Annotated in this window: 92 protein-coding genes and 4 pseudogenes (1 of these 96 only partly in view); 36 read left to right on the top strand and 60 right to left on the bottom strand. The window is 62.7% G+C overall.

Translation table 11 applies throughout. The features are described 5' to 3' along the window. The 5 genes and pseudogenes from GJ700_RS34895 to GJ700_RS00520 all read right to left on the bottom strand — a co-directional run. Nucleotides 1-1,210, bottom strand: a pseudogene (locus GJ700_RS34895) (heme utilization protein); the annotation flags it as partial. Nucleotides 1,211-1,228: 18 nt separating this feature from the next. Further along, nucleotides 1,229-1,345 (bottom strand): annotated as a pseudogene (locus tag GJ700_RS36205) (hypothetical protein); the annotation flags it as partial. Between the two features lie 441 nt (nucleotides 1,346-1,786). Next, entirely contained in the window at nucleotides 1,787-2,527 is a 741-nt protein-coding gene (locus GJ700_RS00510; protein WP_154370702.1) for an SDR family oxidoreductase, read from the bottom strand. Between the two features lie 112 nt (nucleotides 2,528-2,639). After that, on the bottom strand, nucleotides 2,640-3,647 hold the full coding sequence (locus tag GJ700_RS00515; RefSeq protein ID WP_154370703.1) for a GGDEF domain-containing protein: 1,008 nt from the start codon (nucleotides 3,645-3,647) through the stop codon (nucleotides 2,640-2,642). 126 nt (nucleotides 3,648-3,773) lie between these two features. Further along, nucleotides 3,774-4,571 carry a PEP-CTERM sorting domain-containing protein gene (locus tag GJ700_RS00520; RefSeq protein ID WP_154370704.1) on the bottom strand — a complete coding sequence of 266 codons (798 nt, stop codon included), beginning with the start codon at nucleotides 4,569-4,571 and terminating at the stop codon, nucleotides 3,774-3,776. A 271-nt stretch (nucleotides 4,572-4,842) separates the two neighbouring features. Between GJ700_RS00520 and prsT the strand changes: the two genes are divergently transcribed. After that, a complete protein-coding gene (gene prsT, locus GJ700_RS00525) occupies nucleotides 4,843-7,599 on the top strand; it encodes an XrtA/PEP-CTERM system TPR-repeat protein PrsT (RefSeq protein WP_154370705.1) in 2,757 nt (918 codons plus the stop codon). Here prsT and GJ700_RS00530 read toward each other — a convergent pair whose 3' ends face one another. Beyond that, nucleotides 7,600-8,895 (bottom strand): ABC transporter substrate-binding protein, encoded by a 1,296-nt coding sequence (locus GJ700_RS00530; protein ID WP_154370706.1) that lies wholly within the window; start codon nucleotides 8,893-8,895, stop codon nucleotides 7,600-7,602. Next, a complete protein-coding gene (locus GJ700_RS00535) occupies nucleotides 8,892-10,964 on the bottom strand; it encodes a TonB-dependent receptor plug domain-containing protein (RefSeq protein WP_195763728.1) in 2,073 nt (690 codons plus the stop codon). Before GJ700_RS00535 ends, GJ700_RS00530 begins: the two co-directional genes overlap by 4 nt. A 213-nt stretch (nucleotides 10,965-11,177) precedes the next feature. On the opposite strand from GJ700_RS00535, the gene GJ700_RS00540 reads away from it, so the two are divergent. The 3 genes from GJ700_RS00540 to GJ700_RS00550 are packed head-to-tail and all read left to right on the top strand — an operon-like array spanning nucleotide 11,178 to nucleotide 16,509. Then, complete coding sequence (locus GJ700_RS00540) at nucleotides 11,178-11,729, top strand: YfiR family protein (RefSeq protein WP_154370708.1); 552 nt, start codon at nucleotides 11,178-11,180, stop codon at nucleotides 11,727-11,729. 14 nt (nucleotides 11,730-11,743) lie between these two features. Beyond that, entirely contained in the window at nucleotides 11,744-14,428 is a 2,685-nt protein-coding gene (locus GJ700_RS00545; protein WP_154370709.1) for a response regulator, read from the top strand. Further along, complete coding sequence (locus GJ700_RS00550; RefSeq protein ID WP_154370710.1) at nucleotides 14,425-16,509, top strand: putative bifunctional diguanylate cyclase/phosphodiesterase; 2,085 nt, start codon at nucleotides 14,425-14,427, stop codon at nucleotides 16,507-16,509. Before GJ700_RS00545 ends, GJ700_RS00550 begins: the two co-directional genes overlap by 4 nt. Before the next feature lie 12 nt (nucleotides 16,510-16,521). Here GJ700_RS00550 and GJ700_RS00555 read toward each other — a convergent pair whose 3' ends face one another. From GJ700_RS00555 to GJ700_RS00625, 16 genes are all read right to left on the bottom strand, one after another. Then, nucleotides 16,522-17,103, bottom strand: coding sequence for a hypothetical protein (locus GJ700_RS00555; RefSeq protein WP_154370711.1), 582 nt, complete (start codon nucleotides 17,101-17,103; stop codon nucleotides 16,522-16,524). A gap of 52 nt (nucleotides 17,104-17,155) precedes the next feature. Then, a complete protein-coding gene (locus GJ700_RS00560) occupies nucleotides 17,156-17,581 on the bottom strand; it encodes a DUF4177 domain-containing protein (protein ID WP_154370712.1) in 426 nt (141 codons plus the stop codon). 95 nt (nucleotides 17,582-17,676) lie between these two features. Further along, the gene (locus tag GJ700_RS00565) at nucleotides 17,677-18,573 is read right to left on the bottom strand and encodes a ribosomal maturation YjgA family protein (RefSeq protein WP_229506713.1); all 897 of its coding nucleotides are present in this window, start codon (nucleotides 18,571-18,573) and stop codon (nucleotides 17,677-17,679) included. A gap of 350 nt (nucleotides 18,574-18,923) precedes the next feature. Continuing rightward, nucleotides 18,924-19,592 (bottom strand): CPBP family intramembrane glutamic endopeptidase, encoded by a 669-nt coding sequence (locus GJ700_RS36210; RefSeq protein WP_154370713.1) that lies wholly within the window; start codon nucleotides 19,590-19,592, stop codon nucleotides 18,924-18,926. 104 nt (nucleotides 19,593-19,696) lie between these two features. Then, entirely contained in the window at nucleotides 19,697-20,143 is a 447-nt protein-coding gene (locus tag GJ700_RS00575; RefSeq protein WP_154370714.1) for a carboxypeptidase regulatory-like domain-containing protein, read from the bottom strand. 43 nt (nucleotides 20,144-20,186) lie between these two features. Then, nucleotides 20,187-20,492 (bottom strand): hypothetical protein, encoded by a 306-nt coding sequence (locus tag GJ700_RS00580; protein ID WP_154370715.1) that lies wholly within the window; start codon nucleotides 20,490-20,492, stop codon nucleotides 20,187-20,189. A 141-nt stretch (nucleotides 20,493-20,633) separates the two neighbouring features. Further along, entirely contained in the window at nucleotides 20,634-20,966 is a 333-nt protein-coding gene (locus GJ700_RS00585) for a hypothetical protein (protein ID WP_154370716.1), read from the bottom strand. A 225-nt stretch (nucleotides 20,967-21,191) separates the two neighbouring features. After that, complete coding sequence (locus GJ700_RS00590) at nucleotides 21,192-21,566, bottom strand: bleomycin resistance protein (protein ID WP_154370717.1); 375 nt, start codon at nucleotides 21,564-21,566, stop codon at nucleotides 21,192-21,194. Nucleotides 21,567-21,671: 105 nt separating this feature from the next. Next, entirely contained in the window at nucleotides 21,672-21,899 is a 228-nt protein-coding gene (locus GJ700_RS00595; RefSeq protein WP_154370718.1) for a hypothetical protein, read from the bottom strand. A 100-nt stretch (nucleotides 21,900-21,999) separates the two neighbouring features. Further along, nucleotides 22,000-22,305 carry a hypothetical protein gene (locus GJ700_RS00600; protein WP_154370719.1) on the bottom strand — a complete coding sequence of 102 codons (306 nt, stop codon included), beginning with the start codon at nucleotides 22,303-22,305 and terminating at the stop codon, nucleotides 22,000-22,002. 101 nt (nucleotides 22,306-22,406) lie between these two features. Then, nucleotides 22,407-22,928: an SMI1/KNR4 family protein gene (locus GJ700_RS00605; RefSeq protein ID WP_154370720.1), complete on the bottom strand. Its 522-nt coding sequence runs from the start codon at nucleotides 22,926-22,928 to the stop codon at nucleotides 22,407-22,409. Between the two features lie 107 nt (nucleotides 22,929-23,035). Continuing rightward, entirely contained in the window at nucleotides 23,036-23,506 is a 471-nt protein-coding gene (locus GJ700_RS35160) for a transposase (RefSeq protein WP_229506748.1), read from the bottom strand. Continuing rightward, the gene (locus tag GJ700_RS00610; protein ID WP_229506714.1) at nucleotides 23,394-24,578 is read right to left on the bottom strand and encodes a transposase; all 1,185 of its coding nucleotides are present in this window, start codon (nucleotides 24,576-24,578) and stop codon (nucleotides 23,394-23,396) included. Before GJ700_RS00610 ends, GJ700_RS35160 begins: the two co-directional genes overlap by 113 nt. A gap of 132 nt (nucleotides 24,579-24,710) precedes the next feature. Continuing rightward, the gene (locus GJ700_RS00615; protein ID WP_154370721.1) at nucleotides 24,711-25,121 is read right to left on the bottom strand and encodes a DUF7674 family protein; all 411 of its coding nucleotides are present in this window, start codon (nucleotides 25,119-25,121) and stop codon (nucleotides 24,711-24,713) included. 95 nt (nucleotides 25,122-25,216) lie between these two features. Next, on the bottom strand, nucleotides 25,217-25,630 hold the full coding sequence (locus GJ700_RS00620; protein ID WP_154370722.1) for a hypothetical protein: 414 nt from the start codon (nucleotides 25,628-25,630) through the stop codon (nucleotides 25,217-25,219). Nucleotides 25,631-25,726: 96 nt separating this feature from the next. Continuing rightward, entirely contained in the window at nucleotides 25,727-26,218 is a 492-nt protein-coding gene (locus tag GJ700_RS00625; RefSeq protein ID WP_154370723.1) for a type II toxin-antitoxin system VapC family toxin, read from the bottom strand. A 158-nt stretch (nucleotides 26,219-26,376) separates the two neighbouring features. Here GJ700_RS00625 and GJ700_RS00630 point away from each other — a divergent pair, with 158 nt between their 5' ends. Further along, nucleotides 26,377-27,363 (top strand): integron integrase, encoded by a 987-nt coding sequence (locus GJ700_RS00630; RefSeq protein WP_154370724.1) that lies wholly within the window; start codon nucleotides 26,377-26,379, stop codon nucleotides 27,361-27,363. Nucleotides 27,364-27,384: 21 nt separating this feature from the next. On the opposite strand, the gene GJ700_RS00635 is transcribed toward GJ700_RS00630, so the two are convergent. The 6 genes from GJ700_RS00635 to GJ700_RS00655 form a co-directional block, all read right to left on the bottom strand. Next, complete coding sequence (locus GJ700_RS00635) at nucleotides 27,385-27,732, bottom strand: STAS domain-containing protein (RefSeq protein ID WP_308700634.1); 348 nt, start codon at nucleotides 27,730-27,732, stop codon at nucleotides 27,385-27,387. Further along, complete coding sequence (locus GJ700_RS00640) at nucleotides 27,729-28,097, bottom strand: response regulator (protein WP_154370725.1); 369 nt, start codon at nucleotides 28,095-28,097, stop codon at nucleotides 27,729-27,731. Before GJ700_RS00640 ends, GJ700_RS00635 begins: the two co-directional genes overlap by 4 nt. A 71-nt stretch (nucleotides 28,098-28,168) precedes the next feature. Further along, the gene (locus GJ700_RS00645; protein WP_154370726.1) at nucleotides 28,169-30,355 is read right to left on the bottom strand and encodes a HAMP domain-containing methyl-accepting chemotaxis protein; all 2,187 of its coding nucleotides are present in this window, start codon (nucleotides 30,353-30,355) and stop codon (nucleotides 28,169-28,171) included. A 14-nt stretch (nucleotides 30,356-30,369) separates the two neighbouring features. Continuing rightward, nucleotides 30,370-32,742 carry a methyl-accepting chemotaxis protein gene (locus GJ700_RS00650; RefSeq protein WP_154370727.1) on the bottom strand — a complete coding sequence of 791 codons (2,373 nt, stop codon included), beginning with the start codon at nucleotides 32,740-32,742 and terminating at the stop codon, nucleotides 30,370-30,372. A gap of 149 nt (nucleotides 32,743-32,891) precedes the next feature. Next, complete coding sequence (locus GJ700_RS34900; RefSeq protein WP_195763730.1) at nucleotides 32,892-33,047, bottom strand: hypothetical protein; 156 nt, start codon at nucleotides 33,045-33,047, stop codon at nucleotides 32,892-32,894. Between the two features lie 205 nt (nucleotides 33,048-33,252). Next, on the bottom strand, nucleotides 33,253-34,677 hold the full coding sequence (locus tag GJ700_RS00655) for an amidase (RefSeq protein WP_154370728.1): 1,425 nt from the start codon (nucleotides 34,675-34,677) through the stop codon (nucleotides 33,253-33,255). Between the two features lie 103 nt (nucleotides 34,678-34,780). Between GJ700_RS00655 and GJ700_RS00660 the strand changes: the two genes are divergently transcribed. From GJ700_RS00660 to GJ700_RS36220, 5 genes and pseudogenes are all read left to right on the top strand, one after another. After that, nucleotides 34,781-35,713: an L-lactate dehydrogenase gene (locus GJ700_RS00660; RefSeq protein WP_154370729.1), complete on the top strand. Its 933-nt coding sequence runs from the start codon at nucleotides 34,781-34,783 to the stop codon at nucleotides 35,711-35,713. Nucleotides 35,714-35,820: 107 nt separating this feature from the next. Beyond that, a complete protein-coding gene (locus tag GJ700_RS00665) occupies nucleotides 35,821-36,135 on the top strand; it encodes a hypothetical protein (RefSeq protein ID WP_154370730.1) in 315 nt (104 codons plus the stop codon). 342 nt (nucleotides 36,136-36,477) lie between these two features. Continuing rightward, nucleotides 36,478-39,438 (top strand): glycoside hydrolase family 2 protein, encoded by a 2,961-nt coding sequence (locus GJ700_RS00670; RefSeq protein WP_154370731.1) that lies wholly within the window; start codon nucleotides 36,478-36,480, stop codon nucleotides 39,436-39,438. Between the two features lie 158 nt (nucleotides 39,439-39,596). Then, nucleotides 39,597-40,193: pseudogene (locus GJ700_RS36215) on the top strand (AraC family transcriptional regulator); the annotation flags it as partial. 132 nt (nucleotides 40,194-40,325) lie between these two features. Beyond that, nucleotides 40,326-40,610 carry a helix-turn-helix transcriptional regulator gene (locus GJ700_RS36220; RefSeq protein ID WP_371867792.1) on the top strand — a complete coding sequence of 95 codons (285 nt, stop codon included), beginning with the start codon at nucleotides 40,326-40,328 and terminating at the stop codon, nucleotides 40,608-40,610. 12 nt (nucleotides 40,611-40,622) lie between these two features. On the opposite strand, the gene GJ700_RS00680 is transcribed toward GJ700_RS36220, so the two are convergent. The 15 genes from GJ700_RS00680 to GJ700_RS00750 form a co-directional block, all read right to left on the bottom strand. Further along, on the bottom strand, nucleotides 40,623-41,654 hold the full coding sequence (locus GJ700_RS00680) for a YeiH family protein (RefSeq protein WP_229506715.1): 1,032 nt from the start codon (nucleotides 41,652-41,654) through the stop codon (nucleotides 40,623-40,625). A gap of 2 nt (nucleotides 41,655-41,656) precedes the next feature. Beyond that, complete coding sequence (locus GJ700_RS00685) at nucleotides 41,657-41,998, bottom strand: Rieske (2Fe-2S) protein (RefSeq protein ID WP_154370733.1); 342 nt, start codon at nucleotides 41,996-41,998, stop codon at nucleotides 41,657-41,659. After that, nucleotides 41,995-42,651 carry a DsbA family protein gene (locus tag GJ700_RS00690; protein WP_154370734.1) on the bottom strand — a complete coding sequence of 219 codons (657 nt, stop codon included), beginning with the start codon at nucleotides 42,649-42,651 and terminating at the stop codon, nucleotides 41,995-41,997. The genes GJ700_RS00685 and GJ700_RS00690 overlap by 4 nt, the downstream gene beginning before the upstream one ends. Further along, the gene (locus tag GJ700_RS00695; protein ID WP_371867793.1) at nucleotides 42,648-43,937 is read right to left on the bottom strand and encodes an MFS transporter; all 1,290 of its coding nucleotides are present in this window, start codon (nucleotides 43,935-43,937) and stop codon (nucleotides 42,648-42,650) included. The genes GJ700_RS00690 and GJ700_RS00695 overlap by 4 nt, the downstream gene beginning before the upstream one ends. An 8-nt stretch (nucleotides 43,938-43,945) precedes the next feature. Further along, nucleotides 43,946-45,001 (bottom strand): beta-keto acid cleavage family enzyme, encoded by a 1,056-nt coding sequence (locus GJ700_RS00700; protein WP_154370736.1) that lies wholly within the window; start codon nucleotides 44,999-45,001, stop codon nucleotides 43,946-43,948. 24 nt (nucleotides 45,002-45,025) lie between these two features. Continuing rightward, nucleotides 45,026-45,874, bottom strand: coding sequence for a TauD/TfdA dioxygenase family protein (locus GJ700_RS00705; RefSeq protein WP_154370737.1), 849 nt, complete (start codon nucleotides 45,872-45,874; stop codon nucleotides 45,026-45,028). A gap of 11 nt (nucleotides 45,875-45,885) precedes the next feature. Next, nucleotides 45,886-46,866, bottom strand: coding sequence for a quinone oxidoreductase family protein (locus tag GJ700_RS00710; RefSeq protein WP_154370738.1), 981 nt, complete (start codon nucleotides 46,864-46,866; stop codon nucleotides 45,886-45,888). 80 nt (nucleotides 46,867-46,946) lie between these two features. Beyond that, complete coding sequence (locus GJ700_RS00715; RefSeq protein ID WP_154370739.1) at nucleotides 46,947-47,570, bottom strand: RBBP9/YdeN family alpha/beta hydrolase; 624 nt, start codon at nucleotides 47,568-47,570, stop codon at nucleotides 46,947-46,949. Between the two features lie 9 nt (nucleotides 47,571-47,579). Then, nucleotides 47,580-49,214, bottom strand: a complete 1,635-nt coding sequence (locus GJ700_RS00720; RefSeq protein WP_154370740.1) for a 3-(methylthio)propionyl-CoA ligase — start codon at nucleotides 49,212-49,214, stop codon at nucleotides 47,580-47,582. A 34-nt stretch (nucleotides 49,215-49,248) separates the two neighbouring features. After that, on the bottom strand, nucleotides 49,249-51,633 hold the full coding sequence (locus GJ700_RS00725; protein ID WP_371867794.1) for an efflux RND transporter permease subunit: 2,385 nt from the start codon (nucleotides 51,631-51,633) through the stop codon (nucleotides 49,249-49,251). A gap of 16 nt (nucleotides 51,634-51,649) precedes the next feature. Beyond that, nucleotides 51,650-52,657, bottom strand: coding sequence for a WD40/YVTN/BNR-like repeat-containing protein (locus tag GJ700_RS00730; protein ID WP_195763731.1), 1,008 nt, complete (start codon nucleotides 52,655-52,657; stop codon nucleotides 51,650-51,652). A 108-nt stretch (nucleotides 52,658-52,765) separates the two neighbouring features. Next, entirely contained in the window at nucleotides 52,766-54,121 is a 1,356-nt protein-coding gene (locus tag GJ700_RS00735; RefSeq protein WP_154370741.1) for a DUF1329 domain-containing protein, read from the bottom strand. Nucleotides 54,122-54,149: 28 nt separating this feature from the next. Next, complete coding sequence (locus GJ700_RS00740) at nucleotides 54,150-55,973, bottom strand: DUF1302 domain-containing protein (RefSeq protein ID WP_154370742.1); 1,824 nt, start codon at nucleotides 55,971-55,973, stop codon at nucleotides 54,150-54,152. Nucleotides 55,974-56,168: 195 nt separating this feature from the next. After that, the gene (locus GJ700_RS00745; protein ID WP_154370743.1) at nucleotides 56,169-57,224 is read right to left on the bottom strand and encodes a LacI family DNA-binding transcriptional regulator; all 1,056 of its coding nucleotides are present in this window, start codon (nucleotides 57,222-57,224) and stop codon (nucleotides 56,169-56,171) included. 66 nt (nucleotides 57,225-57,290) lie between these two features. Beyond that, nucleotides 57,291-59,534 carry a glycoside hydrolase family 88 protein gene (locus GJ700_RS00750; RefSeq protein WP_195763732.1) on the bottom strand — a complete coding sequence of 748 codons (2,244 nt, stop codon included), beginning with the start codon at nucleotides 59,532-59,534 and terminating at the stop codon, nucleotides 57,291-57,293. A 291-nt stretch (nucleotides 59,535-59,825) separates the two neighbouring features. Between GJ700_RS00750 and GJ700_RS00755 the strand changes: the two genes are divergently transcribed. Together GJ700_RS00755 and GJ700_RS00760 are read left to right on the top strand one after the other, a co-directional pair. Next, nucleotides 59,826-62,273: a TonB-dependent receptor gene (locus tag GJ700_RS00755; RefSeq protein WP_154370745.1), complete on the top strand. Its 2,448-nt coding sequence runs from the start codon at nucleotides 59,826-59,828 to the stop codon at nucleotides 62,271-62,273. 381 nt (nucleotides 62,274-62,654) lie between these two features. Further along, on the top strand, nucleotides 62,655-63,134 hold the full coding sequence (locus tag GJ700_RS00760; RefSeq protein ID WP_154370746.1) for a hypothetical protein: 480 nt from the start codon (nucleotides 62,655-62,657) through the stop codon (nucleotides 63,132-63,134). Nucleotides 63,135-63,391: 257 nt separating this feature from the next. Here GJ700_RS00760 and GJ700_RS00765 read toward each other — a convergent pair whose 3' ends face one another. From GJ700_RS00765 to GJ700_RS00795, 7 genes are all read right to left on the bottom strand, one after another. Continuing rightward, a complete protein-coding gene (locus GJ700_RS00765; protein ID WP_154370747.1) occupies nucleotides 63,392-64,402 on the bottom strand; it encodes a hypothetical protein in 1,011 nt (336 codons plus the stop codon). A 100-nt stretch (nucleotides 64,403-64,502) separates the two neighbouring features. Beyond that, nucleotides 64,503-64,913 carry a DUF4279 domain-containing protein gene (locus GJ700_RS00770; RefSeq protein WP_154370748.1) on the bottom strand — a complete coding sequence of 137 codons (411 nt, stop codon included), beginning with the start codon at nucleotides 64,911-64,913 and terminating at the stop codon, nucleotides 64,503-64,505. A gap of 55 nt (nucleotides 64,914-64,968) precedes the next feature. After that, a complete protein-coding gene (locus GJ700_RS00775) occupies nucleotides 64,969-65,355 on the bottom strand; it encodes a hypothetical protein (RefSeq protein WP_154370749.1) in 387 nt (128 codons plus the stop codon). Nucleotides 65,356-66,119: 764 nt separating this feature from the next. Beyond that, a complete protein-coding gene (locus GJ700_RS00780; RefSeq protein ID WP_154370750.1) occupies nucleotides 66,120-66,392 on the bottom strand; it encodes a hypothetical protein in 273 nt (90 codons plus the stop codon). A gap of 811 nt (nucleotides 66,393-67,203) precedes the next feature. Next, entirely contained in the window at nucleotides 67,204-67,524 is a 321-nt protein-coding gene (locus GJ700_RS00785; protein WP_154370751.1) for a hypothetical protein, read from the bottom strand. A 138-nt stretch (nucleotides 67,525-67,662) separates the two neighbouring features. After that, nucleotides 67,663-67,980 carry a hypothetical protein gene (locus GJ700_RS00790; RefSeq protein ID WP_154370752.1) on the bottom strand — a complete coding sequence of 106 codons (318 nt, stop codon included), beginning with the start codon at nucleotides 67,978-67,980 and terminating at the stop codon, nucleotides 67,663-67,665. 428 nt (nucleotides 67,981-68,408) lie between these two features. Then, nucleotides 68,409-69,095, bottom strand: a complete 687-nt coding sequence (locus GJ700_RS00795; protein WP_154370753.1) for a DUF1963 domain-containing protein — start codon at nucleotides 69,093-69,095, stop codon at nucleotides 68,409-68,411. A gap of 185 nt (nucleotides 69,096-69,280) precedes the next feature. Here GJ700_RS00795 and GJ700_RS00800 point away from each other — a divergent pair. Continuing rightward, nucleotides 69,281-69,908, top strand: a pseudogene (locus GJ700_RS00800) (tyrosine-type recombinase/integrase). Between the two features lie 44 nt (nucleotides 69,909-69,952). Here GJ700_RS00800 and GJ700_RS00805 read toward each other — a convergent pair. The 3 genes from GJ700_RS00805 to GJ700_RS00815 are packed head-to-tail and all read right to left on the bottom strand — an operon-like array spanning nucleotide 69,953 to nucleotide 74,027. Beyond that, nucleotides 69,953-71,341, bottom strand: coding sequence for an MFS transporter (locus tag GJ700_RS00805; protein ID WP_154370754.1), 1,389 nt, complete (start codon nucleotides 71,339-71,341; stop codon nucleotides 69,953-69,955). A gap of 59 nt (nucleotides 71,342-71,400) precedes the next feature. Continuing rightward, nucleotides 71,401-72,606 carry a glycoside hydrolase family 88 protein gene (locus GJ700_RS00810; protein WP_154370755.1) on the bottom strand — a complete coding sequence of 402 codons (1,206 nt, stop codon included), beginning with the start codon at nucleotides 72,604-72,606 and terminating at the stop codon, nucleotides 71,401-71,403. Further along, nucleotides 72,603-74,027: a glycoside hydrolase family 88/105 protein gene (locus GJ700_RS00815; protein WP_154370756.1), complete on the bottom strand. Its 1,425-nt coding sequence runs from the start codon at nucleotides 74,025-74,027 to the stop codon at nucleotides 72,603-72,605. The genes GJ700_RS00810 and GJ700_RS00815 overlap by 4 nt, the downstream gene beginning before the upstream one ends. Nucleotides 74,028-74,232: 205 nt before the next feature. Between GJ700_RS00815 and GJ700_RS00820 the strand changes: the two genes are divergently transcribed. The 10 genes from GJ700_RS00820 to GJ700_RS00865 all read left to right on the top strand — a co-directional run bounded on the left by GJ700_RS00820 (nucleotide 74,233) and on the right by GJ700_RS00865 (nucleotide 89,697). Further along, complete coding sequence (locus GJ700_RS00820; RefSeq protein WP_154370757.1) at nucleotides 74,233-75,369, top strand: SIS domain-containing protein; 1,137 nt, start codon at nucleotides 74,233-74,235, stop codon at nucleotides 75,367-75,369. Further along, the gene (locus GJ700_RS00825) at nucleotides 75,353-76,321 is read left to right on the top strand and encodes an ROK family protein (protein ID WP_229506717.1); all 969 of its coding nucleotides are present in this window, start codon (nucleotides 75,353-75,355) and stop codon (nucleotides 76,319-76,321) included. The genes GJ700_RS00820 and GJ700_RS00825 overlap by 17 nt, the downstream gene beginning before the upstream one ends. After that, nucleotides 76,300-77,589: a D-tagatose-bisphosphate aldolase, class II, non-catalytic subunit gene (locus tag GJ700_RS00830; RefSeq protein ID WP_154370758.1), complete on the top strand. Its 1,290-nt coding sequence runs from the start codon at nucleotides 76,300-76,302 to the stop codon at nucleotides 77,587-77,589. Before GJ700_RS00825 ends, GJ700_RS00830 begins: the two co-directional genes overlap by 22 nt. Then, nucleotides 77,583-78,368 (top strand): DeoR/GlpR family DNA-binding transcription regulator, encoded by a 786-nt coding sequence (locus GJ700_RS00835; RefSeq protein ID WP_154370759.1) that lies wholly within the window; start codon nucleotides 77,583-77,585, stop codon nucleotides 78,366-78,368. The genes GJ700_RS00830 and GJ700_RS00835 overlap by 7 nt, the downstream gene beginning before the upstream one ends. Further along, nucleotides 78,358-79,503 (top strand): N-acetylglucosamine-6-phosphate deacetylase, encoded by a 1,146-nt coding sequence (nagA, locus tag GJ700_RS00840; protein ID WP_154370760.1) that lies wholly within the window; start codon nucleotides 78,358-78,360, stop codon nucleotides 79,501-79,503. Before GJ700_RS00835 ends, nagA begins: the two co-directional genes overlap by 11 nt. Then, the gene (locus tag GJ700_RS00845) at nucleotides 79,487-81,259 is read left to right on the top strand and encodes an MFS transporter (RefSeq protein ID WP_154370761.1); all 1,773 of its coding nucleotides are present in this window, start codon (nucleotides 79,487-79,489) and stop codon (nucleotides 81,257-81,259) included. Before nagA ends, GJ700_RS00845 begins: the two co-directional genes overlap by 17 nt. A 115-nt stretch (nucleotides 81,260-81,374) precedes the next feature. After that, nucleotides 81,375-82,922: a GAF domain-containing protein gene (locus GJ700_RS00850; protein WP_371867768.1), complete on the top strand. Its 1,548-nt coding sequence runs from the start codon at nucleotides 81,375-81,377 to the stop codon at nucleotides 82,920-82,922. Nucleotides 82,923-82,931: 9 nt separating this feature from the next. Then, nucleotides 82,932-86,930, top strand: a complete 3,999-nt coding sequence (locus GJ700_RS00855) for a response regulator (protein WP_154370762.1) — start codon at nucleotides 82,932-82,934, stop codon at nucleotides 86,928-86,930. Beyond that, nucleotides 86,927-88,078 (top strand): response regulator, encoded by a 1,152-nt coding sequence (locus tag GJ700_RS00860; protein ID WP_154370763.1) that lies wholly within the window; start codon nucleotides 86,927-86,929, stop codon nucleotides 88,076-88,078. The genes GJ700_RS00855 and GJ700_RS00860 overlap by 4 nt, the downstream gene beginning before the upstream one ends. After that, nucleotides 88,075-89,697: an ATP-binding response regulator gene (locus GJ700_RS00865; RefSeq protein ID WP_371867770.1), complete on the top strand. Its 1,623-nt coding sequence runs from the start codon at nucleotides 88,075-88,077 to the stop codon at nucleotides 89,695-89,697. Before GJ700_RS00860 ends, GJ700_RS00865 begins: the two co-directional genes overlap by 4 nt. A 50-nt stretch (nucleotides 89,698-89,747) precedes the next feature. On the opposite strand, the gene bla is transcribed toward GJ700_RS00865, so the two are convergent. Then, entirely contained in the window at nucleotides 89,748-90,623 is an 876-nt protein-coding gene (bla, locus tag GJ700_RS00870) for a class A beta-lactamase (RefSeq protein ID WP_154370764.1), read from the bottom strand. Between the two features lie 244 nt (nucleotides 90,624-90,867). On the opposite strand from bla, the gene GJ700_RS00875 reads away from it, so the two are divergent. Both GJ700_RS00875 and GJ700_RS00880 read left to right on the top strand, forming a co-directional pair. Continuing rightward, nucleotides 90,868-94,215 carry a polysaccharide lyase family 8 super-sandwich domain-containing protein gene (locus GJ700_RS00875; RefSeq protein WP_154370765.1) on the top strand — a complete coding sequence of 1,116 codons (3,348 nt, stop codon included), beginning with the start codon at nucleotides 90,868-90,870 and terminating at the stop codon, nucleotides 94,213-94,215. 15 nt (nucleotides 94,216-94,230) lie between these two features. Further along, entirely contained in the window at nucleotides 94,231-94,785 is a 555-nt protein-coding gene (locus tag GJ700_RS00880; RefSeq protein ID WP_154370766.1) for a PEP-CTERM sorting domain-containing protein, read from the top strand. 61 nt (nucleotides 94,786-94,846) lie between these two features. On the opposite strand, the gene GJ700_RS00885 is transcribed toward GJ700_RS00880, so the two are convergent. The 5 genes from GJ700_RS00885 to GJ700_RS00905 all read right to left on the bottom strand — a co-directional run bounded on the left by GJ700_RS00885 (nucleotide 94,847) and on the right by GJ700_RS00905 (nucleotide 102,596). Continuing rightward, the gene (locus tag GJ700_RS00885) at nucleotides 94,847-97,555 is read right to left on the bottom strand and encodes a bifunctional diguanylate cyclase/phosphodiesterase (RefSeq protein WP_154370767.1); all 2,709 of its coding nucleotides are present in this window, start codon (nucleotides 97,553-97,555) and stop codon (nucleotides 94,847-94,849) included. Continuing rightward, complete coding sequence (locus GJ700_RS00890) at nucleotides 97,555-97,989, bottom strand: type 2 periplasmic-binding domain-containing protein (protein WP_154370768.1); 435 nt, start codon at nucleotides 97,987-97,989, stop codon at nucleotides 97,555-97,557. Before GJ700_RS00890 ends, GJ700_RS00885 begins: the two co-directional genes overlap by 1 nt. Nucleotides 97,990-98,000: 11 nt before the next feature. Continuing rightward, nucleotides 98,001-99,248, bottom strand: a complete 1,248-nt coding sequence (locus tag GJ700_RS00895; protein WP_154370769.1) for a hypothetical protein — start codon at nucleotides 99,246-99,248, stop codon at nucleotides 98,001-98,003. A gap of 216 nt (nucleotides 99,249-99,464) precedes the next feature. Then, complete coding sequence (locus tag GJ700_RS00900) at nucleotides 99,465-100,922, bottom strand: glycoside hydrolase family protein (protein ID WP_154370770.1); 1,458 nt, start codon at nucleotides 100,920-100,922, stop codon at nucleotides 99,465-99,467. A 36-nt stretch (nucleotides 100,923-100,958) separates the two neighbouring features. Continuing rightward, nucleotides 100,959-102,596: a glycoside hydrolase family 43 protein gene (locus GJ700_RS00905; RefSeq protein ID WP_154370771.1), complete on the bottom strand. Its 1,638-nt coding sequence runs from the start codon at nucleotides 102,594-102,596 to the stop codon at nucleotides 100,959-100,961. Nucleotides 102,597-102,734: 138 nt separating this feature from the next. Between GJ700_RS00905 and kduI the strand changes: the two genes are divergently transcribed. From kduI to GJ700_RS36000, 11 genes are all read left to right on the top strand, one after another. Then, nucleotides 102,735-103,583: a 5-dehydro-4-deoxy-D-glucuronate isomerase gene (gene kduI, locus GJ700_RS00910; protein ID WP_154370772.1), complete on the top strand. Its 849-nt coding sequence runs from the start codon at nucleotides 102,735-102,737 to the stop codon at nucleotides 103,581-103,583. A gap of 9 nt (nucleotides 103,584-103,592) precedes the next feature. After that, complete coding sequence (gene kduD / locus GJ700_RS00915) at nucleotides 103,593-104,348, top strand: 2-dehydro-3-deoxy-D-gluconate 5-dehydrogenase KduD (RefSeq protein ID WP_154370773.1); 756 nt, start codon at nucleotides 103,593-103,595, stop codon at nucleotides 104,346-104,348. Then, on the top strand, nucleotides 104,345-105,355 hold the full coding sequence (locus GJ700_RS00920; RefSeq protein ID WP_154370774.1) for a sugar kinase: 1,011 nt from the start codon (nucleotides 104,345-104,347) through the stop codon (nucleotides 105,353-105,355). The genes kduD and GJ700_RS00920 overlap by 4 nt, the downstream gene beginning before the upstream one ends. Then, complete coding sequence (locus GJ700_RS00925) at nucleotides 105,342-106,373, top strand: aldose epimerase family protein (RefSeq protein ID WP_154370775.1); 1,032 nt, start codon at nucleotides 105,342-105,344, stop codon at nucleotides 106,371-106,373. Before GJ700_RS00920 ends, GJ700_RS00925 begins: the two co-directional genes overlap by 14 nt. A gap of 6 nt (nucleotides 106,374-106,379) precedes the next feature. Next, on the top strand, nucleotides 106,380-107,603 hold the full coding sequence (locus GJ700_RS00930; RefSeq protein ID WP_229506718.1) for an AGE family epimerase/isomerase: 1,224 nt from the start codon (nucleotides 106,380-106,382) through the stop codon (nucleotides 107,601-107,603). Then, nucleotides 107,600-108,523: a carbohydrate kinase family protein gene (locus GJ700_RS00935; protein WP_154370776.1), complete on the top strand. Its 924-nt coding sequence runs from the start codon at nucleotides 107,600-107,602 to the stop codon at nucleotides 108,521-108,523. The genes GJ700_RS00930 and GJ700_RS00935 overlap by 4 nt, the downstream gene beginning before the upstream one ends. Next, nucleotides 108,520-110,418 carry a glycoside hydrolase family 97 protein gene (locus GJ700_RS00940; RefSeq protein WP_154370777.1) on the top strand — a complete coding sequence of 633 codons (1,899 nt, stop codon included), beginning with the start codon at nucleotides 108,520-108,522 and terminating at the stop codon, nucleotides 110,416-110,418. The genes GJ700_RS00935 and GJ700_RS00940 overlap by 4 nt, the downstream gene beginning before the upstream one ends. Before the next feature lie 9 nt (nucleotides 110,419-110,427). After that, on the top strand, nucleotides 110,428-111,702 hold the full coding sequence (locus GJ700_RS00945) for an oligosaccharide MFS transporter (RefSeq protein WP_154370778.1): 1,275 nt from the start codon (nucleotides 110,428-110,430) through the stop codon (nucleotides 111,700-111,702). Between the two features lie 23 nt (nucleotides 111,703-111,725). Then, the gene (locus GJ700_RS00950; protein ID WP_154370779.1) at nucleotides 111,726-112,916 is read left to right on the top strand and encodes a glycoside hydrolase family 88 protein; all 1,191 of its coding nucleotides are present in this window, start codon (nucleotides 111,726-111,728) and stop codon (nucleotides 112,914-112,916) included. Nucleotides 112,917-112,936: 20 nt separating this feature from the next. Continuing rightward, nucleotides 112,937-113,746: an NHL repeat-containing protein gene (locus GJ700_RS00955; RefSeq protein ID WP_154370780.1), complete on the top strand. Its 810-nt coding sequence runs from the start codon at nucleotides 112,937-112,939 to the stop codon at nucleotides 113,744-113,746. Between the two features lie 139 nt (nucleotides 113,747-113,885). After that, a protein-coding gene (locus tag GJ700_RS36000; protein WP_154370781.1) for a methyl-accepting chemotaxis protein crosses the window boundary here: on the top strand, nucleotides 113,886-115,343 show its 5' portion. The gene runs 186 nt beyond the window's last position; 1,458 of the gene's 1,644 nt are visible here — the first part of the coding sequence; the start codon lies at nucleotides 113,886-113,888; its stop codon lies off the right edge, out of view.

Genomic DNA, 115,343 nt, shown 5'->3' on the forward strand with positions numbered 1-115,343 from the left:
TGGCGATCTGGTTGGTCGTCAAACCAGCCGCTTGCGCCGAGGTCAGGGTCGACACTTGCGTGGTCGACAGCGCCACCACCTGGTCGGACGTCAGGCCGGCCACTTGCGACGATTTCAGGCCGGCCAGCGCCGACGTCTTGATCGCGCCGATGTCGTCGGTCGAGAACGTTGCCAGCACGTTGGTCGCCAGTGCGGCCAGTTGTGCGGAATCGAGCGCGCCCACTTGCGTGTTGCTCAGCGCGGCGCCTTGCGACGTGGACAGGTTCGACAGGATCGTGGCCGGCAGCGCGGCGATCTGCGTGGTCGACAGCTGCCCGATCTGGTCGGTGGTCAGGCCCGCCACTTGCGACGATTTCAGGGCGGAAATGACGGAAGTTTTCAGCGTATCGATGTCGGCCGTGGCGATCGCGGCAATCGCGTTGGTGCTCAGCACGCCGAACTGCGCCGTGGTCAGCGCGCCCAGCTGGACGCTGTTGAAGGCGGCGATTTGCGCGGAATTCAAACCGGCCGACACTTGCAGCGTGCTCAGGGCGGCAACTTGCGCCGACGTCAGCGCGTCGACCTGGTCCGTGGAAATCGCGTTGACCTGCGCCGACGACAGCCCGGAAATCACATTGGTCTTGATGGCGGCCAGGTCCGCATCTTGCATCGCCGCCACGTTGGCAGTGGACAAGCCCGCCAATTGCGCCGACGTCAGCGACGCCATTTGCAACGTCGTCAGTCCCACGACCTGGTCGGACGTCAGGCCCGCGACTTGCGAGGATTTCAAGCCCGCCAGGCTGGTGGTGCTCAGCGCGGCCACTTCATCGGTGGCCAGCACGGCGACGGTGGAGGAACTCAGTGCGCCCAGTTGCGCGGAACTGAAGGCGGCAACCTGGGTGGAATTCAGTGCGGCGATGTCGACGGTATCGAGACCGGCTGTCAGTTGCAGCGTCGTCAGTGCGCCGACTTGCGCCGACGTCAGCGCGGCGACCTGCATCGAATTAAGCGCCGCGATCTGCGTGGTTTTCAGGGAAGCGAGCGTGGCCGTCTTGATGCCCACGATATCGTTGGTTTCGATGGCGGAGATGCCCTCCGTCGTCATCGCATTGGCCTGGGCCGTCGTGAATCCGCTCAATTGCAGCGAATTGAGCGCCACGATTTGATTGGACGTAATACCCTGCGATATCTGAGCTGTCGTCAACCCCTGCAATTGCAGTGTATTAAACACAACCAATTGAGTACTGGTCAGGGCAGCAACCTGGTGGGTGCCAAGGGACGCCAAGTCTGCAGAACCGAACGCTGCAATCTGGTCGGTATCCAGACTGGCGATCTGGGAGGTACTCAAGAGGGTTAAGAGGCTCACTTCCGTTCTCCTTGGGGGACGACGCTACTGATTTAGACTCGCAACATGGCGATAGCCGGTCCAAACCGGCTACCAACCCATGCGCGCTACTTGTTTTTTGATGCTACCCTGCAACTATTTTTTGACGTCGCTCGATGACATTTACGGCCGGAAAGTTGATTTACTTTAATAACTATTTTCAATAACAGGTTTTAAAAATCAACTAACAGAAATAATTGTCCAGAAGGAAACACGCGTTTCCACGCGGGTTTGTCCTGAACGGTAGAGCGACCACAACTGCTTGGGACTTAAGCCGATTTCCACATGGATACGAAATAATTCCACATTGCCCGTCAGTATATCGCAGAACTTTCCTTGCGGAATGTTTTTCGTATGCAAATTTGCAACGTGAATTAATCTCTCACCAATCCTTTAACAATCCAGTTTCATTCAGTGTCATTGTCATTTTCCGCCGCCAACCGTGACCGTCGTCGCAGTCATGTACGACGCAGCCGGCGACAGCAGCCACACCACCGGTTCGGCAATTTCCTCCGGCCTGGCGACGCGGCGCAATGGAATCGACGGCGCGGCACGCTGCAAGCGCCCGCCATCACCGCCCCGCTCATGGATTTCCGTCTCCGTCATGCCGGGCGCCACGCCCAGCACACGAATGCCTTCGGGCGCCAGTTCCCGGCCCAAACCCAGCGTGAACCCTTCGACAGCCGCCTTGCTGGCGGCATAATGGACGTAATCGCCGGCGCTACCACTGGCGGCGGCCGTCGATGAAATATTGATGATGACACCCGCCGTACCGTGGCGCTGGAACGACGCCACCGCCGCGCGGCAGCACTCCATCAGGCCCAGCACATTGATGCGGAAGACGTCGGCAATCATGGCCGGGTCCGCATCCATAAAACGGGTAATGCGGCCGGTGATGCCCGCGTTGTTGACCAGCGCGGTGACTGGCCCCAGTTGACGTTCGGTGTCGGCAAACAGGCGCGCCACATCGGACGGGTCGCCGACATCGGCCTGGATGGCCACTGCCCTGCCCCCGGCGGCCTCGATGGCCGCCACCACCCCACCTGCCGCCTGTGCATCGCGCGCATAGTTGACGGCCACGGCAAAACCGTCGCGGGCGGCCGCCAGGGCAATGGCGGCGCCTATGCCCCGGCCGGCGCCGGTGACAAGTACTACTTTTTCCATGGAATGTTTCTCGCTAGCATGACGGCGAATTTTACGTGCTTTTGCCCGTAACACCCTCACCAATTGTCACACCGCAAGAATGTCGTGGCGGTTGCGCCACGACAAAATGACATCAGTCGACCGGGAGTAGATCGCCGTCGACAACCACGCGGTCACGGCCGCTACGCTTGGCCGCATACAATGCCTGGTCCGCCGCGCGCAGCAGCGACTCGCCGTCGCTCAGGCGCTCCTTGTCGTAGCTGGCGACACCGATGCTCATCGTCACGTGTGGACGGGTGGCATTGGGCGCGTGGGTGATATTGAGCGCCGCGATGCAGGCGCGGATGGCTTCGGCGTGCTGGCGCGCCTGCTCGGCATTAGTATCAGGCAACACGGCGGCAAATTCCTCACCGCCGTAGCGCGCCGCCAGGTCGGCTGCGCGCTGCAATTTACCGGCAAACGCTTCGGCTACCATGGCCAGGCACGCATCGCCTTGCTGGTGCCCGAAGTGGTCGTTGTAAGCCTTGAAGGAATCGATGTCCATCAACAGCAGCGACAATTCGCTGCCATGGCGCTGGGCCCGCCCGAGCTCCCGCTGCAAGGCCACGTCGAAATGGCGGCGGTTGGCAATACCGGTCAAGCCATCGACATACGATTGCGCGCGCAGCGATTCCGCCTGGTCGCGCAGCAGGCGTTCGCGTCCCACCGTGGTGCTGACGTCGCTGATCTCAATCAGGCAAAAGCGCTCGCGCCCTTCGGTAAACGGCGTGACGGCAATCGCCTGCTCCACCCGTTCGCCGCCCCACGTGCCGGACGGGTACAACGGAAATGGCGTGCGGTTCAGCGATTGCGGCAAGTGCGCGGCAATATTGTTGGTCAGCGCGCTGTGCACGGCCAGTTCCAGCCGCTGCCCCAGCAATTCCGGGAACAGGTCGAACAATTCCTGCCCCTCCACCCGGTTGGCAGCCATACCGGAATGGCTGGCCAGCCACTGGTTCCACAACACGATGCGCTTGCGCGCGTCCAGCACGATCAAGCCCAGGTTGGCCAGGCCGAGGACACGCTTGAACAGATGGGGATGCTGGGGAATGGCGGGCGCGGTGCGCTGGGCCAGGGGCGAATTCGGGAAGTGGTCGAGCATGCGGTCTATCCGGGCCGGCGGGCAAAGCAGGGATTATAAGCGCGCGATGGTCGATAAATACACGGGTGTGGCTGGAAAGACACTATCAGCAATAAAAAAACCGCACATGCGTGCGGCTTTCTTGTTTCACGCCTGGCGTCGGCGGCGCACCAGGTATAAACCGGCAAGGCCCAGCGCCATCAGCGGCACGGTGCCTGGCGCCGGCGTCAGCCGGACAATGCCTTCGATCACGTCGTTCTGGCACGTCTCGCCCCAGTGCATGGCGATCGTGGAGAACGTGGCCAGGTCGGTACCCGACACATTGATGGTGAATTGCAGCGACTGGTTCGCCAACACGGTCCAGGTACCGGTCTTGCCGGTATTGGTGACATTGGCCGCGTTATTGGTGGTCTTCACGGCCACTTCCTGGCCATTGCGGTACGTGCAACCGTTGGTGCAATTGATATAGCTTTCGGAATTCACCGTATTCAGCGCATTGGTGGCGCCATTGAGCTTGTACAGCGTGAAACTGCCGCCGTTATTGTTCCAGCGGTCGGCCAGGCTGAAACCATAGTCCCACACCGTGCTGTTGCCGGCATTGTCCGCGGCATAATGATCGGCCGCGGTACCAGCCGGATTCCACGTATCGCCCAGGAACACGTCGCCATAGCCAATGCCTTTGGCCACGTTGTTTGCCGTGTACGCCCACGAGTCGGAGCCGGCATGGCCTGCAAACGCCGTATTGATGGTCACCGTCAGCACGTCGCCGACGCGGGCAATCTTTGCGCTGTTGATGTCATACATGCTGCTGCCAATGACATCGCCCAGGCCATGAGCATCGGAGCCCCAGTAGGCATCGGTGATGGTATCGGTCAAGGTGCCGGCCTTGGCGGCCCCGCCCATCAACGCCAGGGCGGCAAATGCTGCACTAAGCAGTCGTTTCATGATGTTTCCTGAAGAAATTTATAGTTCCGGTAAGCAGGAATCATGCCTGGAATTAACTATTCTTTATAATCAAACATTTAGCGCAACAACAACTCGATTGCTGTAGCGCAATGTAAAAAATCCCGACAACATAGTGACAAGATATCAAATAGTCGTGTCGAAAAGCAAGAATTAAATCAAGAATGGCCGTGCAGTCCATGTTGCCCCACCGCGGCAACCATGCCACCATGCGGAACTGTCAGCCGTTTCACTGAGGAATCCAAGGAATTTTATGATGCACCGCTTGTCCGCCCCGCTCACTGCCCTGCTGCTGGCTGCCGCCTTGTCCGGTTGCCGGGAGCAAGACAAGGACGCCCTGGTAGCCAAAGCCATGCAGCACCGCGCCCAAGGGGAATTGCGCGCGGCGACCATCGAATTCAAGAATGTGCTGCAAGCGCACCCGGATGATGGCGAAACCCGTTTCCTGCTGGCGCAAACATATAACGAGACCGGCGAGGCGCTGACGGCGGAAAAAGAAATCCGCCGCGCCATCAACCTCGGCTACACGGCCGACGCGGCGCTGGCCGAACTGGCCAAGGCATTGCTGTTGCAGGGCGAATACCAGAAAGCACTGGACCAGACCGCCAAGGCCGTGAAGCCCGGCCCCACCCTGCAATGTATCCGCGCCGATGCGTTGCGCGCGCTGGGCAAGGCTGACGAAGCAAAGCCCATCTATGAAGCCGTGCTGCAGCAGCAGCCGAATTTCCCTGCCGCGCTGCTGGGCCTGGGCCGGCTGGCGCAAACGGCGGGCGACCCGGCCACCGCCGGCAAATATGTCAGCCAGGCGCGGCAAGCCGATCCCCGCAACACGGACGCCCTGTTGTTCATGGCGGACTTGCAGCGCTCGCAAAAACAGTATGACGAGGCGATGGCGACGCTGGACCAGATCCTGAAAATCGCGCCGGAACACCGTTCCGCCCACATTGAAAAGGCGTACATCCTGATTCCGCAGGCGAAATTCGCCGCGGCGCAAGCGGAACTGGATGCGGCCACCGCGTCCGGCCCCAGCGGCATGCTGGTGTTATATACGCAGGCGCTGCTGGATTTCACGCAAGGCAAGGATGCGGCGGCCCTCGATTCGCTGCAAAAAGTCTTGCGCGCGGCCCCCGAGCATGCGCCCAGCATGCTGATGGCGGGCATCGTCAACATGAACATGGGCGCCCTGTCGCAAGCGGAATATTATTTACGCAGTTACCTGCGCACCAATCCGGGCAACCTGTATGCCCGCAAGCTGCTGGCGTCGGCCTTGCTGAAGGCGGGCCAGTCGCCGGATGCGATGGCGGTGCTGGAACCGGTGCTCAACACGGCAGGCCAGGATCCGGAAATCCTCGCGCTGGCCGGCGAAACTTTCATGCAAACGCGCGACTTCAACAAGGCGGGCGAACTGTTCAGCAAAGCCGCATCGATCGCGCCGGACAAGAGCGGCTTGCGCACTGCGCTGGGCTTGAGCAAGCTGGGCAAAGGACAAAACGAAGCGGCGCTGGCGGACTTGCTGGAAGCGGCCCGCCGCGAACCCGGCAATGCCCAGGTCGGCATTGCACTGACCACCACCCTGCTGTCGCTGCAGCGTCATGACCAGGCGCTGGCGGCAGTGCAGGAACTGGAAAAGGCGCAGCCGAAAAATCCCGTCATCCACAACCTCAAGGGCATGGTGCTGGCGGCCCGCAAAGACTTGCCCGGCGCGCGCGCGGCGTTCGACCACACGCTGGCGCTGCAGCCATCGTATTACCCGGCGGCCGCCAACCTGTCGCGCCTGGAAATGGAACTGAAAGATCCGGCCGCCGCGAAAAAGCATTTACTGGATTTCCTGGCAAAAAATAAAGGCCATATCGACGCGATGACCGCGATGGCGGCCATCGCGGCCCGCGAGCGCAACTTGCCGGAAGCCACGCGCTGGCTGGAAAAAGCCCATGCGGACAATCCGGACGCCATGGCGCCGGGCGTGCGCCTGGTCAACCATTACCTGCTGCTACGCGAGCCGCAAAAAGCCGCCGCGCTGGCGGGCGCCCTGCAGGCAAAAAACCCCGACAATCCGGACTTGCTGGACATGCTGGGCAAGAGCCAGGTAGCGGCCGGCAACTTGCCGCTGGCCGTCGATGCCTATAAAAAACTGGCCATCGTCATGCCCCGCTCGCCGCAAGTGCACATGCAGGTGGCGGCGCTGTTCCTGCAAATGAATAACATCGGCCCCGCCGAAGACCACCTGAAAACAGCGCTGGCGATGCAGCCGGATTTCCCCGCCGCGCAACTGGCGCAGGCCGAACTCTACGTGAAACGGGGTTCGTATGACCTGGCGCTGATGATTTCAGACCAACTGCAAAAGGCCTATCCCAAGGCGTCCGGCGGCTACCAGCTGGAAGGCGACATCCTGATGGCCAAGAAAAAACCGCTGCTGGCGTTGACGGAATTCGAGCGGGCGCTGGCGATTTCCCAGACCGGCGACTTGCTGATCAAGACCGCCAATGCACTGCGCGCGGCCGGCAAGCCTGCGGAAGGGGCCGCCCGCATCGACCAGTGGCTGAAACAGCATCCGGACGATGTGCGGGTACAGCTGTACAAGGGTGAAATCCTGCTGGCCGACAAACAATACAAACCCGCCGCCGACCACCTGCAAGGGGTAGTACAGCGCTACCCGGGCAATGTCACCGCGTATAACAACCTGGCCTGGGCTTACCAGCAAACCGGCGACAGCCGCGCCATGGCGGCTGCCGAACAAGCTTATAAACTGGCGCCGCAACACCCGGTGGTCATCGATACGCTGGGCTGGGTGCTGGTGGAACAGGGCCAGGCGGCACGCGGCCTGAGCCTGCTGCAAAAAGCCAGCGCCGCCGCGCCCGAAGCGCGCGACATCCGCTTCCACCTGGCGCAGGCGCTGGCGAAAACCGGCGACAAGGCGGCCGCGCGCAAGGAACTGGAAACCGTGTTGTCCGGCAGTGTCCCGTTCGCACAGGCCGAACAGGCGCGGGCATTGCTGGCGCAAGTGCAATGACTATTGTCCGGCGCCCTGCGCAAACGTAAACACCTTGCGCTCGACAAACGCCATGTTCCCGTCCGCGCCGCGCGCCACTTCGGAAATCAGGTAGGTGCCGCTGGTCGGGTCGCCATTGGCGTCAAAGTCGATCGCCCCCGCCACGCCCTGGTAATCGATATCGCGCCCGGCTTTGGCGGCCGCCAGCGCCTGCGCAAACTGGCCGGGACCAATGGCGACGGGCGCGGCGCCATCCGGGCGCGACACCCGCTGCAAATTCGCCAGGATGGCGGCCCGCGTGTTGGCGCCGCCCTGCGCCATGGCCAGCGCCAGCAGGTACACCGCGTCATAGCCGGTAAACGACGTGCCTTCCGGCTCCAGGCCCACATTGCGGACGAACGCGTCGCGGTACGCCGCATAGCTGGGCGTGCTGCGGGGCGCGGTGGGCGACACCCATTGCATGCCCATCGCCGCATCGCCCGCGTTGCTGATGAAGGTGGCGCCGAAATTGCCGCTGCCGAACAGGCGCGGCATCTGGCTGCCCAGCTTTTCCTTCAAGCCCCGCGCGATCGACGCGCCATCCAGCGCAAACCCCACGATCACCACCGCTTGCGGTACGCCATTGGCCGTCAGCGCCGCCAGCTCGGCGTCAAACCCGACCGTCTTGGTGGCTGGATACGTGATATTGGCCAGTGGCGGATAGCCCCGTTGCACCAGCCGCTGCCGCACCGCTTCGCTGGCGCCCAGCCCGAACGCGTCATCCACGTGGATCAGCGCGACCCGGGTTAACCCCTGCTCGATGATATGGTCGGCCAGCGCCGCGCCTTGCAGCGCATCCGACGCCACCGTGCGGAACACCGTGCCCTTGTCGTCCAGCGACGTGATCAGCGGCGACGAACCGCTGGCGACAAACGGGATCCCGGCCGCGATCGTCACCTGCTGTGCGACCGGGATCGCCACGCGGCTGGAAAACGGGCCGAAGATGGCGACCGGGTCCAGCGCCGCCAGTTCGCGCGCGCTGAGCACGCCCGCATCGGCATCGAGCTTGTCGTCCCGCAGGATCAATTCCAGCTGCTGGCCGTTGACGCCGCCCGCGTCATTGATTTCCTTGACGGCCAGGCGCGCCGCATATTCGACAAATTGCCCCAGGCTGGCGGACGCCCCCGTGCGGGACACCAGCAAGCCCAGTTTCAGCGTGCCCGGCGTGGTCTGCGCGGCCGGGTTGGCGTCGACATTGGTGCCGCCCCCGCCGCCACAGGCCGCCAGCGCCAGCGCCAGCGCCAGCGCCCCGATCGTTGCCACCGCAAGTCTGTTCATAGCGTACCCCAACGGTAGGTATAGCTGAGCGCCGCGCTGCGGCCCGGCGCCGGTAAATCCACGCCGCCGTAACCCGGTTCCGCATAGCGGCGGTCGAACAGGTTGGCGATGCGCAGCGCCAGCAAATGCGGGCCGACCGCATGGTTCCAGCTAGCGTCCACTGTGGCGTACGACGGCAGTTGATACGGGCGCAGGAAGTTTTCCTGGCTGTTGACCTTGCTGGCGCGGCGCGGCGACACTTCCCGCGCCGCCAGCGCGAACTGGCCCCACGCGGGATGAAGGTATTGCCAGCTGATGCGCGCCACCAGGCGCGGATAGCTGGCGGTCGGCGTGACTTGCAGCGGTTGCAGGCGCGGCTGGAACTGGTCGTCCGTATCGGCCCATGACCATTGCGCCCGCCAGCGCTGCGCACCCACTTGCCACGTGGCTTCCGCTTCGGCGCCCTTGCCCTGCTGGCGGCCGCTGTTTTGCGGTTGCAAATTGGCGCCCACCGGCAGCAATTCGGTTTTCCCCCTGACGGTCAGGCGGTACGCGTTCAGCGACAGCGCCAGGTCCGGGCTGGCTTGCCATTGCAGCGCCGCTTCCGTGCTGCGCGACGTTTCCGGCCGCAGCGCCAGGTTGCCCAGCACTTCGCCCGCATACAGCGGTTGCGCATACAACTGCGCCGCCGAGGGCGCCTTGTATGACGTGCCATGCAACAGCTTCCATGCCAGCGACGGCGTGGCGTTGCCGACCAGCGCCAGCCGCCAGTGATTGCTGTCGCCAAAAATACTGTGGCTGTCGCGCCGCGCATTGACGGTCACGCCGGCCCAGGTCCATGGGCGCAGGCTGTACTGCAGGTAATAGCCCTGGTTCGTGATGCGCTCATGCGCGCCGGTGCCAGACACCAGCGTACGCTTGCCGCTGGCCGCGTCCACCGTGAAAATCTGCATGCGCTGTTCATCGTCGCGCACCCGGTCCGCGCCCGCCACCAGGCTGTGCTGGTCGCCGAAGCGGTATTGCGCTTCCGCGCCCAGTTCCCGCGTATCGAAACCCAGGCCGCGCACGGGGTAGGTTGCCGCCGAGCCCAGGCTCAGGCGCTCGCGCCGGTCCGGCCCGCCCTGCGCGTGCGCGACGCTGGCCCGTAACGTCCAGTTATCAAAGCCGCGGTACTCATGGTGCAGGCGGACCGTCGTCTGGTGCAACGCCAGGCGGTTGTTGTGGCTGAGGATACCGAAATCCAGGAATTCGCCATCCGCGTCGAGCCGGTAGCCATGCAGCATCAGGCCGGTCTCGCTGTTGTCCGTCACATACGCGGCGCGCAACAGCGCATTGCGCGGGTGCTCGTCGTCGTCCTGCGACAGATTGCCCCGCGCCGCCGTCACGACCCGCGCATACAGTGGCGAAGACCGGGGCAAGGCCATGCCGCCGCGGTCCGCCTGGTCGCCCGCCGCCGACACCAGCCACTGCCAGGCGCCGGACTGGCCGGATGCATGCAGCGCCGCCCCGCCCCCGTCCTGCGCGCCGCGCAGCATGGTGGCCGTGGCGGCAAAGGCGCGCTGGTCGCCGGGACGCGTGATGATGTTCACCACGCCAAGAAAAGCATCGGCGCCATACAGCGCCGAGGCCGGCCCGCGCACCACTTCGATACGCTCGATGGCGGCCATGTTGATCAGGCTGGCGCCGAGAAAATTGCTGGCATCCGCGCGGTAAGCGACAGTCTGCCCATCGATCATGACTTTCAGTATCCGCGACCACGACCGCACGCCGGCATTGATGCCCCGCACGCCGACGTTCGGCGCCACGCCATCGGAAATTCCGTACATGCCGGGCACCTGCACCAGCGCGTCGGCCACGGACCGGTAGCCGAACTGGCGGATATCTTCCGCCGTGATGACCGAGACCACGGCGGGCGCGTCGCGCGCGGCCAGCGCCTGGCGGCTGGCCGTGCTGAACGGCATGTCGAGCAGCGCTTCCACGCTGACGTTGAACAAGTCCCTGCCCGCTTCCTGCGCCTGCGCCGGAACCGCCAGTACAGCCCCCGCTGCCAGGGTCCACCATGGTGCAAGCCGTCGTTGACTCCGTTGCATGGGCAGTTCTCCGTATCCGGGCGACGGCTTATGGTAGTCCCAAAGGGGAGGCGCCGCGCATTCCCCGGGCCAATTTTGGCGTTTCCACCACAACATTTTGGATGACAAGCCACACCTGCCCGGCCTTGGCGTTTCCAGTGACGATATGCGCTTATACTTGCCTGTAGCCACAATTCGTACTATCCGTCACCACTCTTCCATCAAAGGACACGCTTGGCCATCCGTGCTTTGCCCACCGGACGCTGGCTGGCCATGCGCACTGCGCTGCTGGCATGGGCAGTGACGGCGGCATGGTGGCCTTTGATGGGCGCTGCGCAGGGAGCGGTGCCGAAAGAACAAATCAAGGCGGCGCTGGTGTTCAATTTTCTCAAGTTCACCGAGTGGCCCACGGAGAGCGCCAACGCACCGCTGGTGTTGTGCGTGGCGGGGCCGGACCGGAAAACCGAAGCGGCGTTTGCACAGGTGCAAGGACGTATGATTGAAAACCGGCCGATCCAGGTGCGCACCGTGCGCGGCAGCGATGTCGCCGCCTGCCACCTGCTGTACATCCATGACAATGGCCGCGACCTGGTCACGCAACTGGCGGCCAGCCACCCGAACTTGCTGACGGTGGGAGACCAGGATGATTTCACGGATGCCGGCGGCGTGATCGGGCTGGTCGAATACCAGGGACGGATGCAATTCAAGGTCAACCTGGACATGCTCCGGCGCGGCAACTACAAGGTCAGCTCGCAGTTGCTGAAGCTGGCCGTGAATACGCGGTAACGGGGACAGCACGTATGTGGCGCAAGCTTTTGCTCAGGCAGAAAATCACGTGGATGGTGGTGGCGGTGTGCGCACTGATGTTGCTGCTGTTCGAAGGCGTGTTTTTAAAGACCCAGCAAGCCACGCTGCAAGGCCAGGCGCAGCGCTCACTGGACGGCCTGGCGGAAATGATTGCCTATGGCAGCGCCGCCCCCCTCACCTTCGACGATGTCGATGGCGGCAACCAGACGCTGAAGGCGCTGGCGTCCGTGCCGGAAGTGGTGCACGCGACGGTGCGCTATGCGGATGGCCGCGCGTTCGCCACCTACCAGGGCAAGGACGGCGCGGCGGCGGGCATGACCGCCAGCGCCGTGGTGCGCCAGAAAGGCGCCGAACTGGGCAAGGTGGAATTGCGCGCCACGCTGCGCTACGTCGACCAGGCGTTGTATGAAGCCATGCTGGTGGCGGGGGTTGCCGGGCTGGTGCTGTTGCTGCTGGTGGCGTACGTGGCCAGGCTGTCGGCGCAAAAGCTGTCGGCGCCGCTGCTGAAACTGGCGGCGCTGGCCAATGCGGTCGGCCAGGATGGCGATTACAGCCTGCGCGCGCCAAGCAGCGGCGCCGCCGACGAAGCGGGCCAGCTGGCCCGCCGCTTCAACCAGATGCTGGAACAGGTGCAGGCGCGCGACCTGGAACTGGCCAGCCACCGCGACCACCTGGAACAGGAAGTGGCGCGCCGCACCGGCGACCTGGTGCGGGCCCGCGATGCGGCCGAAGCCGCCAGCCGCGCGAAAAGCGAATTCCTCGCGATGATGAGCCATGAAATCCGCACCCCGCTCAATGGCGTGCTGGGCATGACGGATTTGCTGGCCAACACGGACCTGGACGAGCGGCAGCGGCGCTTTGTCCGCATCGTGCGCCGTTCCGGCGAGGATTTACTGGCCATCCTCAACGATATCCTGGACTTTTCCAAGATCGAAGCGGGCCGCTTCGAGCTGGACGAATGCGCCTTCAACCTGACACTGTTGCTGGAAAACGTGGCCGAACGCTATGCCCCTGTGGCGCATGGCAAGGGATTGGAACTGAGCTGCGCCGCGCCAACCCGCACGTTGATGTTGCGCGGCGACGCCAAGCGCCTCGGCCAGGTGCTGACGAACCTGGTCAGCAACGCCATCAAGTTCACGGAACGGGGCCAGGTGGTGCTGCGCGCCGAAGTCTCCGAGACTGGCGGCGACATGGCCACCATCCATTTCACCGTCACCGATACCGGGATCGGGATCCCGGCCGCCAAGCAGGCCGGCCTGTTCGAAGCGTTTACGCAGGCCGACAGTTCCACCACGCGGCGCTTTGGCGGAACCGGGCTGGGCTTGGCCATTTCACAGCGGCTGGTGGGCCTGATGGGCAGCGCCATCACCATGCGCAGCGAAGAAAACCGGGGCAGCGAATTTTCCTTCAAAGTGCAACTGCCGTGCTGCGAACCGGGCTGCAGCTCCAGCCACGACGATACGATGCTGGCGCCGATGCGCGTGCTGATCGTCGACGACAACAGCGTGAACCTGGAAATCCTGGCGGAGCAATTGCATTCGTGGGGTTGCCAGGTGGTGCAGGCGCACGACGTGCGGGGCGCACGCGCGGAACTGGGCAAGGCCGGCGCGCCGTTCGAACTGGTGGTGACGGACATGATGATGCCGGACGAGGATGGCGCCGGGCTGGTTGAATTCATGCAGCAGCAGCCGCACCTGGCGGCCATTCCCGTCATCATGCTCAGTTCCGCCGGCATGCAGTGGCATGGCGCCAGCGGCGGCCCCGTGCCGCAGGTACTAACCAAACCGGTGCGCCAGTCGGAGCTGTACAACGCGCTGTGCCAGGCGCTGCGCACCAACCAGGGTGGTCCCGCCCAGCGCGCCGGCAACGCCGCGCGCCAGCGCGTGCTGAAGTTGCAGGGCCGCGTGCTGCTGGCAGAAGACAACCTGGCCAACCAGGAAGTGGCGCTGGCCATGCTGCGCAATCTGGGCATCGAGGCCGAAGTGGCGGCCAATGGCGTGGACGTGATATCGCTGCTGGAACGCCAGCAGTTCGACCTGATCCTGATGGATTGCCAGATGCCGGTCATGGATGGCTTCCAGGCCACCGCCGCGATCCGCGCGGCCGAGGGGCCCGAGCGGCACCTGCCCATCGTGGCACTGACCGCCAACGCGGTGGCAGGCGACCGCCAGCGCTGCATCGACAGCGGCATGGATGAATACCTGTCGAAGCCGTTCACGCAAGATCAGCTGGGCGACATGCTGCGGCGCTGGCTGCAAACGGTGCAAGTGGCGCCACGCGACGATGCCGCTACCCCGTCGGCGGCGTCCACGCCGGTTGCGGCGCCGGACAAGGATGCCGACATCGATATGGAAGCGCTGGCCACCATCCGCCAGCTGCGTCCGGGGCTGCTGCCGCGGGTGCTCAACGCCTGGCTGTCCGAATCGCCCGGCCTGTATCAGGAGATAGTGGAAGCGGCGGCGCAAGGCGATGGCGGCGCCCTGTTCCGCGCCGCGCATACGCTGAAAAACAGTTCCGCCAATGTGGGGGCGCGCCAGTTGTCGCAGCTGTGCGCGGAACTGGAACAGCGGGGCCGCCACACCCAGCTGGAGGAAGTGGGCGATGCGATTGCCGAACTGGCGCTGCATTTCGACCGCACGCTGGCCGAACTCACCGCCATCCGCGACCGGGAGCAATGATGGAAGCGCGCGAACGGCAACTGATCCTGGTGGTCGACGATGAATTGTCGGCCCGGCTGCTGATGCGCGCCACCTTGGAAGAAGGCGGTTTCGACGTGGTCGAAGCGGGCACCGTCAAACAGGCGCTGTCGCTGTTCGAATCCACCGTGCCGGACCTGGTGATGCTGGACGTGGTGCTGCCGGACGGCGACGGCGTCGACCTGTGCGCCCGGCTGCGCGCCCTGCCCGCCGGCCGCGACGTGCCGATCGCCATGGTCACCGGCGTCAATGACGACTCGTCGATCCAGCGCGCCTACCAGTGCGGCGCGACGGATTTCATCACCAAGCCGATCAGCTGGGGCACGATGGCCAACCGCACCCGCTTCCTGCTGCGCGCCCACATGGCGATGCGGGAACTGGCGCTGTCGGCCATGCGAGCACGGTTGTCGGCCAAGGTGTTTGAGGCCTCCAACGACGCGATTGTCGTCAGCGATGCGCAAAATCGCATCGTCTCCGTCAACCGCGCGTTCGAATCCATCACCGGTTACAGCAAAGTGGACGTGCTGGGCCGGGATCCCGCGCTGCTGTTTGCCGATGTCGGCACCCGCATCCGCTACCAGACCATGTGGGAAAACCTGGACGCGGGCGGTTCGTGGCAAGGTGAATTATCGTGCCGCAAACAGGACGGCAGCCCATTCCCCGCATGGTTTTCCATCAGCCTGGCGCGCGACGCGGAGGGCCGGCCCGAACATTACATCGCCGTGTTTGCCGACATCACGGAACGCAAGGTGCAGGAACAGCGCATCGCCCACCTGGCGTTCCACGACGAACTGACGGGCCTCCCCAACCGCCGTCTGTTTTCCGACCGGCTGGCGGTGGCGCTGCTGCAGGCGCGGCGCGATGCCCATGCGCTGGCAGTGCTGTTCGTCGACGTCGACCGCTTCAAGAACATCAACGATTCGCTGGGCCATGCCAGCGGCGACGAATTGCTGAAACAAGTGGCGCAGCGGTTGCAGGACACGGTGCGCGCCGGGGACACCGTGGCGCGCATGGGCGGAGACGAATTCGTGCTGCTGTGCCCCGGCGGCGATTCCAAGGCCATCGCGGCCCGCGCGCAACGGATGCTGGACGAATTGGAGCAACCCTACCACGTGATGGGGATGGCGCTGCACGTGTCGTCCAGCATGGGCATCGCGTGCTATCCGGAAGACGGCGACACGGCCGATATCCTGGTGCGCAACGCCGATGCCGCCATGTACCTGGCCAAGGAACGGGGCCGCAACAATTTCCAGTTCTATGCGCCGGAACTGAACGCGGGCATCCTGGCCCGCCTGAAGCTGGAAATGGATCTGCGGGCTGCGCTGGACGCGGGCGAATTCGAATTGCACTACCAGCCAAAAATCAACCTCGCCAGCGGCGCGCTGCACGGCGTGGAAGCGCTGATCCGCTGGCGCAAGGATGGCGCCATGGTGCCGCCCGGCCAGTTCATTCCCGTGGCGGAGGAATCGGGCCTTATCGGCGCCATCGGCGACTGGGTGGTGCGCGAAGCGTGCCGTCAGCACCTGGCGTGGAAGCAGGCCGGCATGCCCGCGCTGCGGGTCGCCGTCAATGTCTCCGCCCGCCAGTTTTCACAACCGGGCTTTGCCGGCGCCATTGGCGAACTGGTGCGCGCCGAGGGCTGCATGCCGGATGCGCTGGAGCTGGAATTGACGGAATCCATGCTGATGACGGACGTGCAGCGCGCCACGCAGACACTGGCGGAACTGAAAACGCTGGGCTTTGCCGTGGCCATCGACGATTTCGGCACCGGCTTCTCATCGCTGAATTACCTGCGCCACTTCCCCGTCGACGTGTTGAAGATCGACCAGTCGTTCGTACGCGAATTGCTGGACGACCGCGCCGCGCTGGCCATCATTGAAGCCATCATTGCGCTGGCGGGCGCGCTGGGCATGACGACCGTGGCGGAAGGGGTGGAGACCGATGCGCAACGCACGCTGCTGGGTGAGCGGGGGTGCGAGGCGATGCAGGGGTACCTGGTGGCGCGGCCGATGCCGGCGGGCGAGTTGAGCGGATGGGTTGGCGCCTATCTTGCGCCCGGTTGATCAGGCAGCCGGCTAGCCGGCCTTCCTGCCAGCTGTCGCCAGGCGCTCCCAATCCTGCTTCGGCTGCAATCCAATCGCCAGGATAAAGTTTGCAAGTCCGCCATACAGCGACCACGGCGGCGTGGCCTTGCTGCCGGTCCAGGAGACATGGCTGCACTCAAAACATACTTCCATTGTGTCAAGCAGCTTGCCGTGAGCAAAGAAGTCAATCCTGTGGTGCGGCACAGGGATGCAAGCGGTAAATTCGTCCTGCGTCTTCGGGTTCAGCGACGCTATCGCCGACTTGAATTGCTCCTGCTGTGACTTCGTCAGCACTATCCGCTTGTACGTCAGTTCCTTTGATGGAAGCGGCTCGCCGGTCTTCGTATCGAAGAAGTCCATCTCTGACGAATGTTCGGTGACTGTAATCTGGTCGGCCCGCGCGATCAAGCTGCCCAAGTCCAGCAGATATTGCTTGCCTCCCTTCGTATCCGCCCGAGAATGATCGGTGCGTCCGTCGCGGTCACATCCCCCCAACATCATGAGTGCCAGCAATACAGTAACGAATGTCTTCATAGGCTTAAACGTGTGGTAAGTGGGGAATGCCGGCATCATGGGCATTTCATCGGCAGTTTTGAAGCCGTCCAACGCGACGGCTTGCCCAAACTTATTCGATAATTTCCCTCTGAAAGAGCGCAATCACATTATCCGTCTTGCCAGACCAGATACCCTGCATCAAGCCGGGCGTTAGCACTTGGACCAATAGCCACCCTTCCTGTCCCTCCTTGTTGAAAATGCCCGCGAAATCCGGCAAGTCGTATTTCTTTATGCCAGAGAAGAAGCCTTCCTTGGTTTGAATTTCCAGCGTCTTATATTCGTACTTTTTCATTTTTGGCGTTTCCTGAGGTTCGAGATCGGAAATATGTATGCTGAACGCAGAAGCCAAAGCCTTCTTGGTTTGCAACGACGCAGTGGCCTCTTTCTCTATGCGTTGTATGGTTCTCAAATTCACCCCGGCCGCCAACGCCAGTTCTTCCTGTGACCATGACTTTTTTGTCCGAAGGTCGAGAACCAATTCTGCATTTATTTTCATACGTACTCACGATCAGTTATGGGTTGAGGCAGGTGCATATTCGCCCCAAACTCAGGAAACTTTTACGACTAAACGACGACAGAAGCACGGCAATGTTACGACAGTTTTACGACAGTTGCCGCAGAAGCCTCCCAGTGCGCATACGCTGCGTCCATCAGCGGCTTGAGTCGCCGGTAATTCTCGTCCGAATACGCGACGTGAAATTCTGAAGGCAATGTGCCCTGCAGCGTGGCGCAATAGTCTTTCAGGTAGGCGCCCTTCTCGAAATCAAAGTAATGCATTGCAAAAGCATTTCCCTGCTCGGACAGCATGTCGCTGATCAAGCAACGGTCCCACCGGCCATACAGCTCGTGAATGGACATTCTCCCTTTCCGAAATCGTGACAGTTCATCGGCACATTCAGTCAGGAAAAATTCGCTCATCAGCTGATTTTCAATCAACCAGCGCAAAATGGGCACGGTGTGGTTGGACGCATGCTCGTCGGGCAAACCAAATTCCTCGATGCTCTCGTGGTGATACTTGGCTTTGTCGTAGACGTGTGGATTGCCCGGGTTTTCCGCTGAATGAGCTGTTTGACGTTTATCGGCGGCAAACCCGGAAGTGCGGAAACATACCGCATCGATCAGCACGCCGGCCAGAATACCGACCGCGTAGGCTGCGATATCGAACCACGAGAAGGTTGAGCCCAGGACCAGGTGGCCCAGTGTGGTGCTGCGGATTTCCTTGAGCCAGTCAGCTTGATAGAGCTGCGAGAATTCGACGACGCAGGACGTGGCGAGTGCAAGTATCGCGATACTTCGTGTGGAGGCGCGCGGCTTGCAGAACGCCAAGCCAAGGAAGACCATCAACGCCCACAGTGCGTCGCCGGGGTACTTGCCCAAGAGCGCCGGAAACAGCGAGGGGAACTTGCGCGAGGCCAGGCCAAGGGCGATGGCAGCCATGACACTGAAGAGAAGCCACAATCTGCTGCGCTTCATGTTGATGGGTTCCATTGAAGGCTCGCTCCTGAAGTTCTACTCATCTGCCGGGCCGCGCAGGAAAGGTATGTCGGGAAAGTACGCCGTGTAGGGTCACGTTGCCGGCGTAATCAAGGCATGGCGACGCCGGTGCAACGTTGCAACCGAGTAAAAAGATCGGGGCAAGTGATTTCATCGGGCCTGGTCTGAGAATTCGCTGGACTGCGCGGCTTGTCGCGTGGGTCCGATGAACCGCATGGTTCGTTTCGACACATATCGGCCCTCGATGATATCAAATTTACCATTTTCGAATAGTGTCGTTGTGCAGCATCCGGCGACTGCCAAGGGCGAGGTTGTGCACCATCTCAGATGTCTTTGAAGTTGAGCTACGCAAAGGCAACCAGATCGACCAGTATATGGCCAGCTGCCACAGGCCACAGCGTGCCAAGCAGAAAGTACCAAAAACAGGCGACAAGATTGGAAAAGAATGCGCCAATAATCACGTGTGGGCCTTGTTCCCAGTGCGCCACCGCGAATACTGTTGTGGCGAGGAGTGCAAAGGCGATCCTTGATGGGGCGGCGCGAACGTGGCGATACAGTAGCCAAGGCAGCCCGATAAAGAAGATGCTCTCGACAATTCCAGCGGTCACAGCAGAGTAAATCCAAATGACGCTGCCCATCAGGCCACTGGGGAAAACGCCGGGGAAGCTGAAATAGCTGGGCGGATGCCCAAGCAATGCCCAGGAAATATTCCGCGTTCCCACGAAGGCTATATACGTGGTAATAAATACCAATAGCGCCCCAACAATCAGTGCCTGCCAGCGATGTGGCGCTGTGTCCAAGCCATAGTGCTTTGGTAGTAGCGATGCCTTGCGAGCGAGAGCCGTCACGATAAGTGACGGCAACAATATCCACTGGCAAAGGTCAGCCAGCCAGAATGCCGGAACGCTGATTTTGGCGAGTGACGCCAAATAGAGGCCGTTGATCTGCCAGATTACGATAACTGGGAGCAAGGCCCATGTAATCGCGAATTGTTGGTGTCGCTCAAGTTGCACTGGTTATTGCCTCTAACGTTGCAGCGACGTCGCTCGGAACGAATTATTAAACTGCATATGCTTGGGAATTTTATTGCCACTCTGATCTCAGACTGGAAGCCTCCTCAGAAGTCATGCTGTGCGGCTTTCAATCGCATGCCCTTACGGCATGGAACTGAGGTGCCAGCACGGAGAACCACAGTAAGATCACGTTCAAATCCAGTTGCTCCGTTAAAAGCAGTTTCTATGGTTTTAAAGCCCTCTTTTTGGATGCACCAGTTCCAGAAAAACACTTCTGATCCATGCATCGCTATCGCCTCCACTCGAAACTCCCGACGCGACTCGAAGCGCGCCGTCCCATCAATAGCGGTAATCTGAGTGTCACGGCTCTTTTCAAAACCGTTTGGATATGATGTAGAAATTAATGCAACAGAGGCTCCCGGCACAGGATTATTAAGCTCGTCGAGTAACACAACCCTTGCGGAAGGCTGCAGTGTTTTTAAAACGGGATATGGAACGCAGCCCGAAATAATAGTTGCTGCTAGTAGTATCGATAATATTTTTCGCAGCATATTTCAATTCCGACGACCAATGAATCAGAGAATTCCCTGCGGCTCATTCGAAATCAGCCCATTTGCGGTAAACACAGAAGAGAATCAGCGCCGCACCAATCAAGCCCTGGAAAGGCGCCGTGCCCCCCAGTATTGCGAGATTGATTGCGAAAATTGCCAATGTATTTGCCAACAGCAGGTAGACACCCCAACGGCGCCACGTCCAGATCGCGACAATGGCCGCAACGTTTAACAGGCCCAGCACCCCCAGCAGCAGCACCCCACTGACGGCCCACGACGGCGCATTGGGCAAGTTGGCCGCAATACGGCTACTGCCTAGTATATTTACAACCGACACCAGTGCCGTCATGACGCCGAATAATGATAACAGGACGGAGAGAGCCTTACCCCGTTTCTTGGGAGCGACAGGAGTGTCAAGGGGCGTGTGCGCGTATGGAGATTGGGACATGTGAGATCTATTGTTGTCGGGTAGATTATACGGAGCGAAGCATCAATGATGGGAACTGTGCAACTTCTGCTCTGTGAGGAATATTTTTACAGAAGGCGATATCGCTAAGACGTAAAGGGTAATGGCCGGTACTGCGGCCACGGCCAGCATTGCCAGCGAATTCAGCGTAACCGCCAGAAAGACTGCATGGACCAGCGCAGAGCCGAACAATAGCAGAGAAAGAGTACGCGCCCACCGCTGGCCTTTGTACACGCAAGTGAATAATCCGATTGTAAGTGCTAACCGGACAGCGGTAGGCAGCGCCCGCTGAGAAGTTTCATTGAGCAGCAAGTCGAGCAGAAAGCATGCATCAATTGTGACGATAATGGCGAACATCGATAACAGCAAAATCTTTCCGCGTCTCATATTAAAAAAAATGAAATTATTATACAACTAACATAGACCTAACTGGCGCTGCGCGGCTTGTCGCGCAGCGTGCATGGGCGCCCAGTCACTTTCACGAAGAAGCTTGGCTAGTCATGAGAGATAACTTACTTGTTCACGGCGCAGGCAGGCATCCGTAGAAACTGGAAATTTGGCCTCGTCACGACCGCTACGGGTTTATCTTTCAATGATCTGCCCTATGCGCAAAAGGTTGCCATCGGGATCGACGACGGCAAATTCCCGCAAGCCCCACGCCTTGTTTTCAAGCCCATCCATGCGCGGCAGCCCGTGTCTCGGCAATTGCGCGGCTGAGAACTCGCGATAGATCTTCTCGACGTCGAGCACGCGGATGTAGCAGCCAGCAGATGACTGCTCGGGCTCCAGCTCGTTATGTGTGAAGAAGTGAAGCTCAATATCACCACGGCGCAAGATGCCGTATGCGCTGTTAAACTCATGAGGGCCACCGTCGAAACCAAGGCGCTTATAGAAGGCAGCCGTTTCAACGATTGAGCGGCTGGGCAAGGTTGGAATGGCGAGATCGTGTTTTTGCATTGCACACCTGAGTTGTTTAACGTAGAGCTAACCGGCGCTGCGCGGTCTGATCGCGCTGCGTCCAGCGACTGGAGGGAGCGAGGTTGAGCGTGCTGTTATGCATGTTTAGCTTGATGTACGTTGCCGGGCGCCGGGAAGCCTGTTCGTGACAGCAAGATACACGATCAGTGCCACGGAAAATAGGAAAAAGTACGCGCCATATGTGTTCCCGTATTCATAAGATTCCTCATGCGTGATCGTTGGATTGAAGTTCACCGAAAACTCGGCAAACAACATGGCAAGTGCTCCGTTCAGGAATACGACCCACAAGAGAGAAACGATTACCTTTTTCATCCTTGAGTTATCTCCAGCTTAAAGAACGGCATAACGTGTGCGATAACCGGCGGCTGGAGCGCGCAGCGTGGAGGCAGTCCAGTTGACCGCAGGGTTGGGCTTAGTGCGTAGGAAGTAGTGCATTTTTAGTCTTGTGCGAAACATACACAACGCTGCCAACGGGAACCTGCTCTTTCGTGCCAGTTGGGAAGCAAAGAACAACTCTCCAACGGCGATCCAGCGGCGCAGTTACGTCAAGAATTCTGAAATGTGTTTGTCGAAACTGAGCGAGCAGTTCACGCCGCCCACCTGGGGTTTCGATCAAAACCGTTTCTTCGACATTCGCCCAGCGTTCCGGCACAGAAAAGTCCGGCATCACAACTAGACCAATTCCCGAGAGCTGAAATTGATCGGTAACGGTCAGCAAGCTAGTTCGTTCCATACGTCCAACGTTCGAGGTAAGGGGCGGCTTGCGGCTTGCCGCAAACTTCCCCTTGACTGAGGGGTTAGGCAGCTGGCCAGTGTGAGCTAAGGCCGAAGGCATGACGACAAGCCTCTAAGGTCGGCGATCAGAACTTCCGTGAAACTACCAGAGTCTTTGGGCTCCTGCATTCCATCGTTGATGAACCAACACTTCGGATTGGCTTCGCTCATCGAGGCATCGAACCACGCTGCCATGTAGCCCTGGTGAGTAAAGAAGACGACATGCGAAGGAATGACTTTGTACTTCGAGTCGACTTCTTCCAGCAGATCCTTCAGCACTTCTTTGTTCGATTCAAGATCAGAGACAAACCAGTTCGAACCACGGAAGATCCCGTTGAAATCTTTGCCCATCCAGAGAAGGTACTCGCGATAGGCATTTGGGAGAGGGAAGCCGATGCTGTTTTCTAGCGCGGCCACCTCGGCCGCAGTTGCGCCGACGGGCTCTCCAAGGATGGGAGCAATCAGCTCAGCGTGAAGTCTTTTTGCATCGCCTAGCATGAGATGCCTAACGAGGCTGTATGAAAACCCGTCCAGCGCGCGCTTTCGCTGCCGCCGTCGCGATTTCATCAGTCATTGATGTTGTAAATACAATCATTCCGACAGTGTGCCGGAAAGTCGGTAGTGATGGCAAGCAACGGCAGCCCTGCAAGGTTTTTTTCTGCAGTTGCACCGGGTTAATTTCCATATCCGTGGTGCGCCAGCTTTTCGATGTTGTGCACCAAGCAGTACAGGTGCCATTGCGTGTTCACTTTGGCCTGCCCGCGCAAGGTGAACCGATCCAGCCGCTTGTTGGCCCGGAGGTTGCCAAATACCGGCTCCACGGTGGCCATGCGGCGACCATACAAGGCCCGCCCGCGTTCACTGTCGATGGCTTGCCGCATTCGATGCGTGTGAACTGCCCGCGGTAGTACTTTGGTGGGCTCTTTGTAAAAGAAGGCGACCTGCCGTACCGGCGTGCGCTCCGGATAACGCAGGCACTGCGCGCGCAACGTGCAGGGCATGCAGTCTTGTTTGGCGCCCGTGAATTTGTGATCAGTACGGCCCTTGACCTTGCACTGACTGCCGTTGCTGTAAAGCCGACGCCCGGCAGGGCAGGTGCAAGTCTGGTTTGCTGCGTCGTACTGGAAGTCTGCAGGCCGGAACAGCCTGGACTTGGTGGTACTTACTGTCTTGGTCTTGTCGTACGTACAGCGGATCTTGCAAAGCTTTGTACTTGGCCTGCTCCTTGAAGCGCTCATCACGCTTACGCATCATGCCATCGGCAATCAGGGCGGATATTCCTGCTTCGTGCAGTTCTTTCAAATTGGCTTCGCTGTGATAGCCGGCATCGGCGGTAATCATGGTCTCCTGGGTACGCAAGCCATCGGTGCTGCGCACCATTGGCAGTAAAGCGTTTTGTTCACTGCCTGAACCATGCGCCTGTGCCGCAACGATGATCTGGTGCTGGCTGTCGACTGCTGCGATCGCGGTATAGCCCTGCAATACGCCTTTTGATGTAGCCATCTTGGCGCTGTCGTTGTCTGTCACATTGCTTTTCCGGACGACGCCCTTGGTGCTCTTGCGCTCCTTCTGCGTCAACAGAAAATTGCGTATGCGTTGGGCCTCCGATTGCAAGCGTTCGATGCTGCGCTGGCGTGCCTGCGCTTCACTGTCAGCCGATTCAGTTTGCACATCGCGTTGACGATGGGTATCGAGCATCTTGGCTACCGCCTGCTCCATTCGGTCGGCCCGGTGCGCAAGTTCGTCGTGGGTGCCACTGCGGTGCTTGGAGGCGTTGCTTGACAGCTTGACGCCATCGATCGCGAACATATGCCGGCCAATCAAGCCCTGAGCGTCACAGGTCATCAGCACTTGCTGGAACAGCGCCGCAATTTCTTCACCCAGTTCACGGACAAATTTGGCGATGGTAGTGAACTGTGGAGTGTTGTCGCCGGAGATCGCGATAAACAAAACATTCTCGCGGCATGCGCGCTCGATGGCGCGACTTGAAACCATGCCCCGGCTATACGCTAGCAGGACAATTTTAAGCATCACAGCTGGGTCATAAGCCGGGGCGCCAGTTTCATCATTGCGATACCGGGCAGCCAGTCCTGCGAGGTCGAGCTCATGATCGACCAGATAGTCGAGCGCATATTCAAAACTACCGGGCTGAATCTGAGCTTCGAGCACCACCGGCAGAAAGCGGGGGCTGCGGTCAATTTCCTTGAATCGTGCCATCGCATTTCTCCGCCAATGCACATGCGGAATTAACGCGGAGATGCAGTGTGCCGTTTACTGGCAGGACTAAAAATACAGCCTCAACGTTTGAAGTAACCGGCGCGCTTTGGCGCGTCCGAGTTGACTGAGATGTTAGAGCGTATCACATTGATTCATCCATTCCCAACGGCCCCACGCTCGCTCGTACATGTCACGCAATTCCTTTGCGATATTCGGCCAAGCAACGGCCTTTTCACTTTCTTCGAGATCCCACATCAAATTCTCTGCATAGGAAACGTCCACTAGCCTTCGAATTACCTCAGTGCCGTTTCGACATTCCGCCGCAATGAATCCAGTGTGCTCCTTCACCAAGTTCCAGTCTCGCGCGCGAACCGCTTCCGTCGTTCGATCAGCGAAGGCCTCCATCCAAATGTGAGGAGAATCATCCAATAGATCATCCCAGCCACGCTCGCGCAGCCAACCATCGGTGCGATTGGCCTCCTCTGGGAATCGTTCACGAACTCGGGCAACAACACCCTTTTCATCCGGATAAACTTCGCTCATTGCACTTGCACTCTAACGTAGAATTCAGCCGCGCCGCAGGCGTCGTCTGCAATGAAAGGTTGGGCCCATTTTGTTCAAATACCTCATGCCCTTCGCTAAAGAATATGCCAAGCTTTAAGTTCATTTTCAACAGCGGAGATGAAGCGGAAACAGGCTTCACGATCAAGAAGTTTTCCCTCATGCGCAAGGTCGTTGCGCTCGCCTCTTCCGTTGTCAACGCAATCATAGTCTTTCCAAGGAATCACTCCGCAAGATGCGATCATCCTTGTACCCAGACTCGGCTTACCAGAAGGCTTTGGCACCGTCCCTTGTTCGACAAGCTCTTCAAGAACTTGATCGAGAACACCATACGCCAGCAGTAATGGCAGGTTGAAGAAACTTTCGGGAGGTGTTTCGTTAATAAATGAACCACATGAGCTCATATATTGACTATGCGAGTTGGAACAAAAGCGTGTCACAACCGCCCACTGCTGACGTAGCGAAAGGATAATAGTTGGATTCGAGATCATTGTGTGCCCAACGTGATGGCAAGCGGCTGGCCGCCCGGAACAAAAAGAGACCTGCGTCGCATTCGGCCAGTCCGACTCGACCTACTTGTTAGCATATCACGGCTCTGCTTCTCCAACGCAGTACCAACACTTCAGGCCCTCACTTCGAGCCGCCGTGGCCAGGCCTTCATCGGCGGTGACTAGTACCGTTTGCGAATCATTCACGAGATGTGAATAATACCCGTCTTTAACGCTGATTATCTGGAACGCATCTGAAAGATCCAGAGAATAACGATCGGACAGTTCACGTACCTTTGAAAATACAAGTGCGTCATGAATGTCAACTTCCTTCGCATACCGCGTATTGAAAGAAAACCAAGCAGCCATTTTAAATGCGGCATCATGATATTGCTGCTTAGTGAGCTGATGTCGATACATCCATTTGACTTTAAGCACGCCCAATGCCTCGTAAAAACAAAATGAGGTCGTGTATTTTGTGGGGGAGCGGTTATCCCAATAGTCGCGGACGAGATCGCTGCCATCTTCGTCCGTGAACACCTTTACCAACGCGGATGCATCAAAACAATTTGCACGAGGAGGTGGTCGCATTTTTCGCTAAGGTGATGTAGACGCCCCATCCGGTGCCCCCTCCCCCGACAAAGTCTTGAGATTCCACACAGAAGGCCAGCGCCTTTTCTTTATTATCAAATAGTTACTCCACTTTATCACACCCGAAACCTAAAACCCAACCCCACCTCGGAGGCCGCATGGACCCAGCCAAGCCGAAGTTACTGGACCAAGTACGGGATCGCATCAGGTTCAAGCATTACAGCATCCGCACGGAAGCGTGCTACCTCGACTGGATACGCCGCTACATCCGCTTCCATAATCGCCGGCACCCCACCACGCTGGATGCAGCACATGTAACGGCTTTTCTGACACACCTCGCGGTCAACGGCAAAGTAGCGGCCTCTACGCAAAATCAGGCCCGCAGCGCCCTGCTTTTCCTCTACAAGGAAGTACTGAATATCGAACTGCCCTGGCTGGATGGCGTCGTCAATGCCAAGGTTCCGCAGCGCTTGCCTGTGGTGCTGACCACGGACGAGGTCAAAAGCATCCTCGATCGCGTCGAAGGGACGCCCGGATTGATGCTCAGGCTGATCTACGGCAGCGGCATGCGCATCATGGAATGCATGCGCTTGCGCGTCAAAGACATTGACTTCACCCGTCATGAAATTCTCGTCAGGGAGGGCAAAGGCAACAAGGATCGCGTCACCATGCTACCGGTTTCGATAACGGTGCAGTTGCGCCAGCATTTACTGCGCGTGCAGGCCTTGCATAACGACGATCTCGCCGAAGGGTATGGCGAGGTGTATCTTCCCACCGCGCTGGCCCGAAAATACCCAGATGCGGCTCGGGAATGGGGATGGCAATATGTTTTCCCATCGATTAAGCGCTCCGCCGATCCGCGCTCGGACGCCATCCGCCGCCATCACGCGGATGAGAAAGCTCTGCAGCGCGCCATGCGCCAGGCTGTGCGCGATGCCCACATAGCCAAGCCCGCCACGCCGCATACATTGCGCCATTCCTTCGCCACCCATTTACTACAAGCCGGCTACGATATCCGCACCGTGCAGGAATTGCTCGGCCATCAGGACGTCAGCACAACCATGATCTACACCCATGTGCTGAACCGGGGCGGACGCAGTGTCATCAGCCCGCTGGATCAGGGGCCGCATTCACCGCTGGGCTGAACTCCGCGCCAGCCCCGTCACTCAATGCGCCGTCGGCAACGCATCCCCAAACCACCGCTCCAGCGCCAGCCGCTCGAACACTTCGCGCACCGCATCGCTGTGATGCACGAGCCGCAGTTCCCGGCTTTCATCGCGCGCCATCAGCTTGGCCAGAATCAGCACCTGGATTCCCGCGCTGTCGATTTCCGTCACGCCAGCCAGGTCCACTTCCAGCACGGCGCAACGCGTCAGTTCCGTTTGCAGCAGAGACTTCACTTCCGCCGCGCGGTAAATGCTCAGCTCACCGTCGAGTGCGATGTAGCCGATGTCCATGCCGCCACTGATTTCAATGCCGTCTTCGTCGACGGTCGACATGGCCCGTGCATTCATGGCAGCACCAGCTTTTGAATGGCGCCCAGCAGCACGTCCGGCTTGAACGGCTTCGTCACCCATGCGCGGGCGCCGGCGGCCTGCCCTTCTTTCTTTTTCGCTTCCTGCGATTCCGTGGTCAGCATGATCACAGGCGTGAACTTGTAGTTCGGCAGTTGCTTGATCTCCTTGACGAAGGTGATGCCATCCATGACCGGCATGTTGACGTCACAGACAACGAGGTTGACTTTCTGCGCCGGCAGCTTGCAGAGGGCATCGGAGCCGTCCACTGCTTCCACCACGTCATAGCCAGCGCCTTTCAGCGCAATCCCCACCACTTGCCGCAGCGAGGCCGAATCGTCGATCACCATGATGGTTTTTGCCATACTTTCCTCCCGGAGATTACGTCTACCAAACCGGACGGCGCTGCACCGCGCCCTCCGCCTTTCCTGCCCTGCTAAAACCTGGCGAAATGCGCCTCATCCGGACCAGGCGCCACGATGCCCTTGGAACTATCGTTGTTGCGCCGTACGGGCGCGCGCGGCGCCGTGACTTTGCGCACCAGTTGCGCCACTTGGCCATGGATGCCCGAATCGATCTTGAAGAAACTCATGGTGCGCTGCAATTGCTCGGCCTGCCCGCTCATTTCCTCGGCGGTGGCCGCCAATTCTTCGGAACTGGCCGCGTTCTGCTGCGTGGCCTGCGACAGTTGCTGCACCGCGCCGTTGATCTGCGCGACGCCCGCCGACTGCTCCTCGGAGGCCGCCGAGATTTCCTGCACCAGATCCGACGTGCGCTTGATGTTTGGCACCATCTGGCCCAGCAACTGGCCGGCCCGTTCCGCCAGTTGCACGCTGCTGCTGGCGACTTCGCCGATTTCCGCTGCCGCCACCTGGCTGCGCTCGGCAAGCTTGCGCACCTCGGCCGCCACCACGGCAAAGCCCTTGCCATGCTCGCCCGCGCGGGCCGCCTCGATGGCCGCGTTCAGCGCCAGCAAGTTGGTCTGATAGGCAATGTCGTCGATGATGCCGATCTTGTTGGCAATCTGTTTCATCGCGGCAGCGGTGGCATTGACCGCTTCGCCGCCCTCGGCGGCTTCCTGCGACGCCTTGGTTGCCATGCCATCGGTGACCTTGGCGTTTTCCGTGTTTTGCGAAATCGACGCCGTCATCTGTTCCAGCGACGCGCTGGTTTCCTCCACGCTGGCCGCCTGCTCGGACGATGCCTGCGACAGCGATTGCGCCGTGGCGCTGACCTCTTCCGAAGCGCTGGCCAGCGACTGGGCACCCTGGTTAACCTCAGTCACTACCTGCAACAGCTTCGACACCGTGTTATTGGCAAACGATTTCAGTTCGCCAAAGCTGCCTTCATATTGCTTGTCGACGGTCTGGCTCAAATCCCCTTCGGCCAACGCGCCCATCACGCGCACCACGTCGTCGATCGATGCGCCGGTCGTGGCCATCAGCTGGTTCAGGCCCTCCCCCAGCTCATTCTGGAATCCCTGCAAACCGGTCAGGTCGATACGGGTCGTGAAATTGCCCCGGTTGGCGGCATCCACCACGCGCTTTTGCGCTTCGATCACGTGATTGAGCTTGCCGACAGTATTGTTCGCGTATTTCTTCAGCTCGTCGAACGCCCCTTCATAAGGCTTGTCGATGGTCTGCTTCAAATCGCCGGCCGACACCGCGCCCATCACGCGCACCACGTCCGCCACGCTGGCGCCGGTGGTGGCCATCAGCAGGTTCAAGCCTTCGCCAAGCTCTTTCTGGAAGCCCTGCAATCCGTTCAGGTCCACGCGTACGTCGAAATTGCCGCGGTTGGCCGCATCCACCGCCCGCTTCTGGCCGTCGACCACCTGGCTCAGCTTGCTCGCCATGTTGCGCATCGCATTGAGCAGCTGGCCTGTTTCGTCGGTGGATTTCGACTCGACGTTAATGTTCAGGTCCCCCGCCGCCAGCTTGCCGGCGGCTTCCATCGCCTGGATCACCGGGACGGTGACGCTGCGGCTGATGAACCATCCCAGCAGAATCCCTGCCAGCGTCGCGCCAACAATGGTGCCGATCATCAGGTTGCGGCTGGTTTCATACATCACGGTGGTATCGGTGGATGCCTGTTTGGCGCGCTCTTCCTTCGCCACCGTCAAGTCCGTCAACAGATCGTCGAGCACGTTGGCGGCCGCGGAGACATTGGCCAGGGCCTGCGCCAGCGTGTCGTCGCGCTTTTGCAAATCCCGGGTGGAGATCATCTGGATCACCGTGCTATTGAGGCGCACGTATTCATCGAGCGCCTTGGTTGCGTTAGAGAACAATTGCTTGCCGCGCTCGGTCACGAACAAGGGGCGCGCCTTGTCCAGGTAATCCTTCATCGTCGCCAGTGCCTTATTGGCGGTTTCAAGCTGCTTGTTGCGCTCTTCCGTCGTGCTGGCAAGCAGCGCGTTCGAGCGGGCGCGGCCGACGTAAATCAGGTTGATGTTGGCTTCCTTGATGTATGACAGCCCCATCAATTCATGGTCGTACATGCGGTCGGCCGCTTCGTTGATCTTGCCGGCGTTGGTGATCCCCACCACGCCAACCACGATGCTGAAGGCCGCGATCAGGACAAAGCCACCGATCAGTTTGATACCAATTTTCAGGTTTGCGAACATGCTTGACTCCTCTGTCAGAACCGCGCGAAATGGCTTTCATCAACTTCCGGATAGGTCGCGCTTTTTGCCACCTGCGGCTCCGCATTCCGCCGCACGGTTGCGCGAGGCGCGGTGCCCTTGCGCAAAGTCAAATGCGGCGGGTGACCATGCATGCCCGACTCCACCTTGAAGAAGCCCATCGTACGCTGCAGCTGCTCGGCCTGCCCGCTCATTTCCTCGGCGGTCGCCGCCAGTTCTTCCGAGCTGGCCGAGTTTTGCTGCGTGGTCTGCGACAGTTGCAGCACGGCGGCATTGATTTGCGCCACGCCGGACGATTGCTCATCGGATGCGGCGGAAATTTCCTGGACCAGGTCCGACGTGCGCTTAATATTCGGCACCATCTGGCCCAGCAACAAGCCGGCCCGTTCCGCCAGTTGCACACTGCTGGTGGCGACTTCGCCGATTTCCGCTGCCGCCACCTGGCTGCGTTCGGCCAGTTTGCGCACTTCGGCCGCCACCACGGCGAAGCCTTTGCCGTGTTCCCCGGCGCGGGCCGCTTCGATGGCGGCGTTCAGCGCCAGCAAATTGGTCTGGTATGCGATGTCGTCAATGATGCCAATCTTGGCGGCGATCTGCTTCATGGCCGCCGCCGTCGAGTTCACGGCTTCACCGCCCTCGGCCGCTTCCTGCGCGGCCTTGGTGGCCATGCCATCGGTGACTTTCGCGTTTTCCGTGTTCTGCGAAATCGACGCCGTCATCTGTTCCAGCGACGCGCTGGTTTCCTCCACGCTGGCCGCCTGTTCGCTGGACGCCTGCGACAAGGCTTGCGCCGTGGCGGACACTTCCTCGGAAGCGCTGGCCAGCGAATGGGCGCCCTGGTTGACTTCAGTGACTACCTGCAGCAACTTGGCGACCGTATTGTTGGCATACGATTTCAGTTCGCCGAAACTGCCTTCGTAGTGCTTGTCGATGGACTTGCTCAGATCGCCATCGGCCAGCGCCCCCATCACGCGCACCACGTCGTCGATCGATGCGCCCGTGGTCGCCATCAACTGGTTCATGCCGTCACCCAGTTCCTTCTGGAACCCTTTCAAACCCGATGCATCGATGCGGGACGTAAAGTCGCCATGATTGGCCGCCTCCACCACGCGGCGCTGGCCTTCGATCACGATGTTGAGCTTGCTGACCGTGCTGTTGGCATAGGTCTTCAGGTTGCCGTAGGCGCCTTCATATTGACGGGAAATGGTCTGGCTCAAATCGCCTTCGGAAATCGCGCCCATCACGCGGCCCACGTCGTCGATGACGAGATTGAGTTTGCCGATGGTGCTGTTGGTATAGGTTTTTAACTGGTCGAACGCACCCTCGTACGGCTTGTCGATGGTCTTGCTCAAGTCGCCTTCGGAGACGGCGCCCATGACGCGCACCACGTCCGCCACGCTGGCGCCGGTGGTAGCCATCAACTGGTTCAGGCCGTCGCCCAGTTCCTTCTGGAAGCCCTGCAAGCCGTCGGTATCGACGCGCGCGCTGAAGTCGCCCTTGTTGGCAGCCGCAACCGCGGCCTTTTGTCCTTCGACCACCTGGTTCAGCTTGCCCACCATGCTGCCCATCGCGTTCAGCAATTGCCCGGTTTCATCGCGGCCGCCTTGCGCCACTTGCACGCCGACATCGCCCGCTTCCAGCCGCCTGGCCACGTGCACTGCTTCGCGCAGCGGACGGGTGATGCCGATGGTAATCAGGGCTGCGATGATGAGCGAAAGCAATACAGCCACGGCTGCCACCGTGATCACCAGCGTACGGGTGCTGGTATAGGCTTCGGCGGCGGCGTCGCCGGCCTGGTCCATCAATTCTGACTGGTATTGCGCCAGCGCTTCCAGCGCAGTCCAGAAGGCTTCATTGGCAGGAACAATTTCCGTGCGCAGATACTCCGCGGCGGCCTTGCGGTCGCTCTTGGCCAGCGCATAAAACGGTTCATATCGGGGTTCAACAACGGCGCGCTTTTCATTGGCATCTTTCAGCAATTGCCGGCCACGGTCGAGGGTGACCATTTTTTGCAATTTGCCCAGCGCTTCCGCCATTTCCGTGCGGTTGGTTTCCGCCGCGCGGCGCGCTTTTTCCGCGTCCGCGTCACTGGTGGCAATCAGCATGTTGCGGAACTGGCGCGCATTATCGAGGGAATTTTTGACGATTTCCTGCACCAGCACGTATTTGACGTAGCGGTCGTCCAGGATCAGTCTGGTTTGGTCATTGACGCTGGCCAGCCGTTGTACCGAGACAACAGCCAATATCAGCAACAACACAACAACACTGCCAAACCCCAACCCTAGCCTGCCGGCTATCTTCAAATTCTTGAACATAATGATGTCCCTGTTAAGCACAGCGCCTGAAAAACCGACGCCATGTGTTGGCATCGTTAGGAGGAGTAACAGGGGACGCGGGGTTTGGGCGGCCTATGGTTTCCGGCGAAATCTTATTCCAGAAAGCAACTCCTGGAATTCATTATGCACATTGATACAGCTCAAAAATCTATCGAAATGTCACACCCGGGGTGGTGCTGCATTCAAACCAGCTTATTGGCAGGAATCAGCCACCACCCCAGTTGTTCGCGGATACGCTCTGGTGCCGGTGGCGGCGAATGCTCTGCGCGGCGCTGCTGCATCAGGGCGCGGACGGCTTCCTTGGAAGGATGCGTGGTATGGGTGGTTTGCTGGCTCATGATTGCCTCCTGCGTAGTCACCGTATTGCTGCGGTACGGAGACATGGTGCGCCGGGGCAGCACTGCGATATGCGTGAAACAAGGGCGGGTTCGCGGTGCTGTTGCAGCTTTAAGTGCACTTGCTAGTAATAGCGACCGGAAACGACTGTTTCATTAGCCTAAATTTGTAACACCCGGGCAAACCGTCGCCGCAACGCAACGGCGGTTAATTCAGCGCCGCCTCCACCACCGCCGCCGCATCAAACAAACTTCCTTCCGCCCCCGGCGCGCAGGCCAGCATGACGGCCGGCGCCAACCCGGTGGCGCGGTCCGCGTGCTTCCAGGCGGGGATCGAAATCGCAGGCAAATCGCAATAATTACAAAACGTAATCGGCGTCACCAGCCCGTTCGGACCGGGACGCAGCGTCTTGCGGTTCATCCCCCCATGCGGCGGCGCCAGCATGCCCAGCGGCGGCAACAGCAGGATGCCATCGCTGCCCAGCATGGTGCGGTAGCGGGCGCGGGCCTGCTCAAACGTCGACGCCAGCCGCTGCGCGGCCCCGGCGCTGTGCGGTTTGATGGCTTGCGCCAGCGTGGCGTTTTGCAGCAGCCACAGGAACAAGCCACGGTCGATCGTGGCGCGTCCCGTCAGTTGCCGCAGCGCTTCGCCCCAGACATTGAAGCGCCCCGCTTCCGGTGTGCTGAGCAGGCGCTGCCATTCGTCCGCGCTGTCGTGCAGGATGGCTGCGGGAACCTTGAAAAACAGGCTGCCGACGTCGCCAAAGTCAGCCTGGTCGCGGCGCAATCCCGCCTCGAGCAGCGCTTGCCGCGCGCCCGCCAGCGCCGCGCCGATGGCGGCGTCTTCAATCCGGAACGGGAATCCGTCCGGCCCGATCAACCGCAAGCCCGCCACGGAGCTTGGTGGCGGCGGCGCCTGTTCGGCAATCACGCTGTAGACCAGGCGCGCATCGCGCACGCTGCGCGCCAGCGGACCGATGCCCAGCCAGTTGGCGGTCTCGCCCGTCACGTGGGGCCACGTCCCCTCGCCATTGACAGCGGTGGAACAGGGCTTGAAGCCGACGATGCCGCAAAACGCGGCTGGGATGCGGATCGAACCCAGAATGTCGGAACCCAGCCCGAACACGGCCGCGCCGGATCCGACCAGCGCGCCATCGCCGCCGGACGAGCCGCCCGCCACGCGCGCCACGTCGATGGGATTGTTGGTGCGGCCAAAGCGGGGGTTGGTGGTTTCCCCCGTCATGGCGAATTCCGGTACGTTGCCGCGCGCGATGATGATGGCGCCTGCCGCTTTCAGTTTCGCGACGACGGCGGAGTCGCGCGTATGCAGTTGCGGCGTCATGCGCATCGAACCAGCCGTCACGTTGTGGCCGGCGATGCCGAAGGTTTCCTTCACCGAGCAAGGCAAACCGTACAACGGACCGCGTGGCGCCCCGCTTTCCGGCTGTTCGAGTTGCGCCAACTGTTCATGCGCCTGCGTGCGCAGGATCGCGGTGGCGCCATTGATCGCAGGTTGGGTGGCATCGAGCCGCGCCAGCTGGTTCTCCAGCAATTGGGCGGCGGACAGTTCGCCGTTATCGAGCATGGTGCGCAGGGCCACGGCGTCGGGTTGCAGATGTGAAGGTCGTTTCATAGATAAATTTGATCTGGATCAAGGAAATTATGACTTGCAACTACGACACTATCAACACGGAGGATTGTTTTTTGTATAAATACGTTTTGTTACCGGAGGCGCCATGAAGATCGGCATCGTTGGCGCCGGCGCCGTGGGTGGCGCGGCAGCCTTTGCATTGATCAACCAGGGCATCGGCAGCGAGATCGTGCTGGTCGACCGCAACGCGGCGCTGGCCGAAGCGCAGCACCTGGATTTGCTGCACGCCACGCCGTATTGCCACCCGCTACAGGTCCGCTGCGGCGGCTTTGAAGACCTGGCCGGCTGCGCGCTGGTGATCCTGGCGGCAGGTGTCAGCCAGGCGCCGGGCGAGACGCGCCTGCAACTGCTGGAGCGCAACGCCGCCGTATTCCGCGCCATTGTCCCCGCAGTCGTGCGCCATGCGCCGGACGCCGTGCTGCTGGTCGCCACCAACCCGCTGGACGTGATGACGCACGTTGCCCTGCGCATCTCCGGCTTGCCCCCTGCCCGCGTGATCGGTACCGGCACCTTGCTCGACAGCGCCCGCTTCCGCGCGCTGCTGGCCGGGCGACTGGGCGTCGCCACCGCTTCTGTCCATGCGCAGGTGCTGGGCGAGCATGGCGATTCGGAAGTGCTGGTGTGGTCCGGCGCGCAGGTGGCGGGCATGCCGCTGCAGCGCTTTGCCGCACTGCAGGGCGTGCGGCTGGATGGCGCCACCATGGCCGATATCGACACCGGTGTGCGGCGCGCCGCCTACCGCATCATCGACGGCAAGGGCGCGACCTGCTACGGCATCGGCGCCGCGCTGGCCATGCTGGCGCGCTGCGTGCTGTTTGATGAAAAACGCGTGCTGACCGTCAGCACCCACTGGGGCGACATCGATGGCGTCCCGGATGTCACGCTGTCGATGCCGGTGCAAGTCGGCGCGCAAGGGGCCACATTTCACATTCCCCCTGCTTTATCGGACACGGAACAGCAAGCCCTGGCGGACAGCGCCCGCGTCATCCGCGCAACGCTGGCGGCACTGGATTACTAGTGTTTTAACAACAACCAAGTATCAAATTATCTTTCCATACGGAAATAATTTGACTATAATCGCATTACACCAATGCACTTTCTGTTTCCACAGGAAAATTTGCCAACATGAAAATTATTCAACTGACCGTCTATGACGACGAAGGCCTGTGCTGGACCATCCCGGCGGAACTGATCGAGACCCGCTTCCAGGACCATTTGTTCGCCGTCCATAAATCCCTGTCCACTTCCAACAATTCGTGGGTGGTCACCCACGTGGAAACCGGCGCCAGCCTCGCGGAAGGCCAGGCCCGCATGTCGGTAGTCAATGCCGCGCTGGAAAAACTGAGCCGCGTATCGACGGAACAGTTCAACAAGATCATTTCGCAAACGCGCGAAAAAGTGGCAAGGGTATCGGGGCAGCCGCAGCGCAAGGCGGCCTGACTTCAGTGGCGCCGGCGCGGTCCATCCGCCGCCGGCGCATCGATAAACGGAATCAATGCTTTCACGTTTGGCATGGCGTTGAAGGCTTGTCGATCGTGTCCTGATCTCCAGCCAATGCCCGCAGGCATCCGCCTGCATGTGCGCTTACGCGCTGCCCTGCCTCCGCAGTTTTGCAATACCCGCTTGAATCACGCCAATCACAGGCGCCGCCACGGGCACGCGCACGCTCCAAAATCAACCTGCTGAGCGAATCACCGCCCCCCGTAGACGTCCCGGGACAAACCCGGATAATCCGCGCTCATACCCCACCTGTCGCCACCTTGACTGACCACGCATCCACGTATGAGCCCCCGCCTCCATTGCCATCCTTTGCCCCTGCTGCTGGCCGCCGCCCTTACCCTGCCGGCCCATGCCGAACGCGCCGTCTATAATTTCAACCCCGAATGGCGGCTGGCCGTGGCCGATCCGGCCGAGGCGGCGCAAGCCGCGTTCGACGACAGCGCGTGGAAAAAAGTCACGCTGCCCCGCGCGTGGAATGAAGACGATGCGTTCAGCAAGGACATCGTCGACCATTCCACCGGCATCGCGTGGTACCGCAAGCATTTCACCTTGCCCGCCACCGCCAAAGGACAGAAAGTCTTCCTGGAATTCGAGGGCGCGCGCCAGGCCGCCGAAGTGTATGTCAATGGCCGGCGCGTCGGCCGGCACGAGAACGGCATCAATGCTTTCGGCTTCGACATCACGTCCGCGCTGAAGGCCGGCGACAACGTGGTGGCCGTGCGCACGGATAACCGCTGGGATTACCGCGAACAGGCCACCAACCAGCGCTACCAGTGGTCCGATAAAAACTTCAATGCCAACTATGGCGGCTTGCCGAAAAACGTGCGGCTGCACGTGACGGACAAGCTGTACCAGACGCTGCCCCTGTATTCCACCCTGGGCACCACGGGTGTCTATGCCTACGCCAAAGACTTCGATATCGCCAACCGCCGCGCCGCCGTGTGGGCGGAATCGGAAGTGCGCAACGACCACCAACAGGCGCGCAGCTTTGCCTATGACGTGACGGTCCGCGACGAGGATGGCAAGCAGGTCGCGCACTTCACCGCGCCCGCGCAATCGGTGGCGCCGGGCGCCACCGTCACGGTCAAGGCGGGCGGTCCGGTCGCCGGGCTCAATTTCTGGAGCTGGGGCTATGGCTACCTGTATGACGTGGTCACCACGCTGAAGGTCAACGGCAGGCCGGTCGACACCGTGGTCACGCGCACCGGTTTCCGCCAGACGGAATTTGCCAACGGCATGGTGAAACTGAACGGCCGCGTGATCCAGATGAAGGGCTATGCGCAGCGCACGTCGAATGAATGGCCTGCCGTCGGCATGTCAGTGCCCGCATGGCTCAGCGATTACAGCAACGGCCTGGCGCTGGCCAGCAACGCGAACCTGATCCGCTGGATGCACATCACACCGTGGAAACAGGACGTGGAGTCGCTGGACCGTCTGGGCATGATGCATGCAATGCCGGCCGGCGATTCGGAAGCGGACGTCACGGGCCGGCGCTGGGAGCAGCGCATCGAAGCCATGCGCGACGCCATCGTCTACAACCGCAACAGCCCGAGCATCGTGTTCTATGAAAGCGGCAACCGCGGCGTCAGCGAAGCGCACATGCTGGAAATGAAAGCGCTGCGCGACAAGTTCGATCCCCACGGCGGGCGCGCTTCCGGCAGCCGCGAAATGCTGACGGAGAAATTGCAGCAGACCGCCGAGTATGGCGGCGAAATGCTGTACATCAACAAGAGCGCCCGCATTCCCATGTGGGCCATGGAATACTCGCGCGACGAAGGCGCCCGCAAGTTCTGGGACAACCTGACGCCGCCGTTCCACCGCGATGGCGACGGCCCGCTGCACAAAGGCCAGGACGCCAGCGTCTACAACCGCAACCAGGACTCGCACGCGATCGAAAACGTCAAGCGCTGGTACGACTACTGGCGCGAGCGTCCCGGCACCGGCACGCGCGTCTCCAGCGGCGGCGTCAATATCGTTTTCTCCGACAGCAATACCCACCACCGTGGCGCGGAAAATTACCGGCGCAGCGGCGAAGTCGACGCCATGCGTATCCCGAAAGACGGCTATTACGCGCACCAGGTGATGTGGGACGGCTGGGTCGACGTGGAACAGCCGCGCGCGCACATCGTGGGCCACTGGAATTACACGCCCGGCACCGTCAAATCCGTGACCGTGATTTCCAGCGCAGACAAGGTGGAACTGACGTTGAACGGCAAGCCGCTGGGCGCCGGCCGGCAAAGCGAGCGTTTCCTGTTCACGTTTGACGATATCGCGTGGCAGCCGGGCGAACTGAAAGCCGTCGGCTACGACGCCAGCGGCAAGCAAGTGTGCGAAGCCGTGCTGGCCACGGCAGGCGCCCCGACGGCACTGAAACTGACCGCCATCGCCTCGCCGAAAGGCTGGCAAGCCGATGGCGCGGACCTGGCGCTGGTGCAGGTCGAAGCTGTCGATGCGCAGGGCCGCCGCAACCCGGTGGCGCTGAACACGGTGACCTTCGACGTGCAGGGTCCCGCCGAATGGCGCGGCGGCATTGCGCAGGGCCCGGATAACCATGTGCTGGCGCGGGCGTTGCCGGTCGAGGGCGGCGTCAACCGCGTGCTGCTCCGTTCTTCCACGCAGGCCGGCAAGGTCACCGTCAAGGCCAGCGCGGACGGCCTGGCGCCTGCCGAACTGGCGCTGGCGTCCATCCCTGTCAAAGTCCAGGGCGGCCTGGCCAACGCGCTGCCGTCCGGCGGCCTGCCCGTCAACCTGTCGCGCGGTCCGACACCGGCCACGCCGTCGTTCAAGGTGTCGCGCGTGGCGGTGCCGGTGGCGGCCGTGCAGGCGGCCAGCAATGGCGCGGATGCTGCTAAAACCTTCGACGACGACGAAACCACGTACTGGGCCAGCAAGCCGGGACAGGGCGAACCGTCGATCACTTATACGCTGGCGGAAGCCGCCACGCTCAATGAAATCGTGGTGAAGCTGTCCGGCTGGCGCGAACGCAGCTACCCGCTGCGCGTGTGGGTCGATGGCGAGGAAGTATATGCCGGCATGACGCCGAAAAACCTGGGCTATGCAACCTTGCCGTTGAAGCCGCGCAAGGGCAGCACCGTCAAGGTGGCACTCAACGGCGTGGCCGACGAAAGCAACGCCATCAAGCTGACGGAAGTGGCGAACCAGGCGATCGTCGACACGGGCGCCAACCAGACGCCGAAGGGCGTGCTGTCGATCGTCGAGATCGAGTTCTACAAGGCGCCATAACCGCCCTGTCACCTGTTGCACCATGCGTGCTGCGGCTGCGGCTATTCACCGACAGTCGCCGCGCATAATGCGACAAGCACGTTGCCTCGCCCCGGTGCAGCCCCCTACAATGGCAGGTGGCGCCGCATGCGCCGGCAACCTGCTTAAAAGGGACCTGCATGACCATCCTGGTACGCTCCGGCGTCCTGACCAACTTCCTCGAAGTGGCCCAGCACGTGGGCTTGAATCCACAGGCCGAACTGGCGCGCGTGGGATTGAGCAAGGCCATGCTGCAAGACCCGGAACACGCGATCCCCGGCGCCGCAGCCGTGCAATTGCTGGAAAACGCGGCGGAAACCAGCGGTTGCCAGACCTTCGGCCTGCGCATGGCGGAGTCGCGCCAGTTGTCGGACCTGGGCGCCGTCAGCCTGCTGCTGACGCACCAGGCCACGCTGCGTGACGGCTTGCAGGTTTTGCTGGAATACCGGCATCTGATGAACCGCGCGCTGGCGATTTATGTGGAGGAAGCCGGCGGACTCGCGGTGATCCGCGAAGAAGTCGTGACGGAAAACGCGGCGCCCCGGCGCCAGGCCACGGAACTGGCGATCGGCGTCATGGGCCGCCTATGCGCCAACCTGCTGGGGCAGCACTGGCGTCCCGTGTCGGTCAGTTTCATGCACGACGCTCCGGACGACTTGCGGCTGCACCGCCGCATCTTTGGCTGCGACGTGCTGTTCCGCGCGGAATTCAACGGCATCGCCTGCCCCGCGGCCGCGCTGGCCGCGCCGAATCCCAAAGCCGACCCATCGATGGCGCAACTGGCGCGCCGCTATCTCGACACCTTGCAGGCGGGGCGCGACACGTCGCTGGCCTTCGAAGTGCGCAAGGCGATTTATGTGCTGCTGCCGATGGGCCGCGCCACGGCGGAACAGATCGCGCTGGCGCTGGGGTTGAATGTGCGGACACTGCAGCGCCGCCTGGAAGACGAGGGCTGCAGTTTTTCCGATTTGGTGAACGAAGTGCGCCGCGACCTGGCACAGCGCTACATGCAAAGCCCGCAATACCCGCTGGCCCGCATCGCCGATCTGCTGGGCTATTCCGTGGCCAGCAGTTTCACCCGCTGGTTCACTTCCCAGTTCGGCGCCTCACCGGCCCAGTGGCGCGCCGAGCACGGCAAGCCCTACCGCAGCTAAAACCCCGGGCGGTTACATCCAGCGCAGCAGCGCCAGTACCAAACCCGCCAGGAACACGGTCTCGCCGATCATCAGCGCCACTGGTTTGATTCCCACGCTGGCCAGTTCTTTCAGCCGCGTCTTCATGCCCAGCGCGCTGATGGCGATCACCAGGCACCAGCGCGATGCTTCATTGCCGCCCTGCTGCAGCGCATGCGGCACGATGCCGGTGCTGTTGATGCAGGCCAGCGCAAAGAACGCGACGGCGAACCAGGGCAGCAATGGCGGGCGCGCTTCGCCCGGCTGCGTGCCCTGCGCGCGGGCCACCATCGCGGCGCACAAAATCACGGGCAGCAGCATGGCGACCCGCATCAGCTTGACCACCGTGGCGGCGTCACCCGTCTCGCGCGACATGCTGTAACCCGCCCCCACCACCTGCGCCACGTCGTGGATGGTCCCGCCCAGGAAAATACCGGCCGCCTGCGGCGACAGGTGAAACAGTTGCGCAATCATCGGATAGGCAATCATGGCCGCCGTCGACAACGCCGACACCCCGATCACGGTAAACAGCGTGGCCTTTTCCTTTTGCTGATGGGCCGGCAATGCGGCCGCCAGCGCCAGCGCGGCCGAGGCGCCGCATATCGCCGTCGCGCCCCCCGTCAGCAGGCCAAACAATTTGTTGAAGCCCAGCAGCCACGCCGCCAGCACGGACAGTGCAATCGTGACCACCACGATCACCACCACCATTGCCACCGGCTTCCACCCCAGCGCCGCCATCTGCGCCACGGTCAGCCGCAAACCCAGCAGCGCGACACCCAGCCGCAGCACGCTGCGCGCCGTGAATTCGATGCCCGGTTTGCATTTGCCGTCATCCGATAAAAAATTCAGCGCCATTCCCAGCAGCAGCGCAAACAGCATCACCGGCGCGCCGTAGTGCTCGGACAAAAACGCCGCCGCCCCCGCCACCATGGCGGAAGTCAGCATGCCGGGCGCCAGTTCGCGCACGCGCGCGGCGCCGCGGGTGGCCAGCGTCGCGGCCACCGGGGTTTGCATGGTTTGATTCATGATTATTCCTTGCAGGGCAACGCGATCGTGATCCCGTCCGGGCCCATTTCTATCGGATATACCGCCACGCGCAATGCCGGCGCGTTACGCAGGCAACCGGTGGCGAGGTCAAAGCGCAAGCCGTGCGCGGGACATTGCACGGCGCCGCCTTCGAGCTTGCCGCCCGCCAGCGACGCGCCCTGGTGCGGGCAACTGTCGGCAATCGCGTGCCAGCCGTCGTCCATGCCGAAGATGGCGATGCTGTGCCCCTGCAGTTGCAGCACGGCGTGTATGCCCGGCGGCGGCAGGCATGCCGGGTCAAGCGGCACGCGGCGCGACGCGGCGGGCTCCGCCGCGCAAGTCATGCCGCCGCCTTCGCCGACAGCGCCAGCTGCATGGCCGACAGCAACGACGCGGGTGGCTGCGCACCATTGATGGACAGCCAGCCATCGAACACCAGGTGCGGCACGCCGCCGGGAGCAACGCCGCCCAGGGCAGGCTTGAATGGCCGCCCGGCACCCTGCATGGCGGGCAGCATGGCTTTCGCCGGGAAGCCGCAGCTTTCCGCAATCGCCAGCAGTTGCGCACCGTCGCCCAGGTTTTCACCCAGCACAAAATGCGCCGCATACAGCCGCTCCATCAAGTGCGCCGCCTGCGCATCCGAGCCCGTACTGCACGCCAGCTCGAACAAGCGGTGCGCATCGGCCGTGTTGGGCATCAGCGCGATGCGGGAAAAATCAATGCGGACACCGGTCTGCCCGGCCGCCGCAATCACCTGCGCCTGGCGTCGCCGCACGTTGTCGTCGCTCCCCAGCCGGTCGCGGTAAAACGCGCCGAACGGCACGCCCAGGGCCGGCAACTGTGGCAGCAATTGCACGCCGCGCCAGCGCACTTGCGGTGTCACGTGGGGTTCGGACTCCGCCAGCAATTCCAGCGCCAGCTGCAATTGCCGGTTGCCGATCAGGCACCATGGGCAAATGAAATCAAAATACGCATCGATGGTCAGAATGCGGTTCATCCCTTGCTTCCTCCGATAACTGCGCAGTCGCCGTCATAGTGGCGACGCGCATAGGCAAAGACACAGGCGGCGGCCAGGCTGGCCAGCGGAATCACGCAAAACGCGCGGTCCAGGCCGACGCGGTCGGCCAATGCGCCCGTCACAAACGGACCGGGCGCCAGGCCCAGCAAATTGTTCGCCAGGGTGAGCGTGGCAAACGCGGTGCCATGCACGGCGCCCGGCGTCAGGTTCGCGACCATGGCGCCGGCAGGGCCGGAAGCGCCCGCCGCGACAAACATGCCGCAGCCCACCAGCACCAGTTGCGCCGCGCCCGGCGGCAACAGGAACCCCGCTCCCAGCAACACGGCGGCGCCCATGCAATAGCACGCCGCCAGCGACACCTTGCGGTTGTCCTGCACCCGCGACAGCCGGTCGCTCAGCATGCCGCACAAGACCATGCCCGCGCCGCTGGCCAGCACCAGCACGGCGGCGCCGATTCCTGCACGGTCCGCACCGAGCCCGTAGTAGCGGTTCAGGTAACTGGGCATCCACACGATGCAGGCGCCGCCCGCGAACAATTGCAAGCCGCTGCCGATGTAGGCCGCGCGCAAGGCCCGTCCCGCGAACAGGCTGGCCAGCGGCGGACGCGCCCCCGCCGCCCTGCCCCTGCCGGCATCGGCCATGCGCGACGGCCGCACGATCATGGGATAGGCGGCAGCCAGCGCCAGACCGAACAGCGCCATGGCGGCAAATGCCCAGCGCCAACCCACGTGCGCGGCAATCGCCCCGCCCAGCGCCATGCCCAGCACGGAGCCGAACATGCCGCCCGCCATGAAGGCGCCCGTCAACGTCGAGCGCATATGGCGGGGAAACACGGACAGCACGACGGCAATCCCCACGCTGCCATACGCCGCTTCGCCGACGCCGACAAAGAAGCGGGCCACGAACATCTGGCTGTAATCCTGCGCCAGCGCGCAGCCCAGCGTGGCCACGCTCCACAATCCCGCCATCAGGACCAGGCTTTTCACCCTGCCCCAGCGGTCCGCCAGCAGCGACAGGGGGAATGTCAGCAACCCCACCATCAGCGCAACGATGCCGCTCAACAGCCCCAGGCGGGCGTCGCTCAATTGCCACTCCTGCTTCAGCAGGGGAAACACGGCATTGAGCACCTGGCGCGACATATAGTCGGAAATCAGCAGGCCGAAGGTCAGCGCAAACACCGTCCACGCGAACACGCGCGGCGTGTCGGGTGTATTCGGCGTATCAGCGGCGGCGCCATCCGGCAGCGAAGAAGCGTAAGCCATGATGGAACGGGTCAGGCGGCGCGCAGCGGCACGTTCTTCTGGCCCGGCGCGCGGTTCGGCGCCATGCCGTTCATGCGCAGCGTCTCTTCCGCATCCTTGTACTGCACGCCGATGCGGTAGATCTCGCGCGCCTCGCGGCCATTCGCCACTTCGCGGCCCAGTTCTTCGGCAATGCGCACCAACTGGCGGATCTGCGCGACGGACGTCATGCGCCGGCCCGACTGGTCGACGATGGTGTCTTCAATGCCGCAACGGGGATGCAAGCCCATCGCCATCGCCATCATATTGATCGGCAACACGTTGCGCATCAGCGATTCCAGCGTCACGCAGGCGCCATCCGGTGCGCGGCGCACGAATTCCATCGCATTGATCGGGTTCGGACCGTCGAAGCCGCCGCCGATACCGACCCACGTCAGGTTCAGCGGACCGCGATAGACGCCGCGGCGCACCAGGCGCTCCAGCGTTTCCAGCGAATGCAGCCCGGTCAGCTGGAAATGCGGCTGGATATTGGCTGCCTGCAGGCGCTTCAAGTGCTCTTCCACCCACGCCGGGCCGGCCGGCACCGTCATTTCACTGTAGGCGGCATAATAGGCCGGACCGGCCAGCGACGTGCCTTCGATGCATTGCCGTTCCATCACTTCCATGATGTTCATCTGCACCGTGTTGATGGCGACCGTCACCTGGTCCGGCTTCGGCGTCAGCTCGGCGAGCATGTGGCGCGTGTCGTCCGACAGCCACTTGGCCGCTTCGCCGTCGCCTTCCGGCGCAAACGAAATCGACCCGCCCACCTGGATGATCATGTCCGGCACGGCTTCCCGCACGCCGGCAATCAATTCATTGAATTTCGACAGGCGCTTGGAGCCGCTGCCATCGGGTTCGCGCACATGCAAATGCAGCACCGTGGCGCCCGCTTCATAGCAGTCGACCGCCTTCTGGACTTGTTCTTCCATCGTCACGGGGATGTCTTCCGGGAAGTCGGCCGGCATCCATTCCGGGCCATACGGCGCCACCGTGATGACTACCTTGTCCTGGTTTTCCGGGTGCAGCGAATCGTCGAGAAATTGCATGATGTAGTCTCCTGGTCTGTTTTCTTAAAATGTCGGTTCGCCGATGATGCCGGCCCGCTCCATCTTGCGGTGGCATGGCGGGTAATCCATGACGGCGTAATGCTGGGTCGAACGGTTGTCCCAGATCGCCACGCTGTTCTTCTTCCAGCGCCAGCGCACCTGAAATTCCGGGACGTAGGCCTGGCTGACCAGGTAGCTGAGCAACTGGCCCGCGCCAGGATTGGCGTCCTGGCCAAAGCGCACGCGTTCCGGCGTGTGGTAGTTCGTGAAATGCGTGGTGAACGCGTTGACGAACAGGATCTTCTCGCCCGTGTCGGGGTGCGTGCGCACGACCGGGTGTTCCGCGTCGGGGAACTGCGCTTTCAGCGCCAGCCGTTTTTCGATCGGCATGGCCGCGCCGAACGATGCTTCGATGCTGTGCCGCGCACGCAGGCCCGCGATGCGCTGCTTGACGTCGTCCGGCAGCATGTCGTACGCCAGCACCATGTTGGCCCACATCGTGTCGCCGCCGACAGGGGGCGTTTCCACGCAGCGCAGCACGCAACCGAATGGCGGCGCCTGGCGCCACGTGGCGTCCGTATGCCACGCATTTTCATAGCGGTCGTTAGGCTGGTCGGGATTCTTGTAAATGCGCACCAGGCCCGGGTGCTCCGGGTCGCTGCCCGCCACCGGATGGTCTTCCAGTTCGCCGAAGCGGCGCGCAAACGCCACGTGCTCGGCGCGGGAGAAATCCTGGTCGCGCAGGAACAGTACGCGGTGGCGCACCAGCTGGGAGCGGATTTCCGCGAACAGGCCGTCGTCATGGATGGCGTCGGCCAGGTTCACGCCCGTCAGTTCCGCCCCGATGCTGCAAGTGAGTTGTTCGATTTGCATGGCAGTTCCCTTCAAATGACGAAGATGGAAGAACCGGTGGTCTTGCGCGCTTCCAGGTCGCGGTGGGCCTGAACCGCATCTTCCAGTGTATAGCGCTGGTTGATTTCAATGCGGATCTTGCCTGCCCCGACCAGGCCGAACACTTCGTCGGCCAGCGCGGCTTTCTCGGCCGGGTCGGCGATGTAATCGGCCAGCGCGGGACGGGTGACGAACAGCGAACCCTTTTGCGCCAGCAGGATCGGATCGAATGGCGGCACCGGGCCGGACGCGGTGCCGACGCACACCAGCAAGCCGCGGCGGCGCAGCGAATCGACCGAACCCATGAACGTATCCTTGCCCACCGAATCGAACACCACGTGCACGCCTTCGCCGCCCGTCAGTTCGCGCACGCGGCTGGCCACGTCTTCGCGGGAATAGTCGATGGTGTGCGCGCAGCCATGGGCCAGCGCGATCTCCGCCTTGGCGGCGCTGCCCACGGTGCCGATCACGTTCAGGCCCAGCAGCTTTGCCCACTGCGACACGATCAGCCCGACGCCACCCGCCGCCGCGTGCAGCAGGATGGTCTGGCCCGGCTTGAAGTCGTAAATCCGGCGCAACAGGTAGGCCGACGTCAGGCCGCGCATGGTCATTGCCGCCGCCGTCTCAAATGCGATCGTGTCCGGCAGCTTGATCAGCGGCGCCGCCGCCATCACGCGCTCCGTGCAGTACGCGCCCAGCGTGTTGACAAAGCCCGTGTACGTGACACGGTCGCCGGGCGCCAATCCCTGCACGCCATCGCCGACCGCCGTCACCACGCCGGAAGCTTCCACGCCGATACCGCTCGGGGTGGGAACCGGATACGTGCCGTTGCGGAAATACGTATCCGCGTAATTCAGGCCCACCGCCACGTGGCGCACCCGCACCTGCCCCGGTCCCGGATCGCCCACTTCCACCTGCTCCAGGCGCAGCACTTCCGGCCCGCCCGCCGCATGAAATCGTACCGCCTTTGCCATGCCAATCTCCTCGTTGTTGTTACCAATATAGTCCCGCCGTCCGCCGCCCGCATCGCATGGAGCGACAGCGATTTCGCATTTCACGACAGGCTGGCTTCCGGTTGGCTGGAGCCAGGCATTTCGGCCAGCATCAGCCGCTGCGACAGCAGCAGGCGCGCCAGCAATTCTTCCGCCATCGGCCACGGCCCGTAGCCGGACGCCGGGTTCAAATGGCCGACATTACCCAGGTCCACCACGTCGCTGCCCCAGTCGGCCGCCATGGCCAGCACGGCTTTCATGCTGGCCAGCGGATCGGTGCTGCTGGCCGCCACAATGCTGGCAAACGGCAGCGGCCCACGGGGCAGCGGCGTCCAGCCGTGCTCCGCCAGCGTTTCCGGCGTCGGGTACTTCGATGGCCAGGCCGACGCCATGTCCGGCGGCGTGGCCAGCAGCGCGCCGTGCACCTTGCCGTTGGCATTGCCGTGCTGCGCGGCCCAGTGCACCGTCATCAGTACGCCGGCGCTGTGCGCCACCAGCACCACCGGGCCGTCGATCTGCGCGATTTGCGCGTCGATCGCGTCGACCCTGGCCCGCAGGTTCAAGGCGTTTTCCGTCAGCGGCGGCACCGCGCGGGAACCCGGCAGGCTGGCCTGCAACAGCGTTTGCCAGTGGTCGGCCACGTGGTCGCGCAGGCCGGGAACAATCAGTACAGTTGCGTTTTGCATCGATAATCCTTAGTTCGGGAACCGGTAATCGCGGAACATTTCCCGCAGTGTCAGTTTTTGCAACTTGCCCGTGGCCGTATGGGGCAGCTGGTCGACGAATTGCACGTCGTCCGGCAGCCACCACTTGGCCACCTTGCCTTCCAGGTAAGCGAGCAGGATGCCGCTGCTGACCGCGTGGCCCGCCTTGGGCACCACCACCAGCAGCGGGCGCTCCTGCCACTTGGGGTGCGCAATCCCGATCACGGCCGCTTCCGCCACGGCCGGGTGGCCCATGGCCGCGTTTTCCAGGTCGATCGACGAAATCCATTCGCCGCCCGACTTGATGACGTCCTTGGCGCGGTCCGTGATGTGCATATAGCCGTCCGCATCGATATTGGCGACGTCCCCCGTATCAAACCAGCCATCCGCGTCGATGGCCTGGCCGCCTTCATGACGGAAGTAGCCCGCCGCCACCCACGGTCCCCTGACCAGCAGGCGGCCGGCCGCCTTGCCGTCATGCGGCAATTCGGCGCCGTCGTCATCGACGATTTTCATGGCGATGCCGAACACGGCGCGCCCCTGCTTTTCCCGCACCTTCATGCGTTCGGCCGCGTCCAGTTGCCCATGCTTCGGTTGCAAGCAGCAGATCGTGCCCATCGGCGACAGCTCCGTCATGCCCCACGCGTGGATGACGTCGGCGCCATAGGCGATCTCGAAAGTGCCGATCATGGCGGCCGGCGCGGCGGAGCCGCCGATCAGCACGCGGCGCAGGCACAACTCTTCTTTCGGACGCAAGCCGTGCTGCTCCACGTACTGGAACAGTCCCAGCCACACGGTCGGCACGCCGAGCGCCAGCGAAACCTTTTCGTCGCGCATCAGCGCGTAGACGCTCTTGCCGTCCAGCGCGGGGCCGGGAAACACGAGTTTCGCGCCGCACATGGCGCCCGCGTACGGCGTACCCCACGCATTGACGTGGAACATGGGCACCACCACCAGCAGGCTGTCCGCCGCGCCGATGCCCATGCCATCCACCGTGCAGGCGGCCATCGCATGCAGCACGGACGACCGGTGCGAATACAGCACGCCCTTCGGATGGCCCGTGGTGCCGGACGTGTAGCACAGCGCCGCCGCATTGTTTTCATTGAACACCGGCCACGCGTAATCGTCGGACTCCGCCGCCAGCAAGTCTTCATAGCACAGCAAATTCGGCAGCGCCGATGTCGGCATGTGCGCGCGGTCCGTCATGGCGACGAAGCCCTTGATGCCCGGAATCTTCGGCGCCAGCTGTTCCAGCAATTGCGTGAAACCCGTGTCGAAAAACACGTACTGGTCTTCGGCATGGTTGATGATGTATTCCAGCTGTTCCGCGAACAGGCGGGGATTCACCGTGTGCAGCACCGCGCCCATGCCGGACACGCCGTAATACAGTTCCATGTGGCGGTAACCGTTCCACGCCAACGTGGCGATGCGGTCGCCCTCCCGCACGCCGAGGCGCGCCAGCGCATTGGCCAGCTGTTGCGCGCGGCGCGCCACGGCGCCATAGGTGGTGCGGTGCACCGGTCCTTCCGTGGTGCGCGACACGATTTCCCCGTTCGGGTGGCAGCGTGCCGCATGGGTGATCAGGGAAGAAATCAGCAGTGGCTGATGTTGCATATTGCCCAGCATAGGAACTCCGTTCAGACTGTGTGATGTGGAAGCGTTACTTCACTTTTTTCAGCAGGAAGTGCGACAGCGCCGGCACCAGCACCAGGGCGCCCACCATGTTCAGCGCGAACATGAAGGTCAGCAAAATGCCCATGTCGGCCTGGAACTTGATGGGCGACCACGCCCAGCAGACGACGCCGGCCGCCAGCGTGACGCCGACCAGCGCCACCACCTTGCCGGTGAATTGCAGCGCGTGGCGGTAAGCCTGCGCCAGGGTGGCGCCCTGGCGCTGCTGCGCCAGCTGCACCGACAGCAGGTACAGCGCGTAATCGACGCCGATGCCCACACCCAGTGCGATCACCGGCAAGGTCGCGACCTTGACGCCCATGCCCAGCGCCACCATCAGCGCTTCGCACAGGATCGACGTCAGCACCAGTGGCAGCACGGCGACCACCACGGCGCGCCAGTTGCGGAACGTGATGAAGCACAGCACGATCACGGCCGCGTAGACGTACAGCAGCATTTTCGTATTCGCGTCCCGCACCACGATATTGGTGGCCGCCTCGATCCCGGCGCTGCCGGCCGCCAGCAGGAATTCGCGGCCAGGCCCCGAGTGTTCGCGGGCAAACGCATCGGCCGCCGCTACCACTTTTTCCAGCGTGCCCGCCTTGTGGTCCGCCAGGTAGGCGATTACAGGCATCAATGAGCAGGCGCGGTTGAACAGGTCGGGATTGCTGGTCGAGGCTTGCTGGGCGCCATAGTTCAGCACATTCTGTTCGCGCGACAAGGTCAGCCATTTCGGGCTGCCTTCCGATGCGCCGGCGGTGATCTGGCGCACGGCGTCCGCCAGCGACACCGTGGCCTGCACACCCGGTACTTGCTGCAGGGCCCAGCCAAGGCGGTCCGCTTCCACCAGCGTGCGGTAGTCCAGGCACTGCTCGTCCGGGGTCTTCACCATCACGGCAAACTGGTCGGACGACAGCGAGTAATGCGCCGTGATGTAGGCGTTGTCCTGGTTATAGCGGGAATCCGCGCGCAATTCCGGCGCGCCCGGATCGAGGTCGCCCACCTGCAGGCGCGCCGACATCGCCAGCCCTCCGGCCGCCAGCGCCAGGCCGATACCGACCGCCACGGCGGCGCGGCGCGGCTGCGTGCACTGCGCCAGCAGGCGCCAGACGCCCTTGTCTTCCGCCCCGCTTTCCGAGGCAATGGCGCGGGCGGCGGCTGCGGGCGACACACCGACGTACGACAGCAGCACCGGCAACAGCAGCAAATTCGTGAAGATCAGCACCGCCACGCCGATCGACGCGGCCAGCGCCAGGTCGCGGATGACGGGAATGTCGATCGCCATCAGCACGGCGAACCCCACGGCGTCGGCCAGCAGCGCCGTCAGGCCGGCCAGGAACAGGCGGCGGAACGTGTAGCGCGCCGCCACCAGCAAGTGCGTGCCGCGGCCCACATCCTGCATGATGCCGTTCATTTTCTGCGCGCCGTGCGACACGCCGATGGCAAACACGAGAAATGGCACGAGGATGGAGAACGGGTCCAGTTCGAAACCCAGCGCCGACACCAGCCCCAGTTGCCACACCACGGCCACCAGCGAGCATGCCACCACCAGCACGGTGGAACGGACGCAGCGCGTATAGCCATAGATCACGCCGGCCGCCACCAGTGCGGCGACGCCGAAGTACATCAGCACTTGCCGCATGCCCGACAGCAGCGCCCCCACCAGCCGTGCAAAGCCCGTCACGTGGATCTGCACGCCGTCCGGGCCTTGCTCATATTTGCCGACCAGCGTATCAATGGCCGCCGTCAGCTGCGCATAATCGATGGCCTTGCCGGTGGCGGGATCGCGGTCCAGCAGCGGCACGAAAATCATCGTCGAGCGGTAGTCGGCGCCCACCAGGCTGCCGACGATGCCGGAACGGGCGATATTGGTTTTCAACTGCTCGACGCTGCGGGGCGAGCCGTCGTAACTGTCCGGCATGACGGCGCCGCCGGAGAACCCTTCTTCCGTCACTTCGTTCCAGCGCACGGACGGTGTCCACATGGATTTCATCCACGCCCGGTCCACGCCCGGCGTCAGGAACAGCGCATCGTTAATCTGGCGCAGGGTTTCCAGGTACTTTGCGTCATAGATGTCGCCGCGGGGATTTTCCACCACCACGCGCAGCGCGTTGCCCAGGCCCCGCAATTCCTGCTTGTTTTGCAGGTAATGCTGGATGTACGGATGGCTTTGCGGCAGCATGCGCTCAAAGCTGGCGTTCAACGTCAGCCGGGTGACGGCCAGCCAGCCCAGCACCACGGTGGCCACCAGGCACGCCACGGCCAGCACCATGCGCTGGTTGAACACCAGGCGCTCCAGCAGGCTGCCGGAGCGGCGGTCGAAATCGCGCAAGTCGCGCACCACCGGCATGTCGCCGATGCCGCTGTTTCCCATATCCATTTGCATCTCCTTAATTCTTCGCTTGTGCAGCCGACGGTACGTGCGCGTACAGGCCCCGTACGCCACCGATCACCAATCCACCGCCCGGCAGCGCCAGCGCCGCGGCGGCCGGCTGCGGCCTGGCCACTGTTTCGGGGACGAACGTGGCGCCGCCATCGCGGCTGAGCAGCAACTGGCCGGACTGGCTGACCAGCGCCAGCGCGCCGCCATCGAGCGCAGCGCCCGCTGTCAAGCCGGTTTGCACGCCGGTTTCCGCGCGGCGCCAGGTCTGGCCACCGTCGGCGCTGGCGTAGGCGTTGCCCCGCAAGCCAAACGCCACCACGGTGGCGGCGTTGCCCGTCACGCCAAAAAAGCTGCCCTTGTATGGCGACGGCAAGGCGGCAAAGCGCCCGTCGGCGCCGCGCTTGAGCAGCAAGCCCTGTTCGCCCGCGATGTAGACAGCGCCGCCGACTTTGCGGACGGCGTTCAGGTGCAGGCCGTTCGGGTTGTCCAGCTGGTCTTCGCAGTGCCGCCAGTGGCCGCCGCCATCGGCCGTGCACAGCGCCAGGCCGAACGCGCCCACCGCCATGCCGTGTTCCGCGTCGTCAAACCACACGTCCAGCAGCGGGCGCACCTGGCCCTGCTGCTGCGCTTCCGCGCGGCCGTCGGCCTGGCGGGTCCACGTACTCCCGCCATCCCTGCTGTGGAGGATCACGCCGTCGTGACCGACCGCCCAGCCCAGCTTCGCATCGGCGAACGCCACGGCCGTCAGGTCGGCCGCCACCGGTACGTTCGCCTGGCGCCAGTTGGCGCCCCGGTCGTCGGATACCAGGATATGGCCACGCTGGCCGGCCGCGACCACGCGCGCGCCGGCATGGGCCAGGCCGTTGACCAGCGTGCGCTGCGCCAGCGGCGACGCCATTGCCGGCGTATCGAGGGGATCGGCAAACGCCGCCGCGCTGGCGCCCATCGCGCAAGCGACGTGCAGCAACGCGCCTGCGCAGGCTGCCGCGCACGCCGTCGTCAAAATGTATTTCATGTTTTGCTCTCGAAAAAGATGGCTGCCGGACGCGCAAGGCACAGGCATCGCGGCAGCCCAAAGAGAACCCCGTTCACGCCGCCGCAAAGGTAACGCGGCGGCCGGCTGTCAGCGCACGCCGGCGCCGGACAAGGATTCAGGCGACCATTGCGACGCCTTCAGCGGATCGATGTATTTCAGGCCGCCGTGCGGACCCGACATGCCGGTCAGGTTGTAGGCGCCGCTGACGAAGTCGTAGATCACGTGGTTGCCGGTGTAGGTCGCTTGCGCGTCATAGGCATACACCAGGTGGTCGAACGATGCGCGGTACAGCTGGCCACGCGCATCGTACTGGTCGGAAGCCAGCGCCACCCAGCTGTCTTCGTCGATGTAGAACGTGCGCTTGCTGTAGATATGGCGCTTGCCCGGCTTCAGCGTCGCCTCCACCACCCACACGCGGTGCAATTCCCACCGCACGAAGTCCGGATTCAAATGGTTCGGCTTGACGATGTCCGCCACTTCCTTGTGCCCGAACAGCTTGTATTCGCTGTAGGGCACGACCATTTCTTTTTTCCCCGCCAGCTTGAAGTCATAGCGGTCCAGCGCACCGTTGAAGACCCACGCATCGTCGTATGTCGAGGTGCCGGCCGAACCTGGATTTGGCGTGTCGTACGCCACGTCCGGCGCCAGTTTCACGCGGCGCTGCCCCGGCAGGTATTGCCAGACGCGGCGCGGCTGCACTGCCGGGTTGACGGCATCGAACGCCATCAGCGCTTCGCCGGCGCGGCGTGCCGGCGCCAGGTAAGTCAGTTTGGTGCGGAAGAACACGTCGCCCTGTTTGGCCGGTTCCGTATTTTTCGGGTCGGACAGCGGGAACTCTTCCCATATTTCACCGGTGGTCGCCATACTCGGCACACCGGCAGAATCCACGTTCCACGATTCATATTTGGTGGTGAACGCCTGGCCCTGGTAGCGCAGCAAGTGGTTCCACATCACTTCGTTGCCGGTCTTCGGAATCGGGAACGGCACCCCTGCCAGCGCGCCTTCCACGCCCACGCCGCCATCGGTCGGGCGGGCGTTGACGGCATTCTTCGCCGTGTTATCCAGGTAGAACTTCGGCATCGTCACCGGACGGTGCGTCGGATACACGTCGATACGGAAGGTCGGGAAGCGCTTCAGCAACTCTTTGGCGCCCGCCGTCAGCTTGTCTTCCATGCCTTGCAGGTTCTTGCCCGTAATGACGAGGCGCGGCTTGTCAGCGGCAAACGGATCGGGACGCGCGCCGCTGCCTTTCACATACCCGGCCGGCGGTGCGGTCAGGCCGCCCGTGTATTCGGGGATCGTGCCTTCCTTGTTGCCCGCTTTTTCCGCGCCCACGGCGGTGAGGTTGGCGCCCAGCTGTTTGGCTTCTTCCGGCGTGGCGGCATAGCCGCCGCCGCAAACAATGGCCAGCGCGGCCGCCAGCAATGTACGTTGCAGTTTCATGTTGTCTCCAGTGTTTTTGTGGGAACGATCAGAAAGTCGTCTTGAACGTGGCGGCCAGGAAGCCCCGGTCGCGCAGCAGCGCCGTCACGCCGCCGTTCGACGTGATCGCGCCGGTGGCGGGATCGAGCGCGGCGGGGCCGAAGAAGTCGACGTACTTGATGTCGATGCGGTACTTCTGGCGGATATCAAACGCCACGCCCACGCTGTAGTTGCCGGCGCCCTTGTTGCCGCCCGCCTGCACCATCGAATTGCCGGACAAGCCGCGGCCATAGCTGACGGGCATCAGCATGTCGACACCCGGCAGTACCTGGAACCACGTCGGCGTCACGTTGACGGTCAGGCCGAAGTAATGCTTCGACGGCTTGTCGATGCCGGTGTAGGCGGCGCGGCCACGGTAAAACGCGGCGCCCTGCTTTATGCTGCCCACGTGGTTCCACACCAGTTCCGCGTTCCAGTTCAATGCATCGGACACCGGCGTTTCCGCCATCGTCCCCAGCAGGTTGAACGCGCCGTGCCACGTATTGCCGCGTGCGCCGGACACCTGACCCGCACCTGGCGTGGCGGCTGCCGTGGCGACCATCGCGCCATTGAGTTTCCCGTTCAATGCGGCCAGGATGGCCGGGTTGGTGCCGACCGGCATCAGCAGCGCCGGGGTGCTGTACAGCGGCATGCCGGTGCGGTACGACAAGTCCGCGCCCAGCGACACGCCGGCCACGCTCTTCGACAGCGACAGCCCATAGACGCCGATGTTGTTCGCGTATTCCAGCTGGTAGCGGCTGGTGGCGCCCAGGGTGGCGGGATAGAACAGGCAATTGGATCCGGCCACGGCCGCGCCGGGAATGGCGGCGGCGCACAGCGCCGCGCCGGCCGGACCAAATAACGCGGTCGGCAGGCCGGCCAGGCGCACGTTCGCCTGCGGCAGCATGTCCGACGTCTTGCGCGCATACAGGCCGACAGTGCCGTCCAGCCACGCCGGACTCCAGCGGGCCGATACGCCCCAATCGCCGGACTTCGGCGCCTTGCTGTCCGGCTGGCGCTGCGCGGCCGGTCCCAGCGGACCGAGGATGAAGGTTTCCGCGCCCTGGAATGCGTAATCGAAGAAGCCCAGGAAGGAACCCGATCCCGGCATGCGGGCAGGTTTCCAGTCGAGGAAGTATTGTGCGGCCAGCGACAATTCCGTGGTCGGCGACATTTGCACGGAAGCGGCGGCGCGCGGCAGGAACAATTCCTTGGCGTCGGAACCGGGCACGGAATACGCCTTGATGAAGTCGACGGACGACTGGCCGAAACTGATGCCGTGTACGGGGGAACTCAGGCTCTCGCCCCAGTACAGCGTGTGGCGGCCCAGTTTGACATTGACCGGCATGTCGCCTGCTTCGAAGCCGGCAAACACGAATGCATCGAGGATTTCTCCGGACGCGCCGCCGTGGTAGCGCTTCGCATAGCGCGACATGCCGATGCCCGGCTTGCCATTGACCAGGTGATTGGAGCTGGCGACATTGGTGTTGTCCAGCGACGTGTAGGCCTGGTCGTACCATCCGGCGGCCGACACGCGGGCGCCCATGCGCTGGTCGTAGACGACGTCGAACTCGGACAGAATGTCGATCCGGTTCGAGACCGTGCCCTTGTTGAAATTGCGGTCGCCGTCATCGAAGTTGGCCGACTTCAAAATGGCCGGGTCCTGGCTGTTCAGGCGGTGGCCATAATTGTATTTGACGGTGTTGTCCCAGCGGATCGCCAGATCGGGATTGCCCGTGTTGATTTCCGCGGCATGGGTGGCCGGTGCGGCGCCGATGGCGCACAGTGCGGCGGCCAGTGCGGTCCTGGCAATGGGATGTTGGGCCGTGGTCATGCTGTTGTCTCCCCCTCGTTATTGTTGGTGGGCGCCGCCGCATATCGTTGTGGTGCGGTCGGCGTGAGGGAATCTTATGGCGGGGGGCGGCAAACAGCATTGCCAATTCACGACGGGGACTTCGCATTTTGCGACAGCAAAGAAAAAGCCCGCGGTCTTTGCGAGCGCGGGCTTTTCAATGGAGCGGTGGCGGTGTCAGGCTTGCTTGCGCGCCTTGCCCCGCTTGGTGGCCGGGGCGCCCGGACCCGGACCGGCCGAATCGCGCACCACGAATTCGCTGGGGAATTCAATGCGCTGGCGGCGGCCCGGCTGGTTCTGGATACGGCGCATCAATTCCTGCACGGCGGCCTGCGCCATCGCCGCCACCGGGTGGCGCATCGTCGTCAGGCCCGGCTGCGACACGGCGGCCGCCGGCATATCGTCGAAGCCGATGATGGAAATATCCTGCGGAATGCGCAGCCCCTTTTCGCGGATGGCCGACATGCAGCCCAGCGCCATCGCATCGTTGGCGGCAAAGATGGCCGTCGGCGGTTCCGCCAGCTCCAGCAGCGCGCGTCCCGCCACCACGCCGGACGGCTCGTTGAAGTCGCCCTGCGCAATCAGCGTTTCGTCCACGTCGATCCCGGCCGCTTCCAGCGCGGCGCGGTAACCGCGTTCGCGCTCCGCGCTCTGGCCCGTGTAGGCGGTGCCGCGCACGAAGCCGATACGGCGGTGGCCCAGTTCAATCAAATGCGCGACGCCGTCGCGCGCGCCATTGACGTTATCGCCCCGCACCACGGGCAGGCTGGTCTCCTGGCGGCAATAGTTGATCAGCACGATCGGGCTGTCGCTTTGCTCCAGCGTCTTCAGGTAATCGTCGCTCATACGCGGCAGCACGAACACCAGCCCGTCCCACAAGCCGTGCAGCATCTGGCTCAGGCGCCTGCCCTTGCCGTCACCCAGGTCGCCCAGCGAGTTATAGATGAACAAGTCCATCTCGTACTTGCGCACTTCCTCGCTCAGCGCCGTGACGAAGGAATTGACCACCACGGACGACAAGTCGTTGACCACCACGCCGATGACGTTGGTGCGGCCGCCCTTCATCATGCGCGCCAGCGCGTTGGGCGCGTAGCCCAGCTCCTGCGCGGCCGCGTGCACCTTGGCCTTGGTTTCTTCCGATGCATAGCCTTCGCCGCTCATGGCGCGCGATGCCGTCATCACGGAAACCCCCGCCTTTTTTGCCACGTCGACCAGCGTCACCGCTTTTTTCATCAAATTCCTTTCAACGGCACTGCGCAGGATGTGGGAACGATATCCGCATTAGCTGGCCTATTGTGGTTATTTTACCGTTTTTGCCGGAAATACCACAAACTGCCCGGCGCCCTGCACCGTCACCTTGACCGGACTGGCCACCCGCGCCGCGAAGTCCTGCACGTGGCGTTCCCATGCTTCGGCAGTGGGGAAATCCGGGCTCTTGCTCCAGCCCGCGCCCATGTAATAGACGAACGGCTGGTTTTGCGCGGCCGCGCCCAGCGCCAGGTAATGCCCGCCGTTGTTGACGAAACGGGCATCCGGCAGCACCACGGCGCACGCGGCGTGGCCGTCGCCGCCGTGGGGCGGCTCCCAGTAACTCATCCAGCCGGCGCCTTGCCGGTAGCGCCCTTCTCCTTCGCGCTGCACGATGCCGACGCCGATGTCCAGCGTACCGATGGCGCCATGACCGACCGGGTTGCCGAAGCGGCTTTCCACGCGGCTGAAGTTGGACCCCGCATCGATGGAGACGCGGCGCAATTCGTTGACCTTCCTGCCCGCCGCATCCCAGCCGTCGTACGTCAGTTCGAACACGGCGCGCAGCGGGCCGTCGGCCAGCACCTTGTAGCGGGTGAAATTGGCCGACGTGTACAGTTGCTTGCCGTCGAACACACCCAGGCCGCCGCAGCCGCGCGCCTTGCCGACCTTGTAGAAATCCAGCCCGTCGCCTTTATCGGTGTGGTAGTCGCCGCTGCCATACCAGTTATCCAGCACCAGCTTGCGGGTGCGCTTGGACCACACATCCACCCCGCTGCTGGTCAGCATTTCCTTGGGGTCGGTGGCAATCGCCGGACCATACACGCGGTGCGCGGTACGGTCGCTTTCCCACGCGAAGTCGTCGAGCCGCTCCGGCACGAAGCGCGCGTGGGCTTTCGCATCGACGGGCGGTACGGCCGGCAGCGCGCCGCGCGGCAAGACCAGGTAGCGGCGCGTTTCACCGGGCGCCAGCGTGGCCTGGAACAGAACGCGCTTGCCCAGGCCCTGGCTGGGCACGATGCGCGACGTGGCCGCATCCATCACCGCGACGTCGCCGCCCGCGTCGGCTTCGACGGATTCATCGGCGCGGTGCAAGGCGCTGCCATTTGTCACCTGCACCACCTGCGGCTGCGCAGCGTCCAGCAATTGCATGCGGTAGAGTTCACTGCCCGCCATCAGGAACGCGCCCACGCCATACACTTCCGTCGATTGCGGATCGAACGATTTCGGGTCCTGGCCGATCGGCTGCACGTGCGTCAGCTTGCCGTCGGCATTGACATTGACCACCAGCGCATCCCACGCCTTGCGCACCGCCGGGCCGTAGGTGGCGCGGTCCAGCAAGCCCTGGTTGACGCCGAACGCCAGCGCATACGTGTACAGGCCGGTGCCGGACGTTTCCAGCAGCGGATAGCTGGCGGGATCGAGCAGGCTGGCGCGCCACGTGCCGTCGGCCTGCTGCAACGTCAACAACTTGCCTGCCATCTCGGTAAATTGCCGGACGAAGCGCTCGCGCGACGGGTGATGGGCCGGCAGGTATTGCAGCATGCGCACCAGGCCACCCATCACCCAGCCATTGCCCCGGCCCCAGAACACTTTCTTGCCATTCGCCTCACGCTGGCCGAAATAGCGGCTGTCGCGGTAATACAAGTGCTCTTCCTTGTCGTACAAATAATCGGACGTGCGCCACCAGTGCTCGACCGCCAGGTTCAGATAGCGTTCATCGCCGGTGGCCGCGTACAGGCGCGCCCATGCGGGCGGTCCCATGAACAGCGCGTCGCACCACGACCAGCGGTGCTGCACGCCCGGAATCGAGAAATTCAGCCCGCCTTCGCGCGGATGGTCCAGCATGTAATCGAATTGCGCCCGCATCGGCGCGATCATTTTCGGCTCGCGCGTCAGCAAATACAGTTCGGCATAGGTCTGGCCCACCACGTAATCGTCCGCATGGTACATGCTGGGTCCCAGCTTCCATTGATTGCGCTCCCCCATCGCCGCCATCGCGTCGCGGTAGCGGCGCTCGCCGGAAACGCCCGCCAGCGCCATGAAGCCGGCGTCGCCGACGGCCTGGGTCCAGTCGTCTTCCGGATGCGTGCTGGGATGCGCCAGCTGCCAGTCCGCGACGCGCTGCATCAGATTCAAGGTGGCGGCCGGTGTCAGTGCGCGGGCGGCGGCGCTGGCGGACACCGGGTCGGCGAGCGTTGCTGCCAAGGCGGCGCCAGGCATGGCGCCGGCCAGCATGGCGGCGCACACTGCCGCCGCTATCAGAGGCTGTTTCGGGAAATGAATAGATGTCATCGCAGATCCTTGCAGTTGGAAGTGAGGTAACGATACCACACTCATTTATGTGATGGAAAGCATTTCAGGTGAGAAGACATGGCCTCGAAATGTGAGAATGTGTGGTTTTTTACGGTGGGGAGCAGAATTTTGCTTGAATCGCAGCAAATCAACTGGTATCGTTATCACATCAACGCAGCTTCCGTCGCTGCGTTTTTAAGAAAATCGCCTGATAACGTTCTCACAAAATGTGTGAATGCCGGATGGTGCATACCGGCAATCACGTGCTAGATTTCGACAAGGAGGAGTACCGTGTATACCAGCAAACAACATCCAGCCGTCCAATTGACCGTGCGGCCCGCAGCCATGGCTGTAGCAGTGGCGCTGGCGATGGCCAGCCTGGCGCACGCAGAAGAAGCGCCCGCAAAGAAAGAGGATACGGCCAAACTGGAAACCGTGGTGGTGACGGCCAACAAGCGCGCCCAGAACCTGCAGGACGTCCCGATGGCGATCACGGTGCTGAACGATGCGGTCCTGCAGCGCAATAACGTCAAGGACTTCGATGACCTGCCCGCCCTGTCGCCGGCGCTGAGCGTGTCGTACAGCACGCAGCCGGGCAATTTCAGCATCAACATGCGCGGCATCGGCACCTTCTCGCTGGGCATCGGCGTGGAATCGGACGTATCGGTGATCATCGACGACGTGCCGTATGCGATGCAGGCCAACGCCTTCAAGGACCTGGCCGACGTCAACCGCATCGAAGTATTGAAAGGCCCGCAAAGCACGCTGCTGGGCAAGAGCTCGATCGCCGGCGCCGTCAACATCACGACCAAGCCGATCGATTCGATCTGGAAAACCAAGGCGTCCACCTACCTGGCCAGCGACGGCGAATGGCGCGCCAGCGCGTCGGTCTCGGGCGCCACCAGCGACACCACCCGCATGCGTCTGGCCGTCAGCAAGACCAGCCATGACGGTGTCGTGAAAAACATCACCGACGGCTCGCACCTGAACGGCTCCCGTAACGCCAGCGTGTCCGGTAAATTCGAATGGACGCCGAGCGACGACTGGTCCATCGTGTTTTCGCCGCGCGCCAGCAAATTCACGAAGAATTGCTGCGTGATGCCGCTCAGTTCCATGTCCAACATGGCCGGCGCCGTGTACAACCTCAATAACGGCACCACTTACGCGGCCGGCACCTACATGCCGGCGTCGCAAGTGCTGAAAGGTATCCAGCCGGGACCGGGCAACGTCTCGGTGCGCAACGATTATCCGGCCGGCGGCAAGGCGCGCGACCTGGGCGCGGGCCTGAAAGTCAGCTACGCGTTCGGCGAAGACGGCTTGCTGGCCAAGCACACGCTGACGTCCGTGACGTCGTGGTCGCATTACAAAATGAACGATTACCAGGATGGCGACGGCACCGACAGCGACGTGCTGGGCAAGGCGCTGGTCAACGGCAAACCGATCGGCTTCAGCGGCGGCTTGTACCAGTATGGCTTGTTCGACGTGACGTCGAAAACCCAGGAATTGCGCCTGACGTCCCCTGAAAAAGGCGCCTTCCGCTACGTGACCGGCCTGTGGTACGGCAAGAACGAACTGGGCCGCGAACTGACCCGCGCCCCCGTCACCACCTATGTCACCGATTACGGCGCCACCGCGTACAACACCAGCTACGCCATCTTCGGCCAGGGCACGTTCGACCTGACACCCGCCACCAGCATCATTGCCGGCCTGCGCTACAACAAGGAAGATACCGGCTACACCTTCAGCCGCTATGCGCCGCCGCCCGCCACCAGCCGCGTGCTGACCGAATCGTTCCGTGGCGACGACACGGAGAAAAAGGCCAGCGGCCGCATCGGCGTGGAACACCGCGTCGATCCGTCCACCATGGCATATGTCACGTATTCGACCGGCCACAAGGGCAAGGCGTATGACTTGACCAGCGGCTTTACCGCCGCCATTGCCAGAACCCAGCCGGTGCCCGGCGAAGATGCGAAAAACATCGAAGCGGGCCTGAAACTGAGCTTGCTGGACAACCGCATGTCGCTGGACCTGGCCGTGTTCCGCACCGACTTCAAGGGCTTCCAGCAATCGGCCGGTTTCACCGACGACGACGGCATTTTCCGCACCACGCTGCACAGCATCGGCGGCCTGCGCACCAGCGGCCTGGAAGCGGACTTGAACTGGCGCGTCTCGCGCGACCTGCTGCTGAACGGCTCGTTTGCCTACACCAAGGCGGTGGTGACGGAATTCGAGAACGGTCCCTGCTACAGCGTGCTCAATGCGGCCGGCACGGGCACTGTCCCGGGCGGCAATTGCGCTGCCAATCCGAAATATAACAACACCAACGTGGCCAACCTGGCGGGCAAGACGCTGCCCAACGCGCCGAAGTTCAAGTTCAACCTGGGCGGCCAGTACGACATCCGTACCGAGGGTTCCTACAATTACTTCGTCACCGGCGCTTACCGCTGGCAGAGCGCCACCCAGTTCAACCTGAACCAGGACCCGATGACCCTGCAGGGCGCGTACGGCATCGTCAACCTGGGCGCCGGCCTGAAGGACAAGAAAGACACCTTCAAGCTGAGCTTCAGCGTCAACAACCTGTTCAACAAGTCGTATGCCACCGGCTTGAGCAACAGCTGGGTCAACGGCACGTGGAGCGCCAAGGCGCCGAATCCGGTCGCGGTGGTCAACACCACCAGCTGGACGCCGGCCCGCGATTACCAGCGCTACTTCGCTGTGCGCGCCGACATGCAGTTCTGACGTCACGCTTGTCATCGGGAGTTCTCCCTCCCTCTTTGGCGTACAGGGTTTGCCCTGTACGCTTTTTTTTATGCCATTAGAATTTGATGGGAGTTGCTGCTGAATCTGGCTTTAAGTTAGCCGCCCGGCGGGGTAGCGGCCGTTCGCCAATGCCTGCGGCGTCTCCAAGGGCACGTGCCAAATCACCCCATGGTCTAACACGGTATATTTCCGGCCACCTGCGTCCAATATGGGCTAAAACCGATGGACGTCTGTCGAAAACCGGCTAAGAATTCAGGGCGAAAGTCTAATTTGATCCAGTTCTACGGGACGAAAGTCTAAAGCGAACGCTGTTTCATTTCATCGGTCCAACCTTTAGACACTTCTCGAAAGGACCGGATCATGACATACGAACCGAAGCGGACGATATACCTGCCCACAGGGGATTTTCTCGACTTCGAGCTCCACCTGATGGAGACACGCCCGGGCGTCAAGCCGGAAGCGTTCCTTACGGAACTTATGCTGCGCTGGCTGACCGCTGATAAAGAGCGGCTCGCTCTACGCAAAAACGGCCGGGCAATGCGCGGCTTTCAATGGAAGAATATTTTCCTGCCAGACGGCACCAGCCTGCGAACCAGCTACTGCGGCAATGTTGAATTCGCCAAGGTGGTGGGTGACCACATCGTTTCCGACGACGGTACGTCGTTGACGCCGTCGCTGTTTGCCAATCGCCACGCGAAGGGCCGCAACGCATGGCGTTTTGTGTGGCTGCGCTTTCCTGGCGATGATTACTGGATTCGTGCCGCCGATTGCAGGGTGCGCTTTGAGAATCTGCATCTACAGCGGTCTAACAACAATGCTGAAATGTCCAATGTGGTCTAGCCGGCCGTGGCCAATAGGCTAATCCGGTCTACGGGTTACCCGGCGGAGGCGAGTTCGGTCTAAAAAATCCGGCACCTCAGAGATTCTGGATGCCTTTAGACTGTACTCGCACCATTTCGGGCGAATTAGACGGGCGGGGGGGGGATGCCCCCCTGCTGTATTATTAAGCTAGCTTTCCGCCACTATTTCATCCTATTGCTGAACGTACATTGAATGGCTGCTTTCGCCCCAAAGCCGCCTTTCCTTGTAGATTTAATTTAATGAGGCAGACCGTCTGCATAGCCTAATGCGGTTAGGCGATGCTTGATTGAAGCATCCAGGCTTTTCTTAGTGGTATAAAAAGCAAATATCCGTAGCGAATCCGGAAGTCCTTGTTTCATAAATTCTTCGAAGTTGATATTCGTCTTATAGATTCTGACCGAATCTAGCTTCTGAAGGTGCGACAGACCAGTTACTGATTCCAAGCCCTTGCAGTTAATCAGCCTAACCTCCTCCAACTCCTTCAGTTTGTTCGCGAAATCGAGTGACTTGATCTGAATTTGATCTTCGATTAACAACCTACGCAAGTTGATGAATTTTCGAAGATTTTTGAATCCATTAAAACCCTTTACGCGGACAATTTCCAGTTCTTCTATTTTATAGTTCTCGACTTCGTCTAAGTTTTCCCTGCCACCGAGGATGAGTCTAAGTTTCCTGAGTCGTGGAAGTTGATTCAAGAATGCAATCGATGCCTTTGAAGTGACCGAGAGCGACAGTTCAGTGATCTTCGAAAGTTTCCCAACCGCCTCTATGTTCTTTACATGACCATTCAAAAACAGGGTCGTTAGTTTATCAAAGGCACTCAGGAATTTCAGGTCAATGTTATTCTTCCTACTCTCCGACAAACATAAATCTGAAATGTTTCGAAGATTCGGCCACGATAGAAATTCAATTTCATCGAGCTCAAAAACTCCAACATTCAGTCTTTTCAAGTGTTCGAGTTGTCGCAGAGTGTCGAAGTTCTCAACGGCACTGAGACAGTTTAACTCGAGATTCTTCACAAAAGGCAGATTCTTTAAATGGGCACAATCAAACCCATCCTCGTAATGGCCATAAAACCTCACGCAAAGGTTTTCATTGAGTCCTTCGCACAGCTCATTGATCGTGGCGAGCACATCTCCGCCGTAATACTGTGCGTCTGAAAATTGAACGGTGACTACTTGACCTGACAAGACTTCTTTTTGTATGGCAGATTTATCGATCGTTTCTGGATTGTTTAAGCGAATCAAATCGAAACCCTCTATTTATCGTGAATACTCTTAAGGTCAGCTTGTGGCCTTTGCTGGACAGTGTCCGCTATTGGCTGCGTACGGCCTTCCAAGAGGCAATCTAATTTCGGTACGTGTCAATGTCAATCTCTGCGCCTACGCCATGTATGAAATTTATTACCGGCGATTCAAAACCTATCGCTGGCATTGACGCCTCTTCATTTTGATCGATCCAGAGTACAACCTGAAAAACGCATCGCAGATTAAATACCGTCTTCGCATCAACAATCTTTGCAGCAAACGGTGAAAGCTGGGCCACAAGCGCTGCTGACATCTCGTACACGTCAATCACATCACTTTCAACTCTACCCAATGATACTTCCCAGGATGAATTTCTAGGAAACGGCACATCAGGTCTACGCTCCCCTTTTCGCCGCACTTTGGTTGCCGAGAGACCAACGAGCGCTGAGATTTCATCTGGCTCAAAGGCATCGCCGTACATCGCGAAATAAACTTCGCCCCTGCTTGTCATGTATCTTCCTTAGTTAACACACCGTCTGGTAATGGCCGTAGCGGCATACGTATCACTAAAACTTCGAGTATTCACCATTCGCTGCGTTATAGATCATGATCCTGCCCGTTGAGCTTACTTCATAGCGATCACGCACTGGCATTACATCGGGATCTCCACCACATCTTTCATTGTGTATTTCACGAGCGGCAAACTCCCACTGCGCTGCAGTTCGGGCAGAGGGATAATTGTTTTCCGCCACGAAAGCAAGACAATCCAAGTCTGCAACCTTGGTTTGTTTTAGTGCGGATAAAAGTATATCCAACGCTTCGGCTTCAGTAACTTGCCTAGATGCCGCATGATTACTTACCTTGGCTTTTTCCGGCATCTCCTGTGGTGGCGGAGCTGTACGCGAGCACCCAAGTAGCAGAGCTGCACAATAAAAGAGCAAAGTACGCTTCATGAATAACATCGTTAAATTTTCTAGGTTACGTCGTTCGGAAATCTGGAGGTCCCCAACTGGCCGGAAGCGGCTGACTAGTGTTTCTATGCATTAATCCATAGAAACACGATGAAAATCACCACAAGTATCACAAATATGTCATGGATTTTCTTGGCGCCCTTAGATAATTCTGAATATCTCTGGTCACGAGTTTTGGTAAATAAATCTCGGATGGCTCGACACAAAAAATTCATTTTTAGATTAATGGTATAACAATGATGATTGGCCACTCTTGGCCGTTTGTAGTCGCAGGCCTTCGCTACTTGCGAATCCCGATCTCAACTCCATCGTGCGCTTCACTTTTCAGAATCTGGACTCCGCTTGGCCACACTGGGCCTTGTTCAGGCTCTTCCCAAGTTGTCAGCCAAATGATTTCTTTGCCGTGATGCTGCAAGTACAAAATGCAAACTTCATCCCGGAGTTAATCATGTGTGCAGCGAAGCCCTTTGCGTCTACCAGTGAGCCCACCACGCCAGTATTTCGGAATACTTCTGCATTCCATACCCAAGCGATCGGCTCCCCTGTAAGGTCGCAAGCACGAAACTCACACCTTGGCATCGAAGACGCGGCCTCTTCAATTCGCAAGAGAAACGCGTTCAGTATTGCAGCAAACTACTGACGAAAGTCGTCACTCCCTGGTTGTGCATTAATAAAGTGCTTCATTTATTTCTATGAGATAAAAATTGCGACACCGTCTGCTCTTGGCCGGTTGGGGTCTTTTGTTTTCACTTGGCGCGTTTTCTGGCATCTACACGCGCCTCCATCAGCTGGCCATCGAAGTACTCGGTCTCGTCTCGTTCCTTGTTCTTCAACCGAAAATCTGCCTCTTCGGACATTTTAATTTCAGCGATTTGTTGATTAAGATATATTGCCACCATCAAATCAGACAAGTCGCATAGCGAAATTTCCCAACTATCGCGGCAACGCTGCATGAGTCCAGTAGTTGCATCGCCTTGCCAAGGCCCCATGATAGTGGACACAGATAATCCGATTGCCATAATTATTTCATTTTAGCGATTGCCTGCTCTTGGCCGACAACTGACAGCGATCTCATCATTACTCTTCATCGTCCGAATCGTCGTGATGCCACTGAGAAAGGTCATCAACCGGTGAAGGCATCCGGCCACTTAGCCATTAGGCGCACAATGCTGGACTAAATTCCGGTGCTGTGGACTCGATCACCCATGACAGGAAGTGCCACTTGCCTGATGACCAAATTTAGCCGATTGAAACTCCACCGTTCGCGTCAACCGGAACGAACACATCAAGCTCGTCCACCACATCTTCAATAGTCATGAGAGTAATTGTTTCCTTAATCCGTCAAATACGATGTCTGGCTGCTTGTGGCCGGTTTCGGCCTATTGGTTTCACTTGATGCGTTTTCCACGGACTGTCCGAACTCTTCAGATCAGACAGATAACAGGTTACCGTCGAAGAAGAAATCACGGGTATCCCCAACTTATACCATTCCCGAAGCGAAATACGCGCCTACGACTTGCTTGTAATTCTATACCCTGCTTCCAAGAATAAGGGAATCAATAGTGCATCTAGATTCTCATCGCTGAGTCCTTGCTTTTTTCTTGGACCTCGCCAATGCCATACAAGCTGTAAAGCCTCACCACTGAGCTCGACATACTCGTCTGCTAGTATTTCGGCTAAGCGGCAGTTATCCACAGTCGGTTCCGATGCGAACACTTGTCGGAATACCCTACTCGGTGCCTTTCCGGTTAAGATTGATTCCAGCATGAGAATGTGATTTGTTTAAAATCTCAGGTTGCGTAGCTTATGACTATCCGGTTGTGGCCGATGTCAGCCCCTGGCAGCAATGGCATTGGGGCGGAAGAAAAAGTGCAAGGTATTTTTCCCTATTGATGTCATTGCCAGTTCGGCGCCTGATACATTTGCGCTCCAGCTTAATATTCCTGAAGGTCCCACTTCAGCCAGTTGCCTACCGGCGACCTCAACACTTAAGCGGCTATGGGTGGACGAGTATTGCAAAAAATTAGATGCACAGATCTTCTGCAGCAAAGCATCGACAGTAATACTGGCATCCACTTCATACATAGCATCGAGCGCATTGATCTGATCATCAGCCGAACAGCATGCTTGACGAATAACAGCTATCTTCATTCTTATTTCTGCATTTTATCCGTTATGCCATCCGGTGTTGCTCGAAGTCGAGCGATTCACTGTGTCAAAGCGTCGATTCGTTGCGGACGCTTAATGGCTCTAGTATTTGATCTACCTTTTTTATCGCTGTTGGTGGCTTCATCCTGACGCATACTGTGTACCGCTCGGCCATTCGCCGCTTACACGATACTCTTTAAGAACTTTCCATGCTGCCTTCTCAAATCTGTGATCAGAGTCATCGCCCGGCATTGCTAGGAGAAGTTCCGCATCGAGGGTGATCTTGTCGAAACGAAAAAGTCCTCGACATTCTCCAGCCCGCATATGACGGCTTTCGTAGCGAGGGTCTCTGCACCACAAAATCGCTATGAAAAAATAATCAACAATGGTACCAGTCTCTCTGTCCTTAAGGATGCCGATTGACTGTGCGTCGAGTCGCATGTCTTCAGTTAGCTTCATCTTGCAATCCCAAGGGAAGGTCATATGCCCGGGCTATGCATCAGTCTTACCCGAACGATCCAACGTCCTAGCTAGCAAAGCAGCAGGCCAATGACTCATGTGCCCGCATCCGTCAAAGCCGGGCGGCGGGCTCATTAGCTTCCCGCGCACTGACACTCGCTTACCGTTTAGGCGAGCGCAAATTTTCGAATCGAAGGCGAAGCTGCCGCTTCCCACTTCCAACCAGATAGACGATTCATATCCTTCATTTTGTTCAACCGCAGGAAAATGGTAGATCGCAACATCTTCGGGATTAAAGTGAAAAATCCCTTCGATTTCGACGTCACCGCCTGCGAGCTCGACAAGCCTCCTAATAGTTTCGTTAACTGAGAGTGGTTTCGCAGCCATTATTCGTAAAGAATTGAGCGGCTGGTTTTGCCCAGTATCAGTCACAGACATTGCCACAAAAATTTTCCAGTCTGCCCTTCCTTGTCAATAAACGCATATGCAATTCCTGCATCGCCGAAGTTCACCGAGAACGGAACGTTTACTGAGTCAAGCTGAAGTAGAAGCGTCCATTCACCTTCATCAGGGAATTCGTCACCTTGAAGGAAGATAGGTGCTCCACCGACTTTATTGCCCTCAAGCGCTTCCGCATATCTTCCATTTTCCTCGCCGCTCCAAGAACTGCGAATATCGACCGTTTGGAACTGCGGCTCCTCAGCTGTAGTCATGGTTGCCGCGTACTCACGTTCGATAGGAACCAAACGGTCTTTCCCCGGAATTTCCACCATGTCGTATAGTGTCGGGCCGGTCATTTGAGGGGATGTGGGAGTGCCGACATCAAGAAGACTTGGTTGAATTACTACAGCATTTTCACCGCCATTTGGCTCCCATGTTCCGTCGACATACTCATTCTCGTCAGTTATGAAGATGTAAGCCATTCTTCCATATGAGCCAGGGAACAGTTTTTCATCGATTGCCACTTGGCAAATAAATCGCATTGGATTGCCTGTAGCTCGACTTATCGGCCACTGTGGAGCGCCATGCCACACCGGCTGGCCGCCAAATTTGGTTACAGCTTCAGTGATTGGAACGGCGACAGCCGTGAACTGTATTTCGTCTCTAAATGGCATTCAATATCTCTTAAATTTGTTTTCCGACTTAACCGTCCGCTCCTAGCCGAAGCCGGCAGCTTGCAGCATACCATCTTGCTTGAACGAAAAATTCACGGATTGTCACCAAGCAGGATCCAGTGGCATCGGTGCCGGCCACAAGTTGACGGAGCATAGTGAAACTCCTTACGAGAAGGAGGTGCGCCATGAATATTCAAACTTCAGCAGCGGCGGCGCGTATCCCCTGGAACAAGGGCAAATTGGTTGGCCAAAAAGCGCCGCTCCGGATCAGCGATATTTGGGCCAATCGCGTTCGCCTAGAAATCTTCGGCAGACTGCGAGACCTGGCTATGTTCAACCCGGCAATCGACAGCAAACTACGCGGTTGCGACCTTGTCAAACTGCGCGTGCTTGACATCTGCCATGATTCGCATGTCACACATAGAGCTAGCGTGATTCAGCAGAAGACCAAGCAGCCGGTGCAATTTGAACTGACGGAAGGCACTAGGAAAAGTATCAGCACCTGGATTTCAACAGCAAATTTACGAGGCTCAGACTACCTGTTCCGCAGCAAGATCACCGACTCGCCGCACATTTCCACCAGATCTCACCGCATATGGCACGCACACCATGCGTCGAACAAAGCCAACCCTTATCTACCGGCAAACAAAAAACCTGCGCGCCGTCCAACTCCTGCTGGGACATACTGAGCTTAAAAGCACTGTACACACCCAGACACAGGGCTGCGCTTCACTGCTGGCGTCGCCACTATATAAATCGATAACTTACGCGTTTAACTGTCGAACTCGGGAGTCCCCGGGAGCGAAACGCTAGAGCGACGTGCGGTACCCGGACCTGCCCACAGCGAAGCAACCCGCTCAATGACGTAACGAACACCGCCGCCGCTGCGCCCGCAACAAGCCATACCACAGGCAACTGGCCAGCCCCGCCCCCAGCCCGGCCACCAGGAAAATCAGGCGGAAATCGCGCCCGCTCCAGTCCAGCAGCAAACCCAGGCCCAATGTAAATGCCACGGTCAGCACGGCCGTCACGGAGGCGGAAAACGCCGCCAGTTCGGAAAAGCGTTCGCGCGGCAGCAGTGTTGGCAGCAAGGCCGCCGTACCACTTAAAAACGCGCCGGCCAGCACGCCATGCAGGACAAACCCGGCCAAAAACGATGCGCGGTCCGTCACCAGCAGCCACGCGGCCAGCATCGACAGGCAATACAGCACCAGCACCACGAGCCCGACCCGCAGCGGGTGCGTGCGGTCGGCCAGCCAGCCCAGCGGCAGCGCCAGCAGCATCGACACGCAGTACGTGAGGGCGACGGCATTGCCGAAGTCGGCCCGGTCGACGCCGAACTGGCTGATCGCGTTATAACTGTTGATATTGACCGCCAGCACGGAGACCGCCGCCACGCCCACGGCGGCAAACAGCAGGCAGTAGAAGCGGGGATCGTCCTGTTCCGTCACGCGCAAGCGCCCCAGTCCCCGCTGGCCGGATGCCGCGGGTGGCGGATAAGCCGGTTCGCGCACGCGCAGGCACACCACGAGAAAGCCCAGCAGATAGGCGGCGGCAATCGCCAGCAGCACGTCGCCGATGTCGGCCTGCAAGCCGCCGCCAAACACATAGTGGAAAAACACCACGCCCACCGCCAGGCTGACGATACGGAACAGGCCGAAGAAGCGGCCCAGCAGCGCCTGCGGCACGGTATCGTTGACCAGTGCAATGAACAGCGCATTGCCGACGATGGAGACTAGGTCGAACAGCGTCCACAGCACGGCAATGCAGGCCACCACCACCAGCGTGCGGTGGGCGGGCGCGGCGCCGCCCAGCGCCATCAGCGCGTCGGCCAGCGTTTCGCTGAACGCCAGGCCGGCGATGAACAGCGCCAGCAACGGCGCGCAAACCAACAGGAAGGGAATGCGGCGGCCCCACCGCGTGCGGGTGCGGTCGCTCCACGCGCCGATCGGCGGACCGGCCGCCAGCGCCAGCAGCGCGGGCAGCGCGCCGAACAGGATGTTGAGCAGTACGGGATGTTGTGAAAACTCGCGCAACTGGGCTTTCACCAGTTCCTGCACGGCCCGTTCTTTCAGCGACCACACCAGGTCGCCCAGCAACAGGTAGCCGAACAGTGGCAACAACGGCAACAACGCGGTGGCGGTCCAGGCGAGGCGCCGCCTGCCGGAAGTTCCGGCGAGCGTTTCAGTGGTTTCGCCAGCGGCTGCGGGCGCGCCGCGCTGCTTGACGACAGGATGGCGCACCATTTTCTCCTTGTGGCACGGGCCGGGGCTCGCCCCGTGGCGGTATCAGCAGGCCCGCCCCGCTAGGCGCGTAGCGCCGGCATGGCTTGGCCGGATGCTTCCCGGCCGCTATGCCAGTAACTGGTCCAGCCCATATTAACCCGCGCCAGCGCTTCAAGGAAGTAGTAGTCGCCCCACAGGTTCGCTTCGTCGACGCCCCGCCCTTCCGGCAAGCTGTAGACGCCGTGCTGCAGCAGCCCGGCGCCCGGGGCGGGCGGCGCTGTGCAGGTGCGCACCAGGCCGTCGAGCATGTGCGCGGCGGCCTGCTCATAACGGGTGCGGCGCGCCCCATCCGGCATCTGCTGCGCCAGTTCCAGCAAGCCGCAGACGGCAATGGCGGATGCGGAACTGTCGCGCTGCACGCTGCCGTCGCGCGCCAGCGCCAGGTCCCACTGGCATACGCCATCGTCCGGCATGTGCGCCAGCAGGTAATCGGCCATGCGTTGCGCCGCGTCCAGCAAGCCCATGTCCGGCGCGAAACGATGGTTCAGCGCAAATCCGTAAATCCCCCACGCCTGCCCTCGCGCCCAGCACGAATCGGCAGCATGCCCCTGCACGGTCGACTGCGCGAGTTGAGCGCCCGTCAGCGGGTCGATGTGGCTGCTGTGGGCGCTGGAGCCATCGGCGCGCACCAGCAATTCCAGTGTGCGCGCCAGGTGCCGGCAGGCGGCGTCGCCATAGCGCGCGTCGCCGGTCTGGCGGCCGGCCCAGTGCAGCAACGGCAAATTCATCAGCGTGTCGATGATGATGCGGTTGCGGTCGCGGCGCGCATTGTCTTCCCCCATCCTGCCCCACGCCTGGAATACGCCCGCCCGTGGCAGGAAACGGCCCAGCAGCACGTCGGCCGCATGCAGCACCAGCGCGCCGTCGCGCGGATCGCCCGTGATGCGGTAGGCGGCCAGCGACGACGGCCCGTACAGGAAGCCCATGTCGTGGTGGTCCAGGTCGTGTTTCAGCCCCATGCGGCGGGCAAAGCTGGCGTAATGGCTTTGCGCCCACTGGCGGAACACGAAGCGCCCGCTCAGCTCATAGGCCAGCCACCCCATGCCGGTCCAGAAACCCGTGGTCCAGCCCACGTTGGCGCCGGCAATGCTGCCCGGCGCCCGGCGCAGCGCATAGACCCGGCCGCGCGTGGTGTCGTCCGGGAATTGCGCGCCAAAACTGGCCACAAGGTGTTCCAGCTGGACCAGCGCCCGCGCCTGGGCATCCCGCATGGCTTGCGTGTTCATTTGCCGCCCAGCGAAACAGCGACCGGCTGCGCAAAGCGTGCGTCGGCCCTGGCATCGAGCGCCGGCACGGCAGGCAAGGCCGTGAGCGGCCACACAAGGTAGCGGCGCGTCTCGCCCGGCGCCAGCGTTGCCGAAAACACCACGCGCTTGCCCAGCGCCTGGCTGGGCACGATGCGCGACGTCGCCGCATCCATCAGCACCACATCGCCGTCGGCCGCCACGTCCAGCGGTTCGTTGGCGCGGAACAGCGCGCTGCCGTTGTGCACCTGCACCACCGTCGGCGTGACGGCCGCCTGTAATTGCATCCGGTACAGTTCCGCCCCCGCCATCAGGAACGCTCCCACGCCGAACACGTCCGTCGATTGCGGATCGAACGATTTGGGGTCCATGCCGATCGGCTGCACGTGCGTCAGCTTGCCGTCCGGGTTGACATTGGCCACCAGTGCATTCCACGCGCGGTGCACGGCGGGACCGAACGTGGCCCGGTCCAGCAAGCCCTGGTTCACGCCGTACGCCAGCGCATACGTGTACAGCCCGGTGCCGGACGTTTCCTGCAGCGGATAGCTGGCCGGATCGAGCAGGCTGGCGCGCCACGTGCCGTCGCGCTGCTGCAAGGTCAACAGTTTGGCCGCCATCTCCTGGTATTGCCGCACGAAGCGGGGATACGATGGATGGTGCGACGGGACGTATTGCAGCATCCGCACCAGCCCGCCCATCACCCAGCCATTACCGCGTCCCCAGAACACTTTCTTGCCGTTGGCTTCGCGCTGCCGGAAAAAGCGGCTGTCGCGGAAATACAGGTGTTCGTCCTTGTCATACAGGAAATCCGACGTGCGCCACCAGTGCTCCACCGCCAGCGCCAGGTAGCGTTCATCGCCGGTGGCCGTGTACATGCGGGCCCACGTGGGCGGCGCCATGAACAGCGAATCACACCACGCCCAGCGGTTCAGGACACCGGGCGTTTCCCAATCCAGGCTGCCGTCGCGCGGATGGTCGACGATGAAATCGAACACCGTGCGCAGCGGCGCGATCATTTTCGGGTCGCGCAGCTGCAGATACAGTTCGGCATAGGTCTGCCCCACCACGTAGTCGTCCGCGTGGTACATGCTGGGGCCCGGGCGCCACTGGTTGCGTTCACCCATGGCCACCATCGCATCGCGGTAGCGGCGCTCGCCGGAAATCCCCGCCAGCGCCATGAAGCCCGCGTCGCCCACCGCCTGCGTCCAGTCATCTTCCGGATGGGTGCTGGGATGGGCCAGTTGCCAGTCCGCGACTTGCTGCATCACGTCCAGCGTGGCCGCCGGCGTGACGGCGCGGCGCACCGGTTCCGCCGCCGCAGGCGCCACACCTGCCAGCAGCATGGCCGCGCACACCACGGCGCGCAGCGCGTGCCGCCTGGAGAAAAGCTTGTTTTGATTCATTTTGTATCCTTGCGATCGCCAACAATAGGGTAACGATATCACATCGAATCGAAAAATAAAGTGCAATTCGATAGATTTTTGCGATTTTTTGCCTCTTGGCTTGCGATTTCGTACCAGGAAAACAAAAACGAAAATCGAAATTGAAAAACCAATGGGATAACGTTACCATTCATTCCACGCTCACTTCCCCCGAGGACCCGACCCCATGACCCTCCTCCCCCCATTCTCCGCCGCCCAATGGCAAGCGCTGGGCGGCGCCCATACCGCACAGGAAATCGCCCAGCAGCCCGCGGTCTGGCGCGAGCTGGCCCGCCAGCTGCGTGCCCTGCCCGCGTCCCGGCTGGCCGCCTTGCAAACCCTGCTGGAAGACCACCGTACCCAGGTGATCCTGACAGGCGCCGGCACGTCCTCTTATATCGGCGAACTGGCGGCCGACACGCTGAACACCGCCGTACCGGCCCAGGTGCGCGCCATCGCCACCACCAGCCTGCTGTCGCATCCGGCGCTGTACGTCGAGCCGGGCCGCCCGCTGCTGCTGGTGTCGTTCGCGCGCAGCGGCAACAGCCCGGAAAGCCAGGCCGTGGTCGAACTGGTGCGCAAGCTGGCGCCAGGCGCCCGCTTCCTCCATATCACCTGCAATGCGCAAGGCAGGCTGGCGGCGGCCGGCGCCGGCCGCGACGATACGCACACGTTCGTGCTGCCCGCCGCCAGTTGCGACCAGGGCTTTGCCATGACCAGCAGCTTCACCGCCATGCTGCTGGCGGCGCTGTCGCTGCTGGGACCCGATCCGCTGGACGTGGCCGCGCGGCGCATCGACACGCTGGCGGCGCTGGCCGCGCGCTGGCTCGATGAACAAGCCGCGTCATGGCACGACATCGGCCACACGCCCGTGTCGCGCATCGTTTATCTCGGCAGCGGCGCGCTGGAAGGGCTGGCGCGCGAGGCGGCGCTGAAAGTGCTGGAACTGTCGGCCGGCCTGATCCTGGCCGTACCCCATACGCCACTGGGCTTCCGCCACGGCCCGAAATCCATGCTGAACCAGCACACGCTGGTGGTGCTGTTCCACAGCCAGGACCCGCACGCCCGGCGCTACGAAGACGACCTGTTGCAAGAGCTGCGGCGCGACCGCGTGGCCGGCGCCGTGCTGGCGCTCGACGGCGCGGCGCTGGGCGCGCCCGCGGGGCTATCCGATGCCTGGCTGGCGGTGGCGTATGCGGTCTTTGCGCAAACGCTGGCGCTGCACCAGTCGGTCCGCCTCGGCCTGCCCCCGGACAACCCGTTCCCCGATGGCACCGTCAACCGTGTCGTGCAAGGCGTTACCGTTTATGACTATGCAGCCTGACTATTTCTACGGCATCGACATCGGCGGCACCAAGATGGAACTGGTGGCGTGCGATGCGAACCTGGCGGTGCGCTACCGCCGCCGAGTGCCCACGCCGCGCGATGACTACGACACGCTGGTGGCCACGTTGGCCGCGCTGGTGGGGGGTGCGGACGCGGAACTGGCGACCAGCGCCCCGGTCGGCCTGGGCGTGCCCGGCATCGTCGATGCGGCCAGCGGCACGCACTTGTCGGCCAACGTGCCGTGCCTCACGGGGCGCCAACTGTTGCCGGTGTTGCGGCGCCGCCTCGAACGCCCCGTCACCTTGGGGAACGATTGCCAGTGCTTTGCGCTGTCGGAAGCCCATGGCGGCGCCGCCGATGGCATGGATAGCATGCTGGGGCTCATCATCGGCACGGGTGCCGGCGCCGGTTACGTCGTCGACGGCCGGCTGGTGCGTGGCCGCAACGGCGTGGCGGGCGAATGGGGGCACTGGCCGATGGCGCCCGACTTGCTGCAACGTTACAGCCTGCCCGCGTGGCCGTGCGCATGCGGCGCCAGGGCATGCCTGGAATGCTATGTGTCCGGCACCGGCCTGCGCCGCCTGCACAGCCACGCCACCGGCGCTACCGGCGCCAGCGCCGAACAGCTGGCGCTGCGCCGCGACAGCGGCGACGCCGTGGCGCTGCGCGTGCTGGCGCTGCACGCGGACTTGCTGGGCGCCGCGCTGGCGCGCATCGTCCTCGCGTACGACCCGCACGCGATCGTGCTGGGTGGCGGCTTGTCGTGCATGCCGCACCTGTATGCGGCATTGCCCGCGGCGGTCGCCGCGCACCTGCTGCCCGGCCTGCCCGTCCCTCCCATCCTGCCGCCCGCGTTTGGCGATGCGGGCGGCGCCCGTGGCGCGGCCCTGCTGGCGCGCCAGGCAACGCTGACCAACCCGGAGCCACCATGTCTTACCTTCAATCCCTGATCCACGCACACCACGCCGGTCACGCTGCCGGCATCACCAGCGTGTGCTGCACCAATGCACACGTGCTGCAAGCGGCCATGGCGGTGGCGCTGCAATATGGCAGTCCGCTGCTGGTGGAAGCCACGTCGAACCAGGTCGACCAGTTCGGCGGCTATACCGGCATGCGGCCGGCCGACTTCGTCGCCTATGTCCATCAATTGGCGGACAACGCGGGTTTTCCCGCCGGGCGCCTGATCCTCGGCGGCGACCACCTGGGACCGAACACGTGGCAACACTTGCCGCCGAACGAAGCCATGGCCCACGCGCGCGGCCTGATTGCCGCCTACGTGGCGGCGGGCTTCGGCAAAATCCACCTCGATTGCAGCATGGCGTGCGCGGGCGATCCGTTCCCGTTGCCCGACGCCGTCGTGGCGGCCCGCTCGGCGGACCTGGCCGCCGTGGCGGAACAGGCGGCAGGGCAAGCCGGCCTGCCCTGCCCCGTTTACGTGATCGGCACGGAAGTCCCGGTGCCGGGCGGCGAAGCATCGCTGGCAGGCGGCATCCAGGTCACGCGACCCGACGCGGCGGCAGCGACCCTGGCGGCGCACCGCGCCGCGTTTGCCGAACGTGGCCTCGATGCGGCGTGGGAGCGGGTCATTGCCCTGGTGGTGCAGCCAGGCGTCGATTTCGACCACAGCACCGTGCGCCACTATGCGCCGCACGAGGCGGCGGCCCTGTCGGCCTTCGTGCTGGAACACCGGGGCCTGGTCTATGAAGCCCACTCCACCGATTACCAGACCGAGGAAGCATTGCATGCGCTGGTGCGCGGCCACTTTGCCATCCTCAAGGTGGGGCCGGCCGCCACCCACGCGCTGCGCGAAGCGTGGTTTGCGCTGGCGGCCATCGAAGATGAACTGGTGCCGGTGGAGCAGCGCTCGCACCTGAAAGCCGTGCTGGAACGCACGATGCTGGAACAGCCGCGCCACTGGCACAAGCATTACGCGGGCAAGCCGGAGGAACAGGCCGTATTGCGCCGCTACGCGCTGTCGGACCGCAGCCGCTATTACTGGGGCGAAGCGCCCGTGCAACAAGCGCTGGCGCGCCTTCAGGGCAACCTCGACGAATTGACGCTGCCGTTGCCGCTGCTGAGCCAATACCTGCCCGAACAGGCGGAGCGGGTCAACGCGGGACGGCTGGCGCCGCGCGCGGCGGACCTGGCGCGCCATAAAGTGGAATTGGTGCTGGCCCGCTATGCACGTGCGTGCCACGCCAACAGCCTGCCATGCTGAACGACGAACAACGGCGGGGCCAGATCCTCGATGTACTGCGGCAGCAGGGCAGCTTGCGCGTGTCAAGGCTGGCGCAACGCTTCGGCGTCACGCCCGTCACCATCCGCACGGACTTGCGTGCGCTGGCCGACGCCGGCCTGCTGCTGCGCCAGCATGGCTGCGCGCGCCTGCCGCACATGCCGCCGCCGGAAGCGAACCTGGCGGAAAAGCGCACGCTGCACCGCGAACGCAAGCTGCGCATTGCCGCCAGCGCGGCGGCGCTGGTGGCGGCGCAGGACAAGATCATCCTGGACGCGGGCAGCAGCACGCTGATACTGGCGCAACAGCTGCACGCGGCCGGCACGCTGACGGTATTTACCAACAGCTTGCCGATTGCCGCCGAACTGGCGCAATCGCCCGCCATCGAACTGATCGTGGCCGGCGGCGTCCTGCGCCATGCGTCGCAATCGCTGCAGGGACGCCAGGCCGAAGCCAGCCTGGATGGCTATGTGTTCGACAAGCTGTTCCTGGGCGCGGACGGCATCGACATGGCGTTCGGCCTGTCCACCCACGATGCGCTGGACGCCAGCCTGAACGCCCGCATGATCGCGGGCGCGCGGCGCGTCATTGTGCTGGCCGACAGTTCGAAATTCGGCCGCATCTGCCTCCACCGCATCGGCGCGCTGGAGCACATCCACACCATCGTCACGGACGCCAGCATGTCGTCCGCGATGCGCGACGCGATCCGCGCGCGCGGCATCGAACTGATCGTCGCAGGAGACACCGGCCATGCCCACTGATACCACTTCCCCCGCCGTGCTGGAAGGCCGCATCCTCACGCCGGCCGGCTGGGTCCATGGCCGGCTGCGCGCCGGCGCCACCATCGACACCATCGAAGCCGACGCCACGGTGCGCGGCGACCGCCTGATCCTGCCGGGCTTTATCGACTTGCACGTGCACGGCGCGGACGGCGTGGACATCATGCAAGGCGGCGACGCGGCGCTGACGGTCGCCCGGTTCCATGCACGCCACGGGACCACCTCCCTGCTGGGCACCACGATGACGGCGCCGCCGGATGAAATCGAACGGGCGCTGCACGGCGTGCGCAGCGCAATGGCGGCCGGCGATGCGCAAGGCGCGCAAATCGCCGGCGTGCACCTGGAGGGGCCGTTCCTCAACGTCCGGCGTCTCGGTGCGCAACCGCCACTGGTCGCGGGCGGCACCATCGAACAGGTACGACGCTGGCATGCCATCGCGCCGATCCGCGTGCTGACTTTGGCGCCGGAAATCCCCGGCCACCTGGAATTGATACCGCAACTGTGCGCCTTGGGCATCCGCGTGCAGGCCGGCCACAGCGCCGGTTCGTACGAAGACGGCGTCGCCGCGCTCGATGCGGGCCTGGCCGGCTTTACGCACTTATTTAACGGTATGTCCGGCTTCAATCACTACCAGCCCGGCATGGCGGGCGCCGCGCTGGCCCACGGCGCCTATGCGGAAATCATCCCCGATTTGCAGCACGTGGCGCCGGGTGCGATCCGCGCCGCGCTGCGCGCTATCCCGCGCCTGTACGCGGTGACGGACGCCACCTCCGCCACCGGCATGCCGGACGGCCAGTACATGCTGGGCAGCCAGCGCGTGGCGAAATGCGGCGGCTGCGTGCGGCTGGTGCACGGCGATTCGCTGGCCGGCAGCGCGCTGACCATGGACCAGGCGCTGCGCAACCTGGCGCACGTCGGCCTGTCGCTGGCCGATGCGTCCGACCGCGTATCGCGCTTCCCCGCCGAATACCTGGGCTTGCACGACCGTGGCGCCATTGTGCCCGGCAAGCGGGCCGACGTCGTCGTACTCGACACTGATTTGCAAGTGCGCTCGGTGCTGCTGGCCGGGCGCTTCCTACACGCTGCCCAAGGAGAACACCATGCTGTCGTCGCCTGAAAACCAAACCCGCTACCTGCTGGCCGTCGCCGGCCTGGGCGGCCTGCTGTACGGCATCGACGTCGGCATCATTGCCGGCGCCCTGCCCTACCTGGAAGCCTCCGCCGCCCAGCTGTGGAAACTGTCGTCGCAACAGTTGGGCTACGTGGTGGCGGCCGTGCTGCTGGGCTCAGTGCTGTCGTCGCTGGCGGCCGGCGCACTGGCCGAAGCCATCGGCCGCAAACCCGCCATGCTGGTGGCCGGCCTGTTGTTTTCCGCCAGCATTCCGCTGATCGCGCTGGCCGACGGCTACGTACCGCTGCTGCTGGGCCGTCTGCTGCAAGGCGTCAGCGGCGGCCTGATTGGCGTCATCGTGCCGCTGTACCTGGCCGAATCGCTGCCCGCATCCGTGCGAGGGCGCGGCACGGCACTGTTCCAGCTGTTGCTGACCGTGGGCCTGGTAGCGGCGGCCGTGATCGGCCTGGTGGTGGCGCAGCAAGTCGAGGCCGTGGCGCAAACCAGTCCCGCAAACCTGCCCGCCGTGCAAGATGCCGCGTGGCGCCGCATCTTCTGGCTCAGTCTGACGCCGGGCCTGCTGTTTTGCGCGGGCGTGCTGGCCTTGTCGGAATCGCCCCGCTGGCTGCTGGCGCGGGGCAGGCGTGAACCCGCCCTGGCCGCGCTGTCGCGCACGCGCCGGGCGGACGACGCCGCGCGCGAACTGGCGCTGATCGAATCGGAATCGGCCGCCCCCGCCTCCGCTTCGGGTGCCGCCGCGGAACAGGGCAGCCTGTTGCAGCGCCGCTACGTGCTGCCCTTCCTGCTGGCGTGCCTGATCCTCGCGTGCAACCAGGCGACCGGCATGAATTCCGTGCTGGCCTACGCCGTCACCATCCTGGGCCAGGGCGGCCTGTCCGGATCGCTGGCCAACTGGGGCGATTTCGCGCTGAAACTGGTCAATGCGCTGGTGACCATTGCCGCCGTCGTGCTGGTCGACCGCAAGGGCCGGCGCTTCCTGCTGATGCTCGGCACCGGCGGCATTGTGGTCTCGCTGTGCGCGGCCGCGCTGCTGTTCCTGTCGCTCGATGCGGGCAAAAGCGACGTACGCCCGTTGCTGGCGCCGCACGTGCAAGCCAATGCGCTGCGCGTGGATGCCGCCGCGCTGCGGCAACTGGCGGCCGGCGGTACGTACCAGCTGGAAATCGCCTACAGCTACGGCCCGCTGACGCAGGTGCGCACGGTGCGGGCCGGCGACAGCCTCGATATCGCACCGCCGCAACAGATCGACGGCGACAGCGTGATCGGCGCAATGTTCCGCCGCTTGCATGTGAATCCCTTCCCCGACATGCGGCAGGCGCTGGCCGCGCCGCTGCGCATCGAACGCGCGTTGCTGGGCCAGCCGCCGGGCCGGGGCACGGGCTGGATGGTGCTGGCTTGCCTGGTGGCCTTTGTCGCCAGCTTCGCCATCGGTCCCGGCGTCTGCGTATGGCTGGCGCTGTCCGAACTGATGCCGACCCGCATCCGTTCCAATGGCATGAGCATCGCGCTGTTGCTGAACCAGTTCGTGTCGACCGTGATCGCGGCCGTATTCCTGCCGACGGTCGGCCAGCATGGCTACGCGCCCATGTTCTTCGGCTGGGCCGCGTGCACCGTGGTGTATTTCCTCGCGGCAGCTTTCCTGCTACCGGAAACCCGTGGCAAGACGCTGGAGGAAATCGGCCGCTACTTTGAAGGCCGGCGGCAGCCATCCGGTGTGGCGGCGAACCGCAAATCGGCCTGACAGCGTTACCGTCCCGCATCAATTTATTGCCAGGAAGTCACAAGCACGCTATCGTTAAGGTTGACAAATATCAAATGCCAACCCGCAGTCCGGCGACAGCCAGGGGAGTTGTGTGGTGATACGTGCACTGGAATCATTTGCCACCCGGCCAAGGCAGGGATGGGCCGCCGCGCTGGCGATCGCGCTGGCCGTTGCCGTGGCGGCCGCGCTGGGCAGCCACGCCGCGCGGGAAAGGGAACGCCAGTCGCAGTTGCAAACCGCGTTGCAGCGCCACGCGATCGAAGCCATGTCGCTGACCCTGGACGGCAACCTGATGGGCGCCATTGCCGTGCTGGGCCTGGTGCAACCCGCGATCAAGCGGGAAAGCACGGCCGACATCCCGCCCAATTCCCCGGAAGTACAGGCATTGCTTGGCAGCGTGGCCCATGCCTATCAGGCGCAGGGGCTGTTCGTGGTGGGCATCGATGGCATCGTGAAATCGTCGTGGGACGATTCCGGCAAGCCATCGACCGGCCTGCAAGTGAAATTCCGTCCCTACTTCCAGGCCGCCATGCTGGGCCGGGAAAACGTCTACGCCGCCATCAGCCTGTCGCGCGACGAACATGCGCTGTATTTCGCGGCGCCCATTTACCCCGACATGCTACGCGGCGGAAATCCGGTCGGCGCCGTGGTGGCGCGCACCGGCATGGACCAGTTGAACCGCCTGCTGGCGTCCACCGGCAAGACCGCGCTGCTGCTGTCGCCGCAAGGGGTGGTGTTCGGCAGTAACCGCAAGGAATGGCAGGGGCGGCTGGCCGGTCCCGTCACGCCGCAGCGCACCGATGACATCCGCGCCCTGCGCCAGTTCGGCAAATTGTTCGAAGAACGCCAGCCGGTCAGCCTGCCATTCGACGTTCATGCCCACGTGGCCACGGTGGATGGCAGGCGCCACATCGTGGCGTCCGCGCCCGTCAACTGGAACGACCCGGCGGGCGGCTGGCAACTGGTATTGCTGGAGGATCTGTCCCGCACCATCGCGCCGGGCCCGATCGTGCGCGACGCGCTGGCGGCGGGCGCCGGCGCCCTGCTGCTGGCGCTGATGGTGTTGCGCATGCTGCGCAGCCGCGCCGCGCTGCGTCTGTCGTCCGCGCAGTTGGAGCAGTTGGCGCACGAGCAGGCGGCGCGCGCCGAACGCAAGATGGAACAGGCGCACGTGGCGCTGCGCCTGCAACAGGCGGAAAGCCGGGAAGAAGGCATCACGGTATTCCTGGCCGAATGCCACCGCATGTTCGGCGCCTTGCAGGGCGCCGTCTATGGCGCCGAAGACGACCGCCTGCGGCTGCTGGGCAGCTACGCGGCCGGCGCGGCGCCGGCATCCGTCGCCATTGGCGAAGGCTTGCTGGGCCAGTGCGCGCGCGACCGCCAGCCCCGCGTCATTGACATGGCGACGCAGGGCGGCAGCCCGTGGCGCATCCGTTCCGGCCTGGGCGATACGGAACCGGCCGCCGTGCTGCTGGCGCCCGTGCTGCTGCAGGCGCGCCTGCTGGGCGTGGTGGAACTGGCGCTGCCCGCCCCGCCCGGCGCTGCGGCGCTGAAGCAATTTGCGGCCGTGGCGGACTTGCTGGCGGTACACCTGCAATTTGCACGCAGGACGGCGCGCACGGCAGACGCCGTGCCGCAATAAGGAGAACCCGTGTCCCGATTCCTGAACAACCTGGAAAAGCTCAACCTGGGCATCAAGCTGGCGCTGGGCTTTGGCGGCAGCCTGTTGATCACGCTGGTATTCGGCCTGCACTACATTAATACCCACGCGCGCCTGACCAACGAGATGCTCAATCTTTACCGCAACGATTTGCTGGGTATTTCCGCCGCCAAGGATACGCTGATCCACTTTTCCCAGCGCGGGCGCGGGCTGCGCCAGGCCATCCTGGCGCCGGACAAGGCCGGCCGCGAACAGGCGCTGGTGCTGGTGGCCGATGCGCAAAACCGGTTGAACCAGGCGCTGGAAGAATTGCGGCCCCGTATCGTCAGGGAAGAAAACCGCAAGCATCTGGCTGCGTTCGAAGACGCGTACGGCAGCTACCGCCAGCGCGTGGAAGCGGCCATCGCTTTCCTCAAGGATGGCGACGTGGAAAAAGCGCGCGCCATCGTGTCGGATCCCGACTTCCAGAATTACGGCTTGAAGGCCAACGATGCGCTGAACCGCATCACGGAAGACAAGGAGGAAAATGCGCGCCGCCAGGTCGAGGAAATGCAGGCGCTGGCCGGCGACGAAGCGCTGCTGACCTATGCGGCGCTGGTGCTGAGCCTGGGCGTGGGCGTCGTGTTTGCGCTGCTGCTGGGCCGTTCGGTGCGGATGCCGGCGTCCCGCCTGCGCGCGGCGGTGGAAGCGCTGGCGCACGGCGACCTGGCGCACGCAGTGCCGCTGACGGACTATCCCAACGAAATAGGCCAACTGGCGCGCTCGATCGAAGTGCTGCAATCGGAAGCGCTGAAAGTGGAAACCCAGCGCTGGATCAAGGCCAACCTGGCCGCGCTGTCGAATGAATTGCAGACGGCCGACAGTGTCGAGGCGCTGGCCGCCAAGACGCTGGCCAGCCTGGCCCCGCTGCTCAATATCGGCCATGCGGCGTTCTATTTGCATGACGACGCCGCCGCGCAATTGAATTTCGTGGGAGGTTATGCATTCCGCGGGCAGGGAGACGGGCAGCGCACCATCGCCTCAGGCGAAGGACTGGTCGGACAGTGCGCGCGCGACCGCCAGCCTGTCATCTTCCGCCAGCCGCCGGCCGACTATATCCGCGTCGGTTCCGCGCTGGGCGACATGGCGCCGGCCAGCATCGCCATCCTGCCCGTGCAGCGCAACGAGCGCCTGCTGGCCGTGATGGAACTGGCAACCCTGGAACCGTATGACGACAAGGCGCAGGCGCTGCTCGATGGCGCGCTGGTGATCATTGCCATGAACCTGGAAATCATCGAGCGCAACCTGCGCATGCACGTGCTGCTGGAAGAAAACCGCCGCACCAACTTCCTCACCGATATCGCGCTGGAACTGACCAACAGCGGCTACTGGGTGGTCGATTACAGCGATCCCGACCATTACTTCCAGTCGGAACGCTCGGCGCGCCTGCTGGGCGAACCCGTCAAACCCAATGGCCGCTACCACTTGCAGGCGGAATGGTTCGACCGCCTGCTGGCGGCCGATCCCGAGGCCGCCGCCACCACGGTGGAGCGCTACCAGGGCACGCTTGATGGCAAATACCCGATGTACGACGCGGTCTACGCCTACCTGCGCCCCGAAGACGGCCGCGTGATCTGGCTGCACGCGTTCGGCAAGGTCGTGCGCGACGAACAGACTGGCGCCGTGCGCTACATGTACGGCGCTTACCAGGACATCACGGCGCAGCGCGCCGCCGAAGACGAATTGCGCGTAGCGAAAGAACTGGCGCAGGCCGCGACCCGCGCCAAGAGCGATTTCCTGGCCAACATGAGCCACGAAATCCGCACGCCGATGAACGCCATCATCGGCATGAGCCACCTGGCGCTGCAAACCAACCTCGACAAGCGCCAGCGCAATTACGTGGAAAAAGTCCACCGCGCGGGCGAAAACCTGCTGGGCATCATCAACGACATCCTCGACTTTTCCAAGATCGAAGCCGGCAAGATGACCATCGAACACACGGATTTCGACCTCAACGACGTGATGGACAACCTGGCCAGCATGATTGCGTTCAAGGCCGAAGACAAGGGTCTCGAACTGTTGTTCCAGCTGGGCGCCGACGTCCCCGTGTCATTGGTGGGCGACCCGCTGCGGCTGGGCCAGGTGTTGATCAACCTGGCCAACAATGCCGTGAAATTCACGGAAAAAGGCGACATCATCATCGGCGTGGAAACCGTTGCGGCCGACGACACGTCGGTGGAATTGCATTTCTGGGTCAGCGATACGGGCATCGGCATGACGGAAGAACAGGCAGCCAAATTGTTCCAGTCCTTCAGCCAGGCCGACGCGTCGACCACGCGCAAGTTCGGCGGCACCGGCCTGGGCCTCGTGATATGCAAGAACCTGTTGAACATGATGGACGGGAAGATCTGGATCACCAGCACGCCGGGCCAGGGTTCCACTTTCCACTGTCACGCACGGTTCGGGCTGCAAGCCCATCCCCGCCCCCGCCGCATGTTCCGCGCCGAGGAACTGGCCGGCATCCGCGTGCTGGTGGTGGACGACAACGCGTCGGCGCGCGAAATCCTGTCCACCATGGCGCGCAATTTCGGCCTGGAAGTGGACATGGCGTGGCATGGCCAGCAAGCCATCGAAATGGTGGCCAAATCCGAAAAACAGGCGCTGCCCTATGACGTCATCCTGATGGACTGGAAAATGCCCGGCATGGATGGCATCGAAACCGTGCAGCGCATGCAGGAAACAGGATTGGTCCACCTGCCCGCCGTCATCATGGTCACGGCTTACGGCCGTGAAGAAGCGCTGTCGTCGGCCGCCGGCCGGGGCGTGGAACTGCATTCCGTGCTGACCAAGCCGGTGACGCCATCGACCCTGCTGGAAGCCGTGGGACAGGCGCTGGGCAAAGGCGTCATCGTGGAAACCCGGGCCAGCGGCAAGAGCCAGCAAAACAGCGAAACCATGGCCCGGCTGCATGGCGCGCGGGTGCTGCTGGTGGAAGACAACGACATGAACCAGGAACTGGCCATGGACTTGCTGGCGAAAGCCGGTATCGACGTGGTGCTGGCCAACCATGGCCAGGAAGCGCTCGATATCCTCGCCGACGACACACGATTCGACGGCGTGCTGATGGATTGCCAGATGCCGGTGCTCGACGGCTATGCGGCGTCGCGGGCGATACGGGCCATGCCGGCGTTCGACAAGTTGCCGATCATCGCCATGACAGCGAACGCCATGGCGGGCGACCGTGAAAAAGTGCTGGCAGCGGGCATGCAAGACCATATCGCCAAGCCGATCAACGTGGCAGACATGTTTGCCACGATGGCGCGCTGGATCACGCCGGCGCATGGTACGGGCGATGCTTGCGCATCCCCTGTCACGATGCCGGACGGCGCGGCGCCGCTGCCGCCGCTGCCGGGCATCCGCCTCCAGGCGGGACTGGCCACGGCCATGGGCAACGAAGCGCTGTACCGCCGCCTGCTGGTGAAATTCAATGACAGCCAGGCGGCGTTTTCCGCCGCATTCCGGGCGTCGCTGTCGGATGCCGATCCGGCCGCACCCACGCGCGCCGCCCATACCCTGAAAGGCATGGCGGGCAATATTGGCGCCATGGGCGTGCACGCGGCGGCACAACTATTGGAAACCGCCTGCGCCAATGGCGCGCCGGCGGAGCAACTGATGCCGCTGCTGGACGCGGTGGAACTGGAACTGGCGCCCGTGATCGCGGGCCTGCACGGGCTGGCAGCACAGGGCGCCGTTGTGCCTGCCGTGCCGGCTGCTCCCACGCCACCGGCGCAGGTGGACCAGTCCGCATTGCTCGACCATGCACAGCGCCTGAAAGCGCTGCTGGCGGACAGCGATTCGGAGGCGGCCGACCTGTGGGAATCGCACGGCGACCTGTTCAAGGCGGCCTGGCCGCGCCACTGGAAGCGAATCGAAACGGGATTGTCCGACCTGGACCTGGACGCGGCGCTGGCCGCGCTCGATGAAGCATTGAATGAGGGAGCCACAGCATGACTGAAGAGTTGATCGCAAGGAAAACCATCCTGCTGGTCGATGACGCGCCCGACAACCTGGTGCTGATGAACGATTTGCTGAAAGACCAGTACAAGATCAAGATCGCCAACCATGGCGAAAAGGCGCTGCGGATTGCCCAGTCCAGCGCGCCGGACCTGATCCTGCTCGACATCATGATGCCGGAAATGGATGGCTATGAAGTGTGCCGCCGCCTGAAGGCCGATGCCGCCACGCGCCACATCCCCGTGATATTCCTGACCGCGAAGGCCGACGCGGAAGCCGAGGAAATGGGCTTGCTGCTGGGCGCCGTCGATTACATCACAAAACCCATCAGCCCCGCCGTCTGCCTGGCGCGCGTGCGCAACCACTTGCTGCTGAAGGACAGCGCGGACTTCCTGCGCGATAAAAATGAATTCCTGGAAAACGAAGTGTTTTCCCGCACGCAGGAAGTCATGGCGATCCAGGACGTGACGATCCTGGCCATGGCGTCGATGGCGGAAACGCGCGACTCGGAAACCGGCAACCATATCCGCCGCACGCAATATTATGTGAAAGCGCTGGCGGAAAAGCTGAAAACCCATCCCCGCTTTGCCGCCACCCTGAGCGACACCTATATCAACCTGCTGTTCAAGTCGGCGCCGCTGCACGATATCGGCAAGGTCGGCATTCCCGACCGCATCCTGCTGAAGCCGGGCAAGTTCGAGCCCCATGAATTTGAAATCATGAAGACCCACACCACGCTGGGCCGCGACGCCATCGCCCATGCGGAAAAGCAGCTGGGCATGACCATGCCCTTCCTGTCGCTGGCCAAGGAAATCGCGTACGGCCACCAGGAAAAATGGGATGGTTCCGGCTACCCGCAGGGCGTATCGGGCGAAGCCATTCCCGTGTCCGCGCGGCTGATGGCGGTGGCCGACGTCTATGACGCGCTGATCAGCCGGCGCGTCTACAAGGATGGCATGCCCCATGAAAAAGCCGTGCAGATCCTGATCGACGGACGGGGTTCCCACTTCGACCCGGATATCCTGGACGCCTTCATCGAACTGCAGGATGAATTCCGTGCCATTGCGGCGCGCTTCCACGACAGCGACGCCACCATGGCCGAGAAAAAAGAACAGGTCGAACGCATGACCGGAGGTGCGCAGTGAGTTCGCCCGTCGCCTGGCTGTCGTCCGATGGCGCCATGGCGTACATGCGCCAGCTGGAGCAGGCCGCGTTCCTGGTCGTCGACGATTTCGACTCCATGCGCCGCATCACCATCAACCAGTTGCGCACCCTGGGCGCCAAGCGCGTGTTCGAAGCGCCCAACGGCGCCGACGCGCTGCGTATCCTGCGCGCGGAGCACATCGACGTGGTGATCTCCGACTGGAACATGCCAGTCATGACGGGGCTGGAACTGTTGCTGGCGGTGCGTGGCGATCCAAAAACTGCACGGCTGCCGTTCATCATGATCACGGCCGATGCGGAACGGGACCGGGTGCAACTGGCGATCGACGCGGGGGTCAACGAACTGCTGGTCAAGCCGTATTCGGCGGCGCTGTTTTCCGAACGGCTGGAGCGGGCATTTACGCGCAGGCCGCCCCGCCCTGCCGCCGCGCGGACCGCTACTGCCGCGCCAACCGCAGCGCCAGCCGCAGCCGTTCCTGTCCCCGTCGCCGCCACCGAACCCGCGCGCCCCACCATCCTCGTGGTCGACGATACGCCGGACAACCTGCATCTGCTGTCGCGCATGTTCAAGGATGAATACCGCGTGAAAATCGCCCACAATGGCGAGAAAGCGCTGGCCATCTGCCACACGGACACGCCGCCCGACCTGGTGTTACTGGATGTCATGATGCCGGGCATCGACGGCTTTGAAGTGGCCGCGCAATTGCGCAGCCACCCGTCGTCCGAACACATTCCCATCATTTTCGTCACCGCGCTGACCGACGACGCCAGCCGCCTGCGGGGCATGGAACTGGGCGCCGTGGATTTCGTCACCAAGCCGATCGACCCGGACGCGCTGCGGCTGCGGGTGCGCAACTTCATGCGCTACGTGGGCTTGCACCGCGAACTGCAGGCGAACTACGACACCATGCTGGAAACCGCGCGCCTGAAGGAAGAAGTCGAACACATCACCCGGCACGACATGAAGGGCGCGCTGGCCGCCGTCATCGGCCTGGTGCAGGGACTGGCCGACGGCGCGCAACTCCCGCCCGGCCAGCTGGAACAATTGCTGCTGGCTGAACAGGCGGCATTGCAGGCGCTCGACATGGTCAACCTGTCGGCGGAAATCTACAAGATTGAAACGGGCAGCTTTACGTTGCGGCCGCAGCCGGTGCCCGTCGCACAAATTCTCGGCAGGCTGGCCACCTTGGCGGGCACCACGTACCGGGCAAATAACGTGGCGGTCCATGTGACGGTACCGGCCGGCGTTCCACCCGCCGCATTGACGGCCGTGGGCGACCCGATGCTGTGCTATTCGCTGTTCCAGAACCTGATCAAGAATGCCTGCGAAGCGGCGCCGCCCGGCACTGCCGTGACAGTGACCGTCGCCGGCGGCGAACGTATTGCTGTCGCGATCGCCAACCAGGGCGTGGTGCCGCCCGCCATCCGCGAACGCTTCTTTGAAAAATTCGTCACGTCCGGCAAACCGGGCGGCACGGGACTGGGCACCTATTCGGCGCGGCTGCTGGCCGAAGCCCAGGGCGGCGCCATCGCCATGCAAACCAGCGATGCGGACCAGGCCACCACGGTGACGGTGGCCTTGCCGTCACACGCGCTATAACGGCGGCTGGGCCCGCGACGTGCACGGGGTTACGGCAACAGCAAGGCGCATCATGCGGATACGCTCAATGCGCCCAGTGCGATCCGGGTGGCGGAGGCAATCACATCGCTGCGCGCCTTACTGTCCTTGTCCGTTCCCGTGTAATACACGACCACCACGACAGGCGCCTTGCCCTTCGGCCATACCACGCCGATATCGTTGGTGACGCCATACGAGCCGGTGCCCGTCTTGTCGGCCACCGTCGCGCCGGCCGGGCTGCCGGCGCGGATACGCTCATTGCCGGTGACCGTCCCCACCATCCAGTCCACCAGTTGCTTGCGCTGCGGCGCGCCCAGTGCATCGCCCAGCAGCAGGCGATTGACCGATTGCATCATGGCGGCAGGCGTCGTGGTGTCGCGCGCATCGCCGGGAATCGCTGTATTCAATTCGGTTTCCCACCGGTCCAGCCGGAATTCCTGGTCGCCGATGGCGCGCGCATAGGCTGTGACGGCTTGCGGGCCGCCCAGTATCTTCATCAACAGGTTGGCCGCGCTGTTGTCGGACAACTGGATCGCCGCTTCGCACAGCGCCGCCACCGTCATGCCGTCCGCCACGTGCTGTTCGGTCGCTGGCGAATACGTCACCAGGTCGGCCTTCGTGTAGTGGATGCGGCGCGCCAGCAAGTCCGGTTCTTTGGTGCCGCGGGCCAGGATGGCGGCGGCCACCATGGTTTTAAACGTGCTGCAAAAAGCAAAGCGCTCACCGGCGCGGTGCAGTACCTGTTTGCCGCTGCCTGTATCGAGCACCGCCACGCCGAGGCGGCCGCCGGCGGATCGTTCCAGCGCGGCCAGCTGATCTTGCGGCGTTTCGGCGGCACGGGCGATATGCATGACGGGAGCGGCGGCAAGCGCAGCCAGCACGGTGCGGCGGGTGGCGGAATGGGACATGGTCTCGATGGTGTTCTGGAAAGGCGCCGATGATAGCAGAAACACACTATCCATCGCGCCGCTCTTTGCCTTGTTGTAAGGATCACCAAGCCGGCCGTCATGCCATGCACCTTTCGTCACATTCGCTTGCAACCGGAAACCACCTCTGATAACGTTAACCGTGCTGCATCGGGAACTGCTGGCCTGTCGATACCGGCCATTTTCTTTACAATAAAGTGATAACGTTATCACACAAGGAGAAAACATGAAGCGGATGAAGGGATGGGCCGGCGGCGTGCTGCTGGCGATGCTGGCGCAAGGCGGCATCGCCGTCGCGCAATCGCAGATGGATGAATACGACATCATGCGCGCCAAGTGGCAGGCGCGCGGCGGCGCGGTCGATACCAGCGATCCGGACGTGCAGGCGCAGATCGCCGCCGCCAATGCCGCCGCGCAGACGCAATGGGACGCCATGCAAAAGCAGCCGGGGCGCACGGCGCTGTGGGCCGACTATGCCAACTGGAACGCGTCGGCCACCGTCACCAACAATTTTTCGCGCCTGGGCACGCTGGCCAACGCCTATGTCAAGGGCAGCGACGCCATGCGCGGCAACGCCGCCCTGCTGGCCGATGTGCTGTCCGCACTGGACTGGCTCGTGTCCAATCATTATGCCGCCGGCCAGCGCGGCTACGACAACTGGTGGGACTGGCAAATCGGCGCGCCGCAAGCGCTGAACAACGTGCTGGTGACCTTGTACCCGTGGCTGAGCGCGCAGCAGAAAGCCGCCTGCTTTGCCGCCATCGACTGGTTTATGCCCGATCCGACCTTGCGCACCAATTTCGACGGCACCCTGTCCGCCACCGTGGAAACCGGCGCCAACCTGCTCGACAAGGCATTCGTCGCCGCCCTGCGCGGCATGCTGGCGAAAGAATCGTCCAAGCTGGCGCAGGGCCGCGACGCCATTGCACCCGCCCTGCCCTACGTCACCACGGGCGACGGCTTTTATACCGATGGCACGTTTATCCAGCACGTGCACGAGCCCTACGTGGGCGGCTATGGCGGCGTGCTGCTGACCGATATCGCCCGGCTGTATGCGCTATTGGACGGCACCAGCTGGGAATTCAACGATCCCAACAAGGGCTTGCCGTACGACTGGGCCATGAAAGCGTTTCGCCCCTTCATGTATGACGGCGCCATGATGGACATGCAGCGCGGCCGCGGCCTCACGCGCCAGGCCAGCACCGACCATATCGTGGGCCGGGGCATCGTCAGCACCATGCTGAACCTGGCCCAGTCACTGCCGGACGGCCAGGCGCGCGACGTCAAATCCATGGTCAAGGGCTGGATCCAGCGCGACACCACGTTTGGCCCGTCATACGTCTCCGCCCTGCCCGGGCTGGTGGGCAGCATGTCGGCCACCGACATCACGCAAATCAAGGCGCTGCTGAACGATTCCACCATTGCCGCCATGCCGGAAGCCGTGGAAACCCACGTGTTCGCGGCGGGCGACCGCGTGCTGCAGCGCCGCCCCGGCCATGCATTCGGCATTTCCATGTTTTCCAAGCGCATGTCGGCCTTCGAATCCGGCAATGGCGAAAACCTGCGCGGCTGGTGGACCGGCATCGGCACCACGTGGCTGTATAACGCGGACCAGAACCAGTATGGCGGCGATTACTGGGCCACCGTCGACATGTGGCGGCTGCCCGGCATCACGACGGACCACACCGGCAGCGGCACGCCGGTGGCCTGGAAGCATTATGGCAATACCCGGGCCGGCGTCGGCGGCGCGGACCTGGAAGGCTTGTATGCGGCGGCCGGCATGGATTTCGCCACCACCAACGTGACGGCCAGTACACTGAGCGGCAAGAAGGCGTGGTTCCTGTTCGGCGACTATATCGTGGCGGCCGGCAGCGGCATTACCGCGACCAATGGCGAGTCCGTGGAAACCATCGTGGAAAACCGCAAGCTGTCCGGCGCCGGCGACAATGCGCTGACCGTCAACGGCAACGCGGTTCCCGCCACCCTGGGCTGGAGCCAGTCGCTGCCGGCCACGCGCTGGGCACACCTGGCCGGTTCCGTGCCGGGCGCCGATATCGGCTACGTGTTCCCGGACCAGCCGGCCGTCAACGGCTTGCGCCAGGCCCGTACCGGCGCCTGGCGCGATGTCTACACCCTGGGCAGTACCGACAGCAAGACCGCCAATTACCTCAGCCTGGCGCTGGACCACGGCGTCAATCCGTCCTCTGCGGCGTACACCTATGCGGTGCTGCCGAACAAGAGCGCGTCCGACGTGGCGGCGTTTTCCGCCAATCCGCCATTCACGGTGCTGGAGCGTTCCACCGCCGCCACGGCCGTCAAGGATGGACCACTGGGCGTGACGGGGCTGGTGTTCTGGAACGATGGCAGCAAGACCGTCAACGCTGGCGGCCAGCCGTTCGTGACCAGCGACCGCAAGGCGGTCGTCGTGGTCCGGCAGACCGGTTCCGACCTGGCCATTGCCATCGCCGATCCAACCCAGGCTTACCAGGGCAACCTGAATATCGAACTCAATCGCAGCGCGGTCACCGTGATCAGCAAGGATCCCGCCATCACGGTGGTGCAGACGACGCCGACCATCAAGCTGGCCGTCAACGTGGCGGCATCCGGCGGCAAGTCGTATGCGGCGCGCTTCACGCTGAACGGCACGGCCAGCCTGGCGCCGTCCGACGATGCCTTCCTGCGCGACGGCACCTACGGCACGAGCAACTTCGGCAAGACCACGTACCTGACCGTGAAAGGGGATGCCGCCAGCTATAACCGCAAAAGCTTGCTGAAGTTCGATCTGTCCAGCGTGGAAGGCACGATCACCAGCGCCACCTTGAAACTGGTCGCCACGTCGGTCGGCCAAAGCACGCCGATGACGCACAAGCTGTACCTGACCGCCGGCTCGGGCTGGAATGAAAACACGGTGACCTGGAACAACGCACCCGCCGACGGGGCACTGGTGACGAGCTGGCAAGTGCCGGCCGTCAATGCGGCGGTGCAGGCCGACGTGACATCCCAGGCGCAAGCCGCGATGGCCGGCGCCAAGGTGCTGTCGCTGGCGGTCGAAGCGGCAGCCAACTATGGCAGCGCAGGTTCGGTGGATTACGGTTCGAAAGACCACACGAATCCCGCCATGCGTCCGGCCCTGGTCGTCACCTACCGCAACGATGCGCCGGCGGCGAGCGAACCGCCGCCTGCGCAGCCCGGCATCACCGGCAACGTCCAGGCGGAAAGCGCCACACTGGGTGGCGGCGCGCTGGTCAAGAACGACAAGGCCGGCTTCCAGGGCACGGGCTTCGTGACCTTCCCCGCCAGCGGCGGCAGCGCGCAATTCGACGGCATCGACGGCGGCGCCGGCGGCGTCAAAGCCGTCACGGTCCGCTATGCCAACGGCAATCCGACACCGCGCAGCGGCGTCCTTAACGTGAACGGCGTGGCGCAGCCCGTCACGTTCAAGATCACGGGCGGCTGGGCCAACTGGACCACGCTGACGGCCAACGTCAACCTGGCGCCCGGCGGCGCCAACACGCTGCGCTTCGAATCGACGGGCCAGAGCCTGGGCAATATCGATGACATCACCATTCCCTGAACCACGGTAACCCTTATGAAAAAGTGTCTGATTATGCTGGCGGCGCTGTCCGCCCTGCTGCTGCAAAGCGCCACCGCTGCGCCGGTCGGCTGGTACAACCTGTCCGCCACGTGGCGCGACGGCAGCTTTACCGGGCAGTTTTACTATGACAGCGCGTCGCCGTTCCACGTCACCGGGATCAACGGCATGCTGACCGACAGCGCGCAAACCACGGCCATCCGCACCGTGTGGAATACGCTGAACCCGGATCCCAGCGCCTGGGCCTTCTTCACCAACGCCAGCGTCGGCGAGCCGGACCAGTACGACGCGGGCTTTTACTTGAACGTGGTGGACCAGGGCGGCAACCTGTCGCTCGACGTGCAGGCCGATAACGGTTTATATGACTGGTCGCACGACTTCAGTTATTTCACGGAAGACCGGTTGAACGGTTCGCCGCTGCGCGCGTTCAGCATTGCGCGGGTGGAGGTTCCGGTAACCGTGCCGGAACCGGGCAGCCTGGCGCTACTGGGACTTGGACTGGCGGCCTGCTTGCTGGGTCGTTTCCTGCATGGTCCGTGCCGGGAACAATAGATCAAGGGAACGCGTACGTGATATCGCCATGCTGGCATGGCGGCTTCCTGCGGAAACCGCCCTACGCAATTGGCGCCTGCGTATCAGCAGTTAGCAACTGGCCCCGTTCGGCCGCCTCCCTTTGCCGCGCCAGCAGCACGGCTATTTCCTGCGGCGCCACCGGACGGCTCAGCAAATAGCCCTGCATTTCATCGCAGCCGTTCGCTTGCAGGAAGTCGCGCTGCTGCACGGTTTCCACGCCTTCCGCGATGACGCGCACATCGAGTTCGTGCGCCAGTGAAATGATGGCGCGGGCAATGGCGCGGTCGTCCGCGCTGGTGTCCAGGTCGCGCACGAACGACTTGTCGATCTTCAGGCGGCTGATGGGGAAGCGCTTCAGCGACGACAGGCTGGAATAACCGGTGCCGAAGTCGTCGATCGACAGCGCCACACCCTTCGCTTCCAGTTCCCGCATCTTGGCCACGGCCTGCCCCACGTCGCGCATGATCAGGCTTTCCGTCACTTCCAGCTCAAGCAAGCCGGCCGCCAGCCCGCTGGCGTTCAGCGCTTCGACCACGCGCGCCACCAGCCGCAAATCGTCGAACTGGCGGGGCGACACGTTGACCGACACGGTAATCGGCGGCAGCCCCGCCGCCTGCCAAGCGCGCGCCTGGTGGCAAGCCTGTTGCAGCACCCAGTCGCCGATGGCGCCGATCATGCCGCACTCCTCGGCCAACGGAATGAAAATATCGGGCCGGATCATGCCCCGCTCCGGATGGCGCCAGCGCACCAGTGCTTCCACGCCGAACAGCAGGCCGCTGGAGAGATCCGCCTTGGGCTGGTATTCGACGTACAGCTGGTTGTCGTCAAGCGCCTTGCGCAAGCCGTCCAGCAGCGCCAGCTTTTCTTCCAGGCTGCTGTTCATTTCCTGCGTATAGAACTGCACATTGTTCTTGCCGGTTTCCTTGGCGCGGTACATGGCCGCATCCGCGTTCATCAGCAAGGTATCCGGGTCTTCGCCATCGCGCGGGTACATGGCGACGCCGATACTGCAACTGACGCGCACTTCCTGTTCGTCCAGCACCACCGGCCCGATCACGGCTTCACGCACCCGCTCCAGCAGCGATGCGGTGGGCGCCATGTCGTTCTTTTGCTGCGGCAGCACCAGCACGAATTCATCGCCGCCGAACCGTCCAACCGTATCGTGCCGGCGCAGGCAGGCCGCCATGCGCCCCGCCACTTCCTTCAGCAGCAAATCGCCCGCCGTATGGCCCAGGCCATCGTTGACCAGCTTGAACCCGTCGAGGTCGATGAACGCCACGTGTACCGCGTTATGGTCGCGCTGCGCTTCCGCAATGGCCTGCTGCAGGCGGTCGCCGATCAGGCTGCGGTTCGGCAGGCCGGTCAGCGCATCATGCAGCGCCATGTGGAAGATGCGGTGCTCCGCCGCCTTGCGCTCCGTGATGTCGCGCACGATCATCACGGCCCCCCCTTCGACGCCGACGACCTGCGCATGGATCCAGCCCGCGTTCAGCTGCGGCATGGTGTTTTCCCACTCTTCCTGGTGCACGCCCCCTTCGGTGGCGATCCGCACCAGACGCTTGAAGATGCCGTTATGGCGGACCTGCGGCAGCCAGTTGCACAAGCTCTGTCCCTGGAGCGCCTGTTTGCTGTGGCCACTCATTTGTTCCGCGCGGCTGTTGGCGGTGGCGATCTTGAAATCCGTGATGGCGCCATCCGCGCCGCGTATGGCGCGCAACACGAAGAACGCATCCATGTTCGCTTCCGACGCGGCCGCATAGGTTTCCTGCGCGCGCCGGATGTGGCGCCGCGCCCGCGCGCCTTGCCATGTCCAGAACCATGCCAGCGCCGCCACCAGCAATACCGCCACGCTGGCGGCCCCCGCCTCCAGCAGCCGCTCGCGCCGCTTGCCGAACGCCGGCGCCATTTGCTCGTCTTCGGACAAGCCCACCAGCACGGACAACTGGTACCGCGGCAATGGACGCAGCGCCGTATAGCGCCGCACGCCATCCCAGGAACCGGGCAGCGCCTGCGGAACAGTCGTCCCTTTGTCCGGCATGGCGGCAATCTTCTGGCCCCAGCTGACCAGCTCACCGACGCGCAGCACGCGGGCCACGCCATCGCTGCCCACCAGCCCCAGTACGCCCTTTTCACCCAGGCGCGCCCGCTCATAGCCGCTGGTGAAATAGCCGGGATCCACTTCCACCACGACCACGCCGGCAAATTCCCCTTCCGGCGTATTCACGCGGCGCGTGAAATGCAGGTGCCAGTCCTTGTTGGCCTGGTCGCGCATCGCCTGCGCGATATAGGTGGAACTGGTGCGGCGCTGCTGGTGATAGAGAAAATACTCTTCGTTGGCCACGGAAATGGATTCCGTGGCGGGATTGCTGGCAACGATGCGGCCGGATGCGTCGGCGATGCTGACGATGAACACCAGGCCCGGCGGCAGTAAGTCGTTTTGCTGCAATTCCGGCAGCGCGCCGGCCGCTCCCTTCTTTTCCACCGCGTACTTCAGCACTTTCAGCGTCTGGTCGATGCCCTGCAGGTTGCGCACCACCTGCGCTTCATAGGTGTCGGACAATTCCACCAGCGAGTCCCCCGCCACGTTGTGCGCGGCGTCCAGTTCGGCGTCGATGAAGTGCAGGGTCGCGGTCCAGATAGCGCCCAGCAGCACCAGCGTAAACAGCGGCAAGGTCACATAGGTTTCCAGCGCCATGCGGCGCCAGCGCGCCGAGCCGCCAAAGTCGTCGTGTCCGCCGTGCGCTTCCATCAGTTCACCACCATCACCACGCGCACGCTGGCGTCCACGGCCGCCCGTTCGACATAGCCGATCGCGCCCGGATTATCCGCCACCGCCTTGCGCACCGCGATGGAACTGGACAGCTCGCGCGGCGGCTGGCCCCGGCCCGTGAAAATGCGCTTGGTCCAGTAAGCTTTCATCAGCGCCGGCGTGCGCGACGCCACCTTCTGGTAAAACTCGTTGCGCTGCGGCGTATTGAGCGCCTGGTCCAGCGCCTGCACTTCCGCGCCATCGGGAAAACGCATGGCTTCGCCCAGGAAGATGTCGGCCACCTGGTCGGCGCGCAGCGCCGTCACGGGATTGTGGGCCGACACGATGACCACCAGCTCGCCGGCGCGGGCATGCGCACCCGGCAGGCCCAGCGCCGCCGCCAGCAGTAATCCAGCCAGTGTAGACAGTCGCATGTGCCGCCCCGTCAAAACACGAAGTCCAGCAGCACGCTGGTCACGCCCGCGTGCCCCCCGGAACGGAAGCCCGGCTGCACATTGATGAACGTGCCGGACGAACCGTTGCGCGTATGCAGCCGATCATACTGCAGTTTCAGCGCCATGCCCGGGCAGACATCCCAGCGCAGCCCCAGCGCCACGCTGTCCTGCTGCGGGATGGCGCTCAGGTAACTGTTCAGGTACCCATTCAGGTACGACGCGGTGGCGGCAACTGCGGGCGGCAGGCCGGCCAGCGGGACGCCGGCAATGCTGGTCGCCATCAACGCATGCGACCGCCCCGCCTGCACATACGGGGTCCACGCCCCCAGCCGCACGCCCGCGCTGGCATACAGGCCGTAGAAATCGCCGAGGGCCGACTTGTAGTTGAAGCGGCCCGCTTCCGCCATCACGAACCAGTCGCCCGGGTCATAGCTGGCGCCGGCGTTAACCACCAGCACGCGCTTGTCGCGGATTTCATAGCGTTCCGCCAATGCCTGGCCGGCGGCGCCGAACTGGCGCAGCCCGGCAAACAATTCCTGGCCCACGTCCACCGTCAGCGAACTGGTGGTGACGCCGCCGCGCAACATCAGCGCGCCCGAGGTGACGGTATGGGTGATGCCGGTGATGCCGTGGCCATGGGCGCGGTAGCCCGGCCCCAGTTCGCGGTTGGTCGAACCGTAAAATGCTTGCGTGGTGTGTTTCAGGCCGGCGCTGTTCCAGCGGTAACTCGCATCGAAGCCGTCGCTGCTGGAAATCGGCAGCGCGCCATACAGTTCCACTGGCGGGCGCACCCACGGCAACGCATAGCTGGCCTTGCGGTAATCGCCCGCCAGGAACATGGGCAGCGCTATCCGGCCCAGCCGCAAACTCAGTTCCGGCGTAACCTGGTATTTGACGTTGGCCCATTCCACCACGGGCTTCCACGAATTTTGCAGGTTACGTTCGGACACCACCTGCAACACGGCGGACCAGCGCTTGTCGATATCGACGCTGAGCTGCGCACCGAGCCGGCTGTCGACTTCCGGGCTCCAGTTGCTGCTGTAGCCGGCCTTGCCGGGGTACAGCACATTGGCCGCGTAATCCGCCTGCTTTTCCGTCGAGTGCACGGCGCCAGCGCTGCCGAAGCCCTGGAACGACCAGCTTGCTGATTTGTCATCGGTCTGCGCATGCACATGGGCTGCCGCGCAAAGGGCCGGCAGCGCCAGCAATTTCAAGAACTGTCGGGCAACTGAAGTCATTATCAAATCGTGAATGACGGCGGCATGGCGCCGCCCGGACTGTGAACCGCGCTACCTTAGTACGGGGCTCAGGAACAGTCTATATTTTTCCCGACGGGATTATTGGTAATGACGGTGAAATGCGCCATCGGACACAAAAAGTGTCCGATGGCAACAACAGGTGACAAGCGGGATGTGCGCATTATGACAATCATGCGCATCAGGCAAGCAGTGGGCTTATTTGTACGTCACATTCTCCACGAACGGCCCCAGATTCAGGATATTCGGCGCCGGTCCCGTGATTTTCTTGCCCGCCACCGTCACGTTATCCAGCACGACATTGCGCACCTTGCGCGATGCATCGTAGCCATACATGACGGAAGCGCCCGGCGATCCTTCGCCCGTGAAGCTGACGTTGCGGAACGTGATGTTTTCGATGCCGCGTCCCGGGCTGGTGTTGTACTTCGGCGTATAGGCGATGTGCAGGTTGAACAGCATGCCCTCCTCGATGCGCTCGACACGGATATCCTCGAACACCACATCGCGCACCAGGTTGTCGTCGCCGGCCATGATGCCGAATACCCCTTCGTATTCCGGGTCGTCCTCGTCATGTTCGAGCACGTCGATGTTCGAGAAACGGATGCGTTCCAGCACTTCCGGTTCCGGATGGTCTTTGGTCGGCGTATTGCCGTGGATGCCGATCATCACCGGGTGCGCCACGTCGGCCCACAACGTTGAGTCACGCACCGTGATGTCGCGCGTATTGCCCCAGATATCCCAGCGGTGGTTGTACAGGGTGACGCAATCGTCGGACGTGCGGATAAAGCTGTCGGCAATCGTCACGCGTTCGCAGGCAAAGTGACCCAGGCCATCGGACCACTGGCCGGCGCCGATGGTGCGGATGCTGCGCTCTTCGAGATCCTGCGAATTAATGCAGCGCATCGTACCTTCCGGCTGGTTGACGAAGATCGGGCCATCGATGGTGACGTGGCGCGAACGGCGGATCTGCATTTGCGAGACGCCCATGAATAAACCATCACTGACCACCTGCACATTTTCCACGCCGTCAAAGATCAGCGGGCTTCTCAGCACGGCGGCGCCGTCGATGTACACGCGGGTATTGGACCGCACGCGGAATTCGCCGTCATACAGGCCCGGGCCGAAATACACGACCGGCTGCGTGAAGTCCGGCGTCACGCCCTTACCCGTCGACATGCCCGTCACCGGCTCGGCCGAACGCGGCATGTCCTTGCGGATCGCGTGTGTGAACAGGTGCAGGTTGTGATGGCGGTCGCCGTCGAATTCCACGCTGAGGTTGTCCGGGCGCTGCAGCGTAAACAACACGGTATTGCCCTTCACCGTGTATTTGATGCCACGCGCATCGGGACGGATCGCGACTTTCGAGAAGGTGCCGTTATTTTTATGCACCGACACTTCCACGGCGCCGTCAAAGTTAAAGTACACCATGGACGCATCCTTGACGGGCTTGTCCAGGTCGACCTTGACGTTGTATTCATATAAATCCTGCCACACGCCGCCCGGCGTGCGCACCTTGACCGTGTAATCGTCATTGTGGTGCGTGTAGCGCATCGCTTCCGGGAATGGGAAGACTTGCAGGGCGTTCGTCGCTGCATGCGCGGCCGGCAGCGCGGCGCACAGCAACAGGCCCGCCAGGGCCCACCAGCGTTTCATCATGGGGTATCTCCTTCGTTGTTATGCTGAATTGATTGCTTATTCTGTGACGCGGAAATAGTCGACATCCGCATAGGCCTTGCGGCCGGAGGCGGACGGTGTGGTGCTGAACAGCCCCACCTGCGCCCCCACCCAGCGCCCCACGCCGGCACGGAACGGCTGCCCGGCAGGTATAAAGCGCACGTTATCCGTACTGTACGAGAATTGCGCCATCGCGCCCTCCCCCACGCGCACCCGCAAATACACGGGCTGCGCGCCCACGGTGGCCACGGTTTCCGCCTGTTCCACGCATTTATCGGCCGGTTTTTCACAGGTGGCGTAGACCAGTTGGGTGGCGCCGCCCTGGCGCCGCAATCCCAGCCATGCATAGCGGATGCCCAGCACCACCAGCCCCGCGCGCTGCTCCTCCGCGCCGCTCAGCGACACCACGGTGTCGGCGGCAAAAGACGGGGCGGGGAATTTCTGCGTCAGCACGGAGGGAATCTCGCGCAGGCTGCCGCCATCCGCCGCTGGCTGGGCGAACAGGCGCAATTGACCGGGACGGGCCGCCAGCGAATACCAGTCGTTGCTGAAGTTGGCGTTCCATTGCCACTGCCAACCCAATACCTTGCCGTTGAATTCATCGGTGGTGGCGGGATTGATGATGCCCCGGTCCGTGCCGGCCGGTTTCGCATGGCGCAGCACGGGCTCGCCCACGCCATCGCCATCCGGGTCCGCCCCAATCACGGGCCAGCCATCCTTCCATGCCATGGGCTGCAAGTGGACCACGCGGCCATAGGCGGCCTTGTCCTGGAAGTGATAAAACCAGTCACGCCCGTCGACCCCATCGACCCAGGCGCCCTGGTGCGGGCCGTTAATCGCCGTCATGCCCTGCGCCATGACGATGCGGTCTTCATAAGGTCCCTCGATGTTGCGCGAGCGGAACACCGCCTGCCACCCCATTTCCACGCCGCCGGCCGGCGCAAACACGTAGTAATAGCCATCCTTCTTGTACAGCTTCGGACCTTCGACGGTGAAATAGCCGGGCAAGCGGTCGCCATGGATAATGTCACGTCCTTTGTCATCCAGCAGGCGGCTGGCATCCGGCGCCATGCTGCGCAGGGTCACGATATTGTTGATGCCGGACCGGCTCCTGGCCCAGGCGTGCACCAGCCACGCCCTGCCGTCGTCATCCCACAGCGGCGCCGGGTCGATGATGCCCTTCCCCGCCAGCAGCAGGCGCGGCGCGCTCCACGGCCCCGCGAACCGTTCCGCCGTCATCACATAGATGCCAACGTCCGGGTCCGGCCAGAAAATCCAGAACTTGCCGTCATGGTGGCGCAAAGTCGGCGCCCACACGCCCTTGCCGGGCTGCGGCTTGGCAAAAAACTGTTGCGGCGGCAGCACCGGCAGCGCGTGGCCCACCAGCTCCCAGTTCACCATGTCAGATGATTGCAATAATGGCAATCCCGGTGCGTTGCTGAAGCTGGACGACGTCATGTAAAACATGCCGCCCACGCGGATCACGTCCGGGTCGGAATAGTCGGCGTGCAGGACGGGGTTGCGGTACTGGCCGTTGCCCAGGTCCGCCGACCAGGGCGGCGTCTCAGCCGCGCCCGAGCCATGACCGGCCAGCGCCGCCAGGATGACCCCCGCCACGGCCAGCCGCCCACCCCGCTTTTTACCCCGTGCATTCATACCTTCTCCGTTCAGATTTACTTGGCATTCGCAACCGATATGGGTATTATAGTTGTTATCGATAACAGGTCGCAAGCGGAAAAAGTCGCTGAAACTTACCCGCCGCACCAGAGAAAAAACCGTCCGGAGAAACCGCAGATGTATGAAAAGACTTACCACGCTACCCATCCCGAAATGATGGAGCAAGCAACAAACGATCAACTTCGTGATCGTTACCTGATTGGCGGCCTGTTCGTGCCGGACACCGTCAAACTCAATTACTGCCACCATGAACGCTTCGTGATCGGCGGCGCCTGCCCGGTCCAGCACCCCGTCAGCCTGCCCGTGCACACGGAGCCGGCATCGGCCGCCGGCCAGCCTTACCTGGTGCGGCGCGAACTGGGCGTGATCAATATCGCCAATGGCGCGGGTAAAGTCACGGTCGATGGCGCGGTCTACGAACTGGCGCCCCGCGACGGCCTGTATATCCCGATGGGGACGAAGGACGTCACGTTCGAATCGCTGGACGCGGCCAACCCCGCCCGCTTTTACCTGGCGTCCACGCCGGCCCACATCCGCTACGAAACCCGCAAGATCTGCCACGCGGACGCCGTGCCACTCGAACGGGGCAGCCTGGAAACGTCCAATGCGCGCACGATTTACCAGTATGTGGTGCCGGGCGTATGCCAGTCCGCGCAATTGCTGCTGGGGCTGACCATCCTGAAAACGGGCAGCGTGTGGAACACCATGCCGCCGCACCTGCACGAGCGCCGCTCCGAAGTGTATTTCTATTTTGGCCTGGAAAAAGACCAACGTGTCTTCCACTTCATGGGGGAACCGGATTCCGCCCGCCACATCATCGTGGCCGACCAGGAAGCCGTGGTATCGCCGCCATGGTCGATCCACATGGGTTCCGGCACGTCCAACTATGCGTTCATCTGGGCCATGGGCGGGGAAAACCTCGACTACACCGACATGAATGTGCTCGACATCTGCCAGCTGAAATAGGAGTCAGACATGTCCAACATGTTCAAGCTGGACGGCCAGACCGCCGTCGTCACCGGGGCCAACACGGGCCTGGGCCAGGCGATTGCCGTGGCGCTGGCGCAAGCGGGCGCCGACATCGTGGCGGCCGGCCGCAGCGCCGCCGATGACACCCGCGCGCTGGTGGAAAGCGCGGGCCGCCGCTTCCTGTTCGTGGAAGCGGACCTGTCGTCCACCGCCCCGGTGCAGCACGTGATCGACGCGGCGCTGAACTTCCAGGGCCGTCTCGATATCCTCGTCAACAATGCCGGCATTATCCGCCGCGCCGATGCGCTGGACGTGACGGAAGAAGACTGGGATGCCGTGCTCGATACCAACTTGAAGACGCTGTTTTTCCTCAGCCAGGCCGCCGCCGGACACATGGCGCGGCAAGGCGCGGGCAAGATCATCAATATCGCATCGCTGCTGTCGTTCCAGGGCGGCATCCGCGTGCCGGCTTATGCGGCCAGCAAGAGCGCGGTGGCGGGCCTGACGCACGCATTGGCCAACGAGTGGGCGGCAAAAGGCATCAACGTCAATGCCATCGCGCCGGGCTATTTCGAGACCAATAACACGCAGGCGCTGCGCGACGATGCGCAGCGCTCGGAAGCAATCCTGGCGCGGATTCCCGCCGGCCGCTGGGGTAGCCCTGCGGACCTGGCCGGCGCCGCGGTATTCCTGGCCAGCCGCGCCAGCGATTACGTGCACGGCATCGTGCTGCCGGTCGACGGGGGGTGGCTGGCGCGATGAACACCACCCGTATTGTCTGTTTTGGCGAAGTGCTGGCCCGACTGTCGGCGCCGAATGGCGAAATGCTGCTGCAATCGCCCCGCCTGGACGTCTGCATCGGCGGCGCGGAAGCCAATGTCGCCGTGTCGCTGGCCCGGTTCGGCCATGACGCCACCGTGGCCAGCGCCCTGCCCGCCAATGCGCTGGGCAGGGCCGCGCACGACCGCTTGCGGGGACTGGGCGTCGATACGCGCGGCATCGCCTTCCGCCCGGGGCGCATGGGCCTGTATTTCCTGACACCGGGCGCCGTGACGCGGCCATCGGAAATCATTTACGACCGCGCCGGCTCCGTGTTTGCCAACAGCGGCCCGCAAGACTATGACTGGCCCGCGCTGCTCGATGGCGCCGGCTGGCTGCACATTTCCGGCGTGACACCCGCCGTGGGACCGCAAGCAGCGCAAGCCGTGCTGGCCGCCGCGCGCCACGCCAAGGATGCGGGCATCCGCGTATCGTTCGACGGCAATTACCGCGCATCGATGTGGGCCGAACAGGGCTATGATGGCGCCGCCATCCTGCATGAACTGATTGGCTACGCGGATATCGCCTTTGCCGACCAGCGCGATATCGCGCTGGTATTGCAGCGCCCGGAGCTGGCCGCGCCCGAACGCCGCGCCGACGCGGCTGCCGCGGCCTTTGCCACCTTCCCCCGCCTGGGTGCGTTGACCGCTACCGTGCGCGTACAGCACAGCATCGGCCATCACCACCTGGCCGCCACCTTGCATACGCGCGGCGCGGAATATTCCGCCAGCCCCGTCGCGGTCGATGGCATCGTCGACCGTATCGGCACCGGCGACGCGTACGCGGCCGGCGTCCTGCACGGCATGCTGCAAGGCTGGGCATACAACGACATCCTGGAATTCGGCCTGGCCGCCGCCGCGCTGAAACACAGCATCGCGGGCGACTTCAACCTGGCCAGCGCCGAACAGGTGCAGGCCGCGCGCCAGGGAGCATTCGATGTGCGCCGCTGATACCGCTACCCCGCGTCCATGGCGCCTGCAATGGGCGTACGGCAGCGCCGAAGTGCAGTCGCTGGGCGGCATGTTGGGGCCCGTCAGCCTGCACCTGGACCATGGCCGCGAACTCGATGTCATGCACGTGGCGCCGTGGCACGGCATGACGGCGGCCGACAACCTGCCCGGCATCCTGCGCCGCCTGCGGGGCGAATGGCCGTGCGTGCCGTTCGGCCGCACGGACCGGCCGCACGACTTGCCACCCGGCTGGCAAACCCGGGCCGCCGACGACGAATGGGGCCACGGCTATGCATCGAACCACCACTGGACGTGCGTGGCAGCCACCGCCACCAAAGTCCACCTGGCGATCGATTACCCTGCCACGTCGGCCATCGCGCGCGTGGAGCGGATCATTGCCGCCGATCCGTACGCGCCGGCGCTGGACATCGCGCTGACCGTGCACGCGCGCCGCGCCGCCCACGTACCCATCGGCCTGCACCCGACGTTCCGCCTGCCGCCGATGCCGGGCCGCGTGCAAGTCCGCCTGGGCCACAACGAAGGCGTCCACAGCTATCCCGCCACCGCGCCGGGCGGCATTTCGCGGCTGTTGCCGGATACCCGTTCGCCTGGCCTGGACACGATGGCCGGCATCGACGGCGCGCTCGACTTGAGCCGACTGCCGCTGGCCGGGCCGTGCGAGGAATTGCTGCAGGTGCGCGCGCCACAAGGCGGCGGCGACACCCCGCCGTTCGCACTGCATTACCTGGATTACGGCGCCTGCGTGGGCCTGTGGTGGGACACCGCCCACCTGCCCGACCTGATGCTGTGGATCAGCAACGGCGGCCGCATCAATTTCCCGTGGATGAGCCGCCACCTGGCGATCGGCGCGGAACCCGTCAACAGCCTGTTCGACCTCGGCCGCGTGGCGCAGGCGCCGCAGGGCCATCCACTGGCGGACCGCCTCGGCGTGCCGCTGACACCAGGCCAGCCCTGGCAAACCCGTTACCGAATCGCGGCCTGGAACGAAGCCGCCTGACCAACCATGAATAAACTCCCCATGCCTGATTTCCGCTCCCGCGGCATGCTGCTGTCGCATATCGACCACACGATGCGGTTTTACCATCCGCGCTGCATCGATCCCAGCGGCGGCTTCTACCATTTCTATATGGACGATGGCGGCATTTACGACCACACCACGCGCCACCTGGTCAGCAGCACCCGCTTCGTCTTCAACTTCGCCATGGCGTACCGCCAGTTCGGCAAGCCGGAATACCTCGACGCCCTGCGCCATGGCGTCCTCTTCCTGCGTAATGCGCACCGCAATCCGGCCACCGGCGGCTATGCGTGGCAGCTGCGCTGGGAAAACGGCGATAAGCAGGTGCTGGACGGCGACAACCATTGCTATGGCCTGGCCTTCGTGATGCTGGCCTATGCCCATGCGCTGGCGGCCGGCATCGACGAGGCGCGCGGCTGGCTGGACGAAACCTTTACGCTGATGGAGCGCCGCTTCTGGCAGCCGGCATACGGCCTGTATGCGGACCAGGCCAGCTTTGATTGGTCGGTGCTCGATCCCTACCGTGGCCAGAACGCCAACATGCACGCGTGCGAAGCGCTGCTGGCGGCGTTTGAGGCGTCGGGCGAACAGCGCTACCTGCACCGCGCCGAACTGCTGGCGCGCCATATCACCGTGCGCCAGGCGGCGCTGGCCGGCGGCAAGGTCTGGGAACACTACCACCCCGACTGGTCGGTGGACTGGGACTATAACAAGGATGACAAGACCAATATCTTCCGTCCGTGGGGCTACCAGCCCGGGCACTTCACGGAATGGGCCAAGCTGCTGCTGATCATGGAACGGCACGCCGCGCACCTGTCCGGACCGTCGGACTGGCTGGCGCCGCGCGCCATCGAACTGTTCGACATGGCGCTGGACAAGGCCTGGGACCACCAGCATGGCGGCATTTATTACGGCTTTGGTCCGGAAGATGAAATCTGCGACGGCGACAAGTATTTCTGGGTGCAGGCCGAAAGCCTGGCCACGGCCGCCGTGCTGGGCGCGCGCACGGGCCAGGCATGCTATTGGGACTGGTATGACAAGATCTGGGCCTACAGCTGGCAACACATGGTCGACCATGAGCATGGCGCATGGTACCGTATCCTGGCGCCCGACAACCGCAAGCTGACCGCCGAGAAAAGCCCGGCCGGCAAGGTTGACTACCATACGATGGGCGCCTGTTATGAAGTGCTCAACGTCGTGGAGGCGGAATGACCGCATTGCCTGAATTTATCGCCGCCGGTGAAGCACTGACCGACATGATACGCACCGGGCCGGACGGCTGGCGCAGCCTGGTGGGCGGCTCGACCTGGAACGTGGCGCGCGTGATGGCCCGCCTCGGCGTCGGCAGCGCCTTCGCGGGCGCCGTCAGCGGCGACGTGTTCGGCAACGCGCTGGCCGCGGCCAGCCAGGTGGCGGGCCTCGACATGCGTTTCCTGCAACAGCTGGACAAGTCGCCGCTGCTGGCGATCGTGCACGAATTGTCGCCGCCGCAGTATTTCTTCGTCGGCGACGACAGCGCGGATTTGCACTTCGATGCGGCGCTGCTGCCGGACGGCTGGCAGGCGCAAGCCCGCTGGGTGCATTTCGGCGGCATCAGCCTGGCGCGGCAGCCCTTGTCGGACAAGCTGGTGGATCTCGCGCAAGTGTTGAAAGCCCGCGGCGTGGCGATTTCGTACGACCCGAATTTCCGCGCACTGATGGATGAACGCTACGACCCGGTGCTGCGCCGCATGGCCGCGCTGGCCGACGTCATCAAGGTCTCGGACGAGGATTTGTGCGGCCTGTACCGCTGCAATGACCCGGAACCGGCCTTCAATACGCTGCGCGCACTCAATCCCGGCGCCACGTTCCTGTACACTCGGGGCGCCGACGGCGCCAGCCTGCACCGGCCGGACGGCGTGTGGCGCCAGGCCGCGCCGCACATCGCCGTGGCCGACACCGTGGGCGCGGGCGACGCCAGCATCGGCGGCCTGCTCTACAGCCTGATGCGCCGGCCGGACGCCTCGCCGCAGCAGCACTTGCGCTTTGCCGTGGCATCCGGTGCGGCGGCCTGCCTGGCGCCGGGCGCGTCGCCGCCCGCGCTGGCGCAGGTACAGGCTTTATACGAACAATCTGGAGACACATCGGAATGAAATCCCTGCTGATACTGGTCGCGGGATGGCTGCTCCACACTTGCGCACTGGCGCAAGTGAACGAGCAGCCTGGCCTGGCCAGCGTGGCGTCGCCCGACAACAATGTCCGCTTCGTGTTTTACCAAAAAGCCAATGCGGCCGGCAAACGCGAACTGTATTACCGCGTCACGTATAAACACAAGGCGGTGATCCTGGACTCACTGCTGGATTTACGGCTGGATAACCACCTGTCCGAAAACGCCATGGCGTTGAAAGTCGACCGCCAGGAAAAATGGTTCGACAACCTGAAAATCGGCGCGATCACGCAATCGAGCCACGACAGCACGTGGCGGCCGGTGGTTGGCGAACGCGCGTCGGTGCGCGACCATTACAACCAGATGACCGTCAACATGGTCAAGGAAGACAACCCGATCTATCCGCTGGCGCTCGAAGTGCGGGCCTACAACCAGGGCGTGGCGTTCCGCTATGCGTTCCCGGAAAATGAAAAAGGCACGTATTACCGCATCACGGCGGAAAACACGGAATTCGCTTTCCCGGTGGAGACCAAGGCATGGTTCCACGCCTGGGGCCAGGCGCCTTACCAGCAACTGCCGCTGTTCAACTGGCCCGACGAATCGGAACGCCCGCTGACACTGGAAGTGCTGGGCCGCATCCATGTGGCGCTGCTGGAAGGCGGCATGACCGATTATTCGCGCACGAAATTCAAGCTGCACAAGGACAAGCCGCACACGCTGGTCACGTCGATGCACGACCCGGCCGACCTGATTTCACCATTCGCAACACCATGGCGCGGCATCATGATCGCGGAATCGGCCGGCGCGCTGGCCGACAACAATGATTTCATCCTGAACCTGAACCCGCCATCGGCCATTGCCGACACGTCGTTCATCAAGCCGGGCAAGATCATGCGCGTGATGGTGCAGACCACCGCCAGCGCGAAAGCCAATATCGACTTTGCCGCGCGCCACAACCTGCAATACATCCTGTTCGACTGGAAGTGGTACGGCCCGGCGTTTTCCTTCTCGTCGGACGCCACCAAGGTCGCCATCCCCGACTTCGACCTGCCCGGCATCATCCAGTATGCAGCCGGCAAGGGCGTGGGCGTGTGGCTGTACGTGAACCAGCAGGCCTTGCTGGCCCAGGGCGATACGCTGTTCAAGACGTACAAGCAATGGGGCGTGAAAGGCGTGAAATTCGGCTTCGTGCAGGTGGGTTCGCACCGCTGGACCACCTGGATCGAACAGGCAATCCGCCAGGCCGCCGATGCGGGCCTGATGGTCAACATCCACGACGACTGGCGCCCCACCGGCGAACAGCGCACGTGGCCCAACCTGATGACGGCCGAAGGCATCCGGGGCAACGAGGAAATGCCGGACGCCACCCACAACACGGTGCTGCCATTCACCCGCTTCCTGGCCGGCGCCGCCGACTACACGATCTGTTATTACAGCCCGCGCATCAAGACCACCCACGCACACCAGCTGGCGCTGGCGGCGATTTATTACAGCCCGCTGCAAACGCTGTACTGGTATGACACGCCGGACATGTCGGCGCATGAACCGGAACTGGCGTTCTGGGACCGCATCCCCACCAGCTGGGACGACAGCAAGCTGGTACAGGGTTATCCGGGCCAGTTCGTGACCACGGCGCGCCGCAAGGGAGGCGACTGGTTCGTCGGCACCATCACCAACAATGATGCCCGCAAGGTGGGCGTCAAGCTGGACTTCCTCGACAAGGACAAGCGCTATACCGCCACCGTCTATGAAGACGATGGCGCCGCGCCGACCGCCACCAAGGTCGGCATCCGCACGTTGTCGGTGGACAGCCATTCCGTCATCAACGCCAACCTGCTGCCATCGGGTGGCCAGGCGATCTGGCTCACGCCGGCCAAGTAAGGAATACACATGAATAGCAGGCAATCGAATTACCGTTTCCTCAGCACGCTGATTTTCGTGTATTTCTTTTCACAGGCGATGAGCATTTCACTGCTGACCTTGTGGCTGCGCAATTCGCTGAAATTGAACGGCGCGGAAACCGGCATCGTGCTGGGCGCGAACTTTGTCGCGGCCATGTGCTCGCAGCCGGTCTACGGCTTCGTGTCCGACAAGATCGGCTTCCGCAAGCACATCCTGTGGACCGTCAGCGCGCTGGTGGCATTGTGCGGGCTGTTCTTTCTGTACGTCTACGGCCCGCTGCTGAAGACCAATATCTGGCTGGGCGCGGCCGTCGGCGGCGCTTACCTGGGCGTGACGTTCTACGCGGGCAGCTATGCGCTGGAAACCTATGTCGACCGCGTCGGCCGCCGTCATGGTTTTGAATACAGCCGCGTGCGTATGTGGGGTTCGCTGGGCTTTGCCAGCGCCGCCGCGTTTTCCGGCCGCCTGTTCAATATCGACCCGTCCATCAACTTTTTCCTGGCATCGGGCGCCGGGCTGGTCATGGTGGTGTTGCTGCTGTCGTGGCGCGTTCATCCCGAAGTGGGCGGCATCGTCAACAGCAACGCCGAATCCCGCGCCCTCAACCTGGCCGACGCCATGGCCTTGCTGCGCAATGCAAAGTTCTGGCGCTTCATGGTGTTCATCCTGGGCGTGACCAATATCTACCTGGTGTTCGACCAGCAATTCCAGGCGTATTTCGTGTCGCTGTTCCCGGACCCCAAGCAGGGCACGAACATGTTCACCTACCTCAATTCCACGCAGATCTTTATCGAAGCGGGCGGCCTGTTCCTGGCGCCGCTGCTGGTGAAACGTATCGGCGCCAAAAACGGCCTGATGCTGGCCGGGTCCATCATGCTGGTACGGATTGCCGGTTCCGGCCTTGCCGCGGGCCCGCTGTCGATTTCCGCCCTGAAGCTGCTGCACTCGGTGGAACTGCCGATCCTGGCCGTGTCGATCTTCCGCTACATCGCGTTCCACTTCGATAACCGCCTGACCTCGACGATCTACATGGTGGGCGTGAGCTTCGGTCATTCGCTGGGCCTGTCAATCCTGTCGGGCATTGCCGGCTTCAGTTATGACGTGATCGGTTTCCCCGCCACTTACCTGGCGCTGGCAGCCCTGGGCCTGGTGTTCCTGATGCTGTCGGCATGGGCGCTGGAAACAACGCCCGCGGAAATCCCCCGCAATGGCGACACGCCGCCCGTTACCGAACCCGCCGCGCGCTCATCGTCCGCGCACTGAGACGAACTTTGAAGGAGCTTGACATGTCTGTACCCCTGACCACGGCCGCCACCGAGCCGCTGGCCGCGCGAGCGTGGCCCGCTGCCCCAGGCAATGCTGAACTGGACCTCGCCATCGGGCGCACGCTGGCGTCGATCGACCGCAACCTGCGGCACTTCGGCGCGGACTTCCCCGCCCCGTCCAGCACGCAATCCGTGTACCCCGCGATCGGCAACATCGAATGGACCAACGGTTTCTGGACCGGCATGCTGTGGCTGGCCTATGAAGTCACCGGCGCGGCGCGCTACCGCGAAGCGGCCGAAGGCCACGTGCGCAGCTTCCATGCGCGCCAGCAGGAACGCCACAACACCAACCACCATGACCTGGGCTTTTTATACAGCCTGTCGTGCATTGCCGCCCACAAGCTGACCGGCAGCGAAATCGCCCAAGAGGCGGCCATGGGCGCCGCACGCCTGCTGATGGAACGCTACCAGGCCCGCGCCGGCATCATCCAGGCCTGGGGCGACCTGAACGACCCGGAACAAAGCGGCCGCATGATCATCGACTGCAACCTGAACTTGCCGCTGCTGTACTGGGCCGGAGAACAGAGCGGCGATCCGTCGTTCAAGGCCGCCGCCGACAGCCATATCGCGGCGGCCGCGCGCCACATCGTGCGTCCGGACGGTTCGACCTTCCACACGTTCTTCTTCGACACCGCCACCGGCGCGCCGCGCCACGGCAAGACGCACCAGGGCTATTCCGACGATTCGTGCTGGGCGCGCGGCCAGGCCTGGGGCATTTCCGGCTTCCCGCTGGTGTACCGCCACAACGGCGATGCGCGCCTGCTGGACGTGGCGAAAGTCGTGGCGAACTATTACCTGAACCGCTTGCCGGAAGACGGCGTCAGTTACTGGGATTTGATTTTCACGTCCGGCCCGGAAGAACGCGACAGCTCGGCCGCCGCGATCGCCGCCTGCGGCTTGCTGGAACTGGCGCGCAACCTGGCGCAGGACGACCCGCTGCGGGCCGCCTATGAACAGGCCGCCGCCGGCATGGTGCACGTGCTGTCGGAACGCTACCTGATCACCGATGGCGCGCCGGGCAGTGGCTTGCTGAAACACGCGGTGTACCACAAGCCCAACAAGATCGGCATCGATGAATGCACGATCTGGGGCGACTATTTCTATTTCGAAGCGCTGGTGCGCATGACGCGCAACTGGCAGCCATATTGGTGAGGAAGGTTCTTTAGATGGTAATGACGCAACAATTGCTGGCAATCGACGAAGGCCGCCAGCGCCTGCATTTGATCGATACGCAAAACCCGGAAGCCGGCTGGAGCCGCGACATGGCGGACTTCCCGCTGCCGCGCGCGCTGCAGCGCATCAGCCCGCAGCGCGTGCTGGTCGGCTTCGACCGGGGCTTCGTGGAACTGGACATTGAAACCGGCGACGTGCTGCACGTGTGCGAGCGCTGGACCGGCGTGACGGCGGTGCAGCGCCTCGACGACGGCTGCACCTTGGTTGCCGGCATGGACCTCGATGGCGGAAACAATGGCATCAACCTGCTGAAGCTGGACCGCGACCTGTACCTGATGGCAGGGGTACGCCGCGAAGGCGACTACGTGCGCGGCATGACGCGCACCGACAGCGGGTACCTGCTGTGCACCAACGACCATATCCTGGAGACCGACTTCGCACTGCAGCCGGTGCGCAAACTTGCGGCGCCGGGTTTTGAACACGCGTGGAAAGCCCACCGCTATGCGGACGGCAGCACGCTGGTATCGGCCGGCTACGGCGGCTTCATGGCGCGCTTCGATGCGGACGGCCAACTGGCCGGCACGTTCGGCGGCAAAGGCCAGGTGCCGGACGACGTGGCGCCGTTCTTCTACGCGTCGTTCGTGGTGCTGGAGAACGGGCATATCCTGGTCGCGAACTGGCAGGGCCATGGCGAAGACAATGGCCACAAGGGCCGTCAATTGCTGGAGTTTTCCGCCGACGGCGGCTTGCTGGGCAGCTGGTCGGATGCGGAAAAGATCTCGTCGCTGCAGGGGATTTTGCCGGTGTGAGCTGTCACGGCTGCCCCCTCGTCAGGATTTCCCTACAAAAGTTCAGGGAAACCTGACTGATCGCCCGCGCGGTGTCGCTTACCATAAGAAAATCAAGTAGCCGGCGCTGCGGCTGGATCAAACCGGGAAGCGAATCAACATGTCTATTGCAAACTTGAAAATAGGGACACGGATGGCGTCAGGTTTCGGCCTGCTGCTGGCCTTGCTGCTGTTGATTGCGCTGCTGGGCGCGCGTGGCATGGCCGGCATCCAGGCCAAACTGGAGGAGATCGCCTTCGCCAACAACGCGGCAGTCAAACTCGCCGGCGATATGTACGGCGCACTCGACGACGAGACTATCGCCTTGCGCAACCTGGCCCTGCTCACCGAGACGGCGGACATGACACCGGAAGTTGCCCGACTTGATCGCGACCAGAAGTCATATGCGGAGGCGGAGTCCAAACTGGGCGCCATGTTCGCCGGCAGCGCCGCCGCGCCGGAACAAGTTGCCCTGTTTGAAAAAATAAAGGCGCTGAAATCGCAGTCGGCGCCCTTTATCAGCCGCGCCATCGAAGCGGGATTGGCCAACAGAAAAGAGGAAGCAACCAAACTGCTCATGGTGGATTTTCGCCCGATCCAGTTCCAATGGCGCTCGGCGCTCAAGGAACTGGCCACGCTGGAAAACAAGTTGAATGACGAGGCGGCGTTGGATGCGCGGGCATCGTACGCAAAGGCCCGTTCGGAGACCTACGCACTGGGCGCGCTGGCGCTGGTATTGGGCTGCTGCGCCGCCTGGTATATCACGCGCGGAATCGTGCGCCCGATCCGGCAAGCCCTGCACATCGCGCAAACCGTGGCGTCCGGCGATTTAAGCGGAAACATCCAGGTCGGCAGCAAGGATGAAACGGGGCAGTTGCTGCAGGCATTGAAGGACATGAACACCAGCCTGGTGAAGATCGTGGCGGACGTGCGCACCGGAGCCGACGCCATTGCCACCGCGTCGGGACAGATCGCCGCAGGCAACCAGGATTTATCGGCACGCACCGAACAGCAGGCCGGCTCGCTCGAAGAAACCGCTTCGTCGATGGAAGAGTTCACATCGACAGTGCAGCACAACGCCGGCAATGCGCAGCAAGGCAACGCACTGGCGATGGCGGCAGCGGAAGTGGCCACCAGGGGCGGCGCCGTGGTGGCGCAGGTGGTCGATAAAATGAACGCCATCACTACCTCGGCGAACAAGATCGCCGATATCATCGCGGTGATCGACGGCATCGCATTCCAGACCAACATCCTGGCCCTGAACGCGGCGGTGGAAGCGGCCCGCGCGGGCCAGCAAGGACTTGGCTTTGCCGTCGTCGCCTCGGAGGTCCGTGCGTTGGCGCAGCGCAGCGCCGCCGCCGCGAAGGAGATCAAGGCATTGATCGACGAGTCGGTGGGACAAGTCGAAAGCGGCAGCAAGCTGGTGGACCAGGCCGGGGAGACCATGCGCGACGTCGTCGCCAGCGTCGAACGGGTCAACAGCATCATGTCCGAGATCAGCCAGGCCAGCCGCGAACAGGCCACCGGGATCGAACAAGTCAACCGGGCGATTTCCCAAATGGATCAGGTCACCCAGCAA

It is taken from the genome of Pseudoduganella rivuli (assembly GCF_009674485.1).
Taxonomy (GTDB): domain Bacteria; phylum Pseudomonadota; class Gammaproteobacteria; order Burkholderiales; family Burkholderiaceae_D; genus Rugamonas; species Rugamonas rivuli_B.

Excerpts from the sequence above, each read along its gene's own strand:
- GJ700_RS00510 (WP_154370702.1), bottom strand. The coding sequence starts at position 2,527 with ATGGAAAAAGTAGTACTTGTCACCGGCGCCGGCCGGGGCATAGGCGCC.
- GJ700_RS00515 (WP_154370703.1), bottom strand. The coding sequence starts at position 3,647 with ATGCTCGACCACTTCCCGAATTCGCCCCTGGCCCAGCGCACCGCGCCC.
- GJ700_RS00520 (WP_154370704.1), bottom strand. The coding sequence starts at position 4,571 with ATGAAACGACTGCTTAGTGCAGCATTTGCCGCCCTGGCGTTGATGGGC.
- prsT (WP_154370705.1), top strand. The coding sequence starts at position 4,843 with ATGATGCACCGCTTGTCCGCCCCGCTCACTGCCCTGCTGCTGGCTGCC.
- GJ700_RS00530 (WP_154370706.1), bottom strand. The coding sequence starts at position 8,895 with ATGAACAGACTTGCGGTGGCAACGATCGGGGCGCTGGCGCTGGCGCTG.
- GJ700_RS00535 (WP_195763728.1), bottom strand. The coding sequence starts at position 10,964 with ATGCAACGGAGTCAACGACGGCTTGCACCATGGTGGACCCTGGCAGCG.
- GJ700_RS00545 (WP_154370709.1), top strand. The coding sequence starts at position 11,744 with ATGTGGCGCAAGCTTTTGCTCAGGCAGAAAATCACGTGGATGGTGGTG.
- GJ700_RS00550 (WP_154370710.1), top strand. The coding sequence starts at position 14,425 with ATGATGGAAGCGCGCGAACGGCAACTGATCCTGGTGGTCGACGATGAA.
- GJ700_RS00555 (WP_154370711.1), bottom strand. The coding sequence starts at position 17,103 with ATGATGCCGGCATTCCCCACTTACCACACGTTTAAGCCTATGAAGACA.
- GJ700_RS00560 (WP_154370712.1), bottom strand. The coding sequence starts at position 17,581 with ATGAAAATAAATGCAGAATTGGTTCTCGACCTTCGGACAAAAAAGTCA.
- GJ700_RS00565 (WP_229506713.1), bottom strand. The coding sequence starts at position 18,573 with ATGGAACCCATCAACATGAAGCGCAGCAGATTGTGGCTTCTCTTCAGT.
- GJ700_RS00575 (WP_154370714.1), bottom strand. The coding sequence starts at position 20,143 with ATGCTGCGAAAAATATTATCGATACTACTAGCAGCAACTATTATTTCG.
- GJ700_RS00580 (WP_154370715.1), bottom strand. The coding sequence starts at position 20,492 with ATGACGGCACTGGTGTCGGTTGTAAATATACTAGGCAGTAGCCGTATT.
- GJ700_RS00585 (WP_154370716.1), bottom strand. The coding sequence starts at position 20,966 with ATGTTCGCCATTATCGTCACAATTGATGCATGCTTTCTGCTCGACTTG.
- GJ700_RS00590 (WP_154370717.1), bottom strand. The coding sequence starts at position 21,566 with ATGCAAAAACACGATCTCGCCATTCCAACCTTGCCCAGCCGCTCAATC.
- GJ700_RS00595 (WP_154370718.1), bottom strand. The coding sequence starts at position 21,899 with ATGAAAAAGGTAATCGTTTCTCTCTTGTGGGTCGTATTCCTGAACGGA.
- GJ700_RS00605 (WP_154370720.1), bottom strand. The coding sequence starts at position 22,928 with ATGAAATCGCGACGGCGGCAGCGAAAGCGCGCGCTGGACGGGTTTTCA.
- GJ700_RS00610 (WP_229506714.1), bottom strand. The coding sequence starts at position 24,578 with ATGGCACGATTCAAGGAAATTGACCGCAGCCCCCGCTTTCTGCCGGTG.
- GJ700_RS00615 (WP_154370721.1), bottom strand. The coding sequence starts at position 25,121 with ATGAGCGAAGTTTATCCGGATGAAAAGGGTGTTGTTGCCCGAGTTCGT.
- GJ700_RS00620 (WP_154370722.1), bottom strand. The coding sequence starts at position 25,630 with ATGATCTCGAATCCAACTATTATCCTTTCGCTACGTCAGCAGTGGGCG.
- GJ700_RS00625 (WP_154370723.1), bottom strand. The coding sequence starts at position 26,218 with ATGCGACCACCTCCTCGTGCAAATTGTTTTGATGCATCCGCGTTGGTA.
- GJ700_RS00630 (WP_154370724.1), top strand. The coding sequence starts at position 26,377 with ATGGACCCAGCCAAGCCGAAGTTACTGGACCAAGTACGGGATCGCATC.
- GJ700_RS00635 (WP_308700634.1), bottom strand. The coding sequence starts at position 27,732 with ATGAATGCACGGGCCATGTCGACCGTCGACGAAGACGGCATTGAAATC.
- GJ700_RS00640 (WP_154370725.1), bottom strand. The coding sequence starts at position 28,097 with ATGGCAAAAACCATCATGGTGATCGACGATTCGGCCTCGCTGCGGCAA.
- GJ700_RS00645 (WP_154370726.1), bottom strand. The coding sequence starts at position 30,355 with ATGTTCGCAAACCTGAAAATTGGTATCAAACTGATCGGTGGCTTTGTC.
- GJ700_RS00650 (WP_154370727.1), bottom strand. The coding sequence starts at position 32,742 with ATGCCAACACATGGCGTCGGTTTTTCAGGCGCTGTGCTTAACAGGGAC.
- GJ700_RS34900 (WP_195763730.1), bottom strand. The coding sequence starts at position 33,047 with ATGAGCCAGCAAACCACCCATACCACGCATCCTTCCAAGGAAGCCGTC.
- GJ700_RS00655 (WP_154370728.1), bottom strand. The coding sequence starts at position 34,677 with ATGAAACGACCTTCACATCTGCAACCCGACGCCGTGGCCCTGCGCACC.
- GJ700_RS00660 (WP_154370729.1), top strand. The coding sequence starts at position 34,781 with ATGAAGATCGGCATCGTTGGCGCCGGCGCCGTGGGTGGCGCGGCAGCC.
- GJ700_RS00665 (WP_154370730.1), top strand. The coding sequence starts at position 35,821 with ATGAAAATTATTCAACTGACCGTCTATGACGACGAAGGCCTGTGCTGG.
- GJ700_RS00670 (WP_154370731.1), top strand. The coding sequence starts at position 36,478 with ATGAGCCCCCGCCTCCATTGCCATCCTTTGCCCCTGCTGCTGGCCGCC.
- GJ700_RS36220 (WP_371867792.1), top strand. The coding sequence starts at position 40,326 with ATGGGCCGCGCCACGGCGGAACAGATCGCGCTGGCGCTGGGGTTGAAT.
- GJ700_RS00680 (WP_229506715.1), bottom strand. The coding sequence starts at position 41,654 with ATGAATCAAACCATGCAAACCCCGGTGGCCGCGACGCTGGCCACCCGC.
- GJ700_RS00685 (WP_154370733.1), bottom strand. The coding sequence starts at position 41,998 with ATGACTTGCGCGGCGGAGCCCGCCGCGTCGCGCCGCGTGCCGCTTGAC.
- GJ700_RS00690 (WP_154370734.1), bottom strand. The coding sequence starts at position 42,651 with ATGAACCGCATTCTGACCATCGATGCGTATTTTGATTTCATTTGCCCA.
- GJ700_RS00700 (WP_154370736.1), bottom strand. The coding sequence starts at position 45,001 with ATGCAATTTCTCGACGATTCGCTGCACCCGGAAAACCAGGACAAGGTA.
- GJ700_RS00705 (WP_154370737.1), bottom strand. The coding sequence starts at position 45,874 with ATGCAAATCGAACAACTCACTTGCAGCATCGGGGCGGAACTGACGGGC.
- GJ700_RS00710 (WP_154370738.1), bottom strand. The coding sequence starts at position 46,866 with ATGGCAAAGGCGGTACGATTTCATGCGGCGGGCGGGCCGGAAGTGCTG.
- GJ700_RS00715 (WP_154370739.1), bottom strand. The coding sequence starts at position 47,570 with ATGCAAAACGCAACTGTACTGATTGTTCCCGGCCTGCGCGACCACGTG.
- GJ700_RS00720 (WP_154370740.1), bottom strand. The coding sequence starts at position 49,214 with ATGCTGGGCAATATGCAACATCAGCCACTGCTGATTTCTTCCCTGATC.
- GJ700_RS00725 (WP_371867794.1), bottom strand. The coding sequence starts at position 51,633 with ATGGGAAACAGCGGCATCGGCGACATGCCGGTGGTGCGCGACTTGCGC.
- GJ700_RS00730 (WP_195763731.1), bottom strand. The coding sequence starts at position 52,657 with ATGAAATACATTTTGACGACGGCGTGCGCGGCAGCCTGCGCAGGCGCG.
- GJ700_RS00735 (WP_154370741.1), bottom strand. The coding sequence starts at position 54,121 with ATGAAACTGCAACGTACATTGCTGGCGGCCGCGCTGGCCATTGTTTGC.
- GJ700_RS00740 (WP_154370742.1), bottom strand. The coding sequence starts at position 55,973 with ATGACCACGGCCCAACATCCCATTGCCAGGACCGCACTGGCCGCCGCA.
- GJ700_RS00745 (WP_154370743.1), bottom strand. The coding sequence starts at position 57,224 with ATGAAAAAAGCGGTGACGCTGGTCGACGTGGCAAAAAAGGCGGGGGTT.
- GJ700_RS00750 (WP_195763732.1), bottom strand. The coding sequence starts at position 59,534 with ATGACATCTATTCATTTCCCGAAACAGCCTCTGATAGCGGCGGCAGTG.
- GJ700_RS00760 (WP_154370746.1), top strand. The coding sequence starts at position 62,655 with ATGACATACGAACCGAAGCGGACGATATACCTGCCCACAGGGGATTTT.
- GJ700_RS00770 (WP_154370748.1), bottom strand. The coding sequence starts at position 64,913 with ATGACAAGCAGGGGCGAAGTTTATTTCGCGATGTACGGCGATGCCTTT.
- GJ700_RS00775 (WP_154370749.1), bottom strand. The coding sequence starts at position 65,355 with ATGAAGCGTACTTTGCTCTTTTATTGTGCAGCTCTGCTACTTGGGTGC.
- GJ700_RS00780 (WP_154370750.1), bottom strand. The coding sequence starts at position 66,392 with ATGGCAATCGGATTATCTGTGTCCACTATCATGGGGCCTTGGCAAGGC.
- GJ700_RS00785 (WP_154370751.1), bottom strand. The coding sequence starts at position 67,524 with ATGAAGATAGCTGTTATTCGTCAAGCATGCTGTTCGGCTGATGATCAG.
- GJ700_RS00790 (WP_154370752.1), bottom strand. The coding sequence starts at position 67,980 with ATGAAGCTAACTGAAGACATGCGACTCGACGCACAGTCAATCGGCATC.
- GJ700_RS00795 (WP_154370753.1), bottom strand. The coding sequence starts at position 69,095 with ATGCCATTTAGAGACGAAATACAGTTCACGGCTGTCGCCGTTCCAATC.
- GJ700_RS00805 (WP_154370754.1), bottom strand. The coding sequence starts at position 71,341 with ATGGTGCGCCATCCTGTCGTCAAGCAGCGCGGCGCGCCCGCAGCCGCT.
- GJ700_RS00810 (WP_154370755.1), bottom strand. The coding sequence starts at position 72,606 with ATGAACACGCAAGCCATGCGGGATGCCCAGGCGCGGGCGCTGGTCCAG.
- GJ700_RS00815 (WP_154370756.1), bottom strand. The coding sequence starts at position 74,027 with ATGAATCAAAACAAGCTTTTCTCCAGGCGGCACGCGCTGCGCGCCGTG.
- GJ700_RS00820 (WP_154370757.1), top strand. The coding sequence starts at position 74,233 with ATGACCCTCCTCCCCCCATTCTCCGCCGCCCAATGGCAAGCGCTGGGC.
- GJ700_RS00825 (WP_229506717.1), top strand. The coding sequence starts at position 75,353 with ATGACTATGCAGCCTGACTATTTCTACGGCATCGACATCGGCGGCACC.
- GJ700_RS00830 (WP_154370758.1), top strand. The coding sequence starts at position 76,300 with ATGTCTTACCTTCAATCCCTGATCCACGCACACCACGCCGGTCACGCT.
- GJ700_RS00835 (WP_154370759.1), top strand. The coding sequence starts at position 77,583 with ATGCTGAACGACGAACAACGGCGGGGCCAGATCCTCGATGTACTGCGG.
- nagA (WP_154370760.1), top strand. The coding sequence starts at position 78,358 with ATGCCCACTGATACCACTTCCCCCGCCGTGCTGGAAGGCCGCATCCTC.
- GJ700_RS00845 (WP_154370761.1), top strand. The coding sequence starts at position 79,487 with ATGCTGTCGTCGCCTGAAAACCAAACCCGCTACCTGCTGGCCGTCGCC.
- GJ700_RS00860 (WP_154370763.1), top strand. The coding sequence starts at position 86,927 with ATGACTGAAGAGTTGATCGCAAGGAAAACCATCCTGCTGGTCGATGAC.
- bla (WP_154370764.1), bottom strand. The coding sequence starts at position 90,623 with ATGTCCCATTCCGCCACCCGCCGCACCGTGCTGGCTGCGCTTGCCGCC.
- GJ700_RS00875 (WP_154370765.1), top strand. The coding sequence starts at position 90,868 with ATGAAGCGGATGAAGGGATGGGCCGGCGGCGTGCTGCTGGCGATGCTG.
- GJ700_RS00880 (WP_154370766.1), top strand. The coding sequence starts at position 94,231 with ATGAAAAAGTGTCTGATTATGCTGGCGGCGCTGTCCGCCCTGCTGCTG.
- GJ700_RS00885 (WP_154370767.1), bottom strand. The coding sequence starts at position 97,555 with ATGGAAGCGCACGGCGGACACGACGACTTTGGCGGCTCGGCGCGCTGG.
- GJ700_RS00890 (WP_154370768.1), bottom strand. The coding sequence starts at position 97,989 with ATGCGACTGTCTACACTGGCTGGATTACTGCTGGCGGCGGCGCTGGGC.
- GJ700_RS00895 (WP_154370769.1), bottom strand. The coding sequence starts at position 99,248 with ATGACTTCAGTTGCCCGACAGTTCTTGAAATTGCTGGCGCTGCCGGCC.
- GJ700_RS00900 (WP_154370770.1), bottom strand. The coding sequence starts at position 100,922 with ATGATGAAACGCTGGTGGGCCCTGGCGGGCCTGTTGCTGTGCGCCGCG.
- GJ700_RS00905 (WP_154370771.1), bottom strand. The coding sequence starts at position 102,596 with ATGAATGCACGGGGTAAAAAGCGGGGTGGGCGGCTGGCCGTGGCGGGG.
- kduI (WP_154370772.1), top strand. The coding sequence starts at position 102,735 with ATGTATGAAAAGACTTACCACGCTACCCATCCCGAAATGATGGAGCAA.
- kduD (WP_154370773.1), top strand. The coding sequence starts at position 103,593 with ATGTCCAACATGTTCAAGCTGGACGGCCAGACCGCCGTCGTCACCGGG.
- GJ700_RS00920 (WP_154370774.1), top strand. The coding sequence starts at position 104,345 with ATGAACACCACCCGTATTGTCTGTTTTGGCGAAGTGCTGGCCCGACTG.
- GJ700_RS00925 (WP_154370775.1), top strand. The coding sequence starts at position 105,342 with ATGTGCGCCGCTGATACCGCTACCCCGCGTCCATGGCGCCTGCAATGG.
- GJ700_RS00930 (WP_229506718.1), top strand. The coding sequence starts at position 106,380 with ATGAATAAACTCCCCATGCCTGATTTCCGCTCCCGCGGCATGCTGCTG.
- GJ700_RS00935 (WP_154370776.1), top strand. The coding sequence starts at position 107,600 with ATGACCGCATTGCCTGAATTTATCGCCGCCGGTGAAGCACTGACCGAC.
- GJ700_RS00940 (WP_154370777.1), top strand. The coding sequence starts at position 108,520 with ATGAAATCCCTGCTGATACTGGTCGCGGGATGGCTGCTCCACACTTGC.
- GJ700_RS00945 (WP_154370778.1), top strand. The coding sequence starts at position 110,428 with ATGAATAGCAGGCAATCGAATTACCGTTTCCTCAGCACGCTGATTTTC.
- GJ700_RS00950 (WP_154370779.1), top strand. The coding sequence starts at position 111,726 with ATGTCTGTACCCCTGACCACGGCCGCCACCGAGCCGCTGGCCGCGCGA.
- GJ700_RS00955 (WP_154370780.1), top strand. The coding sequence starts at position 112,937 with ATGACGCAACAATTGCTGGCAATCGACGAAGGCCGCCAGCGCCTGCAT.